This window comes from Aminobacter sp. Piv2-1, from assembly GCF_037625995.1.
GTDB lineage: Bacteria > Pseudomonadota > Alphaproteobacteria > Rhizobiales > Rhizobiaceae > Aminobacter.
The window spans coordinates 276,333-377,493 of record NZ_JARKMU010000005.1 but is presented as its reverse complement, the minus strand read 5'-3'; the positions used below and the strand labels follow the sequence as shown (position 1 = coordinate 377,493).

Annotated in this window: 105 protein-coding genes and 4 tRNA genes; 57 read left to right on the top strand and 52 right to left on the bottom strand. The window is 65.1% G+C overall.

What is annotated here, in order from left to right; translation table 11 throughout:
• From AmiPiv_RS12220 to rbsK, 3 genes are all read left to right on the top strand, one after another.
• On the top strand, positions 1–298 hold a 298-nt coding region (locus AmiPiv_RS12220), incomplete at its 5' end, for an aldehyde dehydrogenase family protein (RefSeq protein ID WP_340037724.1).
• Between the two features lie 84 nt (positions 299–382).
• Entirely contained in the window at positions 383–949 is a 567-nt protein-coding gene (locus tag AmiPiv_RS12215) for a nucleoside 2-deoxyribosyltransferase (protein ID WP_340037723.1), read from the top strand.
• Positions 950–974: 25 nt separating this feature from the next.
• On the top strand, positions 975–1,907 hold the full coding sequence (gene rbsK, locus AmiPiv_RS12210) for a ribokinase (RefSeq protein WP_340037722.1): 933 nt from the start codon (positions 975–977) through the stop codon (positions 1,905–1,907).
• A 247-nt stretch (positions 1,908–2,154) separates the two neighbouring features.
• Here rbsK and AmiPiv_RS12205 read toward each other — a convergent pair whose 3' ends face one another.
• The 3 genes from AmiPiv_RS12205 to AmiPiv_RS12195 all read right to left on the bottom strand — a co-directional run bounded on the left by AmiPiv_RS12205 (position 2,155) and on the right by AmiPiv_RS12195 (position 4,264).
• Entirely contained in the window at positions 2,155–2,643 is a 489-nt protein-coding gene (locus AmiPiv_RS12205; RefSeq protein ID WP_340037721.1) for a hypothetical protein, read from the bottom strand.
• Positions 2,644–3,128: 485 nt separating this feature from the next.
• Positions 3,129–3,202, bottom strand: a tRNA-Gln gene (locus AmiPiv_RS12200).
• Positions 3,203–3,319: 117 nt separating this feature from the next.
• Positions 3,320–4,264, bottom strand: coding sequence for a lysylphosphatidylglycerol synthase transmembrane domain-containing protein (locus tag AmiPiv_RS12195; RefSeq protein ID WP_340037720.1), 945 nt, complete (start codon positions 4,262–4,264; stop codon positions 3,320–3,322).
• Positions 4,265–4,543: 279 nt separating this feature from the next.
• Here AmiPiv_RS12195 and AmiPiv_RS12190 point away from each other — a divergent pair, with 279 nt between their 5' ends.
• Together AmiPiv_RS12190 and AmiPiv_RS12185 are read left to right on the top strand one after the other, a co-directional pair.
• Positions 4,544–5,902: a Ppx/GppA phosphatase family protein gene (locus AmiPiv_RS12190; RefSeq protein ID WP_340037719.1), complete on the top strand. Its 1,359-nt coding sequence runs from the start codon at positions 4,544–4,546 to the stop codon at positions 5,900–5,902.
• Entirely contained in the window at positions 5,899–6,621 is a 723-nt protein-coding gene (locus AmiPiv_RS12185; protein ID WP_340037718.1) for an RlmE family RNA methyltransferase, read from the top strand. The genes AmiPiv_RS12190 and AmiPiv_RS12185 overlap by 4 nt, the downstream gene beginning before the upstream one ends.
• Here the strand turns inward: AmiPiv_RS12185 and AmiPiv_RS12180 are convergent.
• The 3 genes from AmiPiv_RS12180 to AmiPiv_RS12170 all read right to left on the bottom strand — a co-directional run bounded on the left by AmiPiv_RS12180 (position 6,616) and on the right by AmiPiv_RS12170 (position 10,298).
• The gene (locus AmiPiv_RS12180) at positions 6,616–8,034 is read right to left on the bottom strand and encodes an MFS transporter (RefSeq protein WP_445206946.1); all 1,419 of its coding nucleotides are present in this window, start codon (positions 8,032–8,034) and stop codon (positions 6,616–6,618) included. The genes AmiPiv_RS12185 and AmiPiv_RS12180 overlap by 6 nt on opposite strands.
• Positions 8,035–8,140: 106 nt before the next feature.
• A complete protein-coding gene (locus AmiPiv_RS12175) occupies positions 8,141–9,226 on the bottom strand; it encodes a M48 family metallopeptidase (protein ID WP_445206945.1) in 1,086 nt (361 codons plus the stop codon).
• Positions 9,198–10,298: a YjgN family protein gene (locus tag AmiPiv_RS12170; RefSeq protein WP_340037715.1), complete on the bottom strand. Its 1,101-nt coding sequence runs from the start codon at positions 10,296–10,298 to the stop codon at positions 9,198–9,200. The genes AmiPiv_RS12175 and AmiPiv_RS12170 overlap by 29 nt, the downstream gene beginning before the upstream one ends.
• A 251-nt stretch (positions 10,299–10,549) precedes the next feature.
• On the opposite strand from AmiPiv_RS12170, the gene guaB reads away from it, so the two are divergent.
• On the top strand, positions 10,550–12,052 hold the full coding sequence (guaB, locus tag AmiPiv_RS12165) for an IMP dehydrogenase (protein WP_340037714.1): 1,503 nt from the start codon (positions 10,550–10,552) through the stop codon (positions 12,050–12,052).
• Positions 12,049–12,612 carry a hypothetical protein gene (locus AmiPiv_RS12160; protein ID WP_340037713.1) on the top strand — a complete coding sequence of 188 codons (564 nt, stop codon included), beginning with the start codon at positions 12,049–12,051 and terminating at the stop codon, positions 12,610–12,612. Before guaB ends, AmiPiv_RS12160 begins: the two co-directional genes overlap by 4 nt.
• Here the strand turns inward: AmiPiv_RS12160 and rnd are convergent.
• Together rnd and AmiPiv_RS12150 are read right to left on the bottom strand one after the other, a co-directional pair.
• Positions 12,609–13,766 (bottom strand): ribonuclease D, encoded by a 1,158-nt coding sequence (gene rnd / locus AmiPiv_RS12155; RefSeq protein ID WP_340037712.1) that lies wholly within the window; start codon positions 13,764–13,766, stop codon positions 12,609–12,611. The genes AmiPiv_RS12160 and rnd overlap by 4 nt on opposite strands.
• Before the next feature lie 83 nt (positions 13,767–13,849).
• Positions 13,850–15,094: an MFS transporter gene (locus AmiPiv_RS12150; protein WP_340037711.1), complete on the bottom strand. Its 1,245-nt coding sequence runs from the start codon at positions 15,092–15,094 to the stop codon at positions 13,850–13,852.
• A 154-nt stretch (positions 15,095–15,248) separates the two neighbouring features.
• Between AmiPiv_RS12150 and AmiPiv_RS12145 the strand changes: the two genes are divergently transcribed.
• Both AmiPiv_RS12145 and aspS read left to right on the top strand, forming a co-directional pair.
• Entirely contained in the window at positions 15,249–15,665 is a 417-nt protein-coding gene (locus AmiPiv_RS12145; protein WP_340037710.1) for a GNAT family N-acetyltransferase, read from the top strand.
• Positions 15,666–15,801: 136 nt separating this feature from the next.
• A complete protein-coding gene (gene aspS / locus AmiPiv_RS12140) occupies positions 15,802–17,592 on the top strand; it encodes an aspartate--tRNA ligase (protein WP_340037709.1) in 1,791 nt (596 codons plus the stop codon).
• Positions 17,593–17,690: 98 nt separating this feature from the next.
• On the opposite strand, the gene AmiPiv_RS12135 is transcribed toward aspS, so the two are convergent.
• Positions 17,691–18,881, bottom strand: coding sequence for a hypothetical protein (locus AmiPiv_RS12135; protein WP_340037708.1), 1,191 nt, complete (start codon positions 18,879–18,881; stop codon positions 17,691–17,693).
• A 264-nt stretch (positions 18,882–19,145) separates the two neighbouring features.
• Between AmiPiv_RS12135 and parC the strand changes: the two genes are divergently transcribed.
• Both parC and AmiPiv_RS12125 read left to right on the top strand, forming a co-directional pair.
• The gene (parC, locus tag AmiPiv_RS12130) at positions 19,146–21,449 is read left to right on the top strand and encodes a DNA topoisomerase IV subunit A (protein WP_340037707.1); all 2,304 of its coding nucleotides are present in this window, start codon (positions 19,146–19,148) and stop codon (positions 21,447–21,449) included.
• A gap of 192 nt (positions 21,450–21,641) precedes the next feature.
• Complete coding sequence (locus AmiPiv_RS12125; protein WP_445206950.1) at positions 21,642–22,811, top strand: AI-2E family transporter; 1,170 nt, start codon at positions 21,642–21,644, stop codon at positions 22,809–22,811.
• Between the two features lie 115 nt (positions 22,812–22,926).
• On the opposite strand, the gene AmiPiv_RS12120 is transcribed toward AmiPiv_RS12125, so the two are convergent.
• The 6 genes from AmiPiv_RS12120 to hemB form a co-directional block, all read right to left on the bottom strand.
• Positions 22,927–23,817, bottom strand: coding sequence for a DMT family transporter (locus AmiPiv_RS12120; RefSeq protein ID WP_340037745.1), 891 nt, complete (start codon positions 23,815–23,817; stop codon positions 22,927–22,929).
• Positions 23,818–23,877: 60 nt separating this feature from the next.
• A complete protein-coding gene (locus AmiPiv_RS12115; RefSeq protein WP_340037705.1) occupies positions 23,878–24,633 on the bottom strand; it encodes an arginyltransferase in 756 nt (251 codons plus the stop codon).
• 139 nt (positions 24,634–24,772) lie between these two features.
• Entirely contained in the window at positions 24,773–25,243 is a 471-nt protein-coding gene (locus AmiPiv_RS12110; protein WP_340037704.1) for an RDD family protein, read from the bottom strand.
• Positions 25,244–25,307: 64 nt separating this feature from the next.
• On the bottom strand, positions 25,308–25,664 hold the full coding sequence (locus AmiPiv_RS12105; RefSeq protein ID WP_340037703.1) for a HepT-like ribonuclease domain-containing protein: 357 nt from the start codon (positions 25,662–25,664) through the stop codon (positions 25,308–25,310).
• Positions 25,664–25,960: a nucleotidyltransferase family protein gene (locus AmiPiv_RS12100; protein WP_340037702.1), complete on the bottom strand. Its 297-nt coding sequence runs from the start codon at positions 25,958–25,960 to the stop codon at positions 25,664–25,666. The genes AmiPiv_RS12105 and AmiPiv_RS12100 overlap by 1 nt, the downstream gene beginning before the upstream one ends.
• Before the next feature lie 47 nt (positions 25,961–26,007).
• Positions 26,008–27,039 (bottom strand): porphobilinogen synthase, encoded by a 1,032-nt coding sequence (gene hemB / locus AmiPiv_RS12095; protein WP_340037701.1) that lies wholly within the window; start codon positions 27,037–27,039, stop codon positions 26,008–26,010.
• A gap of 142 nt (positions 27,040–27,181) precedes the next feature.
• On the opposite strand from hemB, the gene AmiPiv_RS12090 reads away from it, so the two are divergent.
• From AmiPiv_RS12090 to AmiPiv_RS12075, 4 genes are all read left to right on the top strand, one after another.
• Positions 27,182–28,225: an enoyl-CoA hydratase/isomerase family protein gene (locus AmiPiv_RS12090; protein ID WP_340037744.1), complete on the top strand. Its 1,044-nt coding sequence runs from the start codon at positions 27,182–27,184 to the stop codon at positions 28,223–28,225.
• Positions 28,222–28,647: a DUF6163 family protein gene (locus AmiPiv_RS12085; protein WP_340037700.1), complete on the top strand. Its 426-nt coding sequence runs from the start codon at positions 28,222–28,224 to the stop codon at positions 28,645–28,647. The genes AmiPiv_RS12090 and AmiPiv_RS12085 overlap by 4 nt, the downstream gene beginning before the upstream one ends.
• Positions 28,648–28,861: 214 nt before the next feature.
• Positions 28,862–29,377, top strand: coding sequence for a transcriptional regulator LdtR (ldtR, locus tag AmiPiv_RS12080; protein ID WP_340037699.1), 516 nt, complete (start codon positions 28,862–28,864; stop codon positions 29,375–29,377).
• Between the two features lie 432 nt (positions 29,378–29,809).
• A complete protein-coding gene (locus tag AmiPiv_RS12075; RefSeq protein WP_340037698.1) occupies positions 29,810–31,063 on the top strand; it encodes a L,D-transpeptidase family protein in 1,254 nt (417 codons plus the stop codon).
• A gap of 65 nt (positions 31,064–31,128) precedes the next feature.
• On the opposite strand, the gene AmiPiv_RS12070 is transcribed toward AmiPiv_RS12075, so the two are convergent.
• Positions 31,129–31,629 (bottom strand): hypothetical protein, encoded by a 501-nt coding sequence (locus AmiPiv_RS12070; protein ID WP_340037697.1) that lies wholly within the window; start codon positions 31,627–31,629, stop codon positions 31,129–31,131.
• Between the two features lie 205 nt (positions 31,630–31,834).
• Between AmiPiv_RS12070 and glyA the strand changes: the two genes are divergently transcribed.
• The 11 genes from glyA to AmiPiv_RS12015 all read left to right on the top strand — a co-directional run bounded on the left by glyA (position 31,835) and on the right by AmiPiv_RS12015 (position 41,728).
• Complete coding sequence (glyA, locus tag AmiPiv_RS12065; RefSeq protein WP_340037696.1) at positions 31,835–33,136, top strand: serine hydroxymethyltransferase; 1,302 nt, start codon at positions 31,835–31,837, stop codon at positions 33,134–33,136.
• Positions 33,137–33,260: 124 nt separating this feature from the next.
• On the top strand, positions 33,261–33,725 hold the full coding sequence (gene nrdR / locus AmiPiv_RS12060; protein ID WP_340037695.1) for a transcriptional regulator NrdR: 465 nt from the start codon (positions 33,261–33,263) through the stop codon (positions 33,723–33,725).
• 3 nt (positions 33,726–33,728) lie between these two features.
• Positions 33,729–34,853 carry a bifunctional diaminohydroxyphosphoribosylaminopyrimidine deaminase/5-amino-6-(5-phosphoribosylamino)uracil reductase RibD gene (ribD, locus tag AmiPiv_RS12055; RefSeq protein ID WP_340037694.1) on the top strand — a complete coding sequence of 375 codons (1,125 nt, stop codon included), beginning with the start codon at positions 33,729–33,731 and terminating at the stop codon, positions 34,851–34,853.
• The gene (locus tag AmiPiv_RS12050; RefSeq protein WP_340037743.1) at positions 34,853–35,470 is read left to right on the top strand and encodes a riboflavin synthase; all 618 of its coding nucleotides are present in this window, start codon (positions 34,853–34,855) and stop codon (positions 35,468–35,470) included. Before ribD ends, AmiPiv_RS12050 begins: the two co-directional genes overlap by 1 nt.
• 116 nt (positions 35,471–35,586) lie before the next feature.
• Positions 35,587–36,051 carry a 6,7-dimethyl-8-ribityllumazine synthase gene (locus AmiPiv_RS12045; protein ID WP_340037693.1) on the top strand — a complete coding sequence of 155 codons (465 nt, stop codon included), beginning with the start codon at positions 35,587–35,589 and terminating at the stop codon, positions 36,049–36,051.
• The gene (gene nusB / locus AmiPiv_RS12040) at positions 36,048–36,548 is read left to right on the top strand and encodes a transcription antitermination factor NusB (protein WP_340037692.1); all 501 of its coding nucleotides are present in this window, start codon (positions 36,048–36,050) and stop codon (positions 36,546–36,548) included. The genes AmiPiv_RS12045 and nusB overlap by 4 nt, the downstream gene beginning before the upstream one ends.
• Positions 36,545–37,747 (top strand): MFS transporter, encoded by a 1,203-nt coding sequence (locus AmiPiv_RS12035; RefSeq protein WP_340037691.1) that lies wholly within the window; start codon positions 36,545–36,547, stop codon positions 37,745–37,747. Before nusB ends, AmiPiv_RS12035 begins: the two co-directional genes overlap by 4 nt.
• A 157-nt stretch (positions 37,748–37,904) precedes the next feature.
• Entirely contained in the window at positions 37,905–38,816 is a 912-nt protein-coding gene (osmF, locus tag AmiPiv_RS12030; protein ID WP_445206944.1) for a glycine betaine ABC transporter substrate-binding protein OsmF, read from the top strand.
• A 61-nt stretch (positions 38,817–38,877) separates the two neighbouring features.
• On the top strand, positions 38,878–40,044 hold the full coding sequence (locus AmiPiv_RS12025; protein WP_340037690.1) for an ABC transporter permease: 1,167 nt from the start codon (positions 38,878–38,880) through the stop codon (positions 40,042–40,044).
• Positions 40,041–40,979, top strand: coding sequence for an ABC transporter ATP-binding protein (locus AmiPiv_RS12020; protein ID WP_340037689.1), 939 nt, complete (start codon positions 40,041–40,043; stop codon positions 40,977–40,979). Before AmiPiv_RS12025 ends, AmiPiv_RS12020 begins: the two co-directional genes overlap by 4 nt.
• Complete coding sequence (locus AmiPiv_RS12015; protein ID WP_340037688.1) at positions 40,976–41,728, top strand: ABC transporter permease; 753 nt, start codon at positions 40,976–40,978, stop codon at positions 41,726–41,728. Before AmiPiv_RS12020 ends, AmiPiv_RS12015 begins: the two co-directional genes overlap by 4 nt.
• A 7-nt stretch (positions 41,729–41,735) precedes the next feature.
• Here the strand turns inward: AmiPiv_RS12015 and AmiPiv_RS12010 are convergent, their stop codons facing one another.
• Complete coding sequence (locus tag AmiPiv_RS12010; protein WP_340037687.1) at positions 41,736–41,933, bottom strand: hypothetical protein; 198 nt, start codon at positions 41,931–41,933, stop codon at positions 41,736–41,738.
• Between the two features lie 112 nt (positions 41,934–42,045).
• On the opposite strand from AmiPiv_RS12010, the gene AmiPiv_RS12005 reads away from it, so the two are divergent.
• Both AmiPiv_RS12005 and AmiPiv_RS12000 read left to right on the top strand, forming a co-directional pair.
• Positions 42,046–42,540 carry a DUF2165 family protein gene (locus AmiPiv_RS12005; RefSeq protein WP_340037686.1) on the top strand — a complete coding sequence of 165 codons (495 nt, stop codon included), beginning with the start codon at positions 42,046–42,048 and terminating at the stop codon, positions 42,538–42,540.
• A 194-nt stretch (positions 42,541–42,734) separates the two neighbouring features.
• Entirely contained in the window at positions 42,735–44,876 is a 2,142-nt protein-coding gene (locus AmiPiv_RS12000; protein ID WP_340037685.1) for a sodium-translocating pyrophosphatase, read from the top strand.
• A 146-nt stretch (positions 44,877–45,022) separates the two neighbouring features.
• Here AmiPiv_RS12000 and AmiPiv_RS11995 read toward each other — a convergent pair whose 3' ends face one another.
• Positions 45,023–45,544 (bottom strand): outer membrane protein assembly factor BamE, encoded by a 522-nt coding sequence (locus AmiPiv_RS11995; protein WP_340037684.1) that lies wholly within the window; start codon positions 45,542–45,544, stop codon positions 45,023–45,025.
• A gap of 124 nt (positions 45,545–45,668) precedes the next feature.
• Here AmiPiv_RS11995 and AmiPiv_RS11990 point away from each other — a divergent pair, with 124 nt between their 5' ends.
• The 7 genes from AmiPiv_RS11990 (at position 45,669) to AmiPiv_RS11960 (ending at position 50,239) form a co-directional block, all read left to right on the top strand.
• Positions 45,669–46,211, top strand: coding sequence for a ubiquinol-cytochrome C chaperone family protein (locus AmiPiv_RS11990; protein ID WP_340037683.1), 543 nt, complete (start codon positions 45,669–45,671; stop codon positions 46,209–46,211).
• A 13-nt stretch (positions 46,212–46,224) separates the two neighbouring features.
• Positions 46,225–46,779, top strand: coding sequence for a DUF177 domain-containing protein (locus tag AmiPiv_RS11985; RefSeq protein WP_340037682.1), 555 nt, complete (start codon positions 46,225–46,227; stop codon positions 46,777–46,779).
• A 106-nt stretch (positions 46,780–46,885) separates the two neighbouring features.
• Positions 46,886–47,953, top strand: a complete 1,068-nt coding sequence (plsX, locus tag AmiPiv_RS11980; RefSeq protein WP_340037681.1) for a phosphate acyltransferase PlsX — start codon at positions 46,886–46,888, stop codon at positions 47,951–47,953.
• An 11-nt stretch (positions 47,954–47,964) separates the two neighbouring features.
• Positions 47,965–48,936 carry a beta-ketoacyl-ACP synthase III gene (locus AmiPiv_RS11975; protein WP_340037680.1) on the top strand — a complete coding sequence of 324 codons (972 nt, stop codon included), beginning with the start codon at positions 47,965–47,967 and terminating at the stop codon, positions 48,934–48,936.
• A gap of 131 nt (positions 48,937–49,067) precedes the next feature.
• Positions 49,068–49,391 carry an integration host factor subunit alpha gene (locus tag AmiPiv_RS11970; RefSeq protein WP_340037679.1) on the top strand — a complete coding sequence of 108 codons (324 nt, stop codon included), beginning with the start codon at positions 49,068–49,070 and terminating at the stop codon, positions 49,389–49,391.
• Between the two features lie 111 nt (positions 49,392–49,502).
• A complete protein-coding gene (locus AmiPiv_RS11965; protein ID WP_340037678.1) occupies positions 49,503–50,039 on the top strand; it encodes a MerR family transcriptional regulator in 537 nt (178 codons plus the stop codon).
• Positions 50,040–50,162: 123 nt separating this feature from the next.
• Positions 50,163–50,239 (top strand) — tRNA-Pro (locus AmiPiv_RS11960).
• Between the two features lie 126 nt (positions 50,240–50,365).
• Here the strand turns inward: AmiPiv_RS11960 and AmiPiv_RS11955 are convergent.
• The 8 genes from AmiPiv_RS11955 to AmiPiv_RS11920 all read right to left on the bottom strand — a co-directional run bounded on the left by AmiPiv_RS11955 (position 50,366) and on the right by AmiPiv_RS11920 (position 56,822).
• Entirely contained in the window at positions 50,366–50,617 is a 252-nt protein-coding gene (locus AmiPiv_RS11955; RefSeq protein ID WP_340037677.1) for a hypothetical protein, read from the bottom strand.
• A 269-nt stretch (positions 50,618–50,886) separates the two neighbouring features.
• Positions 50,887–51,123 (bottom strand): hypothetical protein, encoded by a 237-nt coding sequence (locus AmiPiv_RS11950; RefSeq protein ID WP_340037676.1) that lies wholly within the window; start codon positions 51,121–51,123, stop codon positions 50,887–50,889.
• A 202-nt stretch (positions 51,124–51,325) separates the two neighbouring features.
• Complete coding sequence (locus AmiPiv_RS11945; RefSeq protein WP_340037675.1) at positions 51,326–51,568, bottom strand: hypothetical protein; 243 nt, start codon at positions 51,566–51,568, stop codon at positions 51,326–51,328.
• A 207-nt stretch (positions 51,569–51,775) separates the two neighbouring features.
• A complete protein-coding gene (locus tag AmiPiv_RS11940) occupies positions 51,776–52,018 on the bottom strand; it encodes a hypothetical protein (protein WP_340037674.1) in 243 nt (80 codons plus the stop codon).
• 213 nt (positions 52,019–52,231) lie between these two features.
• Positions 52,232–53,470, bottom strand: a complete 1,239-nt coding sequence (locus AmiPiv_RS11935; RefSeq protein ID WP_340037673.1) for an O-antigen ligase family protein — start codon at positions 53,468–53,470, stop codon at positions 52,232–52,234.
• The gene (locus tag AmiPiv_RS11930) at positions 53,467–55,002 is read right to left on the bottom strand and encodes an undecaprenyl-phosphate glucose phosphotransferase (protein WP_340037672.1); all 1,536 of its coding nucleotides are present in this window, start codon (positions 55,000–55,002) and stop codon (positions 53,467–53,469) included. The genes AmiPiv_RS11935 and AmiPiv_RS11930 overlap by 4 nt, the downstream gene beginning before the upstream one ends.
• Before the next feature lie 53 nt (positions 55,003–55,055).
• Complete coding sequence (locus AmiPiv_RS11925; protein ID WP_340037671.1) at positions 55,056–56,237, bottom strand: glycosyltransferase family 4 protein; 1,182 nt, start codon at positions 56,235–56,237, stop codon at positions 55,056–55,058.
• Between the two features lie 18 nt (positions 56,238–56,255).
• Positions 56,256–56,822, bottom strand: coding sequence for a polysaccharide biosynthesis/export family protein (locus tag AmiPiv_RS11920; RefSeq protein WP_340037670.1), 567 nt, complete (start codon positions 56,820–56,822; stop codon positions 56,256–56,258).
• Positions 56,823–57,014: 192 nt separating this feature from the next.
• Here AmiPiv_RS11920 and AmiPiv_RS11915 point away from each other — a divergent pair, with 192 nt between their 5' ends.
• On the top strand, positions 57,015–59,204 hold the full coding sequence (locus AmiPiv_RS11915) for a GumC family protein (RefSeq protein ID WP_340037669.1): 2,190 nt from the start codon (positions 57,015–57,017) through the stop codon (positions 59,202–59,204).
• Positions 59,205–59,208: 4 nt separating this feature from the next.
• Here AmiPiv_RS11915 and AmiPiv_RS11910 read toward each other — a convergent pair whose 3' ends face one another.
• Entirely contained in the window at positions 59,209–60,411 is a 1,203-nt protein-coding gene (locus AmiPiv_RS11910) for a GNAT family N-acetyltransferase (protein WP_340037668.1), read from the bottom strand.
• A 90-nt stretch (positions 60,412–60,501) separates the two neighbouring features.
• On the opposite strand from AmiPiv_RS11910, the gene AmiPiv_RS11905 reads away from it, so the two are divergent.
• The gene (locus AmiPiv_RS11905; RefSeq protein WP_340037667.1) at positions 60,502–61,560 is read left to right on the top strand and encodes a polysaccharide deacetylase family protein; all 1,059 of its coding nucleotides are present in this window, start codon (positions 60,502–60,504) and stop codon (positions 61,558–61,560) included.
• A gap of 4 nt (positions 61,561–61,564) precedes the next feature.
• Here AmiPiv_RS11905 and AmiPiv_RS11900 read toward each other — a convergent pair whose 3' ends face one another.
• A complete protein-coding gene (locus tag AmiPiv_RS11900) occupies positions 61,565–61,774 on the bottom strand; it encodes a DUF2842 domain-containing protein (protein WP_340037666.1) in 210 nt (69 codons plus the stop codon).
• Between the two features lie 166 nt (positions 61,775–61,940).
• On the opposite strand from AmiPiv_RS11900, the gene AmiPiv_RS11895 reads away from it, so the two are divergent.
• Positions 61,941–63,035, top strand: coding sequence for a COX15/CtaA family protein (locus tag AmiPiv_RS11895; RefSeq protein WP_340037665.1), 1,095 nt, complete (start codon positions 61,941–61,943; stop codon positions 63,033–63,035).
• On the opposite strand, the gene AmiPiv_RS11890 is transcribed toward AmiPiv_RS11895, so the two are convergent.
• The 3 genes from AmiPiv_RS11890 to speB form a co-directional block, all read right to left on the bottom strand.
• A complete protein-coding gene (locus AmiPiv_RS11890; protein WP_340037664.1) occupies positions 63,025–63,864 on the bottom strand; it encodes an aminoglycoside phosphotransferase family protein in 840 nt (279 codons plus the stop codon). The two genes, AmiPiv_RS11895 and AmiPiv_RS11890, sit on opposite strands and share 11 nt — an antisense overlap.
• Entirely contained in the window at positions 63,865–64,797 is a 933-nt protein-coding gene (gene argC, locus AmiPiv_RS11885) for an N-acetyl-gamma-glutamyl-phosphate reductase (RefSeq protein WP_340037663.1), read from the bottom strand.
• A gap of 87 nt (positions 64,798–64,884) precedes the next feature.
• A complete protein-coding gene (speB, locus tag AmiPiv_RS11880; RefSeq protein WP_340037662.1) occupies positions 64,885–65,841 on the bottom strand; it encodes an agmatinase in 957 nt (318 codons plus the stop codon).
• Positions 65,842–66,029: 188 nt separating this feature from the next.
• Between speB and AmiPiv_RS11875 the strand changes: the two genes are divergently transcribed.
• From AmiPiv_RS11875 to AmiPiv_RS11865, 3 genes are all read left to right on the top strand, one after another.
• Positions 66,030–67,097, top strand: coding sequence for a glycerophosphodiester phosphodiesterase family protein (locus AmiPiv_RS11875; RefSeq protein WP_340037661.1), 1,068 nt, complete (start codon positions 66,030–66,032; stop codon positions 67,095–67,097).
• Between the two features lie 90 nt (positions 67,098–67,187).
• Complete coding sequence (locus AmiPiv_RS11870; RefSeq protein ID WP_340037660.1) at positions 67,188–67,436, top strand: BrnT family toxin; 249 nt, start codon at positions 67,188–67,190, stop codon at positions 67,434–67,436.
• Entirely contained in the window at positions 67,433–67,744 is a 312-nt protein-coding gene (locus AmiPiv_RS11865) for a BrnA antitoxin family protein (protein WP_340037659.1), read from the top strand. Before AmiPiv_RS11870 ends, AmiPiv_RS11865 begins: the two co-directional genes overlap by 4 nt.
• A 135-nt stretch (positions 67,745–67,879) precedes the next feature.
• Here the strand turns inward: AmiPiv_RS11865 and rpsI are convergent, their stop codons facing one another.
• From rpsI to AmiPiv_RS11850, 3 genes are all read right to left on the bottom strand, one after another.
• On the bottom strand, positions 67,880–68,353 hold the full coding sequence (gene rpsI, locus AmiPiv_RS11860; RefSeq protein WP_340037658.1) for a 30S ribosomal protein S9: 474 nt from the start codon (positions 68,351–68,353) through the stop codon (positions 67,880–67,882).
• Between the two features lie 2 nt (positions 68,354–68,355).
• Positions 68,356–68,817, bottom strand: a complete 462-nt coding sequence (gene rplM, locus AmiPiv_RS11855) for a 50S ribosomal protein L13 (RefSeq protein WP_340037657.1) — start codon at positions 68,815–68,817, stop codon at positions 68,356–68,358.
• Positions 68,818–69,032: 215 nt separating this feature from the next.
• Entirely contained in the window at positions 69,033–69,497 is a 465-nt protein-coding gene (locus AmiPiv_RS11850; protein WP_340037656.1) for a PaaI family thioesterase, read from the bottom strand.
• Between the two features lie 174 nt (positions 69,498–69,671).
• Between AmiPiv_RS11850 and AmiPiv_RS11845 the strand changes: the two genes are divergently transcribed.
• The 5 genes from AmiPiv_RS11845 (at position 69,672) to AmiPiv_RS11825 (ending at position 73,374) form a co-directional block, all read left to right on the top strand.
• Entirely contained in the window at positions 69,672–70,493 is an 822-nt protein-coding gene (locus AmiPiv_RS11845) for an enoyl-CoA hydratase (RefSeq protein WP_340037655.1), read from the top strand.
• 1 nt (position 70,494) lies between these two features.
• Positions 70,495–70,917 carry a VOC family protein gene (locus AmiPiv_RS11840; RefSeq protein WP_340037654.1) on the top strand — a complete coding sequence of 141 codons (423 nt, stop codon included), beginning with the start codon at positions 70,495–70,497 and terminating at the stop codon, positions 70,915–70,917.
• A 102-nt stretch (positions 70,918–71,019) separates the two neighbouring features.
• Positions 71,020–71,541: a CoA-binding protein gene (locus tag AmiPiv_RS11835; protein WP_340037653.1), complete on the top strand. Its 522-nt coding sequence runs from the start codon at positions 71,020–71,022 to the stop codon at positions 71,539–71,541.
• A gap of 145 nt (positions 71,542–71,686) precedes the next feature.
• Positions 71,687–72,970 carry an O-acetylhomoserine aminocarboxypropyltransferase gene (locus AmiPiv_RS11830; RefSeq protein ID WP_340037652.1) on the top strand — a complete coding sequence of 428 codons (1,284 nt, stop codon included), beginning with the start codon at positions 71,687–71,689 and terminating at the stop codon, positions 72,968–72,970.
• Between the two features lie 59 nt (positions 72,971–73,029).
• The gene (locus AmiPiv_RS11825; protein ID WP_340037651.1) at positions 73,030–73,374 is read left to right on the top strand and encodes a cupin domain-containing protein; all 345 of its coding nucleotides are present in this window, start codon (positions 73,030–73,032) and stop codon (positions 73,372–73,374) included.
• A gap of 21 nt (positions 73,375–73,395) precedes the next feature.
• On the opposite strand, the gene AmiPiv_RS11820 is transcribed toward AmiPiv_RS11825, so the two are convergent.
• Positions 73,396–74,016, bottom strand: coding sequence for a class I SAM-dependent methyltransferase (locus AmiPiv_RS11820; RefSeq protein ID WP_340037650.1), 621 nt, complete (start codon positions 74,014–74,016; stop codon positions 73,396–73,398).
• Between the two features lie 118 nt (positions 74,017–74,134).
• Here AmiPiv_RS11820 and AmiPiv_RS11815 point away from each other — a divergent pair, with 118 nt between their 5' ends.
• The 4 genes from AmiPiv_RS11815 (at position 74,135) to AmiPiv_RS11800 (ending at position 79,498) form a co-directional block, all read left to right on the top strand.
• Complete coding sequence (locus AmiPiv_RS11815; RefSeq protein ID WP_340037649.1) at positions 74,135–74,767, top strand: ATP-dependent Clp protease proteolytic subunit; 633 nt, start codon at positions 74,135–74,137, stop codon at positions 74,765–74,767.
• Positions 74,768–75,068: 301 nt separating this feature from the next.
• Positions 75,069–76,343 (top strand): ATP-dependent Clp protease ATP-binding subunit ClpX, encoded by a 1,275-nt coding sequence (gene clpX, locus AmiPiv_RS11810; RefSeq protein ID WP_340037648.1) that lies wholly within the window; start codon positions 75,069–75,071, stop codon positions 76,341–76,343.
• A 273-nt stretch (positions 76,344–76,616) separates the two neighbouring features.
• The gene (lon, locus tag AmiPiv_RS11805) at positions 76,617–79,031 is read left to right on the top strand and encodes an endopeptidase La (protein WP_340037647.1); all 2,415 of its coding nucleotides are present in this window, start codon (positions 76,617–76,619) and stop codon (positions 79,029–79,031) included.
• A gap of 194 nt (positions 79,032–79,225) precedes the next feature.
• Positions 79,226–79,498, top strand: coding sequence for an HU family DNA-binding protein (locus AmiPiv_RS11800; RefSeq protein ID WP_340037646.1), 273 nt, complete (start codon positions 79,226–79,228; stop codon positions 79,496–79,498).
• 89 nt (positions 79,499–79,587) lie between these two features.
• Here AmiPiv_RS11800 and AmiPiv_RS11795 read toward each other — a convergent pair whose 3' ends face one another.
• The 4 genes from AmiPiv_RS11795 to AmiPiv_RS11780 all read right to left on the bottom strand — a co-directional run bounded on the left by AmiPiv_RS11795 (position 79,588) and on the right by AmiPiv_RS11780 (position 83,582).
• Positions 79,588–80,007: a DUF6636 domain-containing protein gene (locus AmiPiv_RS11795; RefSeq protein WP_340037645.1), complete on the bottom strand. Its 420-nt coding sequence runs from the start codon at positions 80,005–80,007 to the stop codon at positions 79,588–79,590.
• A 166-nt stretch (positions 80,008–80,173) separates the two neighbouring features.
• A complete protein-coding gene (locus AmiPiv_RS11790; protein WP_340037644.1) occupies positions 80,174–81,268 on the bottom strand; it encodes a M24 family metallopeptidase in 1,095 nt (364 codons plus the stop codon).
• A gap of 83 nt (positions 81,269–81,351) precedes the next feature.
• Positions 81,352–82,947, bottom strand: coding sequence for an ABC transporter substrate-binding protein (locus AmiPiv_RS11785; protein ID WP_340037643.1), 1,596 nt, complete (start codon positions 82,945–82,947; stop codon positions 81,352–81,354).
• A complete protein-coding gene (locus tag AmiPiv_RS11780) occupies positions 82,944–83,582 on the bottom strand; it encodes a helix-turn-helix domain-containing protein (protein ID WP_340037642.1) in 639 nt (212 codons plus the stop codon). Before AmiPiv_RS11780 ends, AmiPiv_RS11785 begins: the two co-directional genes overlap by 4 nt.
• Positions 83,583–83,826: 244 nt before the next feature.
• On the opposite strand from AmiPiv_RS11780, the gene AmiPiv_RS11775 reads away from it, so the two are divergent.
• From AmiPiv_RS11775 to AmiPiv_RS11755, 5 genes are read left to right on the top strand one after another with little or no spacing between them, the layout of a single operon-like run.
• The gene (locus AmiPiv_RS11775; protein ID WP_340037741.1) at positions 83,827–84,819 is read left to right on the top strand and encodes an ABC transporter permease; all 993 of its coding nucleotides are present in this window, start codon (positions 83,827–83,829) and stop codon (positions 84,817–84,819) included.
• A complete protein-coding gene (locus AmiPiv_RS11770) occupies positions 84,819–85,724 on the top strand; it encodes an ABC transporter permease (protein WP_340037641.1) in 906 nt (301 codons plus the stop codon). The genes AmiPiv_RS11775 and AmiPiv_RS11770 overlap by 1 nt, the downstream gene beginning before the upstream one ends.
• Complete coding sequence (locus AmiPiv_RS11765; protein ID WP_340037640.1) at positions 85,721–86,551, top strand: ABC transporter ATP-binding protein; 831 nt, start codon at positions 85,721–85,723, stop codon at positions 86,549–86,551. The genes AmiPiv_RS11770 and AmiPiv_RS11765 overlap by 4 nt, the downstream gene beginning before the upstream one ends.
• Positions 86,548–87,291 (top strand): ABC transporter ATP-binding protein, encoded by a 744-nt coding sequence (locus AmiPiv_RS11760; RefSeq protein WP_340037639.1) that lies wholly within the window; start codon positions 86,548–86,550, stop codon positions 87,289–87,291. Before AmiPiv_RS11765 ends, AmiPiv_RS11760 begins: the two co-directional genes overlap by 4 nt.
• 29 nt (positions 87,292–87,320) lie before the next feature.
• Complete coding sequence (locus AmiPiv_RS11755) at positions 87,321–87,827, top strand: GAF domain-containing protein (protein ID WP_340037638.1); 507 nt, start codon at positions 87,321–87,323, stop codon at positions 87,825–87,827.
• A 38-nt stretch (positions 87,828–87,865) separates the two neighbouring features.
• On the opposite strand, the gene panD is transcribed toward AmiPiv_RS11755, so the two are convergent.
• From panD to rocF, 12 genes are all read right to left on the bottom strand, one after another.
• A complete protein-coding gene (panD, locus tag AmiPiv_RS11750) occupies positions 87,866–88,318 on the bottom strand; it encodes an aspartate 1-decarboxylase (RefSeq protein ID WP_340037637.1) in 453 nt (150 codons plus the stop codon).
• Positions 88,319–88,455: 137 nt separating this feature from the next.
• Entirely contained in the window at positions 88,456–89,439 is a 984-nt protein-coding gene (locus AmiPiv_RS11745; RefSeq protein ID WP_340037636.1) for a beta-ketoacyl-ACP synthase III, read from the bottom strand.
• Positions 89,436–90,701: an adenosylmethionine--8-amino-7-oxononanoate transaminase gene (locus AmiPiv_RS11740; RefSeq protein ID WP_340037635.1), complete on the bottom strand. Its 1,266-nt coding sequence runs from the start codon at positions 90,699–90,701 to the stop codon at positions 89,436–89,438. The genes AmiPiv_RS11745 and AmiPiv_RS11740 overlap by 4 nt, the downstream gene beginning before the upstream one ends.
• Entirely contained in the window at positions 90,698–91,336 is a 639-nt protein-coding gene (gene bioD / locus AmiPiv_RS11735; RefSeq protein WP_340037634.1) for a dethiobiotin synthase, read from the bottom strand. Before bioD ends, AmiPiv_RS11740 begins: the two co-directional genes overlap by 4 nt.
• The gene (locus AmiPiv_RS11730; protein WP_340037633.1) at positions 91,333–92,469 is read right to left on the bottom strand and encodes an 8-amino-7-oxononanoate synthase; all 1,137 of its coding nucleotides are present in this window, start codon (positions 92,467–92,469) and stop codon (positions 91,333–91,335) included. The genes bioD and AmiPiv_RS11730 overlap by 4 nt, the downstream gene beginning before the upstream one ends.
• Entirely contained in the window at positions 92,466–93,464 is a 999-nt protein-coding gene (bioB, locus tag AmiPiv_RS11725) for a biotin synthase BioB (protein WP_340037632.1), read from the bottom strand. The genes AmiPiv_RS11730 and bioB overlap by 4 nt, the downstream gene beginning before the upstream one ends.
• Positions 93,465–93,515: 51 nt before the next feature.
• On the bottom strand, positions 93,516–94,367 hold the full coding sequence (gene nadC / locus AmiPiv_RS11720; RefSeq protein ID WP_340037631.1) for a carboxylating nicotinate-nucleotide diphosphorylase: 852 nt from the start codon (positions 94,365–94,367) through the stop codon (positions 93,516–93,518).
• Positions 94,368–94,369: 2 nt separating this feature from the next.
• Positions 94,370–95,911 (bottom strand): L-aspartate oxidase, encoded by a 1,542-nt coding sequence (locus AmiPiv_RS11715; protein WP_340037630.1) that lies wholly within the window; start codon positions 95,909–95,911, stop codon positions 94,370–94,372.
• Positions 95,908–96,882: a quinolinate synthase NadA gene (nadA, locus tag AmiPiv_RS11710; protein ID WP_340037629.1), complete on the bottom strand. Its 975-nt coding sequence runs from the start codon at positions 96,880–96,882 to the stop codon at positions 95,908–95,910. Before nadA ends, AmiPiv_RS11715 begins: the two co-directional genes overlap by 4 nt.
• An 81-nt stretch (positions 96,883–96,963) precedes the next feature.
• Positions 96,964–97,893, bottom strand: a complete 930-nt coding sequence (locus AmiPiv_RS11705; RefSeq protein ID WP_340037628.1) for an NUDIX hydrolase — start codon at positions 97,891–97,893, stop codon at positions 96,964–96,966.
• Between the two features lie 178 nt (positions 97,894–98,071).
• The gene (locus AmiPiv_RS11700) at positions 98,072–99,142 is read right to left on the bottom strand and encodes an ornithine cyclodeaminase (RefSeq protein ID WP_340037627.1); all 1,071 of its coding nucleotides are present in this window, start codon (positions 99,140–99,142) and stop codon (positions 98,072–98,074) included.
• Positions 99,142–100,062 carry an arginase gene (rocF, locus tag AmiPiv_RS11695; protein ID WP_340037626.1) on the bottom strand — a complete coding sequence of 307 codons (921 nt, stop codon included), beginning with the start codon at positions 100,060–100,062 and terminating at the stop codon, positions 99,142–99,144. Before rocF ends, AmiPiv_RS11700 begins: the two co-directional genes overlap by 1 nt.
• A 128-nt stretch (positions 100,063–100,190) precedes the next feature.
• Between rocF and AmiPiv_RS11690 the strand changes: the two genes are divergently transcribed.
• On the top strand, positions 100,191–100,628 hold the full coding sequence (locus AmiPiv_RS11690; RefSeq protein ID WP_340037625.1) for an Lrp/AsnC family transcriptional regulator: 438 nt from the start codon (positions 100,191–100,193) through the stop codon (positions 100,626–100,628).
• 143 nt (positions 100,629–100,771) lie between these two features.
• On the opposite strand, the gene AmiPiv_RS11685 is transcribed toward AmiPiv_RS11690, so the two are convergent.
• Positions 100,772–100,847 (bottom strand) — tRNA-Val (locus AmiPiv_RS11685).
• A gap of 214 nt (positions 100,848–101,061) precedes the next feature.
• Between AmiPiv_RS11685 and AmiPiv_RS11680 the strand changes: the two genes are divergently transcribed.
• Positions 101,062–101,138: transfer RNA gene (locus AmiPiv_RS11680), tRNA-Asp, on the top strand.
• The last annotated feature ends 23 nt before the right edge of the window (positions 101,139–101,161 follow it).

Genomic DNA, 101,161 nt, shown 5'->3' with positions numbered 1-101,161 from the left:
CGCCACCGACCTCTACCAGGTGCTCGAATATTCCGACGTTCCGGCGGGCGCGGTCAACATCGTCACCGGCCACACGGCGGAACTTGCCGCCGTGCTCGCCAGGCACGACGACGTCGACGGCCTGTGGGTCGTCGCCGAGGCCGACATCTGCGCGCACGCGGAAGCCGAGTCTGTCGGCAACCTCAAGCGCGTCTGGACCGGCCACGGCCGCAGCCTCGACTGGCAGACCGCCCAGGGCGACGCCTTCCTACGCCGTGCCACCGAGGTCAAGAACGTCTGGGTGCCGTACGGGGATTGAGGGAATAGGGGAGTAAGGGCAGTCGGAAGAGCCAACATGCTCCCCTGCTGACTCACTCCATCTTCAGCACGAGAGCGATAATCCATGAAAGTCTACCTGGCCGGCCCCGAGGTCTTCCTGCCCAATGCCCGGGAGGTGCTCGATCGCAAGATCGATCTGACCCGACGCTATGGGTTCACACCCGTCGCGCCTGGCGATCTCGAAGTGCCGGCGACCGATACCAAGCGGGCAAAGGGGTTTGCCATCAGTTCGATCAACGAGCGGCTGATGACGTCCGCCGACATGATCATCGCCAATCTTACCCCGTTCCGTGGCGTGGCTGCCGATGTCGGCACGGCATTCGAGCTCGGTTTCATGTGCGCGCGGGGCTGCCCGGCCTATGCCTTCTCGAACACCGCCAGCAATCATTTCGAGCGGGTGTCACGGCTCTACGCAGGACGCATCCTGGGCGATTCCCAAGACAGGCCGCGCGGGCCGGACGGGCTGGCGGTGGAGGATTTCGACATGGTCGACAACCTCATGCTGGACGGCGGCATCGAGGCGCGGGGCGGCGTGGTCGTCACGCGTGAAGTCGAGGCGGGGCGGTTGTTCGAGGACCACCGGGCCTTCGAGGAGTGCCTGCGCATCGCGACGACAAGGTTTCTGCGCTGATTTCTCCGGAGTGGGAGGTAGTTTGATGGATCGTGCCGACATCGTCGTGCTGGGAACTTTCGTGGCGGATCTGGCCTTCAAGGCCGAACGCCTGCCCGTCGTCGGAGAGACGCTGCTTGGCCGCGGCTTTGCCATAGGACCGGGAGGCAAGGGCTCCAACCAGGTCATAGCCGCCGCGCGCGCCGGCGCCAGGGCGGCTATGGTCACGCGTGTCGGCCAGGATTCGTTCGGTGACATGGCGCGCCAGACCTGGTCGCGGGACGGCGTCGATACCTCCCAGGTGCTGGTCGACGAGGCCGCGCCCACCGGTGCCGCGTTCATCTTCGTCTCCACCAGGACGGGCGACAACGCGATCATCATAGAGAGCGGTGCCGCCGCCAACCTCAGCCCTGCCGACGTGCGGGCTGCCGAAGGCAAGATCGCCGCTGCAAGGGTGTTCGTCACGCAGTTCGAGCAGCCCATCGAGGCTGCCGTCGAAGGGCTTCGCCTGGCCCGAAGTCATGGCGTGACGACCGTGCTCAATCCGGCTCCGGCGCTCGCCGTGGACGATGCGATCTACGCCTTTTGCGACTATGTAACGCCCAACGAGACGGAGGCAGCGGCCCTGACCGGGATCGATACCGGCACGGATGAGGGCGCCCTGAAGGCCGCAGCCAGCCTGGTCGAGCGCGGCGCCCGCAATGCGCTCATCACCCTGGGCGCCAAGGGGGCGCTCCTGCATGGCCAGGCAGGCACGCATTTCGTGCCGGCTTTCCGAGTTTCCCATGTCGTCGACACGACTGGGGCGGGAGACGCTTTCAACGGTGGATTTGCCGTTGCGATTGCCGAAGGCCGCACCCCGGTCGATGCTGTTCGCTTCGGGGCAGCCGTCGCCGCCCTTTCGGTGCAGAAGCCCGGAACCGCGCCCTCGATGCCCACCCGCGCTGAGATCGAGGCCTTTCTACGCGTCAATGGATAGAACGCGATTGCGGGGTCGATCCTGCCGCCCCCCTTGTGGAGGAGGAGTGGTCGCCGCGACCGACGAAAAGCCGATTCGACCGTTCAGTCGGTATGGAGGCGGACGGCAAGGTGGTGAAGCGGGAGAGGCGGCGTAATGCGCACCGTCGAGATCAAGACCGACTTTGGCACCGTCAAAAGCCACTTGGCATTGCGAGGGGCGCATGATCGTCGTTCAGTATGGCGAGCGTCCGACCAGCGAGATGAACTTAACGAATGACGTTGTCGCCCGGGACATCGTGCGCGGATGGACGATTTGAAAGGCGAATAGTCGCTTGTTGAACCTTCACCATGAAGCTCGCCGGCCTAGCAGTGAGCTTCAACGGATGTGTTCGCGCGCCTGCTCGACAGTGACCCAGCGATCCCGAAACTTCACGAGACGATGGATGGCACGATGGCAGCAGGCGCAAGAAGCGCATATCAGTGAGCTTGCTTTTTCGAGCTCCGGCCGACACCGGAGCCGTGTCATAATGGAGCTCGAAGATCGCATCGCGTAGCTCATCGGCAAAACTGCGGCCATCGTCGCCGTATACGTCGCAGGAAAGCCCTCCCGCCTGACGCTGCTTGAGGACACACGCTCTCAAGTCGGCTAATCGCTCGAACACCAGATGTCGTCGTAGTATCTGATCACCTTCGACGAACCAAATGTCAATTTCGGCCGGTGGAAGTGTTCTCTCTCCAACAAGCTTCCATTGCATCACGATCTTCGTGCCCAGCCCAGATGGGATAAGGCCGTGATGCAGAACGATGCTTTGTCATTGAGGAAGTTGTAGAGAATGAATGAATGCTTCTTGGTTGTTCGTTTGGCGCCTTTTTTCTTGACGTCGTCAAAGCGCGAATTTGTAGATACAAATGATTATCTTGAGAAGCAGAGCTGGATGAAGCGCAGTCCAAAAGCTATCCAATGAAGATTTTTCATAAAATTACATATTTTTCGCCACCTCAACGCTTGCACTTTGCGCATTGCTGATAATCATAATTCCTAATGCGCCCGCAGCTTTCACGGCCTTTTCAGAATGCCGGCTCTGGCTCCGTATTCCAACTACGCCGCCATCGCGGTTCTGATTCTGAGCGTCGCTTTGAGAAATGCCTTCTTTTTTCCTGCTTCTTGCATACATGTGGTTGCAACACACGTGCTTGCCGGCCTGGCCTAAGCTATTGCTTCAATTGAGTTTTAGAGGAGTGGCTGGGGAACCTGGATTCGAACCAGGACTAACGGAGTCAGAGTCCGTGGGTCTACCGTTAACCTATTCCCCAGCAGGGCCGAAGCGTGTCCGGCGCCGGCGGATCGCGCTTGACGCAGCCACCTGAGCGCTGCCTTGTAGCCACCGGCGGAAAATAGTCAACCCCGTCCGGCACTTGATTTTTTGCTTTTCACACCTCGTCCTGGCGGCTGCGGCGTCCGAGTTGCGAATGCTCGAAGGCGAGCACCGCGACGATGGCGAGGAGCAGGGGGATGATCAGGTAGAACAGCCGGAAGACCAGGAGGGCGGCAAGCACGGCCGCTGGGTCCATTTCCGGAAGGCCGGTGAGGAAGACGACTTCCAGCACGCCGAGGCCGCCTGGCGCGTGCGAGGCCTGCGCCATGGCGAAGGAGAACAGGAAGATGCCGAGGACGACCAGGAAGCCCGGATTGTTCTCCACAGGCAGGGCGAAGAAGATGATCGCGGCGGCGGCGAGGATTTCGAGCGGGCCGATGACCAGCTGGCGCGCCACGATCGGCAGCGCCGGATAGTGCAGGCGGAACTTGCCGATGGCGAGCGGCTTCAAATGCAGCCAGCTGCCGAAGATGTAGGCGGCGACAAACAGCAGCATGGCTATGCCGAGCGCGATCCACCATCCTTCGTACCGGCCTTCGGTGTAGCGGTCGAGCAACGAAGGCTCGATGAGCAGCACCAACCCGCCCACGAACACGCTGGACAGCACGAAGGTGAACCAGCAGATCGCCACCAGCACCCCGACGTCGTGCCCGGTCAGCCCCTTGGAGGCATAGGCGCGGTAGCGGATCACCGCCCCGGAAAAGACCGATCCGCCGATATTGTGCGACAGCGCGTAGGTGGTGAAGGAACAGACGGTGACGAAGAACCACGACACGCGCTTGCCGATATGGAGAAGCGCGATGTGGTCGTATCCGGCCAGCGCCGCATAGGCGACGACGGCGCTCAGCGCCGACAGCAGCCAGCCCCGCAAGGGGATGGCCGCAATGCCGCTCCAGACGTCGACCAGGGAAATCTCGCGCCACTCGTTGTAGAGCAGCCAGGCGGAAACGGCGACGGCGGCGAGTCCGATGACCGGCCAGATATAGTCCTTGATTCTCATGCGGCGGGGGCTTGCCCGCTCCTTTCGATTGGCGTTTTCGTGCCTCGTCGGGCCGATGCGTCCGCTCGCATTTCCGGCTTGATTTCAGCTTTGCCCCATCGAAGCCGGCTATTCAACCCGGGCCGGAGCTTTCCCCGACGCTCATTGCGGGCGCTGGCAAAAAACGACCCGGCCGGGCCTTGGTGATCGGCCCATGCGCTGATAGTCTGCAGTCAACACAAGATGAAATGCGCGTGCAGCGTCCGTTAGGTTCGCGCGGCGCGAGAAGGAAATTGCAACGTGAAGAACCGCGAAGCCGGCGCCGAAGCGCCGGATGCGGGTGTCTCGGGGGAAGGTCCATCGCCGAATGGTGGGGAGACTTCCCGGCCGGGGCGACAGGCCGTCGAACGGCCTGGCGTCGGCGGTGCCAATGCGGACGCCACGCAACCCAAGGGCAAGACCAGGAAAAGGCGCAAGCGCCGTCGCGGCCGCAAGGTTTACGCCCGCGACGGCGGATCTGTCGCACCCGTTGCCGCCGAGCCGGCGATGGCCGAGCCGAAGGCTTTGCCGCAGCAGGCGGATCCCGCGCGGATCGCGAAGTCCGACGCCAAGGCCGTGCCGAATGGCGTGCCGCGCCGCCCTGCGGCTTCCGACCTTCCCGTCTTTGCCGCCCTCGACCTCGGCACCAACAATTGCCGCCTGCTCGTCGCCGTGCCCGGACGCCCAGGGCAGTTCAGGGTCGTCGACGCCTTCTCGCGCATCGTGCGCCTGGGCGAGGGGCTGACCGCTTCCGGCCGGCTGGGGCGCCCGGCCATGGACAGGGCGGTCGAGGCGCTGAAGGTCTGCGCCGACAAGCTGCGCAGCCGCAAGATCAGGCGCGCCCGCCTGATCGCCACGGAAGCCTGCCGCGCCGCCGCCAACGGCGAGGAGTTCCTGGACCGCGTCGAGCGCGAGGCCGGCCTCAAGCTCGAGATCATCGATCGCCGCACCGAGGCGCGGCTCGCCGTTTCCGGCTGCGGCTCGCTGGTCGAGCGCGACACGGACGGCGTGGTGCTGTTCGACATCGGCGGCGGGTCGTCCGAGATCGCCCTGATCGACGTCTCGCGCCACCGCTCGCCGCGGCTGGCCAACCACATCGTTTCCTGGACGTCGCTGCCGGTGGGCGTGGTCTCGCTGGCCGAGCGATTCGGCGGCCGAACGGTGACCCGCGAGATTTTCGCCGCGATGGTCGCCGACGTCGCCGAGCGGCTGCAGGCTTTCGATGGTCGCGACCGGCTTGGCCACATCGTGTCGAGCCCGAAGTTCCACCTGCTCGGCACCTCCGGGACCGTGACCACGCTGGCTGGCGTGCACCTGGAGCTCGACCGCTACGACCGCCGCAGGGTCGATGGCCTGTGGATGGACGGCGCGAGCGTCGACCGCATGGTCGAGAAGCTGCTCGGCTGGGATTTCCACCAGCGCGTGGCCAACCCCTGCATCGGTGCGGACCGCGCCGATCTGGTGCTGGCGGGCTGCGCCATACTCGAGGCGATCCGCGCGGTATGGCCGTCGGAACGCCTCAGGGTTGCCGATCGTGGCCTGCGTGAGGGCATATTGAGCGAACTGATGGCCGACGATGGCGTGTGGCGGCGCAACTGGCGGAATGGACAGCGGGCATGACCAAGAAACCGACCAAACCTGGCACTTCGGCTGGTGCTACCCGCGTGCTGCGGACCAAGATCAAGAAGAAGAGCGGCCTCAAGGAATCGTCGCGCCGCTGGCTCGAGCGGCACATGAACGACCCCTACGTCCAGCGTTCCAAGGCCGACGGCTACCGATCGCGGGCCGCCTACAAGCTGATCGAGATCGACGACAAGCACCACCTGCTCAAGCCGGGCATGAAGGTGATCGACCTTGGCGCGGCACCGGGAGGCTGGTGCCAGGTCGCGGCGGCACGCACCCGTTCGACCGAAGAGAACCCGCATGTCGTGGGCATCGACTATCTCGAGATGGATGCCGTGCCGGGTGCTGCCATCCTGCAGATGGACTTCCTCGACCCCGAGGCGCCGGGAAAGCTTGCCGAAACCCTGGGCGGCGAGCCCGACATCGTCGTCTCCGACATGGCTGCGCCGACGACGGGGCACCGCCGCACCGATCATCTGCGCACCATGCATCTGTGCGAGGTGGCGGCGGAGTTCGCCATCTCGGTGCTGAAGCCGGGCGGCCATTTCCTGACCAAGACCTTCCAGGGCGGCACCGAGGCCGGTCTGCTCGACCAGCTCAAGCGCAACTTCCGCTCGGTCCATCATGTCAAGCCGCCGGCTTCGCGCGACGAATCGGTGGAGCTCTATCTGCTGGCCAAGGACTTCAAGGGCCGCGCCGAGACTGAGCAGTCATAGCTGCTGCGGCTCTTCCGCCGCCGGCGTCTGGGCCTTGCGATGGCCGGAGATGGCGCCTCCGGCATCGGGTTCCAGTCGCGCGAACATCAGCATCGGCGTGGCCGCAATGACGGCGATGACGAGGAAAGCGAAAGTGAAGCCCGCGCCGCCGATCGCCTGTTCGGTGAACAGGCCCCAGAGCTCCAGCGCCCCGCCGCCGACGGCCACGCCGAGCGCCACCGTGATCTGCTGGGCCGCTGCCGAAATCGCCGTCGCCTGTCCGCTCTTGGCCGGCTCGATATCGGCGAACACCAGGGCGTTGGACGAGGTGAAGAACAGCGAGCGCAGGAACCCTGCCAGGAACAGAACGGCAAGAACCACCAGATAGGGCGTCTCGGCTGTGAAGAAGCCGTTGATGGCAATGAGGCAGGCCGACGCCCCGGATGCGACGAGCAGAACCGTGCGGAAACCGACCGAACGCAGAATCTTAGGCGCGACGAACTTCATCGACAGCGCGCCTGCGGCCGAGGCGAAGGTGATCATGCCCGACTGGAACGGAGTAAGCCCGAAGCCCAGTTGGAACAGCAGCGGCAGCAGGAATGGTGTTGCGCCGACGCCGATACGGAACAGCGAGCCGCCGACGATCGCGGTCCTGAACACGGGATTGGAAAACAGCCTGAGCTCGAGCAGTGGATGGGGCGTCCGCCGGGCGTGCCGGATGTAGAGCAGGGCGCAGATCATGCCGAGGCTGACGGTGGTCGCTCCGACCACGGGCGGCAGTGCCGGCAGGCTGACGACCGAAAGCCCGAAGACGATGCCCGAGGCCGCGACAGCCGACAGGAAGAAACCGACGACATCCATGCGCTGGGTCGGTTCCGGCGGGATTTCGGGCAGGAATCGTCCGGACAGCCAGATGCCGACGATGCCGATGGGGATGTTGATCAGGAAGATCCACTGCCAGGCGAAGAAGGTGGTGATGAAGCCGCCCACCGGCGGCCCGATCAGCGGGCCGATCAGAGCGGGAATCGTCAGCGTCGCCATGGCCGAGACCAGCCCGCTCTTCTCGGTCGTGCGCACCAGCACCAGCCGCGCCACCGGCGTCATCATCGAGCCGCCCATGCCCTGCAGGAAGCGCGCCAGGACGAAGGCGCCGAGCGAACTGGACAGGGCGCAGGCGATCGAGCCCAGCATGAACACGCCGATCGCAACCCTGAACACCCGCTTGGCACCGAACCGGTCGGCCATCCAGGCGCTGATGGGGATGAAGATTGCGAGCGACACGAGATAGGCGGTGAGCGCCAGCTTGAGGGCGATCGGGCTTGTGCCGATATCCGTGGCGATCGCCGGCAGCGAGGTGGCGATCACCGTGGAATCCATGTTTTCCATGAAAAGGGCGACCGCCAGGATCAGCGGGGTGGTTCGATTCGCGGACATGTCGGAACGGTACGGATCGGTTGCGGCGGCAATGCGCCGATCGGGGACGCGTAGCACGCTCTGGCCAGCCTGTCCGCTGCCAGGACCTTGTGCTCTTCAAGGCCAGTCAGTCGGCGCCGCCGGCCTCGCTTGCATAGCGCCGGGTTTCGGCGATGCGTTCCGGGGTTGCGGGGTGCGTCGACAGGAAGCCGGCGTCGGCACGATCGCCAAGCTTGTCGCGCAGCAGTTCGAAGAAGCGGGCGATGGCGGCGGGGTCCTTTCCGGCCTTGCGCATGAGCGCCACGCTGAACCTGTCGGCGTCGGTCTCGGCGTCGCGCGAATAGGACAGGCTGAGCAGGGCCGCGCCCTGGACCATGATGTCTTCGGTGCTCGAGCCGATGTCGCCGCCGATCAGCATGATCAGCGCCGTCACGCCCGCGGCTCGGTATAGCTGGCGCAGGCTGTGCTTGTGGTCGACATGGCCGATCTCGTGCCCGAGCACGCCCAAGATCATTTCATCGTCGTTGCCGGCCAGTTCCACCAGTTCGTCGGTGAGAACCACCGTGCCATCGGGCAGGGCAAAGGCGTTGGGGCCGATGGGGCCGCCGGTGCGGAAGGTGAGGGCGTATGCGGCGCGCTCGGGTGGGGTTTCGTCCGTTTGTGCAACCAGTTCGGCGAAGCCGTCGCTCAAGGATTTCCGGCGCTCGGCGCTGAGCTGGCTCGGTTCGAAGATGGCCCGGTCGAGCGATGCGAGCGCACTCTTGCTCATCAGCGTCGTCACCACCGGCGGTGTGACGGATATCGCCGCTTCGACCAGCAGCGGCATGGCATAGCGATAGACTGCCGAGCCCAGGACGATCGTTGCCAGGACGAACAGCACCAGGCGAGGACGGAAGCGTTCAAGCTTGTGGATGAAGCCGGCACTGCCGGGTGAGTGGGGCGCGACAAGCCGGTCGATGCCATCATTGTCGCCGGTCTCGAAGACGCCGCCGTCGGGATAGGTGACCTGGCGCGGGATCGAGCCCACGCGGTCCGAGACCTTGAGCGCCCGGATGGCTCCCGATGCAAGGGCGGCGCCATCGGGATCGGCCACGGTGGCCATTCCGTCGGCCCCGATCGCCAGCCGGGCATCGGCCGCACGAGCCTCTCCGGCCTTGCGCCACTGACCGGCGACGGGCGCCTGCTCAGAATCCAAGGTCGAACCCTTCCACATCGAGGAACTCGGAGCCGGTCGCGGTGCCCTCGTTCTGCAGCGCGCTCGTATAGGCGTCGAGCGAGCCGGTGCTGTCGAGCGCGGTCACCGTGGCCATGTACTTGGCCATCCTGATCGCTGCCCATGGGCGGGCGAGGCCGAGGGTGAGGATCGTTGCCCCGAGATTGGTGATCGAAATCGAGGCAAAGCGGCCGCGCCCGATCGACGAGGCCAGTATGTGCCGCCCGTCGATGACGGTTTCGTTGAAGACGACGTTGCGGACGCCGGCGCGGTAGATCAGGCCGGCCAGCAAGAAGACCAGGAACAGCGGTATCATCGCGGCATACATGGTGATCACCATCACGCCGATCGACCAGCCGCTGGCCGTGGCGGGATCCAGTGCCGGAAGCCCCGCCGATACCAGGACGACTGCCGCAATGGCGAGGCCGACCAGGCCCCCGCCGATCAGCACGAACGCCGGCAGCCATATCTGGCCGTAGAGCTTGTCGAGCCGCGGATCGCAGGTGATCGGACGCCCGCCATAGCGAAGGTGGCCCAGCATGTAGTTCCACATCCAGCGCGAGGCGACGGGCGCGAGCAGGCCGACCGAGCCGTAGATCAGCAGGCCGCCGACGATATAGGCCAGGAAGGCGCCCCAATAGGTGCCGGTGAAATCGAAGCGGACGTTGCGATAGCTCGTCACCCGCGCGTTGAAGCGCAGGCCGCGCATGATGAACCAGGGGATGGCGAACATGAAGATTGCGAAGACGAGCAGGCCGAACAGCGGCAGGAACTGCAGCGTGACGTTGTAGAGCACCAGCATCACCAGGACGATGATGCGCCCGACAAGGATGCGCCAAGGCAAGGCGTGGTAGTCGAAGGTCGCGCCGGCAAGATGCGTATTGCCGTAGAAGTAACGCTGGCGCCGTACCTTGGCCCAGGCCGAATAGACGCCGAGCGTGAGGATCGTCAGCAGCACGTTGACGATCCAGATGCCGAAATATTCGCGTGCGGTACCCGTGAATGTGAACGGTTCCCGCTGCATCGCCAGACTTGGTGCTGCCGGCGGCTGCAGGCTCGACATTTCGTTCATGCTGCTATCGTCCCCCGCAATTCAAAGCTGAATCTGCCCCTTGCCGCACCTTGCCAAAAAAGCGGGCTGGCGCAAGCGGCGCCGGCGTCTGCTGCGTCGATTGGCCTGCATCGCATGCTTTTCATCGGCCTCAAGACGTGTTACCAGCCAGCGCCAATCCTGAAAGGGAAGATGAGGAGTCGGCGCTGCATACCATTGGTTCCAGCGCCCGTTTTCGCATTCTTCCTTCTGACGTCCCCTGAGGAGTGGCCATGGCGAAAATCATCGAATCTTCCACCGGCGCGCTGGCGCTTACTTTCGACGACGTGCTGCTGCAGCCCGGCCATTCGGAAGTGATGCCCGGCGAGACCGACATCCGCACGCGCATTGCCGGTGACATCGACCTCAACGTGCCGATCATCTCGGCGGCAATGGATACGGTGACCGAAGCCCGCCTCGCCATAGCCATGGCGCAGGCCGGCGGCATCGGCGTTATCCATCGCAACTTCTCGCCGGCCGAGCAGGCCGAGCAGGTCCGCCAGGTCAAGAAGTTCGAATCGGGCATGGTCATCAACCCGGTCACCATCGGCCCCGACGCCACGCTCGCCGATGCGCTGGCGCTGATGCGCCACTACACGATTTCGGGCATTCCGGTCGTCGAGAACGGCGGCACCGGCGGCCAGAAGACCGGCCGTCTGGTTGGCATTCTCACCAACCGCGACGTGCGTTTCGCTTCCGACCCTTCCCAGAAGGTCTACGAATTGATGACGCGCGAGAACCTGATCACGGTCAAGGAGAACGTCGATCAGGAAGAAGCCAAGCGGCTCCTGCACAAGCATCGCATCGAAAAGCTGCTCGTCGTCGACAAGCAGGGCAACTGCGTCGGCCTGATCACCGTCAAGGACATTGAGAAGTCGCAGCTCAACCCCAACGCCACCAAGGATGCGCAGGGCCGCCTCCGTGCCGCCGCCGCCACCAGCGTCGGCAATGACGGCTTCGAGCGTGCCGAGCGCCTCATCGACGCCGGCGTCGACCTTTTGGTCATCGACACCGCCCATGGCCATTCGCAGCGCGTGCTCGACGCCGTCACCCGCGCCAAGAAGATATCGAACTCGGTCCGCATCATGGCCGGCAACGTCGCCACCGCCGACGGCGCCCAGGCGCTGATCGACGCGGGCGCCGACGCGGTCAAGGTCGGCATCGGCCCGGGCTCGATCTGCACCACCCGTATCGTAGCGGGCGTCGGCGTGCCGCAGCTGTCGGCCATCATGTCGGCCGTCGAGGCCGCGCAGAAGTCCGGCGTCACCGTGGTTGCCGACGGCGGCATCAAGTTCTCAGGCGATCTCGCCAAGGCGCTGGCCGCCGGCGCGGGAGCGGCCATGATCGGATCGCTGCTCGCCGGTACCGACGAGAGCCCGGGCGAGGTCTATCTGCACCAGGGCCGCTCCTTCAAGGCCTACCGCGGCATGGGCTCGGTGGGCGCCATGGCCCGCGGTTCGGCCGACCGCTACTTCCAGGCCGAGGTGCGCGACACGCTGAAGCTCGTGCCCGAGGGCATCGAGGGCCAGGTTCCCTACAAGGGTCCGGTCGCAGGCGTGCTGCACCAACTGGCCGGCGGCCTGAAGGCTGCCATGGGTTATGTCGGCGGGCGCGATCTCGAGGATTTCCGCCAGCGCGCCACCTTCGTGCGCATCTCCAACGCCGGCTTGCGCGAAAGCCACGCCCATGACGTGACCATCACCCGCGAAAGCCCGAACTACCCGGGCGGCGCGTGATCGCAGCGATCCTCAGGCTGCGGCGTCACGCAACCGCACTCAGCTTCGCCTCGGCGGCGGTCTTCGCCGCCATGACGGTGCTGGAGTTCTTCTATTTCCGCAGGTTGAGCGGCGGCCTCTCGTCGCTCGATCTCCGCTTCTGGGGCTTTTCCGAGAGCGAGGGCTTCGCCTGGGTGGCCGGCCTAGGCCGCCTTGGCGCCGAGACCATCCTGGTCTGGCACTATCTCACCTTCGACCTGATCTTCCCGGCGCTGCTTTCGGCCACGCTTGTCAGCCTTATCCTCAAGGCTGGGGACCGGCTGCCGCGCTTCGCTGCCCATTCGGACCGCCTGCGCGCGATCCTGGCGCTGGCATTGGTGCTGCCCTATGCGATCGCCGACTACGCCGAAAACCTCGTCGTCGCGCGAATCCTCTCCGACCCGCCATCAGCGGGCGCCGAGGCGATGGCGCTCGCTTCGGGCCTGATCGTTGCCAAATTTGCGTTTCTGGCGGCGCCGGTTGTCGTCATTGGTGCCTTCGCCATTGCGGCGGCAAGGCGATCACGCGCGCTGCAGCGCTAGCCCTTGACGTCGAAGATCGCGATCCGGCGCTTGTCGAATCTGATGGCGATCTCGCCACGCACCAGTTTGAGCGCAGCTTCGCCGAATACGGCGCGGCGCCAACCCTGGAGGGCAGGCACGTCGGCGGCCTCACCCTCGGCGGCGATGCGATCGATATCGTCGCCTGAAGCGAGCACCTTCGGTGCGACGCCTTCCTTCTCCGACACCAGCCGCAGCAGCACCTTCAGCAGTTCGGCCGCGGCGCTCGACCCCTCTGGCGGCTGGAACGTCTTGGGCAGCTTGGGCATCTGATCCCGAGGGATCTCCAGCGCGGCGTTGACCACTGCGAGCAAGGCCGTCGCCGGAGACGAGCGCTCCCAGCCCTTGGGCGTGGTGCGCAGCCGCGACAGGGCTGTGGCGTCGCGCGGCGCCTGCTGGGCGATCTCGTAGATCGCGTCGTCCTTGAGCACGCGCCCGCGCGGCACGTTGCGTTCGCGCGCCTCGCGTTCGCGCCAGGCGGCGACCGCCTGCACGATGGCGAGCTCCTGCGGCTTGCGCAGGCGCATCTTGAGCCGCTTCCAGGCGTCTTCGGGGTGCGGGTCGTAGGTCTCGCGCGAGGTCAGGACCTCCATTTCCTCATTGAGCCAGTGGGCGCGGTCCTCTCGCTCGAGCTCGGACTGGAGGTGCTTGTAGACGTCGATCAGGTGAGTGACGTCGGCCAGCGCGTATTCGAGCTGCTTTTCGGACAGCGGCCTGTGGCGCCAGTCTGTGAAGCGCGACGACTTGTCGATGCGCCCGCCCGTCACCTTCTGCACGATCTGCTCGTAGGAGACGCTATCGCCGAAGCCGCAGACCATGGCCGCCACTTGAGTGTCGAACACCGGATGCGGGATCAGTCCGCCGAGATGGAAGATGATCTCGATGTCCTGGCGGGCTGCGTGGAAGACCTTGGTCACCGCCTCGTTGGCCATGAGGCGGAAGAACGGCTTGAGGTCGATTCCCGACGCCAGCGGATCGACCAGCGCCGAAACGCCGGGTGCCGCCATCTGGATCAGGCAGAGTTCCGGCCAGAAGGTGGTTTCGCGAATGAATTCGGTGTCGACCGTCACGAAGCTGGAGCCTTCCAGCGCCGCAATGGTCGTTTCGAGTTCTTCCTGGGTCGTAATTACATGCATAATATTGCTTTGGTCAGAACGCGTTGCCATTCCATTTCAGCCACGCGCCGTTTCGTCAAGCGCCCGCGGCGCTCGATAGCCGCCTATGCGTCGCCGGAATCCTCGCCGTTGCCGCTGCGGCCGGCAAATCTGGCGAATATCGGCGAGGTCCGCAATAGTCCGAAGAAGCGGCTGCGATGCCCTGCCGGCACGGCTGAACGGACGCCCATGCGGTAGACGATCACAGCGATGAAGACGACGTAGACCGCTGCGCTGAAGGCGAACAGCGAGTGTGGCCCGTAGCTTTCCATGAACAGCGAGGCGATGAACGGCCCGGCGATCGCGCCTACCGAATAGAACAGCATCAGCGCGGCATTGACGAGGACGAACTCACCCTGCTCGGCACGGTCGTTGGCATGCGCCGCCGACAGCGAATAGAGCGGCATGGCGAACGAGCCGAAGATGAAGACGAGCACGAAGTTGGCGATCGGCGAGGTGCCGGCCATGAACACCAGCATCAGCGCGGAGGCGAGGGCGCCTGTCGTGGCGACGAGCAGCACCCTGCGGCGGTCCCACAGGTCCGAAAGGTAGCCGAGCGGGTATTGGATCATCGCGCCGCCGATGATGCCGACGCTGACGAAGGTGACGACGTCCGTGACCGACATGCCGATCTGCTCGGCATAGATCGGGCTCATCGTGCGGAATGCACTGTTGGTGATGCCGACGAAGATGCAGCCGATGCTGCCCAGCGGCGAAATGCGCCAGGCGCGCCTGAGATCCAGCCTGACGTCCTCGGGCGGCGTCGGGTTGGAGCGGTCGGCGATGGAGACGGGCACCAGCGACAGCGTGATCATGATCGACATGATGGCGAAGATGGTGAAGCCGCCGGCGCCGAAGATCGGGATCATGAATTGCGCCCCGGTCACCGAGCCGATGTCGATGATGCGGTAGATCGCGAGCAGCCGGGCGCGGTCGTTGTTGGATGCGCCGGAGTTCAGCCAGCTCTCCATCACCGTGAACAGGCCGGCGAAGCAGAAGCCGGTGGTGAAGCGGATCGCCGACCAGGTCAGCGGGTCGATGACCAGCACCAGCGTGAGCGTGGCCGAAGCTGCGATCGCGGCCAATGCGGCAAAGGCGCGGACATGGCCCACGGCCTTCATGATCCGGGTGATGAAGATGCAGCCAAGCAGGAAGCCGCCGAAATAGGCGGTGCCGATGAGCCCGATGGTCGAAGCCGAAAATCCTTCCTGTGCCCCGCGCAGCGCCAAGAGCGTGCTTTGCAGGCCGTTGCCGCCAAGCAGGATGCCGGCGGTGATCAGGAGCGGTATGAGGGGGCGTATGGAAGACATTCGATGAGCGTGACAAAACCCGACTTGGCTCTAGTTAGGCCCTCGGGTCAATGCCGCACCGCCGCTGGTGCGACATATTCCGTCGGCTGCGCCAACCTTGCCGCGAAACTTGCCGATAGCTTCCCGTTTCCGCCTTCGGGTGCAGGAGCCGATAGTGACGACCTTGAGCGTCAGCACGAGCATCGACCGGGAGACCGCGAGCCTGATCGGCGACGGGTTGAACGCCTACAACTACGATACCGCGGGGCCGCACAACGACGAGGATCTCTGGATCGTCGCCCGCGACGCCCAGGGCAGGGTCGCGGGCGGTCTCAAGGGTTCGTCCGAGTACACCTGGCTGTTCGTCGAGTGGCTCTGGATCAGTCCCGACCGTCGCGGCGGAGGTCTGGGCACGCAGTTGCTGGCAGCGGCCGAGGAAGCGGCCAGGCAGCGCGGCTGCATCGGCGTGCATCTCGATTCGTTTACGTTCCAGGCGCCCGAGTTCTACAAGCGGCAGGGATACGAGGAGTTCGGCCGCATTGACGATTACCCTGCGGGACATTCGCGCGTGTGGCTCAAGAAGCGCTTCTAGCCGTCCGCACAACGCGACGGGGCCCGCTTTGCCTTGACAAAACCGGGTACCCATGCGCTTTTCGCGCGAAATTTTGGCCCAGGGCGCGGATGACGCCTGGGCGCCGCATAACAACAGCCCGAACCGGAACTTTGCCATGCACCGTTACCGCAGCCACACCTGCGCCCAATTGAGGAAATCCGACGTCGGCTCCGCCGTTCGCCTGTCCGGCTGGGTGCATCGCGTCCGCGACCATGGCGGCCTGCTGTTCATCGACCTGCGCGATCACTACGGCATGACCCAGATCGTCGCCGATCCCGATTCGCCGGCCTTCAAGACCGCCGAGACGGTGCGCGGCGAGTGGGTGATCCGCGTCGACGGCTACGTCAAGGCGCGCCTGGACGAGGCGGTCAACGCCAACCTGCCGACCGGCGAGATCGAGATATTCGCCCGCGAGATCGAGGTGCTTTCGGCTGCCAAGGAACTGCCGCTGCCGGTCTTCGGAGAGCCGGAATATCCCGAGGACATCCGCCTCAAGTACCGCTTCCTCGACCTGCGTCGCGAAACGCTGCACAAGAACATCGTGGCGCGCACCAAGATCATCGCCGAGATGCGCAAGCGCATGAACGACGTCGGCTTCACCGAATATTCTACGCCGATCCTGACGGCCTCGTCGCCGGAAGGCGCGCGCGACTTCCTGGTGCCGTCGCGCATCCATCCGGGCAAGTTCTTTGCGCTGCCGCAGGCGCCGCAGCAGTACAAGCAACTGTTGATGGTCGCGGGCTTCGACCGCTACTTCCAGATCGCGCCGTGCTTCCGCGACGAGGACCCGCGCGCCGACCGCCTGCCGGGCGAGTTCTACCAGCTCGACCTCGAAATGAGCTTCGTGACCCAGGAAGACGTCTGGAACACGATGGAGCCGGTGATGCGCGGCGTGTTCGAGAAGTTTGCCGACGGCAAGCCGGTTACCCAGCAGTTCCGCCGCATTCCCTATGATACCGCGCTGCGCACCTACGGCACCGACAAGCCGGACCTGCGCAACCCGATCGAGATCCAGGAAGTCACCAGGCACTTCGACGGCTCGGGCTTTAAGGTGTTCGCGGGCATGATCGCCTCCAACCCGAAGGTCGAGGTCTGGGCGATCCCGGCCAAGACCGGCGGTTCGCGCGCATTCTGCGATCGCATGAATTCCTGGGCGCAGGGCGAGGGCCAGCCGGGCCTCGGCTATATCTTCTGGCGCAAGGAAGGCGACAAGCTCGAGGGCGCAGGCCCCATCGCCAAGAACATCGGCGAGGAGCGCACCGAGGCGATCCGTGAGCAGCTCGGCCTGTCGGACGGCGATGCCGCCTTCTTCGTCGCCGGCGATCCCAAGAAGTTCGTCTCGTTCGCGGGCGCTGCCCGCACCCGCGCCGGCGAGGAGCTGAACCTCGTCGACCGCGAGCGTTTCGAGCTGTGCTGGATCATCGACTTCCCGTTCTACGAATGGCTGGAAGACGAAAAGAAGATCGATTTCGCCCACAACCCGTTCTCGATGCCGCAGGGCGGCCTGGACGCGCTGAACAGCCAGGACCCGCTGACCATCAAGGCCTATCAGTACGACATGGTCTGCAACGGCTTCGAAATCGCCTCCGGCTCGATCCGCAACCAGTTGCCCGAACTGATGGTCAAGGCCTTCGAGCTGACCGGCAAGTCGCGTGAGGAGGTCGAGGAGCATTTCGGCGGCCTGTACCGCGCCTTCCAGTACGGCGCGCCGCCGCATGGCGGCATGGCTGCCGGTGTCGACCGCGTGATCATGCTGCTCGTCGGCGCCAAGAACCTGCGCGAAGTGACGCTGTTCCCGATGAACCAGCAGGCGCAGGACCTGCTGATGAACGCGCCGGCCGAGGCCACGCCGCAGCAGCTGCGCGAGCTGTCGTTGCGCGTCGCGGTGGCCAAGAAAGAAGCTTAACCAACGCGCGCAAGCGGCTCTTTCGACTCGATAAATCGCTAAGAAAAAAGCCCGGCATCGCTGCCGGGCTTTTTGTTTGCTTGTCCGAGCCCTGAGGCTTACTGGTTAGCCGTGACCGTGAGGCCAAGCGTCTTCGGCAGGTCCTTCGGGTTCGCCATGCCGTTGGCGGCGAGCAGCGCGAACGGCACCGGCGAGCCGGGCTTTGCGGCGATTTCGAGTGACTTCGGATTGTCCAGGAAGGCCGTGACGGCGGTCGTGACCTGCTGGGTCAGTTCGGGGTTGTTGAGTTCCATCATCATGAACGGAACGATCGCCTTGGCCTGGTTGGCAATATCCTTGGCCGTCATGCCTTGCTGCTTGCCGAGATATTCCAGCACCTTGTTGGTGATCGACGCGTCGTCGAAGCGGATCGTGGCGCCGTGGAAGGTGAGCTGCTGCATGAGGCCGAGCATGGCCAGGCCCTGGGCCGAACTGTCGGCGCCCTGCGGCTGCGCGGCCATGGTCTTCTGCAGGTCCTGCATCGACTTGATGAAGTCGAGCGTGTAGCCGCCGAGATCGAAGGTCATGCCGAGCGCGCCGGCATTGTCGACCGCGATGTTGTACTGCGACAGCGTCATGCGTCCGTCGGTCGGCTGCCAGGTGCCGGCGAGCTGGAGGTTGCCGCTGATGTTCTGGTAGCCGAGCGCGTCGATCGCCGCCTTCGACTGCGGGTCCTCGACGAGGCTGAGATCGGCCGAGAACTTCTCGGCCCCGCCGGTGAACGACATGGCCTTGCCGTCGACCGGCGGCGTCACCTCGGCGGTGAAGTTGGTCATCTGGAAGGCCTGCTTGTCGCCCACCTTGACGCTGAGATTGTCGAGCGCCGCAGTCTCGTACATCAGCAGCGAGGCGAGCGGATCGGTGAAGCCTTCGGCCGGCAATTTCACGTTGCCGAAGGTTAACGGGCTGATGTCGACGGTCGCGCCGTCCTGGGTGACGCTGTAGGGCTCGGTGCTGATCGTCGTGATCTTGTAGCCGCCGTTGTCGTCTTCGACGCCGCTAAGCGTCAGCTTGCCGATCGGGAACGCCTTGTCCTCTCCGGCCACGGTGATGGTGGCGCCTTCGAGGACGATCTCCGACGCGTCGCCGGTTGCGCTGCTCCAGCCGAGCGTCATGTTCTGCGTGGCCAGCACTGTCTTGAGCCTTTCGGCCACTGCGCCGGCCTCCTGGGCGAACGCAGCGTTCAGCGGCAGCGTGAAGAGGAATGTCGAAAGCACGAGCTTGCCGAATGCAGAGCGATGTTGCGTCATGGTGGTTCCCTGAGACTGTGAGGAATCGTTCGGCCTTTCGTCCGTCACGAACTGGACTGGAAGAAGGCGCCATAATGACAATGGCCGCAATTCGAGGCAAAAGGCAATCGCTGCAATGCAACACGCGCAAAAATGGTGAATGACCGGCTGATCGCGAGATTGCTACTTTAGCGAGCGGAAAGATTTGTCGCATCCGGGCACCATCCACCCTTGCTTTTGCCGATAAGGCTTGTCGCGAATCGCCCGTTCCGTTAGTCCAAACCCATGGGAAAAGGGCTTTTGCCGCCGTCCGGCGGCGGTGACAATATCGAACCGGTCGACCTCAAGAAGGCGCTCGAGGAGCGCTATCTCGCCTATGCGCTGTCGACTATCATGCACCGGGCGCTGCCGGACGTGCGCGACGGGCTGAAGCCCGTTCACCGTCGCATCATGCACGCAATGCGGCTGCTCAGGCTCAATCCGGACCAGGGATTCGCCAAATGCGCCCGCATCGTCGGCGAGGTGATGGGCAAATTCCACCCGCATGGCGACCAGTCCATCTACGACGCGCTGGTGCGCCTCGCGCAGGACTTCTCCGTTCGTTATCCGCTGGTCGACGGGCAGGGCAATTTCGGCAACATCGACGGCGATAACGCCGCCGCCATGCGCTACACCGAAGCGCGCATGACCGAGGTGGCGGTGTCGCTGCTCGAGGGCATCACCGAGGATGCCGTCGACTTCCGTCCGACCTACAACGAGGAGGACGAGGAGCCCATCGTCCTGCCGGGTGCATTCCCCAACTTGCTGGCCAACGGCTCGTCGGGCATCGCGGTCGGCATGGCGACGTCGATCCCGCCGCACAACGCCGCCGAGCTGTGCAGCGCAGCCCTCCATCTCATCGACAATCCGCAGGCTTCCGTCTCCGACCTCATGACCTCTCCTTCGGAGTGGGAGCACATCAAAGGCGACCCCGAGCTTGCCCTGGCCTGCAAGGTGCGCGGCCCGGACTTCCCGACCGGCGGCAGCGTCGTCGACGACTGGGCTTCGATCGTCCAGGCCTACGAGACCGGCCGCGGCGGCTTCCGCGTGCGCGCCAAGTGGCACCAGGAAGACCAGGGCAGGGGCACCTGGAACATCGTCGTCACAGAGATCCCCTACGGCGTGCTCAAGTCGCGGCTGATCGAGAAGATTGCCGAGCTCTTGATCGCGCGCAAGCTGCCGCTGCTCGAGGACATCCGCGACGAGAGCGCCGAAGACATCCGCGTCGTGCTGGTGCCCAAGAGCCGCACCGTCGATCCCGGCCTTCTGATGGAGTCGCTATTCAAGCTCACCGAGCTCGAAAGCCGCTTCTCGCTCAACATGAACGTTCTGTCGCGCGGCAAGGTGCCGAACGTGCTGTCGCTCAAGAGCGTGCTGCAGGAATGGCTCGAGCATCGTCGCGACGTGCTCGTCCGGCGCTCGCAGTTCCGCCTCGGCGAAATCGAGCGGCGGCTGGAAATCCTCGGCGGCTACCTGATCGCCTACCTCAACATCGACGAGGTGATCCGCATCATCCGCGAGGAGGACGAACCCAAGCAGGTCATGATGGCCCGCTGGGATCTCACCGACACGCAGGCCGAAGCCATCCTCAACATGCGCCTGCGGGCGCTGCGCAAGCTCGAGGAATTCGAGATCCGCAAGGAACACGACGCCCTCAGCGCCGAGAAGAAGCAGATCGAGGCACTGCTGTCGTCCGAGGGCAAGCAGTGGCAGACGATCAAGTGGGAAGTGGCCAACATGCGCAAGCACTATGGCCTCGATACCGAGCTTGGCCGCCGCCGCACGGAGTTCACCGCAGCACCTGAGCACGACCTTACCGACATCCATCACGCCATGATCGAGAAGGAGCCGGTGACGGTCGTGGTCTCCGAAAAGGGCTGGCTGCGGGCGATGAAGGGCCATCTGGCCGATTATTCGCAGCTTTCCTTCAAGGAGGGCGACAGCCTCAAGCTCGCCTTCCATGCCCAGACGACGGACAAGATTCTGGTCTTCACGACTGGCGGCAAGTTCTACACCATCGGCGCCGACCGCCTGCCGGGCGGCCGCGGCCACGGCGAGCCGATCCGTATCATCGTGGACATGGAGAACGACCAGGACATCGTCACCGCCTTCGTCCACGAGCCCAAGCGCAAGCTGCTGCTGGTCAGCCACGAGGGCAACGGCTTCGTGGTGCCCGAGGACGAGGTCATCGCCAACACCCGCAAGGGCAAGCAGGTGATGAACGTCAAGACGCCCGACGAGGCCAAGCTCTGCGTGCCGCTGCTCGGCGACCATCTCGCCATCGTCGGCGAGAACCGCAAGATGCTGGTGTTTGCGTTGCAGGAAATCCCCGAGATGACCCGCGGCAAGGGCGTCCGCCTGCAGAAATACAAGGACGGCGGCGTCCTCGACGTGAAGGCCTTCGCGATGGAGACGGGGCTTACCTGGCAGGATTCGGCCGAGCGCACCTTCACCCGCACCCGCGAGGAACTGGCGGAGTGGATCGGCGCCCGCGCCACCGCAGGCCGGATGGTTCCCAAGGGGTTCCCGCGCACCGGGCGCTTCGGTTGACGTTGAGGCAGGCGCGCCGCGTCCAAAGTTTGCGTGCGCGCCGCCGCGTTAGGCTCTATGATCCTCTAGCCGGTGTCATGCGGTGTCGCCGGGCGTCCAGCTAGGGTCCATACCAGGGCCAAGGAGATCAGGCCCTTGAGACTGTCCAATCCCCGCAAACCGGAGCGCGAGCCGCGACTTTTCGGCCCGTCCATGCCGATGCGCTCACCGCTCGTCCCGCCCTTGTCGGCGGCCCGCTGGCTGCTGGTCCTGATCGTGGCGGCAGGCATCTATTTCTTCCATGGGTTCCTCGTGCCGGTGCTGGCAGCGCTTGTCATCGCCTTCGCCAGCTGGCCCATCTATCGTCGGCTGCTCTCGGCAGTCGAAGGCAATCGCACCATCGCCGCCACGCTGGCGCTGCTGTTCATCATCGCCTTCCTCGTGGTCCCCATCTCCTTTGCCTCGACCTATGCGGTGAACGAGATCCGCGAATGGTTCGCCTGGGCGGTGAACACCAACCGTCAGGGTGCGTCGACGCCTGCGTGGATCGCCAACCTGCCGGTCGTCGGCGAGTGGCTCAACGAGCAATGGACCCGCAACATCGGCCATCCGGGCTCGATCGGCGAGCTGTTCCAACTCTTCGGCGGCGCAAATATCGGCAGCATCTACCGCGGCGTGCTCGCCGCCGGCGGCAGCGCCTTCAGCATCCTGCTCACGATACTGTTCATGCTTATCGCACTGTTCTTCACCTATCGCGACGGCGAGGCGTTCGTGGGCCAGCTCGACCGGCTCGGCGAGCGCATCCTGCCGATGCGCTGGGAGCGCATCTCGCGCGTGGTGCCCAAGACCATCAGCGCCACCGTGATGGGCATGACGGTGATCGCGATAGGCGAGGGGGTCGTGCTCGGCGTCGCCTACTGGATCGCCGGCGTGCCCTCGCCGGTGACGCTCGGCGTCATCACCGGCTTCATGGCACTGATCCCCGGCGGCGCGCCGCTGTGTTTCACGCTCGTCTCGGTCTATCTCCTCGCCAGCGGCTCGCCGATCGCCGGCGTGGCCCTGTTCGCCTGGGGCTCGATCGAGCTGTTCATCGTCGACAAGACGCTTCGGCCCAGGCTGGTGGGCGGCCCGATCAAGCTGCCGTTCCTGCCAACGTTTTTCGGCCTCATCGGCGGCGTCAAGACGATGGGCCTGCTCGGCCTGTTCATCGGGCCGGTGCTGATGGCGCTGCTCGTCGCCATCTGGCGCGAATGGATCCGCGAGATCGAACTGACCGACGAGGCGGCGATCGTCGCCGCCAATGCACCGACCGAGGGCGAGGTGCCGCGCTCTGCCGAAGCGGCGGGCGACGATGCGCCGGCCAAGCGGACGCAGGCCGGCTAGAGCAATTCCAGGAAAAGTGCGCAGCGGTTTTCCGTCCGGAATTGCGCAAAAACAAAGAGATAGAGCGTTTCCGCGATTCGAAGAAAAGCGGAAATACTCTAGCAGCCCGCGGGTGCTAGGCTGCCTGCTCGAGGACCGCGCCGGCGCGACGCTTGCGGCTCTGGGCAAGCTGCCAGGCCGAGTGGGCGACGAGTGTTGCGATCAGGATCACGCCGCCGATCAGGCTGTTGGTCGTCGGCACCTCGGCAAAGATCATCCACACCCAGATCGGCGCGAGCACCGTCTCGAGCAGGTAAAACATCGCCACCTCGGGCCCGGAGAGATACTTCGGGCCGTTGGCGAGGCAGAAGAACGAGATCGGCATGATCACCGCGCCGTTGAAGATGATCCACCACGGCGCCTCGACCTGAAAGCCAGTCTTGGAGACCATGAAGGCCGCGACCAGGCAGGGAAACAGCACCCCGACCAGGGCGGTGAAGCCCATGTCCCTGCCGCTTGAGCGCGAGATCGTGATGGCCGAGGCGATGCAGAAGGCCGATACGACCGCCATCAGGTCGCCGAAAACGTGGCCGGTTCCGATCGAGCCGCCGACGATGACGAGCACGCCGCCAATCATGAACAGCATTGCCAGCATGGTTGCCGGGCGCGGTCTTTCGCGCAGGAATATCCACGACAGCAAGGCCGCGAAAACGGTGTTGAAGGCCAGGATGAAGACGAGGTTCGCCGTCGACGTGTTGTAGACGGCGGTGATGAACGAAATCGAGCCTATGCCGTAGAGGCTGGCGACCACCAGGCCCGCCTTGCCGGGGATGAGTTGCGGGGCATTGCGGTCGAACGAGCGCCAGACCAGCCAGATGACGATCGCGGCAAGGAAGGTGGTGCCGCTTCGCATCATCAGGATCGACCAGTTGTTGCCGGCCGCCAGCTTGATGAGCGGAATGTCGACGGTCAGCGCGAGGCCACCGATGCCGGTGAGCAACAGCCCCTTGGTGTGGTTCGAATGGATGTCAGCCACGGTTTCCTCTGCCAGATGGTCGACGGCAGCGTGGAAACGGGCCGGACGTTATCAGCTCTCGCCTTCGAAGCGCTCCCAGCCCTTGGGCGCGAGATGCTCCTGCGGCTTGAAGCGTATCTTATAGTTCATCTTGCGTGAACCGTTGACCCAGTAGCCGAGATAGACGTGGGGCAGGCCCATGGCGCGGGCGCGGGCGATGTGGTCGAGGATCATGAAGGTGCCGAGGGAGCGATGGTCCATCTCCGGGTTGAAGTAGGAGTAGACCATCGACAGGCCGTCCGACATCTTGTCGGTCAGGGCCACCGCGATCAGCTCGCCCTGGCCCTTGCCGGTGATGAAGGAATCCGGACCGCGGCGGCGGTATTCGATCACCTTTGTGTCGACATGGGTGTCTTCCACCATCATGGCGTAGTCGAGCACGGTCATGTCCGACATGCCGCCCTTGCGGTGGCGGGCGTCGAGATAGGCGCGGAACAGTGAGTATTGCTCCGTCGAGGGTTCCGCGTCATGCATGGCCCCGATCAGGTCCGTATTGTGTTCGATCACCCGGCGCATGTTGCGTGTCGGCACGAATTCCTGCGCAAGGATGCGGACCGAGACGCAGGCGCGGCAGGTCTCGCAGGCCGGACGGTAAGCGATGTTCTGCGAGCGCCTGAAGCCGCCCTGGGTCAGCAGGTCGTTCATCTCCGGCGCCTTGTCCCCGACGAGATGCGTGAAGACCTTTCGCTCGAATTGCCCTTCGAGATAGGGGCAGGGAGAAGGTGCCGTCAGGAAGAATTGCGGCGAATGGGTCGAATGCTGCGTCATCGAGCGTCTAGAAGACTCCCCACGAATGTCCCCTAGCTTGGCGCTGACTGCGAAAAATTCAACATGAATGTGAAGGCGGACCGCAACTCGCCTTCACATTTTAGCGCGAAAGCATGATTTGCCACGCCAAAAGGCTTAATCAGCGGTCGCTGCGGCTGACCACGGTGCCGAGCAGCAGGTCGTGCAGCGTGCGCTTGCGGTCGGAAAACAGCGTGACCAGCAGGACAAGCGGGGTGAGCATTACGTTGCCGGCCCAGAACAGGACCGAGTGCACCACCGCCAGCAGCCCGTCGATCGGGCGGCCGTCGAGGCGGTCGAGGCGGATGCCCATGATGCGCATGCCGGTGGTCGCCTGGTTGGGACCGCCAAGCGTCGTCCACAAGTAGACGAGCGCCACGAGCGGCAACAGGATGCCGAACAGCGCCCAGCCGAGCCCGAGCGTCAGGATGCCCAGGAAGAAGACGACGATCGCGAACGGGATCGTCAGCAGTCCGACGATCAGGTAGTCGATCAGGAAAGCCAGCACGCGGCGCGTGCGCACGCCATCATATGCCCGGACGTCGTCGAGCCTGTTGGCGATGATTTCTCCGTCCAGGACGCGTGCGGTCATTCAATCCTCTACATGCAGGCGCAAGTGCCTGCGTGGGAGCAGATGGGTGGGGTCGCATCGGAATTCAAGATTCCCGCTTCGCAACTTCAGTGGCGATGCGTTCGATGGCTTTACGCAGTGTCGGTAGGCTGTCGGTCACGACCGCCCAGACAATGGGATCTGCGATCCGGTGGTACTCGTGTCTCAGGACGTTGCCGATTCCGCGTATTTGCTTCCACGGAATCTCGGGTTCGGTCACGAGCAATTCGGCTGGCAGGTGCCGCGCGGCTTCCGAAATGATCTCGATGCCACGTTGGACGCCGTGCTTCAGCAGCCAATCCTGTTCGTAGTCGTGGAGCGTCTTGCCTGATGTTGCCTTCTCGATCCCGTCGAGTGCTGCAAGTATTTCGGCAAGGATAGGCCCGGCTTTACGTCGTGCCATCAGAACACGCGAATGGCTGTGCGCTCGATGTCAGCCTTCAATTGCGGATGCAGGCTGTTGCGTGTCGTGACATCGATTTCCGTCGCCATCGCCTCTTCGAGAAGCTGCTTGATGCCGACTAGATCTATCAACGAGAAGCGGCTGTGCGGATCGTAGTCGATGAAAAGATCGAGATCGCTGCCCAACGAAGACTCGTCACGAGCTGTTGATCCGAACAGGTACAGCGACGTCGCGCCCATGCCTCGTACGGCTTCGGCGTTCTCGCGTAGTCTTCTTATCGCTTCCGATCTGGTCATATCCGCATACTATAGCACTTGCGGACTGTGTTGTAGGCGCCGCCGGCTCAGCCCTTCAGCATCGCCGCCACTTCCGGCGCGAAATAGGTGAGGATGCCGTCGCAGCCGGCGCGCTTGAAGGCAAGCAGGCTCTCGATCATGGCCTTCTCGCCGTCGATCCAGCCGTTGGCGCCGGCAGCCTTGATCATCGAATACTCGCCCGACACCTGGTAGGCGAAGGTCGGCATCCGGAACTCGTCCTTCAGCCGCAGGATGATGTCGAGATAGGGCAGGCCGGGCTTGACCATCAGCATGTCGGCGCCCTCGGCGAGATCCTGCTCGGCCTCGCGCATCGCCTCGTCGGAATTGGCATGGTCGAGGTAGTAGGTCTTCTTGTCGCCCTTGAGCAGACCCTGGGTGCCGATCGCCTCGCGGTAGGGGCCGTAGAAGGCCGAGGCGAACTTGGTCGCATAGGACATGATCGCCACGTCCTGGAAGCCGTTGTCGTCGAGCGCGTCGCGGATCGCGCCGATACGCCCGTCCATCATGTCGGAGGGAGCGATGATGTCGGAGCCCGCCGCCGCCTGCAGTACGGCGGCTGCGGCCACCTGGGCGACCGTCTCGTCGTTGACGATGATGCCGTCGCGCAGGATGCCGTCATGGCCGTGGCTGGTGAACGGGTCGAGCGCCACATCCGTGATGATGCCGATCTCCGGAACCGCCGCCTTGATCGCGCGGGTGGCGCGATTGATGATGTTGTCCGGCTCGAGGATATGCGCGCCGGTCTGGTCGCGCAGGCCCATGTCGACATTGGGGAAGGTGGCGAGTGCGGGGATGCCGAGCTTGGCGGCGCGCTCCGCTTCCTTGACCGCGAGGTCGACGGACATGCGGAATACGCCGGGCATCGCCGGAATGGCTTCCCGCCGATTTTTGCCATCGATGATGAAGATCGGCCAGATCAGGTCATCCACCGTCAGCCTGTTTTCCTGCACGAGGCGCCGCGACCAGTCCGCCTTGCGCATGCGGCGCAGGCGGCGGCTGCCGGTGATCTCGTCGACGCTGCGCGCGCCGGCTGGCTTGGCGGGGGTGAACTTGTTCATCGATGGTCTCCGGATTGTGCGGTTTTTAGCATGCCGGTTTGCCCAAGACCAAGCGGCGCGATGGCACCTGCGGCATTGACGCACCCACACACAGCACATTAGCTCTTCGAACCCGGCTTCGATGTGAGGGAATCTCTTGGATATTGATTTTGGCGGCGGCGATGAAATCCGCTTCGAGCGGACCGGCAGGGCCGGCATCGTTACGCTGACGCGGCCGAAGGCGCTGAATGCGCTGACCCACAACATGGTGCTCGCGCTGTCGCGCGCGCTCAAGGCCTGGGAGCACGACCGCGAGGTGGCGCTCGTCGTCGTCAAGGCCGAGGGCAGGGCGTTTTCCGCCGGCGGTGACATCATGAATGTCTACGAAAGCCGCAATACCGGCTCCCCGCCCGTCCAGTTCTTCGCCGACGAATATCGTCTCAATGCGCATGTCCAGCGCTATGCCAAGCCCTATCTGTCGCTGATCGACGGCATCGTCATGGGCGGCGGCGTCGGCATCTCCTTCCACGGTTCGCACCGGGTCCTCACTGAAAACGCCCAGTTCGCCATGCCGGAAGTGGGCATCGGCTTCTTCCCGGACGTCGGCGGCAGCCATCTGTTGCCGGACCTCGGCAGCCATTTCGGCATGTACCTGGCGCTGACCGGCAACCGCATCCGCTACGGCGATGCGCTCTGGTCGGGGTTGGCGACGCACACGATCGCGGCCGAAGGCATCACCGGCCTCCTCCAGCGCCTGTGCGAGACCGGCGAAGCGGAAGCCGTGCTGCGCAGCTATTTCCAGGCCGCCAGGCGTGAAACCGACCGCGACACGCTGGAGGCCATCGCGCGGCATTTCGCCAAGCCGACGCTCGAGGATGTCATGGAAAGCCTGCAGGCGGAGGCTGGATCGAGCGAATTTGCAGCAAAGACGCTCGCCACCATCCTGTCGCGGTCGCCCACCAGCCTGTTCGTCGCCTTCCGGCAGGTGCGCGGCGGCCTCACCATGTCGATGGAAGACTGCATGCGGATGGAGTTCCGCATCCTCAACCGCATGCTGTCGGGGCACGACTTCTACGAAGGCATCCGGGCCGTCCTGGTCGACAAGGGGTCGACGCCTGTCTGGCAGCCGTCCCGCATCGCGGATGTCGACCCGGCTGACATCGACCGCTATTTCGAACCGCTCGGCGACAGGGAACTCGTCCTGTGATCGACAGCGTCAATCGCCTCCAGGAATTGCATCCTTCGACGCTTGAGAATGCCTTTGCCTGGTTCCTGCGCGTCGTCGCCGGCTATTGCCTGCTGTTCGGCGTCCTCTATTGGGTTCGGCTGATCGGTCTCTACGACGCCACCTTGTGGCGTTTCGACTTGATGCCCTTGCATTGGCAGGTCGCGACCGCCACCCTGGCGGTGTTCTTTCCCTTCGCGGCGATCGGTCTCTGGATGCTTTCATCTTGGGGGCCGGTGATCTGGTTCATCTGCGCGGCGACCGAGACGGTCATGTATGCGGGCTTCCCCGATCTGTTCGGCGGGCGCCCGCTGATCGTCGTCGCCCATGCCGTGGTTGCGCTCGTTTACGCGACCTTCCGCGTCCTGCTGCATCTTCAGCAGCGCCGGGCGGCGGCCCAGTAGCAACGCGTTCAAGGTGTTGCGGGCCATTCCGTAAAATTCAAGGTTAATTTTTCTTACTCGAAGGGGCTTTCATTAACCCTCTTTCGAAACCAGTGGCTGGTAAGCCCTTGTTAAGCCTGACGTTTAAGTCGAATTTTATGGGTATTCGATAAGTTCGCGCTCAAGGTGAGATCAAAACAAAAACTCACCAGGCGACAAACGAGAGGCAAAAACAATGATCACTTCGCGTCAGGCGGCCAAGACCGTCATGCATTCCGAGGATCGTAACGAGGCGATCCGTTCGCTTTACTTGGAATCGCTCCAGCTGGTCGAAAGATTGCATCGCCGTCTACTTGACGTTGTCAAGGATGAGTTCGACCGCAACGGCCGCAGCGACATCAACGCGATCCAGGCGTTGCTGCTGTTCAACATCGGCAATGCCGAGCTGACCGCCGGCGAACTGCGCTCCCGCGGCTACTATCTCGGCTCGAACGTCTCGTACAACCTCAAGAAGCTCGTCGAGCTCGACTTCATCAACCACCAGCGCTCGCGCATCGACCGTCGCTCGGTCCGCGTCAGCCTGACGCCGAAGGGCCAGGAAGTGGCCGAAGTCGTGGCCGGTCTCTACGAGCGCCATGTCGGCTCGATCGAGCAGGTCGGCGGCATCAACACCGACGAGTTCAAGCAGATGAACCGCGCCCTGCAGCGCCTCGACCGCTTCTGGAACGATACCATCGCTTACCGGATGTGATGCAACGGCCGACGCTTGTGGCGGGGAGCGGGGCAATAGGGGAATAGGGCGGCGGACATCCAGGGTATCCCGACCTGTTGCCCTATTGCCCCTCTCTCGCTGCCACAGGCGAGCTTGGCCGAGCCATCCGAAGGAACGACCCTCCAGTCGCTGGGCCGGTTGCAGAAATGCACCGGCCCTTCCTTTTTCTGTAATGTTGCCGGCCGTCGGGGCGGCACAGCCATGTTGCCGCCATATTCGGGTGAAAACCGAAAGCGATCTGTGATGTGCCAGCAACTGCCTCTACGTGGCCGTCAGCAACCCAGTCGTCGATGCCGCGTTTCGGGCGCGGGCTGTTCCGGGTTATGGTTGGCTACTTGTTAAGCATGGCCGTCATACCGTTGCGGGATATTCTCCTGCCCTTGAAGTTGCGCGAAAATGTCTGGGACGCCCATGAAAACAAGTCGCCGTTTCTTTCTCTCCGGTGCCGGCGCTATCGCCATGGCAGCCTTGTCGGGCGCTGCAAGCGCCCAGGACGTGATCGGTGAAGTGCTCGGCTCGTCGCGCCGCGGCAACTGGGACGACGAGTTCGATGCGCGCGTGACCCAGGGCGGCAAAGTCGCCACCACGCTGCCGATCTTTTCGCTCCAGACGGTCGGCTTCGTCCAACAGGCCATCGCCCAGTACCAGAACATCGTCGCCCAGGGCGGCTGGCCCGTGGTGCCGGCGACCAAGAAGCTTCAGCTCGGCGTGGACGATCCCGACGTCGCGACCCTGCGCCAGCGCCTGATGGTGTCCGGCGACCTGTCGCCGCGCGCCGGCATCTCCAACTCGTTCGACACCTATGTCGATGCGGCGCTCAAGCGCTTCCAGGCCCGTCATGGCCTGCCGTCCGACGGCGTCATGGGCCAGTACACCTATGCTGCCATGAATGTCAGCGCCCAGGTGCGCCTCGGCCAGCTCGAGACCAACCTCCAGCGTCTTCAGGCACAGGCGGGCCAACTCGGCGAGCGCTACGTGAACGTCAACATCCCGGCGGCCCAGATCGAGGCCGTCGAGGGCGACCGCGTCGTGCTGCGCCATACGGCGATCGTCGGCAAGGTCGACCGTCAGACGCCGATCGTCGCCTCGAAGATCAACGAGATCGTCGTCAACCCGTACTGGAATGCGCCGGTCTCGATCGTCCGCAAGGACATCATTCCGCTGATGCGCAAGGATCCCGAGTATCTGACCAAGAGCAAGATCCGCCTCATCGCCCCGGACGGCAGCGAGGTCGATCCGATGACCGTCGACTGGTCGACGGAAGAGGCCGCCAAGTACCTGTTCCGTCAGGATCCGGGCGCCATCAACGCCATGGCTTCGGTGAAGATCAACTTCCCGAGCCCCGACGGCGTCTACATGCACGACACGCCGCAGCAGAGCCTGTTCGACAAGCTGATGCGCTTCGATTCCTCGGGCTGCGTGCGCGTCCAGAACGTGCGCGACCTGGTGACCTGGATTCTCCGCGATACGCCCGGCTGGAGCCGTCAGCATTTCGAGCAGACCATCAAGTCGGGCGAGAACACGCCGGTTCCCGTCACCAATCCGGTGCCGGTCTACTTCACCTACATCTCCGCCTGGTCCACCGGCGATGGCGTCGTCCAGTTCCGCGACGACATCTATGGCCGCGACGGCGTCGACGAACTGCAGATGACCTCGGCGCTCTGAGCCGGTCTTCGGAAGACATCAAAAAGGCCGCCCTCGGGCGGCCTTTTTCATTGCTGGGCACGCCATCATTCGTTCGCAGAGAAGGCGTGAATCTCCATCAGGATGGGACAGCTAAGGCTGCGGAAGAAGCGTAGCTCCACGTTTGGCGTCGTCCGCAACGTCTTGACGATTTCGGATGCGTCGTCCCGGTCGAACTCCTGATATTCGACATCGAGCGAGTCCAGCAGCGCTTTTGCATCTGGAAATGCGAGTCCGGGATGGAAGCCGCCGAGGTCGACCTTAATTCTCCGGGAAAGGCGAATGGGCGCTGTCTTCGGTGCTGGCTCGCCGCCACGCGTGTCCCAGAGGTTCAACCAAAATCTGGTTACCACAACCCGGTTGTCGCGCGCCTGCAGATCTATTTCGACGTCGCCATAACCCAGCTGGCACGAGAAGTGGTTTTCTATCCCGAAGTCCCAGCGATCAGGTGGCCCGAGGAAGCGGCCAACACTCTCAAGGTCATTGTCTGGCCAGAGCGGCGTCTGCCGTTCGCCAAGCAGCATTGATACAAGCGAGATCTTTTTCATGGTGGGCATTCTGCTGCGGCGCCCCTCTGGGTCAAGCTGATGGGCGCCGCTTGCATGCTTTGGGCCGTCTTTTTCGTTGCTGGTCGAAAAGCGACCATGAAATTTCGCACCCCACGTGGCGACGCTGGGGCAAGTATGTTAATGGCCCGCCACACTTCCCCGATGCCCCTCCGGACCAGCCCCGGACCAGCAAGGATCAGAACCGATGGCAGCTTCGAAACACCTCGAATCCTTCTTTGGAACCCCGCTCTCGGAGGTCGATCCGGAGATTTTCGGCTCGATCCGCAACGAGCTCGGTCGCCAGCGCCATGAGATAGAGCTGATCGCTTCGGAAAACATTGTTTCCCGCGCCGTGCTCGAGGCGCAGGGTTCGATCATGACCAACAAATATGCCGAGGGTTACCCCGGCAAGCGCTATTACGGCGGCTGCCAGTACGTCGACGTGGCCGAGGAACTCGCCATCGAGCGCGCCAAGAAGCTGTTCGACTGCAAGTTCGCCAACGTCCAGCCCAACTCCGGCAGCCAGATGAACCAGGCCGTGTTCCTCGGCCTGCTGCAGCCGGGCGACACCTTCATGGGCCTCGACCTGAACTCGGGCGGCCACCTGACCCACGGCTCGCCGGTCAACATGTCCGGCAAGTGGTTCAAGGTCGTCTCCTACGGCGTGCGCAAGGACGACCACCTGCTCGACATGGACGAGATCGAGCGTTTGGCCCACGCCCACAACCCCAAGCTCATCCTCGCCGGCGGCACCGCCTATTCGCGCGTCTGGGACTGGCAGCGCTTCCGCGAGATCGCCGATTCCATCGGCGCCTATCTGATGGTCGACATGGCCCACATCGCCGGCCTCGTCGCCGGTGGCGTGCACCCGTCGCCGCTGCCGCATGCGCATGTCGTCACCACCACCACGCACAAGTCGCTGCGCGGCCCGCGCGGCGGCATGATCCTCACCAATGACGAGGAAATCGCCAAGAAGATGAATTCGGCGGTGTTCCCCGGCCTGCAGGGCGGCCCGCTGATGCACGTCATCGCTGCCAAGGCCGTGGCCTTCGGCGAGGCGCTGAAGCCCGAATTCAAGACCTACGCCCAGAACGTTGCGGCCAACGCCAAGGCGCTCGCCGAAAGCCTCAAGGAAACCGGCCTCGACATCGTTTCGGGCGGCACCGACAACCACCTGATGCTGGTCGACCTCCGCCCCAAGAACGCCACCGGCAAGCGCGCCGAGGCGGCTCTCGGCCGCGCCAACATCACCTGCAACAAGAACGGCATCCCCTTCGATCCGGAGAAGCCCTTCGTCACCTCCGGCGTTCGTCTCGGCACGCCGGCGGGCACGACCCGCGGCTTCGGCGAAGCCGAGTTCCGCGAGATCGGCCAGCTGATCGCGGAAGTCCTGGACGGGCTCAAGGTTGCGAACTCCGACGAGGGCAACGCAGCGGTTGAAGCCGCCGTCAAGCAGAAGGTCGTCAACCTGACCGAGCGCTTCCCGCTCTATTCGTATCTGGGTTGAGCCTGGGCGCTTCGGCGCGACCCCATGACGAAGCCCCGTCCCGGCCAGCCCGGGATGGGGCTTCTGCTTTTGCGGATCATGCTTTAAGCCTTTCGCGGACGGGATTCGAAGACAAGGCCGAACGATGCGCTGCCCTTATTGCCAGTCTGAAGACACGCAGGTGAAGGACTCGCGTCCCGCCGAGGACGGCGCGGCCATCCGCCGACGGCGCATCTGCCCGGTATGCGGCGGCCGCTTCACCACCTTCGAGCGCGTGCAGCTGCGCGACCTGGTGGTGGTCAAGAAATCGGGCCGCAAGGTTCCCTTCGACCGCGACAAGCTCGCCCGCTCGGTCGAGATCGCCGTGCGCAAGCGCAACGTCGATCCCGAGCGCATCGAGCGCGCCGTCACCGGCATCGTCCGCCAGCTCGAAAGCTCGGGCGAAAGCGAAATCCCCTCCGGCGAGATCGGGCGGCTGGTCATGGAGGCGCTGAAGTCGCTCGACGACGTCGCCTATGTGCGTTTCGCCTCCGTCTACCGCAATTTCCGCGAGGCCAAGGACTTCCACGAGGTGCTCGGCGAGCTGAAGGGCGACGAGGACGCCGGCTGAGCCATGTCCGGAGCGACCACCCCTGAGCAGGACCGCATCGATCGCCGCTTCATGGCCGCCGCGATCCGCTACGCGCGCCGGCATCTTGGCCTCACTTCGACCAATCCTTCCGTCGGCACGCTGATCGTCCGCGACGACGGCAACGGTCCGGTCATCGTGGGCAGGGGCGTCACCGCCATCGGCGGGCGGCCCCATGCCGAGCCGCAGGCGCTCGCCGAAGCCGGCGAGCTGGCGCGCGGCGCCACCGCCTATGTGACGCTCGAGCCCTGCGCCCATCATGGCCGCACGCCGCCATGCGCCAATGCGCTCGTCAGTGCCGGCATAACGCGCGTCGTCGGTGCCGCCAGCGATCCCGACCACCGCGTGTCGGGCAACGGCTACGCCATCCTGCGCACCGCCGGCATCGAGGTCAGGGAGCGGGTGCTGGCTGCCGAGGCGGCGGACCAGCTGGCCGGCTACCTGAATCGATCCGTCAACAAGCGGCCGGAAGTGATTCTGAAGCTTGCGCTTTCCGCCGACGGCATGATCGGTCGGCGAGGCGAGGGGCAGATCGAGATCACCGGCGAGGTGGCTCGGCGCCAGGTCCATGTCATGCGCGCCGAATGCGACGCGATCCTTATCGGCATCGGCACGGCAATCGCCGACGATCCCGAGCTCACCGTGCGCCTGCCGGGCCTCAGGATGCGGTCGCCGGCACGGATCGTGCTCGACAGGCTGACCCGTCTGCCCGCGGCCTCGAAGCTGGCTCGCTCGGCGCTCGACGTGCCCGTGCTGGTGGCCACCTGCGAGGAGGGCGACCCGGCGAACAGGGCCGAGCTCGAGCGTGCCGGCGTGAAGTTCCTGGCGAGCGAGAGCTATGACGGGCGGGTCGCGCTGCCCGAACTGCTCGAGGACCTGGCCAATCAGGGCATGTCGCGCGTCATCGTCGAGGGCGGGGCGGACACGGCGCGCGCGTTCCTCGAGGACGGGCTGGTCGACAGGATCGCGCTGTTCTACGGGCCCGAGGCGATCGGCTCGGACGGCATTGCGGCGCCGATCGGCCGCGACCATATACCGGCAGGGTTCCGGCTGGTGCGCGAGGCGCGCTATGCCGAGGACGGCTTCGCCGAATGGATAAGGGATATCTGATGTTCACCGGGATCGTCACCGACGTGGGGACCGTTGCGTCCACCGTCCCGCTCGACCAGGGCGTGCGCCTGCGCATCGACACGGCCTACGATCCCAGGACCATCGACATCGGCGCCTCGATCGCCTGCTCCGGGGTCTGCCTGACCGTCGTCGGGCTGCCCGAGGCCGCGTCCAACGCCCGCTGGTTCGAGGTCGAAGCCTGGGAGGAGGCTCTGCGCCTCACCACCGCGAGCGACTGGACCGCCGGGCGCCGCATCAACCTCGAACGCGCCCTCAAGATCGGCGACGAGCTTGGCGGGCACATCGTTTCGGGTCACGTCGACGGCATGGCCGAGATCGTTTCGCGCGAGGACGAGGGCGAGGCGGTAAGGTTCCGGCTGGAAGCGCCGCGCGAACTGGCGAAGTTCATCGCGCCAAAGGGTTCGGTTGCCCTCGACGGGACGTCGCTGACGGTCAACAAGGTCGAGGGCACGCGTTTCGACGTGCTGTTGATCCACCATTCGCTGCAGGTGACGACCTGGGGCGAGCGCAAGGTCGGCGACCGCATCAACATCGAGGTCGACACCATGGCGCGCTACGCGGCGCGGCTTGCCGACGCTGCCCGGGAAGGGCTCTGAGACGGCGGCAGGCGGCTTGCGCGAGGCGACCGGCGGTTTCATGATGTGGCCCTTAACACTTCGCTTGCGAACTCCCCCGGTTCGGCCTAAGTGACCCGCTCTGCCGGAGATCGAACATGGCCAATGACAAGAAACTGAAGCTCCTCATCGTCGAGGCGCGCTTTTACGACGACCTCGCCGACGCACTGCTCGACGGTGCCAAGGCCGCGCTCGACGAAGCCGGTGCTTCCTATGACGTGGTCACCGTGCCCGGTGCGCTCGAAATTCCGGCCGTGATCTCCTTTGCCCTCGATGCGGCCGACGACGAGGGCACCCACTATGACGGTTATGTCGCGCTCGGCACCGTCATCCGCGGCGAGACCTATCATTTCGAGATCGTCGCCAACGAATCCGCCCGCGCCCTGATGGATCTCTCGGTCGCCGAGTCGATCGCCATCGGCAACGGGGTGCTGACCACCGAAAACGACGAGCAGGCCTGGGTGCGCGCGCGCCGCAGCGAAGGCGACAAGGGCGGCTTCGCGGCCCGTGCCGCGCTGACCATGATCGCGGTGCGCGAGAAACTGGGAGCCGCCCGGTCGTGAGCTCTTCCGAAGACAAGGGCCAGCCGGCCGTCCGCCACGCCAACAAGCGCGGTGCGGCCCGTCTCGCCGCCGTCCAGGCGCTCTACCAGATGGACGTGGCAGGCAGCGGCCTGCTCGAGATCACTGCCGAATACGAGGCCTTCCGGCTCGGCAAGGAAGTCGACGGCGCGCTCTACCGCGAGGCCGACGCGCAGTGGTTCCGCGCCATCCTGTCCGGCGTGGTCGAGAACCAGAAGTTCGTCGATCCGGTGATCCGCCAGGCGCTCACCGAGGACTGGCCGCTGTCGCGGCTCGATTCCACGCTGCGCGCTATCCTGCGCGCCGGGGTCTACGAGCTGATGAAGCGCCAGGACGTTCCGGTGGCGGTCATCGTGTCGGAATACGTCGACATCGCCAAGGCCTTCTACGAGGACGACGAGCCCAAGCTCGTCAATGCGGTTCTCGATCGTGTTTCCCGCAAGCTGCGCGGCGAAGGCAAGGGCAAGGACGCGACATGACCGTTGGCGAACGCGAAGCGCGGCGAACTGCCTACATCCTCGCCGCATCGCAAGCCATCATAGGCTCGGCCGCGCCGATCTCCTTTTCCATCGGCGGCCTGGCCGGGTTCTATCTCCTCGGTGAAGACAAGTCGCTGGCGACGCTTCCCATCACCGGTTTCAGCCTGGGCATGGCGCTTGGCGCCCTTCCTGCCGCCGCCATCATCCGCAGCCTCGGCCAGCGCGGCGGCTTCATGTTCGGCACGGCAGTGACGGCCGTCGGCGGCGCCATCGCGACGCTGGCGCTTTTCAGGGCCGAGTTCTGGCTCTTCGTGTTCGGCCTGATGATGCTCGGCGCCGGCAGCGCCTTCGTCCAGCAGTTCCGCTTCGCCGCGGCCGACAACGCCCCGCCGGAATTCAAGGCCAACGCCATTTCCTTCGTGCTTGCCGGCGGCATCATCACCGCCATCCTCGGACCGCAGATCGTGATCTTCACCCGCGAGCTGTTCGCACCGGTGATGTTTGCGGGTTCGTTCGCGGCCATCATCGGGCTTGCCGCGGTCGGCGCCGTCATCCTGTCCTTCCTCAGGGTGACGGAGGGCGCGCACGCGCACCAGGATTCCGCCGCCGCGGACGCCAGGTCGCTCAGGGAGATCGTGACCCAGCCGCGCTTCGCCGCCGCCCTGGTCTGCGCCGTCGGCACCTACACGCTGATGACCTTCGTCATGACCGGCGCCCCGCTCGCCATGGTCGGCTGCGGCTTCTCGCCCGACGAGGCGACGCTCGGCATCTCATGGCACGTCATGGCCATGTTCGGCCCGAGCTTCTTCACCGGCAGCCTGATCCGGCGCTTCGGCCCCGAGCGCATGGTGGGGCTGGGCATCCTCCTGCTCGTCGGCTGCGCCATCGTGGCGCTGTCGGGCATCGCGCTCTGGCAGTTCTGGTCGGCCCTGATTCTGCTCGGGCTCGGCTGGAACTTCGGCTTCATCGGCGCGACCGCGATCGTCGCCACGGCCTACCGCCCTTCGGAGAAGGCGAGGGTGCAGGGCTTTCACGATTTCGTGTTGTTCGGTGCCGTGGCGCTGGCCTCGCTGCTGTCGGGTGCCGTCTACAACGTCTATGGCTGGGACATGCTGAACTGGCTGGTTTTCCCGGTTTGCGTGGTCTGTTTAGGCGCTCTGGCAACGCTGGCCAAGGCGAACCGCCGGCAGGCGGCCTGACAGGAAGTTGTCGGCAGTCGCCGCCGCCGTTTGTTCGAACTTCAAAAAAATATTGCGCGCAGCTCAAATGTAGTGAAAGCGTATGCCCCGACGTAAGGCAGACGGCATGCTCATATGTAAGCAACGTCCGTCACCAGTCACATCAAAGGGGGGTATCGTGAGCTTCAAGACTATTCTGGCGATTGCCGGAGTTTCATTCGGCATCGCAACGGGTTCTGCAAGTGCGCAGGTGGTCGTCTCGTCCAAGATCGACACCGAAGGCGGCGTGCTCGGCAACATCATCCAGTCGGTTCTCAACGCCAACGACATCGCCACGACCGACCGCATCCAGCTTGGCGCGACGCCGGTCGTCCGCAAGGCAATCGCCGCGGGCGAGATCGACATCTATCCGGAGTACACCGGCAATGCCGGCTTCTTCTTCGAGAAGGCGGATGATCCGGTCTGGAAGGATGCCGCCAAGGGCTACGAGACCGCCAAGAAGCTCGACTACGACGCCAACAAGATCGTCTGGCTGAAGCCGGCGCCGGCCAACAACACCTGGGCGATCGCGCTGCGCAAGGACGTGACCGAGCCGAACAAGCTCGCCACCCTCAGCGACTTCGGCAAATACGTCTCCGGCGGCGGCAATGTCGTGCTGGCGGCTTCCTCCGAGTTCGTCAATTCGGCGGCCGCCCTGCCTGCCTTCCAGACGACCTACGGCTTCACCCTCAAGCCGGAGCAACTGATCACCCTTTCCGGCGGCGACACCGCCGCTACGATCGCCGCAGCCGCCAACCAGACCAACGGCGCCAACGCCGCCATGGTCTACGGCACCGACGGCGGCATCGCCCCGTCCGGCCTCGTGGTGCTCGCTGACGACAAGGGCGTCCAGCCGGTCTACCAGCCGGCGCCGATCGTTCGCGAGGCGGTGCTCAAGCAGCATCCGGAGATCGAGACGCTGCTGAAGCCGGTGTTCGAGAAGCTCGACCTCGTCACGCTCCAGGAACTGAACGGCCGCGTCCAGGTCGGCGGCGAGCCTGCCAAGGCGGTCGCCGAGGATTTCCTGAAGAAGAACGGCTTTCTGAAGTAAGCTCCTGCGGCGCGCCTCGGCTGTCGGGGCGCGCCACAGGCAGCGGGGACGCATTTCGGCCGTGAGCATCAGATTTGACAAGCTTGGCGTGGTGATCGCCGCGATCGCCGCCTATGGCGCCTTGGTTGCGCCATTCGCCACGTTCCGTGCCAACCGTATCGTCGCCGGCGAACCCCGGTCGATACTCGAGGCGCTGCCGCAGCCCTTTGGCTTGCTGCTTCTCGCCATTTTGGTTGTGTCAGGGCTGATTGCGCTGTTGCGAACGCCGCTCGTGATCAGGCTGGCGGCAAGTGTCGACGCTCTTGTGATGCTCGCGGCTCTGATCGGTGTCGCCGGAGCGTTCCTCACACCGGAGGGCAACACGTTTGCCCGCATCTCGCCGGCGTCCGGATTCTGGATTTTGGTCTTTGCGTTCACGCTGCTGCTGGCCGACGGCCTCACGAGGCTGCAGTTGTCGCCGGCGGGGCGCGTCGCGGTCCTTGCGGCGGCCGCGGTGGCGGTCTGGTTGCTGCTCGCGTCCGGGGCCTGGAACGATCTGTCGCTTCTCAAGGAATATGCCAACCGCGCCGACAGCTTCTGGATCGAGGCCAGGCGTCATGTCACCCTGACTCTCGGTTCGCTCGCCGGTGCGGTGATCGTGGGGTTGCCGCTCGGCGTCCTCAGCCATCGTGTCGAGTGGCTGCGGGCAGGCATGCTCAACACCCTCAACATCATCCAGACCATCCCGTCCATCGCGCTGTTCGGCATCCTGATCGCCCCGTTGGGCTGGGTTGCGGCCAACGTCCCGGGGGCGGCAGCCATCGGCATTCGCGGCATCGGCGTAGCGCCGGCCTTCGTCGCGCTGTTCCTCTATTCGCTGCTGCCGGTGGTCGCCAACACGGTCGTCGGGCTGGCGGGCGTCCCGCGCGCCGCCAACGATGCCGCCCGGGGCACCGGCATGACCGACTGGCAGCGCCTCAAAGGCGTCGAGTTCCCGCTCGCCTTTCCGGTGATCCTGACCGGCATCCGCATCGTTCTCGTCCAGAACATCGGGCTCGCCACCATCGCCGCGCTCATCGGCGGCGGCGGCTTCGGCGTCTTCGTGTTCCAGGGCGTCGGCCAGACGGCGATGGATCTCGTGCTGCTCGGCGCGGTGCCGACGGTCGCGCTGGCCTTCGCCGCAGCAATCATTCTCGACGCGGTCATCGAAACGGCCGCGACAGGCAGACCCGTGGCGGAGGCCGCATGATCGAAATCGAACATGTCACCAAGCGATACGGCGACTTGACGGTCGTCGACGACGTGTCGATGCTCATCGAGCCGCGCACGATCACGGTGATCGTAGGCACATCCGGCTCGGGCAAGACCACGCTCCTGCGCATGATCAACCGACTGGTCGAACAGACGTCGGGGGCGATCAGGCTGGACGGGGTCGACAACCGTTCGGTGCCCGGCCCGCAACTGCGCCGCAGCATCGGCTATGCCATCCAGGGGCACGGACTGTTTCCGCACCGGACGGTGGCGCAGAACATCGCCACTGTGCCCGTGCTGCTCGGCTGGGACCCAGTTCGGACCAAGGCGCGGGTCGATGAACTGCTGGCGCTCTTCCAGCTCGATCCCGCGGCCTTCGGGCCGCGCTATCCGCACGAGCTGTCGGGCGGCCAGCAGCAGCGCGTCGGCGTTGCCCGCGCGCTCGCCGCCGAGCCCAACGTGCTGTTGATGGACGAGCCGTTCGGCGCGCTCGACCCCATCATCCGCACCAAGGCGCAGGAGGATCTGCTCGCCATCCAGAAGCGCTTCGGCACCACCATCGTGCTCGTCACGCACGACATGGAGGAGGCCGTCCATCTCGGCGACCGCATCGCCGTCATGGATGGCGGCCGCCTGGTCCAGTACGCCAGGCCGGCGGAAATCCTTGCCCGGCCCGCCAACGATTTCGTCGAGACGCTGATCGGCACCAGCGACCGGCCCTTCAAGTTGCTTTCGCTGGGATCCGTCGACGAGGCCATCGAGCCGGGGCAGGCAGAGGGCGAAGCCATCGGTGCCGACGCGACGCAGCGCGACGCCCTGGCCAAGCTGCTGTGGTCCGGCCGTTCCGAAATGCCGGTGACCAATGGCGACGGCAAGGCTATCGGCCGGGTGACGGTGGACGGGCTGGTCAAACGCGCCGCGAGGCCCGAATGAGGGCATGGATCCCCACGGTCCTGCGACTGGCGCTGCTGGTCGTGCTGGTGGCGTTCCTGGCCAATCCGGCCTGGTTCGAGCCGCTGTTCAAGCCGCTGACGCAGAACGGCGCGCCGGCGATCTACAACCAGGGCAGCCTGCTGTCGCTCGCGCTGCTGCACCTGCGGACAGTTGCGATTGCCACGGTTGCTGCGATCGTCGTCGCAGTGTCGCTCGCCATCCTGGTGACGCGCCCGGCCGGGGCCGAGTTCCTGCCGCTGTCGCGCAGCCTGGTGAACATCGGGCAGACCTTTCCCCCGGTCGCGGTGCTGGCGCTCGCCGTGCCGGCCGTAGGCTTCGGCGAGAAGCCGACGCTGATCGCGCTTTTCCTCTATGGGCTTTTGCCGATCTTCGAGAACACGCTGACGGGGCTCACCACCACGCCGGCCAACGTCGTCGAGGCAGCGCGCGGCGCCGGCATGACCGGCTGGCAGCGTCTCGTCCAAATCGAGCTGCCGCTGAGCGTTCCGGTGATCCTGGCCGGCATCCGGCTGTCGGTGGTCATCAGCCTCGCCACGGCGACCATCGGCTCGACGGTCGCCGCAAAGACCGTGGGCGAGGTCATCATCGCTGGCCTGCAGTCCAACAACCTCGCCTTCGTCCTCCAGGGCGGGCTGATCGTGGCCGCCCTTGCGGTGCTGATCTATGACGTGCTGTCGGCGCTGGAGCGCATCGCCGCCAGGCGCATGGGGCTGGCGACGCAATCTTGATCCCTGGCTAGCGGCCGCGCACCGGATGGTCGAGCGTGATCTCGAGCCGGATTGCGGCGCCTTCGACGACCCAGCGGCGGCGCAGCACGGCGAAATCATGGCTGCCTGCGCCCGACGCGATCGAGACCACGTCGCCCGTCTGGCATTCCGGCGTGAGCTTCAGCGCGCCGATGGCCGCGTCCAGGCCGAGCTTTCCGGCGTACATCCTGGCCGAACCGGTCAGTACCAACTGGACAGGCTGGCCTGTTGCGCCGCCCGCGAGACTCGGTGATTGATCTGGTCGATGCCCCGATCCGTCATTCGAAGGAATTCTGGCCATGATTTGGCGTCTCTCTAAGATCGTGATGTGTCTCTGCCTCGCAGCTTTCGCCTTTCTCGTGGCGTTCGGCAATATCACCGACTACGGCTCCAATTTCGCCTTCGTCCAGCACGTACTGAGCATGGACACGACCTTTCCCGGCAATGCGCTGATGTATCGCTCGATCACCAACCCGAGCCTCTGGAGCGTCGGCTACTGGATGATCATCTTCGGCGAAGCGCTGACCTTCGTGCTCTTCCTCGTCGCCGCGCTGAAGCTCTGGCAGGCGCGCAATGGGTCCGGACAGGAATTCAACGACGCCAAGGGCTTCGTCGCACTAGGCGCTACCATGGGCTTTCTCGTCTGGTTCTTCGGCTTCATGGTCGTCGGCGGCGAATGGTTCGCCATGTGGCAATCCAGCACCTGGAACGGCCAGGACGCGGCCTTCAAGTTCTACATGACGATGCTGGCGGTGCTGATCTACGTCAACCAGCCGGACCGCGACCTGGCCTGAGGCGTTTTTGATTTTCGTCGGGCCGCTGGAAGCGGCTTGGCGAAAGCCGGGACAAAAGCTTGGCGATATCTTGACGTCCTTGGCCCTGTTTCGGATTGTCGCACCGGGGACCGGCACCAGCACATAGGCTGCCGGTCTCGTTCACTTAGCCCGGGGAGGGGATATCCGGGCGCAATCAGGGAAGAGAATTGGCAATGACAATGCTTTACGTCGTCATCGCCTGCGGCTTGCTATCTGTCCTTTACGCCATCTGGGCGACGCAGTCGGTGCTTGCATCCGACCAGGGCAGTGCGCGCATGCAGGAAATCTCTGCTGCCATCCGTGAAGGTGCGCAAGCATATCTGGCGCGCCAGTACACGACCATCGCCATCGTCGGCGTCGTCGTGTTCCTGCTCGCCTGGTGGCTGCTTTCCGGCACCGCGGCGATCGGCTTTTTGATTGGTGCAGTCCTGTCCGGGACTGCGGGTTTCATCGGCATGCACGTCTCGGTTCGCGCCAATGTGCGCACCGCCCAGGCAGCCTCCAACAGTCTGGCCGCCGGCCTCGACATCGCCTTCAAGTCGGGCGCCATCACCGGCCTCCTCGTCGCAGGTCTCGCCCTGCTCGGCGTGTCTGTCTACTATTGGATCCTCACCGGGCCGATGGGGCTCGCGCCCAACGACCGCATGGTCGTCGACTCGCTGGTGGCGCTCGGCTTCGGCGCTTCGCTGATCTCGATCTTCGCGCGTCTCGGCGGCGGCATCTTCACCAAGGGTGCGGACGTCGGCGGCGATCTCGTCGGCAAGGTCGAAGCGGGCATTCCGGAGGACGATCCGCGCAATCCGGCGACGATCGCCGACAACGTCGGCGACAATGTCGGCGACTGCGCCGGCATGGCGGCCGACCTGTTCGAGACCTATGCGGTGACGGTCGTCGCCACCATGGTGCTCGGCGCCATCTTCTTCGCCGGTTCGGCGGTGCTTTCGAGCGTGATGCTCTATCCGCTCGCCATCTGCGGCGCCTGCATCATCACCTCGATCGCGGGTACGTTCTTCGTCAAGCTCGGCTCCAACGGCTCGATCATGGGAGCCCTCTACAAGGGCCTGATCGTCACCGGCCTGCTGTCGATCCTGGGCCTCGGCGCCGCCACGTCGCTGACCATCGGCTGGGGCGAGGTCGGCCTGGCGAATGGCGTCCTGGTCACGGGCCGGAACCTGTTCATCTGCGGGCTCATCGGCCTCCTGGTGACCGGCCTGATCGTGGTCATCACCGAATACTACACCGGCACCAACAAGCGTCCGGTCAATTCGATCGCACAGGCGTCGGTCACCGGTCACGGCACCAACGTCATCCAGGGCCTTGCGGTGTCGCTCGAATCGACCGCGCTGCCGGCGATCGTCATCGTCGGCGGCATCATCGCCACCTTCCAGATCGCCGGCCTGTTCGGAACGGCCATCGCCGTCACCACCATGCTCGGCCTGGCTGGCATGATCGTGGCGCTCGACGCCTTTGGCCCGGTCACCGACAATGCCGGCGGCATTGCCGAAATGTCCGGCCTGCCGAAGGAAGTGCGTCAGTCGACCGACGCGCTCGACGCCGTCGGCAACACCACCAAGGCGGTGACCAAGGGCTACGCCATCGGCTCCGCCGGCCTCGGCGCGCTGGTGCTGTTCGCGGCCTACAGCTACGACCTGCAGTATTTCGCCGCCAACAGCGCGCAGTTCCCGTACTTCGCCGACATCGGCACGGTCTCGTTCGACCTGTCGAACCCCTATGTCGTCGCCGGCCTGATCTTCGGCGGCCTGATCCCGTACCTGTTCGGCGGCATCGCCATGACCGCTGTCGGCCGTGCGGCAGGGGCGATCGTCGAGGAGGTGCGCAAGCAGTTCCGCGAGAACCCCGGCATCATGCAGGGCACCGCCAAGCCGGACTACGCGCGCGCCGTCGACCTGCTCACCAAGGCTGCGATCAAGGAGATGATCATCCCGTCGCTGCTGCCGGTGCTGGCGCCGCTAGTCGTCTATTTCGGCGTGCTCTTGATCTCGGGCTCCAAGGCGTCCGCCTTCGCCGCCCTCGGCGCATCGCTGCTCGGCGTCATCGTCAACGGCCTGTTCGTGGCGATCTCGATGACCTCCGGCGGCGGCGCCTGGGACAACGCCAAGAAGTCGTTCGAGGACGGCTTCACCGACAAGGACGGCGTCAAGCACATGAAGGGTTCCGAAGCCCACAAGGCGTCGGTCACCGGCGACACCGTCGGCGATCCCTACAAGGATACGGCCGGACCGGCCGTGAACCCGGCGATCAAGATCACCAACATCGTCGCGTTGCTGCTGTTGGCGGTCCTGGCGCATAGCTGAGCCGCGACAGTTCGGGGCAAGTAGCAAGGAAAAACCCCGTCCGCGTTGAGCGGGCGGGGCTTTTCATGCGGCCAATGAGAAAAAAAACCCGCGGGATTTGCTCCCGCGGGTCTTGTTGCCTGAGATTTCTGGAGCCTGCCGGCCGATCAGCTTCCGCCGAAGATGCTGCTGGCCGCGCTCGAACCCATCTTGCCGGCGCCCGAGAGCAGCTGGCCGAGGAAGTTCTGGTCCTTGCCGCCGGTCGGCGTCGTGCGCGTGATGAAGTCGAACACCTTGCCGTCCTGCAGGCCGTAATTGGCGATCTGGGAGACGCGGCCGTCGGTGCCGAAATAGACGGCCAGCACGCGCTGGTCGACGAGCTTCGGCTTGGCGAAGGCGACGGCGCGCTTGCGCGTCTGGGAGATGTAATAGAACACCTCGTTGTCGAAGGTGGCGGTGGTCGAAGGCGTGCCCAGCGCCAGCAGCACCTGTTCGCGGCTCGAGCCGACGGGCACGGAATCGATCGACTGCTGGTCGATGACGTAACCCTGGGTCAATGTCTCGCCCGGGTTCAGGTCACCGAAGGTCTTCGAGGTGTTGCACGCCGAAAGCACGACGGCAGCCGCGACAAGCGACACGGCACCGGCCGGCCGCAGCGAAAATGACATCTTGAATTTCAGCGACTGCAACAACAACTCCATCCTGTCGTGCCAGGGCCCTGGCTTGCGCGAAGCCGCAAAACCGGTAAACCAGCTTGCGCGCCGATGCAACAAGGCCACCTAGCGAAACGGGTCCCCGGGAGACCGCCCTCTCATGTTCCAGCGTCTGTTTGGCCGTCAACGCCAAGCCAACCGCGCCATCACGGACGCGCTCTATACACGAATCGTGGCGGCGGCGCGGCAGGAACCACTTTATTCTGCGTGGAACGTACCGGACACGCCGCTCGGGCGCTTCGAGATGCTGTCGCTGCACATGTTTCTGTTTCAGCATCGCCTGCGCGGCGAACAGGGGCCTCCAGCCGAGATCGCGCAATTGCTGATCGACGAGTTTTTTCTCGACGTCGACCACTCGCTGCGCGAACTTGGAATCAGCGACGTCGGCGTGCCAAAGCGGATGAAGAAGCTGGCTAAGATGTTCTATGGCCGTACCGAGGCCTACAGGGAGGCGGTCGAGGGCAGCGACAGGGCAGGGCTGGCCGCGGCGCTCGCGCGCAATGTCCGCCCGGAAGACGCAAGCTGGCCCGAGGCCTCCGCGCTGGCGGACTATGTGCTGGGGGCAGATGTTTTCCTCAAGGCGCAGCAGACCAGCGAAATCTGCGCCGGCAAGCTCGAATTCCCGGCGCCCAAGGCGGCCTGAAGGGAGGCCATCCATGAAACATGTCCAGACCCAGAGCTCGGTCTCGTTCATCGTCAATGTCGCGCGGCTGCCGCAGAAGGGCATGTCGGTGGTCGTCGAGGCCGATGCGGCGCAGCGCGAAGCCCTGGCCGAGGCGCATGGGCTGCTTTCGGTCGAGCGCTACCGCGCCGAGCTTCTCGTCAGCAGCTGGAAGCGCAACGGGATCAAGGTCCGCGGCCGCGTCGAGGCGGCGATCACCCAGGCCTGCATCGTCACCATGGAGCCGCTGGACGCCAAGGTCGAAGAGGACGTCGAGGGCGTCTTCCTGCCGGAGGATTCCAAGCTCGGCCGCGAGGGTTTCCATGTCGGCGGCGAGATCCTGCTCGATGCCGAGGGGCCGGACAGCCCCGAGACGTTCGAGGGCGACAGCATCGACGTCGGCGCGCTCGCCGAGGAGTTCTTCGGTCTTGGCATCGATCCTTACCCGCGCAAGAAGGGCGCCGCGATGACCGCCGCGACCGACGAAGACGGCGGGCTGGTCGAGAGCGAGTTCCAGAAAAAGCTGCGTTTGATTGCCAAGAAACTTTGAAAACGATTTTCGATTCGCGTAATCCGGTTGTGCGGCGATCCAAAACCGCTATTTTCCGCCCGGGTTTTTGCGTGCCCCGCTACGCCAACAGTGAGATGACCGACGCGTGATCAGGATTTCAGTTGATGCCATGGGAGGCGATCACGGACCCTCCGTGGTCATCCCCGCTCTGGCCAAGGTCGCCGTCCGGCGCAGCGATGTTCGTTTCATCATATACGGTCGCGAGGAGGCGGTTCGCCCCGAACTCGCCAAGCATCCGCGGCTGGCCGCGGTCAGCGAGTTCCACCACAGCGAGGTTGCCGTCCGCATGGACGACAAGCCGAGCCAGGCGCTGCGCCACGGCCGCTGGAAGTCGTCGATGTGGAAGGCCATCGAGGCGGTGAAGTCGGGCACCTCCGACGCTTGCGTTTCCGCCGGCAACACCGGTGCGCTGATGGCCATGTCGAAGTTCTGCCTGCGGACCATGGCGACGATCGATCGCCCGGCCATCGCCGCGCTGTGGCCGACCACGCGGGGCGAGAGCGTCGTGCTCGATGTCGGCGCCACGATCGGCGCGGACGCCCACCAGCTGATCGACTTTGCTATTCTGGGAACCGGCATGGCCCGGGCGCTGTTCGGGATCGAGCGGCCTTCGGTCGGGCTGCTCAATGTCGGCGTCGAGGAGATCAAGGGACAGGAAGAGGTCAAGGAAGCCGGGCGCATGCTGCGCGAGGCCAACTTGGCTTCGATGAACTATCAGGGTTTCGTCGAGGGCGACGACATCGGCAAGGGCGCGACTGACGTCGTGGTGACGGAGGGCTTCTCCGGCAACATCGCGCTGAAGACCGCCGAGGGAACCGCGCGCCAGATCGCCGGTTACCTTCGCGAGGCGATGAGCCGCACGCTGATGGCCAAGATCGGCTACATTTTCGCCAAGGGCGCATTCGACCGGCTGCGCGAGAAGATGGACGTGCGCCGTGCCAACGGTGGCGTCTTCCTCGGCCTGAACGGCGTGGTGGTGAAGAGCCATGGCGGTGCCGACGCGGATGGTTTCGCGGCGGCGATCGAGATGGCGTACGATATGGTTCGCAACCGGCTGCTCGACCGCATCGAGGCCGATCTCGACCTGTTTCATGCACGCAACCCGCATGCAGCGATGGGACGATCCAGCGCCGCGGTCGAAGAACAGGAATAGGACTTTTCGAAGTGATCAGATCAGTTGTGCGCGGCATCGGCTCGGCGTTGCCCCGCCGCATCATGAAGAACACCGATTTCGAAGGCGTGGTCGAAACCTCGGACGAGTGGATCGTCCAGCGCACAGGCATTCGCCAGCGTCACATCGCCGCCGACGACGAGACGACGGCGTCGCTCGGCGAGGCTGCCGCGCGCGCCGCGCTCGCCAATGCCGGGCTGACGCCCGATGACATCGACCTGATCGTGCTGGCGACGTCGACGCCGAACAACACATTCCCGGCGACCGCCGTCGAGATCCAGAACCGGCTCGGCATGCGGCACGGATTCGCCTTTGACATGCAGGCCGTCTGCAGCGGCTTCGTCTATGCGGTCACCACTGCCGATCTCTACATCAAGGGCGGTCTGGCCAAGCGCGTGCTGGTGATCGGTTCGGAGACCTTCTCGCGCATCCTCGACTGGAACGACCGCTCGACCTGCGTCCTTTTCGGCGACGGCGCCGGCGCGCTCGTGCTCGAAGCCCAGCATGGCGAGGGGACGATTGCCGATCACGGCGTGCTTGCCGCCAGCCTGCGCTCGGACGGCACCCACAAGGACAAGCTGTTCGTCGACGGCGGCCCGTCGACCACCGGCACCGTCGGCCATCTCAAGATGGAGGGTCGCGAGGTCTTCAAGCACGCCGTGGGCATGATCACGGACGTGATCGAGGACGTCTTCGCCCAGGCCAGCATCTCCGCCGACGACCTCGACTGGTTCGTGCCGCACCAGGCCAACAAGCGCATCATCGACGCTTCCGCCAAGAAGCTCGGGATCGCCGAGGAGAAGGCGGTCGTCACCGTCCACTTGCACGGCAACACCTCCGCCGCATCGGTTCCGCTGGCGCTTTCGGCGGCCGTCGCCGACGGTCGCATCAAGAAGGGCGACCTCGTGATGCTCGAAGCCATGGGGGGAGGCTTCACCTGGGGCGCGGTGCTGCTGCGCTGGTGATTCCCGACGGCGCGGGCACCATCCCGCGCCTCGTGTGCGATGGCTGCGGATCGCTTCTTGACCTTGACGGATCAATTACTTAACCTCCGGCGCGTTTGCGAAATTGTTGTTTTTTAGGATTGGACCGCCGCATGGGGGGAAAGACACTGACGCGTGCCGACCTCGCCGAAGCCGTCTACCGTAAGGTCGGCCTCTCGCGCACCGAATCGGCACAGCTGGTCGAGACGGTTATCGACGAAATCTGCGAGGCGATCGTCCGCGGGGAGACGGTCAAGCTCTCGTCCTTCGCAACCTTTCACGTGCGCGACAAGAACGAGCGCGTCGGGCGCAATCCGAAGACCGGCGAGGAGGTTCCGATCCTGCCGCGCCGGGTGATGACCTTCAAGGCATCCAACGTGCTCAAGAGCCGCATCCTGCGCGCGCACCAGAACGGCAAGTCGAAGGCCGCCAAGTAGCGCAATCGCGGCTTTTATCGGTTGATTGCCCGTTCGTGATTCGTACGGGGCTTGAATGTCGTCGCACAAACCGCTGAAATGAATCGCGAATCGTTTGCGAAAGTGGCGACCATGGACAAGAGCCCCGACGCCTTCCGCACCATCAGCGAAGTTGCCGAAGATCTGGACCTGCCGCAGCACGTGCTGCGTTTCTGGGAGACGCGGTTCACCCAGATCAAGCCGATGAAGCGCGGCGGCGGCCGCCGGTACTACCGGCCGCAGGATGTGGAACTCATCAAAGGTATCCGCCACATGCTCTATGAGCAGGGCTATACCATCAAGGGCGTGCAGAAACTCCTGCGCGACAACGGCAACCAGTTCCTGGTCGCGGTTGGCAGCGGCGATGTGGCGGCCGTCGAGGCCATCGCCCAGCGCAAGCAGGCCGAAGCCCCGATGACCCCGGCAGCCCAGCCGCGCGTCGACGACGAGATGCTCGTCGGCGAAGCTAGGGCCAAGCCCAGCCGGCGCTTCTTCGGCCTGGGCAAGGCCGACGACGAAGGACCCGTTGCCGCTGACGGCGGCAAGCTGACGCGTGACAACCGCGCACTGCTGCAGGAGGCGCTGTTCGACCTCCTGGAGTGCAAGAGGCTGCTCGATCAGGTTCGCTGAGGACCGCATCGGCGGGCTACGGCTGTATCCGGTCCGCCGATCGAAACTATGAACAAGATTGACGGAAAAGCCGCCGATTTGGGTTGACCGGGACGGTATTATCAAGATACATCGCGACCGGTCCGGAGTGTAGCGCAGCCCGGTAGCGCACTTGACTGGGGGTCAAGGGGTCGTCGGTTCGAATCCGGCCACTCCGACCATTTTCCCTTCCCCTGCAATGCTTTGCTTAGGCAAGCGCCTCGCACAGGCGCATTGCGATTCCATCGAATTCATAGGCGGACGGCGCCACGGATACGTTGGTCTCTCGTGGCGCCGGCCTTGTTCCGTCACATCATCGAGGGCGGGATCAGCACGCTGTCTACCTTGTCCCCCTCATCGTCCAGCTGGATCGAGACATGCCCGCCGCGCCGGAGCAAGGGCAGGGCGACGTCGCGCGGGATGGTGAAGCTCTTGCCGCCTTCGAGTGTGACGACGCGAGCCGCGGGATTGAACTTGGCGATCACGCCGTTGACTTCAGATGCAAAGGCGGCGCCCGAGATCAGGACGAGCGAGGTGGTAGCAAGAACGAGCTTGTGCATGGCATTTCTCCTTCGGTGATCGTTTGGGGCATCGGGGTCGATGCCTGGATGCCCGAAGCTACGGCCGCCGTCGGCCGGGGTTGCGCTCATTCCGGTAAACTCGAAACACAATGCGCTCACGGATGATTGTTCCGTCCGGCGCGAAACTTGGCCGCTCGTCGCTCGTTGCGCGCCCGTCGTCCACGGCCATGCAAAAAAAAGCCACGGGCGCGGGCCCGTGGCTTTTCGCTTGGCAGCCTGGGAGGCTGCCAAGGGGGGAGTCCGTCGCCTTACCTCAGTACGGCGGTGACGCGGTCGCCTTCGTCGTTCAGGTCGATCGAGACCCGCTCGCCGGCCTGGATCGACGGCACGGCAACGTCGCGCGGGATGGTGAAGCTCTTGCCGCCTTCGAGCGTGATGACGCGGACGTCGGGGTTGTAGCTGCTGACGACGCCGACAGCGGACGACGCGAAAGCAGCGCCGGACATCAGGGCGAAGGCGGAAGCGGTGAGGATGATCTTCTTCATTGTAATGTTCCTTTCAACTTGTCGGCGGAAGCGGGTCTTTCTGATCCGGTCGTTCCGCCTGCTGTTTGAGCCGGGCTGCCTGTCCACTTGCTGGCGGCTTGGCGGCTGGAAAGAGGCCACGGTTGGGAGGGCCCGTGGCTCTTTCGATTTTCAGCTTGGGAGGCTGTCTTTCAGGTGGTCCTTGGAGGGCCGTCCGAGGTCCTTAGAGCGACTTCAGCACCGCGGTGACGCGGTCGCCTTCGTCGTTGAGGTCGATCGAGACCTTCTCGCCGGCCTGGATCGACGGCACGGCAACATCGCGCGGGATGGTGAAGCTCTTGCCGCCTTCGAGCGTGATGACGCGGACGTCGGCGTTGTAGTTGCCGACGACGCCGTCAGCGGACGATGCCAGAGCAGCGCCGGACATCAGGGCGAGGGCGGAGGCAGCGAGGATGATCTTCTTCATGGTCGTATTCCTTTCAACTTGTCGGCGGAAGCGGATCTTGTGATCCGGCCGTTCCGCTCGTGGATTGAGCCGGGCTGCCCGTCCATTCGCTGGTTGAGGCGGCTTGGCGGCTGGAAAGAGGCCACGGTTGGGAGGGCCCGTGGCTCTTTCGATTTTCGGCTTGGGAGGCAGTTTTTCGGGTTGCCCTTGCAGGGCAGCCCGCAGTCCTTAGAGCGACTTCAGCACAGCGGTGACGCGGTCGCCTTCGTCGTTCAGCTGGATCGAGACTTTCTCTCCGGACTGGATCGACGGCACAGCAACGTCACGCGGAACGGTGAAGCTCTTGCCGCCTTCAAGAGTGATGACGCGAACATCTGCGTTGTAATTTCCAACAACGCCATCAGCGGACGAAGCAAAAGCGGCGCCGGACATGAGAGCGACTGCCGAAGCAGCGATGATGATCTTTTTCATTTCGAAGTTCCTTTCAGCTTTATCAGCGGAACCGATCGTTTTGTTTTGGTCGTTTCGCTTACCATGCTCAAATAGGCGGCTTCATTTCAGATTACCATAGCTGGAACGGTCACTCTGATTCACAAAACGGTCACACGGAAGTGAGCCGGCTTTTGGTGCCGGACTGTTCACAATATCGAGGGTGATGCGTGAGGTTGGTGCTGCCGGCTCGCGTCAGCCGGCGGCAGAGGTGACGGCGCGCTGGTGGCGCGCCTCGAGCGCGATCGCGCCCCAGATCAGGCCGAGCAGCAAGTAGAAGTGCCGCCAGTGATCGGTGTCGATCACCGTGCCGAGAGCGACGTGGCCGATGAAGACGACATAGGCCGGGAGCAGGTAGGGTTGCCACGGCCGGTCGCGCAGCAGGATGCGAAAGCCGGCGGCGAGCGTCCAGACGATCAACACGAGGTAGCTGGCGAAGCCCAGCCAGCCGTAGTCCATCAGCGCCTTGAGCCAGATGTCGTGCGTGTCTTCGCCATAGATCTGGCCGAAGACGAGCGGGCCGATGCCGAACGGCTTCTCGAGCGCCATCAGGAAGCCGATGCCGTAGCGGGCAAACCGGCCCACGCGCGCTCCGTCGTACTCCTGCACCAGCTGGGCGCGCGTGGTGAACAATTCGGCGACGCTGGGGATCTGGAGGGCGATGAGCAGGCCTGCTGCGAGCAATGCGAGTGCGGCGATGCTCATGACGACGATCCTGAGCCGGAATTTGCCGCTGCTGCTCTTGAGGAAGAGCAGGCCGGTGAGCAGGATCGCCGAAACCGCGAACAGGCCCCAGGCGCCGCGCGAGAAGGACAGGAAGATGCCTCCCGTTATGATCAGCAGGGGCACGGTGTAGAGAGCCATCCTGGCTGGGCTCCCGGTGAGGATGCGCTGGAGCAGGTAGATGCCGGGAAGGGCGAGATACGGTCCGAATACGTTGGGGTCCTGGAAGGCGCCCGCCGCGCGGTCGAATTTGGTGAACATCTCGGTGCCCGGCAGGATGCCGAAGTAGCCGACGATCCCGAGCAACGAGGTCACCACGGCCGAAACGACCCAGGACAAATAGATGACCCGGTAGAGCTTGGGGTCGGATTCTGTAACGGCGGCGAAGAAGATGGCCGTGAACGCAAGGAACAGGGAGACGGCAAGATAGAGCGGGGTGCTGCCGATATCCCCCATCTGCGTCATCGAGATCAGTCCGCCGATGTTGAAGATGATCAGCAGCACCGCCAGTGGCGCGATGGTGCGCGACAGCGTGAGCCCGAACACCGACCAGACGGCGATCAGCCCGGCCATGTAGATTTCATATGGCGCAGGCTCGCGGATGACGAACCCCGACAGCAGCACCCCGAATGCGATCGCGCCGGTCGAAACCAGGCCGATCAGCTTGGCGTTGACTGCCGCGCGCGGCAGATCATGGGTGATCGCGCTCAATAGGCGTTTTCCGTGTCGAGCAAGCGGATCGGCGTCAGGAACAGGATCTTGACGTCGATCCAAAGCGACCAGTTCTCGATGTAGTAGAGGTCGAATTCGGTGCGCTTGCGGATCTTCTCGTCCGTGTCCATCTCGCCGCGCCAGCCGTTGATCTGGGCCCAGCCGGTGACGCCGGGCTTGACCTTATGGCGGGCGAAATAGCCGTCTACCACTTCGTTGTAGAGCAGGTTGTGCGACTGCGCGGCGACCGCGTGGGGCCGCGGGCCGACCAGCGACAGGCTGCCGAACAGCGCATTGAAGAACTGCGGCAGCTCGTCGATGGAAGTCTTGCGGATGAAGCGGCCGACGCGGGTGACGCGCGGATCGTTCTTGGTCACGGCCTTGCGCGCGGTCGGATCGGCCTGCTCGGCATACATCGAGCGGAACTTGTAGACCTCGATCACTTCGTTGTTGAAGCCGTGGCGCTTCTGCTTGAACAGCACCGGACCCTTGCTGTCGAGCTTGATGGCGATCGCCGTGGCGATCATCACCGGCGAGAACGCGACGATGCCGATCAGGCTGAAAACGATGTCGAAGGTCCGCTTGGCGACCGAATCCCAGTCGTTGATCGGCTTGTCGAAGATGTCCAGCATCGGCACCGAGCCGATGTAGGAGTAGGAGCGCGGCCTGAACTGCAACTGGTTGGAATGGGCCGAAAGCCGGATGTCGACCGGCAGCACCCACAACTTTTTCAACAGCTGCAGCACGCGCGTCTCCGCCGTCAGCGGCAACGACACGATCAGCATGTCGATGCGCGCGATGCGGGCGAACTCGAGCAGTTCGGACACCGTGCCGAGCTTCGGGTAGCCCGCGACGATCGGAGGCGAGCGCCGGTCGTCGCGGTCGTCGAAGATGCCGCAGATGCGGATATCGTTGAACGGCTGCTGCTCGATTGAGCGGATGAGGGTCTCGGCTGCCTTGCCGCCGCCGACGATGACGGCTCGCCGCTCCATCCTGCCGTTGCGCGCCCAGCGCCGGATGAAGCGGGCCACGACGAGGCGCAGGGTTACGACCAGCACGAGGCCGACCGCGAACCACTCGGCGAAGAGCAGGCGGGAGAAATCCGCCGACACCTTCATGAAGAAGGCGACGACCGCCATGAGCGCGAAGGTCGCGAACCAGGACACCACGATCCGGGCAATGGTCGCGCCGGGCCGCAGCAGCGACTGAAGCTGGTAGCCGTCCATGATCTCGAAGATCAGCACCGCCGAGATGGAGGCCAAGAGGATGATCAGCGGGTACTGCCAGCCGAGATGTGCAAGGAAGCCGACATTGTAGAGATAGAAGAGCATGCCCGAGCCGAGCAGCAGCGAGAATTCGACGATGCGCAGGACGCCGCTCACCATGACCGGGGACATCGTGTCCCGTCGGTACTGGGTGGCCACTTCCTGGGCAATGCTGTTCAGGCGCGGCGAACGATCAGCCTTGCCGTCAGCGGCTGCCGCCTTGACGGCATCCGGGGTGAAGCGCTTGCTCGGGTCGAGGTTGTTCATGGTCGATCTGCAGGTCAGCCATCGGATTACCCGGCTGACCTAGCAAAGATCGGCTAAGAAACCCTTGAGCAACCGACCTGCCCGGCAAAAGTGTTTCGGCAGGGACGGCGTTCGAGGGCGGAAAGATAGGCCTCTTCTACTTGCGAGGCCATCACCGTCACGCTGAAACGGCTGCGCAGTTCGGCGATGCCGGGCATGAGTGCCGCGTAGCCGGACGGCGATTCTAGCGCCGCCACCATCTTTTCTGAAATGTCGCCGGCATCCGGATAAGTCAGGGCAGGGGACGCCTTGCCCAATATCTCCGGGATGCCGCCGACCGCGGTGGCGATGATGGGCTTGCCGGCGGCCAGCGTCTCCAGGACCACGTAGGGCATCGCCTCCGCCCGAGAGGGGACGACGACGCAGCGCGCGAGTGCGAAGGCCTGGCGCGCCGGCATCGGGTCCATGAAGCGCACCTCGCCGGTGAGGCCGAGCCTGTCCACCTGGGCCTTGTAGCGGGGCAGGTGCTCGCCGTCGCCCACCATGACGGCACTTACCGGCCTGCCCAGGTGCTGGCCCGTGCGGGCGAGCGCGTCGATGAACAGGTCCGGCCCCTTCAGGTCGCGCATCATGCCGATATAGAGGAAGTCCGCCGCGTCTTGCCCGGCCGCCACCGGCTCGAACTCCGCTTCGCCGAGGCCGTTGTAGACGAGGCTGTTGGCTATGCGCGGATGGCCGACCTTGCGGTGAAATGTGCGGCGCTCGTAGTCGGACACGAAGAGGAGGTGGTCGGTGAAGCGCTCCATGAGGCGTTCCAGCCCGAAGAACAGCTTCCCCATCGTCGTCCGTTCATCGTAGTGCAGGCTGCCGCCATGCGGCGAATAGAGGCGGGCCACGCGAGACCTTGAAACCCGCAACAGTGAGCCGAAGGCTCGAGCATAGGTACCACCCTTGGCCCCGTGCCCGTGCAGAACGTCCGGCTGCAATTCCTTGATGATCCTGTAGGTGCGCCAGCCCGCGGCGATATCGCCTGGGCCGATATGGCGCTGCATGGGTGTCCGCCTGATGCCGAGCGCCAGCATCGGCTCGATCGCTTCGAAGAGCCGGTCCTCATGCGCGCCGCCCGTCGATGCATCGCAGATGATGCCGACAGAGTGGCCTGCCTCGACCTGGGCCTCCGTCAGATCGCGCACGTGCCGGAAGATTCCGCCGACCGGAGATCTGAAGCAGTGGACGATCCGAAGTCTGTCGCTCACGTTCCGCCCCGCTGCGGCTCAAAACAGGCGCTCGCGTACATAAACCGTGTCGCCCGGCAAGAGCGGGTCGGAGGTCACCACGCGGCCGGTCATCACCTTGCCGTTGATGTCGCGGGTGATGTCGACGTCGGCCTGGTTGGCGCGCGCGCTGAAGCCGCCGGCCATGGCGATGGCCTTCTGCACGGTCAGGCCGGGCACGTATGAATATTGTCCGGCCGCGCCGACTTCGCCCATGACGAAGACCGGCCGGTACCTGTCGATCTCGACCGACACGTCCGGGTCGCGCAGGTATCCCTCGCGCAGCTTCGCCGCCAGCGCCTTCTCGATCTGCTGGGCGGTGTAGCCGCGCGCCGGCACGGCGCCGACGAGCGGGAAGGAGATGTAGCCGGACTGGTCGACGCTGTAGGTGTTGGTCAGCCCTTCCTGCTCGAACACGGTGACGCGGATCCTGTCGCCCGCGCCGAGCCTGTAGGGCTGGTCGAGCACTTCGTGGAAGGCGGCCGGAGCAGGCTTGTAGCTCGCGCACCCAGCAACCACGAGCATGGCGGCGACAAGCGCGTTACGGACGGGAACGGACCTGCTCATTTGAAAAGACGTACCTTCGACTGCTTGAGCCACGCTCGGTTGAGCGGTTCGTGCCAGTTATCGACTTGTTAGGGTTAATGGTCGGTAAAGTCGCCGCGGCTCATGGTCTATATTGGCGGGCGAGCCCGATATTAACCGATGGGTTACCATGTTTGTTTACCTTCATCCTGCTCAGCCTCGGAGTAGGAATGCATGTCTGCCGTCCAGTCCAGCGCAGGTGACGTTGACGTCGACCTCGGTCAGCTCTTTGCCAGTCTTGTCAGGAACTGGCGGCGCCTTGCTGTTGTTGCCCTAATCGTGACCGGGCTTGCGTTTGTACTTGCGTCGCTGGCCACGCCTCATTATCGCGCCGAAACGCGGATACTGATCGAGACGCGTGAATCCGTCTTCACCCGGCCCGACGGCAGCAGCGAGGCCGAACGGCCGATCCTCGACGAGGAGGGGGTAGCCAGCCAGGTGGAGGTCATCGCCTCGAGCGACATCCTGAAGCAGGTCGCCAAGCAGCTCGACCTGGCCAGCCGGCCGGAGTTCGATGCAGCGGCCGACATGTCCAGCCTCGCGCGGCTTCTGGTGATCGCCGGTCTCAAGAGCGATCCCGGCGAGTTGCCGCCGGAGGAGCGGGTGCTCAAGGCGTTCCGCGAGAAGTTGAGCGTCTATCGTATCGAGAAGTCGCGCGTCATCGTCATCCAGTTTTCCTCCGAAGACCCGAAGCTTGCCGCCGACGTGCCGAATGCGATCGCCGATGCCTACATGGCGTTCCAGCGCGATGCCAAGCTGGCCTCGAGCACCGAGGCGACCGATTGGCTCAAGCCCGAGATCGCCGACCTGACCCAGCGGGTGAAAGACGCCGAGGGTCGCGTTGCCGCCTATAGGGCGCAGTCGGATCTGCTGGTCGGCCAGAACAACTCGGTTCTCGCAACGCAGCAATTGTCGGAGCTTTCGAGTGAGCTCTCCAGGGTGCGCGCCGGCCGGGCCGCGGCCGAGGCCACGGCGCAGAGCGTGCGCCAGGCGCTCAAGGGCGGCGGCTCCATCGATGCCATCCCCGAGGTGCTGTCGTCCGGCCTGATCCAGCGGCTGCGCGAGCGCCAGGTGCAGCTCAAGGCCGATATCGCCGACCTTTCCACGACCTTGCTGCCCAACCATCCGCGCATCAGGGCGCTGAACTCGCAGCTGGCCGACCTCGACGCGCAGATCCGGGCCGAGGCCGAGAAGGTGCTGAAGGGAATGGTCAACGAAGCGAGGACGGCCGATCTTCGCGAGAAGCAACTGATCGCCGATCTCAACACGCTGAAGGCCGAGTCGGCCCGCGCCTCCGAGCAGGAGGTGGAACTCAGGGCGCTCGAACGCGAGGCCGCAGCCCAGCGCGCCTTGCTCGAATCCTATCTCACCCGCTATCGCGAGGCGTCATCGCGCCAGGACCGCAACTATTTGCCGGTCGACGCACGGGTGTTTTCGCGCGCGATCGTGCCTTCGGAAGCCTATTTCCCCAAGGTGCTGCCCATTGTTGGCGCCGCGTTCGCGGGCTCGCTCCTGCTCATGGCGATCGTGACCCTGCTGCAGGAGCTGTTTTCGGGCCGTGCCATGCGCTCGGCACCCGGCGCACGCGTGGCGCCGGTGACCGAGGTCGGTATGCCCGCACGTCGGGTGGCCAACCTCGCCGACGACGCCGGTGAGCTGCCCTGGGAGGATGGCGAGGCTCGCCTTATGCTCGAAGATGAGCGCCCCGACGAAACGGTGCAGCCGCAAGTCATTTCGGGCGCGGTGACGGACGTGGACATATGCGTGCCCGCGGCAATCGGCATCGAAGGCGCAGCCGAGCGGCTGATCGCGAGCGGTGCGACCCGCGCGATTTTCGTCTCGCCCGAGGGCGACGAGGCTGCCGCGACCGCCGTCCTGGTGGCGCGCGAGATGGCCGATGCGGGACTGCGCGTACTGCTGCTCGACCTCACCGCCTCGGGCGCCGCCTCGCGGCCGATGCTCGATGGCCGGCGCTATCCGGGCATCACCAACCTGCTTGCCGCGGAGGCGCAGTTCACCGACGTCATCCGCACCGACTACTATTCGGATTGCGATGTCATGCCGGTGGGCACGGCCGACCCCGCGCGGGCGATGCGGGCAGTCGACCGCCTGCCGATCATCATGGAGTCGCTGACCACGGCCTACGACATCGTCGTCGTCGAGTGCGGGCCGGCTGATGCCGGCGAGATCAGGCGCCTGGTGGGCGAAGGCACCGAGGTGCTGGTCAGTTTCCTCGATCACGACGACGACATCGCCGACGCTGCCGACGGACTGCGCGCCGGCGGCTATGACGACGTGATCCTGGTGACGCCGGTGGGCCACGACCTGCCCGACGCGCCCGTGCCGACGCGTTCGGCGGCCTGAGCCGTCAGTCCGCGTCCGGCTGGTCCTTGCCGCGCGTCATCGACCGCAGGCGCTTGATCAATGCCCAAAGCGCCTGGTTGCCCTTTATCGAGCGCTTGAGCGCGGCGGCCGACCGCATGCCCGTCGCATAGGCACGGCCCTTGATCGTCAGCGGCACATAGACGTCGGCGTGCCGTAGCTCGAGGTCGCACCAGGTGCGCTTGTAAGGCTCGTCGCCGACGCTGAAGTCGTAGATCGCGAAGCCTTGCCCGCACGCCTCGCCGATATTGTCGAAGAACAGGTATTCGCCCGGGCTGACATGGGCCAGCTCGTCGTCGGCTATTGCACCGAACTCGCAGATGAAGCGGCCGCCGGCCCGGCTGGAGCCGGTGACGGCCCGATATGTGTCGCCGACCTTCAGTCCATGCAGGACGAATGGAGGCCGCTCGTGTCTCAGGGCGTCGGCGAACAGTTTGCGGAAGAATGAGCGAATTTCGGCCGGCTCGAATACGTCTGTGATGCCCATGGCGCGGAAACGCTGTTCCTTCATGGCAAAGAACGCGTCCAGCATGGCGCCGGTCTCGGCTTCCGTCGTGGCGAGCAGACGCTGCGCGCCGCCGACCGCCTCGTACTTGCGCTCCTGGCTGCGATGCCGCTTCGCCTTCTTCTTGCCGGGGGTGCGGTCGAGCACGGCCTCGAAGCCGCCGTCGAGATCGACCGCCAGCGCCACGTTGGGGCTCGGCGAGGAAGGGAGCTTCAGCAGCGGATTGGCCAGGCCGTCGAAATCGGCGAGCAGGCGTTCGAGTGCGACGAGGTCGATGTCGGGGCGCGACTGCGCGATCGCGCGCATCAGCCTGTCGATTTCCGCTGCCGCCGCCGTTGCAAGCCAGGCCTTGTCGGCCATGGCAAAGTTGCCGTTGGCATGCCTGCCGCCCATGAAGCGGGCGACCTTGAACGGTCCCTCGCGGCAGACCGCCAGCGCCAGCGCCAGGACGGGGCGATCTCCATTGTGCAGCGTGGCCAGGATCGCGTCGGTACGGTTGGTTTCCGTCCAGGCGGACACCCAGTCCGGGCTCTGTGGCGGCGCATGGACCGCGGTGCGGGCGAAATCACGATACGCGGCCACCGAAGCACCGGTGGTTGGCACTGCCTGCGCAGCCGCAACAGCCTTGGACGGCGCCGGGCGCGGGGCGCCATCGGCACTGCGTGCGGCGATAGCGTCAACCATACTTCAATCCTTCCCCCCTATGGATCGTTTGTGGGGTTTGTCGCGGCGTGTTCGAAACGTCCCGACAGGCTAGGCGCCAAAGGTGAAGGAATGCTCGACGCAGCCGAGATCGCCCAGAAGCTCGCTTTTCTGCTGATCGGTCATACCGGCCTGAGCGCTCTCGCCAGGCCGTTTGTCGGAAATGTCGGCGTGATCCTCATGCTGCATCGGGTGACCGCCAGCCTCGGCCGCGCCGACGGCGCCAACCGTCACCTGTCGATCACGCCGCAATTTCTCGATGCCCTGATCTGCGAGATGAAGCGGCTGGGCTATCGGTTCGTCTCGATGGAAGAAGCTGTCCTGCGCCTCCGCACACCCGGAGATGGCGAGCCGTTTGCCGCGGTGACTGCCGACGACGCCTATCGCGACAATCTGCTGGAGGCGCTGCCGGTGCTCGAGCGCCACGAGGTACCGATCGCCATCTATGTCGCGCCCGGCCTGACCTCCGGTGTCGTCGACCTCTGGTGGGAAGGGCTCGACGAACTGGTGAGATCGGCCGCGCGCCTGACGGTTTCGATGGCCGGAGCGGAAACGAGCTTCGATTGCTCGACCCCCGCGGGGCGTTCGGCCGCCTTCAGCCGCCTGTCGGCCTACCTCACCGACGAGGTCGCCGAGGCGGACCAGCGCCAGGTCCTCGACGGCTGGACCAGGGCGGCGGGCGTGGATGTGCACGCGGCCAGCGCGAAACTCCTGATGAATTGGGACGAGGTCAGGCAGATCGCCCGGCATCCGCTGGTGACCATCGGGGCACATACGGTCAACCACTACAATCTCAAGCGGCTCGGCCCGGAGGCGGTGCTGCGCGAGATGCACCGGTCGCGCAGCCTGATCGAGGCCGAGCTCGGCAAGGCGCCGAGCCACTTTGCCTATCCCTACGGTCATTCGGAAGCTGTCGGGCGGCGTGAGACGCTGCTTGCGGAGGAGGCGGGCTATGTGTCGGCCGTCACCACCCGGCACGGCGTGCTCAGGCCGGAGCATGCAGGGCACCTGCACGCCCTGCCGCGACTGTCGGTCAACGGGCGGCATCAGGATCTGGCTGCGATGCGGGCGATGCTTTCGGGGGCCACCACGGTGATGGCAAACCGCGGCAGGCGGCTGGTGACCGTGTGATCGGTTAGCGGCTGGCCGGCTTGACCATCCACTTGATGATCCACATCGCCGGCAGCACCCACAGCAGTCCGCTCAGGAAGAAGAAGACGAGATGGACGAGGGCGCCGGACTGCGCGAGCTGCGCCACGGCCACCATTGTCGCGACCAGCGCATAGACGACCACCAGCAGCACCAGAAGGACGGTACCGATCAGCTTCTTGACGCGTACGGGCATTTCTTCTTCCCTTTCGAGGCTCCGCATAGTCTTTTGGCGTCGTCCGCGCAACCTGGGACGGCGGGCACTGCTGCGGCGCGACGGCGTGTCGCGTAACCCGAGCTTGCCAGCCGGGTCGCGATGGTCCACCAGTCCCCGCGGTTTTGAAAGTGCCGGAACGATAGCCATGACCGCCTTGACCGATGCCGCCGCTCCATTGGCCGCCCGCAACCGGGAACTGCGTAACCGCTCCTGGGTGCGCGGCTGGCTCTATGTCGTGCTGCTCGTGCTGTTCGCCCTCGTCATGGTCGGCGGCGCCACCCGCATGACCGGCTCGGGCCTGTCGATCACCGAATGGAAGCCCATCCACGGCGTCATCCCGCCGCTCAACCAGGCCGAATGGCAGGAAGAGTTCGAAAAATACCAGCAGATCCCTCAATACGAGCAGATCAACAAGGGCATGACCCTCGACGAGTTCAAGGGCATCTTCTGGTGGGAATGGGCGCATCGCCTGCTCGCCCGCGGCGTCGGCTTCCTCGTCGCCATCCCCTTGGCCCTGTTCTGGCTGTCCGGCCGTCTCGAAAGCCGTCTCAAGCCCAAGCTGGTCGGCCTTCTCGCGCTCGGCGGCCTGCAGGGCTTCGTCGGCTGGTGGATGGTGGCTTCGGGCCTGTCCGAGCGCGTCTCCGTCAGCCAGTACAGGCTGGCGATCCACCTGACCTTCGCCTGCATCATCGTCATCGCCGTCGCCTACATCGCCCGCGGCCTTGCGGTCTATTCCGAAAGGCCGGCCGGCCGGAGCGTCCAGCGCTTCGCCGGCATTATGGTGCTTCTGATCCTGTTCCAGATCTATCTCGGCGCACTGGTGGCCGGCCTGCATGCCGGCCTCAGCTACAACACCTGGCCGCTGATGGACGGTGCGATCGTCCCCGGCGACCTCCTGGTCATCGAGCCGCTCTGGCGCAATTTCTTCGAAAGCCCGAAGACGGTGCAATTCGTCCACCGCATGTTCGCCTATACGCTGCTTGCGGTCTCTCTCTGGCACGTGTTTTCGACTGTGCGCATCGCGCCGAGGACGACGCATGCCCGCCGTGCCTGGGTCCTGGCGCTGCTGATCCTCGCGCAGGCGGCCATCGGGGTCGGCACCTTGCTCGCGCAGGCGCAGATGCACTGGGCGCTGCTGCACCAGGCCTTTGCATTGTTCGTGCTGATCTTCGCCACCGCCCATTGGCGCGCCACCAAGGGCGCCTATCCACTGGACAACGAGATCGAGGTCAGAATCTAGCCCGTACGCCGCGGATCGCCGCCACGACGGCGAGTTCGCTCGCCTCGTCTTCCTCGTTCTTGTCTTGGGCATACCAGGACGACGACAGGCAGCCCCAGGCGATGGCGTGGTCGAGGATGGCGTCTGGGCGCTGCCCGAGCGTCCTGGCGAAGCTCTCGGCCATGTAGGCGATGCGTTCGGGATCGAGGCTGAGGTCGTGGCGGTAGAGCGGGTTGTAGAACAGGTTCGCCGCGTCGAAGCCCGGATCGCCCAGTATGCCCTTGGGGTCGATCACCAGCCAGCCGCGCTCGCCGAGCAGGATGTTGTCGTGGTGCAGGTCGCCGTGCAGCACCCGCACATCATGCGGATCTGACAGCAGGCGCTCCGCAATCACGGCTGCCTCGACATAGGGGCTTTCCACGCCGGCGTCGCGATCGGCTCGTGCCTTCTCGAACAGGCTTTCGTAACGCTGCCGGAGCGGCTGCAGGTCGGCGGGAGCAGGGGCGTCCGACGGCGAAAACAGCCGCGCCAGCACCTCGTTGGCGATGTCGGTGGCATGGCGGTCGCCACGGTCGTTCAGCTCATCTGCCAGCAACCGGTCGCCGGCATATTCGAGCAGCATCTGCCGGCCTTCGAGACCGAGCAGCCTCACGGCGCCCACGCCGCCGCGCCAGCCGAGATAATGCGCGCCGCGCAGCTCATCGGCGACGTCGTCGAATGGCTTCAGTGCCTTGACGATCGCCGGGGCGCCGTCGGCCAGCCGCACCTTCCAGATACGGCTGGAGAACGTTTCTGCGATGAGCTGAGGGTCGGCGACGTTCCAGTGAGACGGAAAGACCGCCTGGTCCATTCAGTGATGCAGCCCGAGCATCAGGTCGAGGTTCTGCACGGCAGCACCCGACGCGCCCTTGCCGAGATTGTCGTAGACGGCGATCAGCAGTGCCTGCGCCCGGCTGTCGTTGGCGCTGACATAGAGCTTCATCTTGTTGGTGCCGTTGTAGATCTCCGGCTGGATATCGCCGCTGCGCTCGAAATCGACCAGCGGTGCGACGTCGACCACGCCGCCCTTCAGGCCGGTATAGTGGCCGGCGAGCACGGCGTGCAGTTCCCTGCCGGTCGGCACCTTGGCGAGGTGGCCCAGCTGCAGCGGCACGATCGTGATCATGCCCTGGGCGAAGTTGCCGACCGCCGGCTGCATGATCGGGTCGTGCGCCAGCTTGGCATAGGCGCGCAGCTCCGCAACGTGCTTGTGCTTGAGCATCAGCCCGTAGGGCAGGAATTCCGGCGAATTCTCGCCCTGGGCTTCGTAATCCTCGATCATCTGCCGGCCGCCGCCGGAATAGCCGGAGATGCCGTTGATGGTGACGGGGAAGTCGGCCGGCAACAGGCCGGCGGTGATGAGCGGACGCAGGCCGGCGATCGGGCCCTGGGGCCAGCAGCCGGGGTTGGCCACGCGCTTGGACGCGGCAATCGCCTTGGTCTGTGCCTCGTCCATCTCCGGGAAGCCGTAGGTCCAGCCTTCGGCGACGCGATGCGCCGTCGAAGCGTCGATCACCCGCGTCGTGTCGTTCTCGATGAGCGTGACGCTTTCCTTCGCAGCGTCGTCGGGCAGGCAGAGGATCGCCACGTCGGCGGCGTTGAGGAACTCCTTGCGCGCCGCCAGGTCCTTGCGACGCTCGACAGGCACCGAAATCACCTCGATGTCGTTTCGCCCCGCGAGCAGCGACCTGATCTGCAGACCGGTGGTGCCGTGCTCGCCGTCGATGAAGATTTTCGGTTTCATGTGCCTGTCGTTCCGTCGAAAAATAAGCAGTGTCAGAGGCTTGTGGCCAAATTCGGACTCTGGGCCGAAAGTCCTTGAATCATCGTCTCAGCCATTCCCGCGCGCCTTCCTCTCGGCCAGCAGGCCGAGATAGTGCATCGCGACCGTCGAGCCGGCGATGGCCGTAATATCGGCATGGTCGTAGGCCGGCGCAACCTCGACGATATCGGCGCCGACGATGTCGATCTGGTTCATCTGGCGCAGCACCGAGAGGATCTTGGCCGACGACGGGCCGCCGGCCACCGGCGTCCCGGTTCCGGGCGCATAGGCCGGGTCGAGGCAGTCGATGTCGAAGGTCACGTAGGTCTTGCGGCCGCCGGTGCGCTCGACGATCGCATAGGCGATGTCGGCGGCGCGCATCTCCTCGACCTCGTGGCCATAGAGGATCTTGATGCCGCAGTCGTCGGGCGCATGCGTGCGGATGCCGATCTGGATCGAGCGGTCGGGATCAATGATGCCGTCCTTGACCGCGCGCGCCACGAACGAGCCGTGGTCGATGCGCTTGCCGTCGTCCGGCCAGGTGTCTTGGTGGGCGTCGAACTGCACCAGCGCCATCGGCCCGTGGACCGCCGCATGCGCCTTGAGGACCGGCCAGGTGACGAAGTGGTCGCCGCCGAGGGTGAGCAGGAAGGCTCCCGATTTCAGGATCTTCGCTGCTTCCCGTTCGATCGCGGCCGGCGTCTTCTGATGGTTGCCGCTGTCGAGCAGGCAGTCGCCATAGTCGACTACTGCCAGGTCGTCGAACAGGTCGCGCTGGAACGGATATTGCGGGTCGCAGTCGAAGATGGCCGAGGCGCGGCGGATCGCCTGCGGACCGAAGCGCGCGCCGGGCCGGTTGGTGACGGCCGCGTCGAAGGGGATGCCCCAGACGACGGCGTCGGCACCGGCGACGTTCTTCGAATATTTGCGCCGCATGAAGGACAACGCGCCCGCATAGGTCGGATCACCCGAACGGCCCTTGGAGTTCCGCGCGGTGAAGGCGTGATCGATCGACGAAGCGGGCATGGGCAGTCTCCTATCCGGTCTTTCGCAATTCGAGGGCGCAAGAACTACAGAAGCCGGGCCGAACATGCCAGCCCCATGGCGAAACCCGTCTGGCAGCCGCCTTCATCGCCCTGTCATGCGCGCTTCACGCCCGTGTCATCGCCGTTGCCTAGGAGCTAGCCGGCATCCACGGGCACGGAGCGATTCCCATGCGAGCGGTTCTGGCAGGCGCGATTTCTTTGTTGTTGGGCCTTGGCCTCGAGGCACAGGCGGGCTCGCGCGCCGAGCAGATACTGGAGCGCTTCGGCGACGCCAACCAATGGCGCGACCATGTGATGGTCGTGGCCCACAGGGCAGGTGGACTGCAGGACGGCAAGAAGCGCTTTGCCGAAAATTCGCTTGCAGCCCTGCGCGATGCCATCGCCGTCGGCGCCGAAATGGTCGAGATCGACATTCGCAGGTCGAAGGACGGCGAACTGATCGTCATGCATGACAGCTGGCTCGACCGAACCACGAACTGCAAGGGCGAGGTCGTCGCTCTCAGCATGGACGAACTGAGGAAATGCCGTCTCGTTGTCGAGGGGACCGGGGCCGTCACCGCCGAGCCGGTGCCGACGCTGAAGGAGTTCCTCGCAGTCGCCAAGGACAGGATCCTGGTCAATCTCGACAACAAGCTGGAGACCGCCGACCTCGTCGACATGGTGGCGCTGGCGCGCGCCATGGGCATGGAGGCGCAGGTCGTCGTCAAGGCGAACCTGTGGAACGCCGAGCGCCTCGCCACGGTCAAGGCGACCATGGCGCGACTTGGCGGCGGCTTCCAGTTCATGCCGATCATGGCCGACGACGCCGTGCGCGATCCCGCCTTCGTCGAAGCGGCCGGCAAGGCCTTCGCCGCGAGTGCGGTGGAGATGATCGCCTGGCGCGGCGATGCCGCGAGCATGACGGAGACCGGCGGCCCGCTGTTTTCGGCGCGGGTGAGGGCGGCCGCGGTGCGCGGCAACTGGCACCTCTGGGTCGACACCCACGCCATCGTCAACAAGCCGGGCGGCTATCTTGCCGGCGGGCGCGGCGACGAGTTGGCGGTCGCAGCCGGCTTGCCTAACGAGGTGTTCGGCTTCTGGGCGGACCGCGGCGCCACCATGATCCAGACCGACGAGCCGAGAGCGGCCGTCGACTGGCTGGCGGCCAACGGCTACCGGGTGCCCTATGCCGACACGAACGAGGCCGTGGCGTCCGCCGCGGGGCAGGCGGCTTCACCTCAATCGCCGACCAACTGACAAGCGGTTAGGCGGTCACCTCTACTCGCAGGATTATAGTACGTACAACTACTCGTTGCTTGTGTTGATGAATTAACGTACATACATTATATGAAAATCGTCTGGGACGAACCGAAGCGCCGGACAAACCTGACCAAGCACGGCTTGGATTTTGCTGATCTGTCGTTCGAGTTCTTCCTGTCGGCGCGCGTCGCCGCAGCCAAGGAAGGGCGCTTCGTAGCCGTGAGCGAACTGAACGGGCAGATGGTGACCGCCGTCGTATTCAAGCCTGTGGGCTCGGAAGCGCTCTCGATAATCTCGATGCGCCCGGCCAGCCGCAAGGAAAGGAGCCTGTCATGACGGTCAAGCACAAGCCAATCACCGACGAGGAAGAGGCCGAAATCCAGCGTCAGATCGCAGGAGATCTGGAGGCGCCCGAACTCACAGACGAACAGCTTGCGCAAGCGAAGCCCTTTGCCGAGGTGTTCCCTGATCTGGCCAAGGCCATGGAGCAGGAGATAGCCAGGCGCGGTCGGCCACCTCTGGCCAAGACGAAACTACCCGTGACGATCCGGCTCAACCCGGAGACCGTTGCCAAATTCAAGGCCACTGGCAAGGGGTGGCAATCCCGGATGAGCGAAGTGCTCGATAAGGCCAAAGTGGGGTAGTTGCGCCAGTGGCGTGTCCTGCGTGTAGGGCTTGTTCGGGTGTCCCCGCGATCATTTGCGCAAGCGTTGCGGTGCATCCCAAAGAAAAAGGCCGCCCGGAGGCGGCCTTTTCCATATCCGAGGTCGGCGAAACGCTTAGCGCTTCGAGAACTGGAACGAACGGCGGGCCTTGGCCTTACCGTACTTCTTACGCTCGACGGTACGGCTGTCGCGGGTCAGGAAGCCGCCCTTCTTGAGCACGCCGCGCAGCGCCGGCTCGTAGTAGGTGAGCGCCTTCGAGATGCCGTGACGGACGGCACCGGCCTGGCCCGACAGACCGCCGCCGACGACGGTGGCGATGATGTCGTACTGGCCGACGCGGTTAGCCGCGACGATCGGCTGGTTCAGGATCATCTGCAGCACCGGACGGGCGAAATACGCGCCGAATTCCTTGCCGTTGACGACGATCTTGCCGGAGCCGGGCTTGACCCAGACGCGGGCGATGGCGTCCTTGCGCTTGCCGGTGGCATAGGCGCGGCCGCTCTTGTCGAGCTTCTGGACGTGGACCGGAGCAGCCGGCTGGACGGCGGCGACGGTGCCGAGCTCTGCGAGCGAGGAAAGATCAGCCATTATCAAGCCCTCTTGTTCTTCGCGTTCAGCGCGCCGACGTCGAGCGTCACAGGCTGCTGGGCGACATGCGGATGTTCGGCGCCTGCATAGACGCGGAGATTCTTCATCTGGCGACGGCCGAGCGGGCCGCGCGGGATCATGCGCTCGACGGCCTTCTCGAGCACGCGCTCGGGGAAACGGCCTTCGATCAGCTGGCGAGCGGTGCGCTCCTTGATGCCACCGGGGTGGCCGGTGTGCCAGTAGTAGACCTTGTCGGTGTACTTCTTGCCGGTGAACACGACCTTGTCGGCGTTGATGATGATGACATTGTCACCGTCGTCGACGTGGGGCGTGAAGGTGGGCTTGTTCTTGCCGCGGAGGATGTTGGCGACGAGCGAGGCGAGACGGCCGACGACGAGACCCTCGGCGTCGATCAGCACCCACTTCTTCACCACGTCCGCAGGCTTCTGCGAAAAGGTTGCCATGGTTACATGCTTTCGTTTGGGACCTTCCGGAGAAGGCGTTTCTTGTTGCTTTCATTGGCGAGAAGCCCGAGCCGCGCGCCAATAACAAAACGGCGGCCATTGCGGGCCGCTGCTTCGGTTCGGGCTTATAGGCGAGGCTGAACCGGTCGTCAAGCCTGCCGACGACGCAGTTACGACAAAAAATTAAGAAAAAACAATATGTTGTGAATGTGGTATTATTTTACCGTATCATTTGAGCGCCTCGGTGGGATCGAATAGGTGCCGGTTGCATGCGCCACCGTATGCCGGTCGGGCCCGGCGACGATGTCGATGTCGAACACCATCAGGCTCTTGCCGAGCTTGAGGATGCGGCAATGGCCGTCGATCGGCCCGGCCTCGGCCTTGCGCATGAAGTTGATGTTGAGGTTGGTGGTCACCGACAATGCGTCCGGTCCGGCATGGCTGAGCACGCAGACATAGCCGCCGATGTCGGCCAGCGTGAACAGGGACGGGCCGGAAACCGTTCCGCCGGGCCTCAGGTGCCGTTCGTCAGCGTTCAGCCGCACCGTGCAGCCGCCCGGAAAGACCTCGACCGTCTGGTAGAAGTCGTAGTGCTCGTTGAGCTGCGGGTAGACGCGTCTGAGCAGCTCGTCGACCTGCCTCGCGTCCAGCATCGGCTTCAGTCCGTTCTGTTCCGGCATTGCAATTCCATCCCAATTTCCGGAAACTGCGGTTCCGGCATCATCATGGTTCCACGGCATGCGCCTCGATCGGGCGCCAGCAAGGCACGATTGGGAACCGCGGATCAAGCCCAGGCGTATATGGCTTTGGTCGAAGCCGGCGATTCTCGGCTGGCGCACCCGTTGGAGACAGGAATGGCAGAAATCGTCACCATGAAGCGCGGCCTCTCGGAGGGACCCGTCCTGTCCGCTTTCGACAAGGGCGTCCTGCGCCTGGTGCTGGCCAATCCTCCTGCCAACGCGCTTTCCTTGGAAACGATGGCGGCCCTCCAGGAACGGCTCGACGCCGCTCGCGACGACGCAGCCGTGCGCGTCATCGTCCTGGCCGCGTCGGGCAAGCTGTTCTGCGCCGGCCACGACCTCAAGGAAATGACGGCGCACCGCGCCGACACCGACCGGGGGCGCGCCTTCTTCGAGCTCACGATGTCGCGCTGTTCGACACTGATGCAGACGATCGTCCGGCATCCGAAGCCGGTGATTGCCGAGGTCGACGGGGTCGCCATGGCCGCCGGCCTGCAGCTGGTCGCCAGCTGCGACCTCGCCATCGCCTCCGACCAGTCCAGCTTTTCGACGCCGGGCGTCAACATCGGCCTGTTCTGCTCGACGCCGATGGTGGCGTTGTCGCGCAACGTCTCGCGCAAGCAGGCGATGGAAATGCTGCTCACCGGCGAGACGATCGATGCGATCACCGCGCGCGACTTCGGATTGGTCAACCGCGTCGTGCCCCGGGAATACCTGAATCAGATTGTCGGAAAATACGCCCAGACCATTGTTTCGAAATCGCCTTTGACGCTCAAGATCGGCAAGGAGGCATTCTATGCCCAGGCCGAGATGGGGCTGGCCGAAGCCTACGACCACGCCGCGCGGATAATGGTGGAGAACATGCTGGCCAGGGATGCGGAGGAGGGCATCGGCGCCTTCATCGAGAAGCGCGAGCCGGAGTGGAAGGGAGAATAGCTTGGAAGCGCGGATTTCGCTCGTCACCCTCGGCGTCGATGATTTGGATCGCGCCGTGCGCTTCTACGAGGCGATGGGGCTGAAGCGGAACCAAACCATCACCGAAGGGGTGGCGTTCTTCCAGATGGGCTGCCTGGTCCTGGGCCTCTGGGGGCGCGACCAGCTCGCAGCAGATGCCGGTGTCGCCGCCGGCAAGGTCGGCTTCTCCGGCGTCTCGCTCGCCTACAACACGCGCACCGAGGCGGAAGTGGACGAGGTGCTGGCCAATGCCGAGCGGGCCGGCGGGCGCATCGTCAAGCCGGCGCAGCGTGCTTTCTGGGGCGGCTGGTACGGCTATTTCGCCGACACGGAGGGGCATCTCTGGGAGGTTGCGCACAATCCCGACTTTCCCATTGCCGAAGACGGCAGCATCTCGCTGCCCTGAGCCCTTGCCCACGTCTCCAGGCAGCCCGAACAGCAGCGGCGCCCCTCGGTTTGCACCGTCTTTCGGAAGGCGCTATCCCGGATGTTCGAACGGGGACGAGCCATGAACCACGACGCTTATGACGACGGCTACATCGCCGGCATCCTGGATGCGGTCAAAACGATTGCGGTCGTCGGTGCCTCGGCCAACGACGTCAGGCCGAGCTACTTCGTCATGAAGTACCTGATCGGCAAGGGCTACGAGGTCTTTCCGGTCAACCCGGGCCATGCCGGCAAGGAGATCCTCGGCCGCATGACCTATGCCAGCCTCGCCGACATCCCGGTGGCCATCGACATGGTCGACGTCTTCCGCGCCTCCGCCGCCATCCCTGCGATCGTCGAGGACGTGCTGAAGCTGGAGCCCATGCCGACGGTTATCTGGATGCAACTGACGGTGCGCCACGACGAGGCCGCCGCCCGCGCCGAGGCGGCCGGCATCAAGGTGGTCATGAACCGCTGCCCCAAGATCGAATATGCCCGCCTTGCCGGCGAGATCGGCTGGACGGGCGTCAATTCGGGCGTGCTCTCGTCCAAGCGGCCGGTGATGCGCCAGGGCTTCCAGAGTTTCGGCATTCGGGCAAAATAACCGTATCCGGAGGGCCGCCTGCATCCGTCATGGAATTTTCGTCCGCCGAAGTATGGGAGGGCCGAAATTTTCGTCTTTGCATTCGGCTCCACCCTTCGCCAAAGATAGCCCCCGATTTCGATGGACCTGATCCTTGGAGAGAAAGATGTCCCAACGCACACCGGGCTTCAACACGCTCGCCGTCCATGCCGGGGCCAAGCCTGACCCAGCCACCGGCGCCCGCGCCACGCCCATCTACCAGACCACGTCCTATGTCTTCGACGACGCGGACCACGCCGCCTCGCTGTTCGGGCTGAAGGCCTTCGGCAACATCTACACCCGCATCATGAACCCGACGCAGGCCGTGCTCGAGGAGCGCGTCGCGGCCCTCGAAGGCGGCACGGCGGCGCTCGCCACCGCCTCGGGCCATGCCGCGCAACTGCTCGTGTTCCACAATCTCATGCGCCCCGGCGACAATTTCGTCGCTGCGAACAAGCTTTATGGCGGCTCGATCAACCAGTTCGGCCATGCCTTCAAGAATTTCGGCTGGGAGGTCCGCTGGGCCGACACCAACGACATTTCGAGCTTCGAGACGCACATCGACGGCAACACCAAGGCGATCTTCATCGAGAGCCTGGCCAATCCCGGCGGCACCTTCGTCGACATCGAGAAGGTAGGCGACATTGCCCGCAAGCACGGCCTGCCGCTCATCGTCGACAACACGCTGGCCAGCCCCTACCTTATCCGCCCGATCGAGCACGGTGCCGACATCGTCGTGCACTCGCTGACCAAGTTCATCGGCGGCCACGGCAATTCGATCGGCGGCGCCATCGTCGACGGCGGCACCTTCGACTGGTCGAAGTCTGGCAAGTATCCGATGCTTTCGGAGCCGCGCCCCGAATATGGCGGCATCGTCCTGCACGAGACCTTCGGCAACTTCGCCTTTGCGATTGCCGCGCGCGTGCTCGGCCTGCGCGACTTCGGCCCGGCGATTTCGCCGTTCAACGCCTTCCTGATCCTGACCGGCCTCGAGACGCTGCCGCTGCGCATGCAGCGCCACTGCGACAACGCGCTCACCGTCGCCGGCTGGCTCTCCGAGCACCCCAAGGTCGCCTGGGTCTCCTATCCCGGCCTCAAGGGCGACAAGAACCACGCGCTGATGAAGAAGTACTCGCCCCAGGGTGCCGGTGCGGTCTTCACCTTCGGCCTCAAGGGCGGCTATGCCGCCGGCGTCAAGTTCGTGGAGTCGCTGGAGCTCTTCTCGCACCTCGCCAATGTCGGCGACACCAAGTCGCTGGTCATTCACCCGGCCTCGACCACCCACCGCCAGCTCTCCGACGAGCAGAAGGTGGCAGCGGGCGCCGGCCCCGACGTCGTCCGCCTGTCGGTCGGCATCGAGGACGTCGGCGACATCGTGGCCGACCTCGAGCAGGCACTGGCCAAGGTCTGATCTGCCGTGCAACAGTGGCCCCGGCTCCACGCCGGGGCCACTTGCGTTCGGGGGTGGACTTGCCGAGATTTCTGACGATCGAGACCGATGGCATCGAGCCGGAGGCCGGCGCGCCGGCCGAAGGAAGGCTGATTTCGGGCAGCCCGAAGTTCCTCACCTGGAACGCCGAGGAGGCCGCGGGCGGCCTCTATGCCGGCATCTGGGAATCGACGCCAGGCAAATGGCGCATCGAATACGACGAGTGGGAGTTCTGCCACATCCTCGCGGGCGTCTCCGTCATTGCCGAGGACGGCGGCGACGCCCGCACCGTCCGCGCCGGCGACAGCTTCGTGCTCAGGCCCGGCTTCAAGGGAAGCTGGGAAGTGATTGAAACGACTCGCAAGGAATATGTGATCCGGCTGTAGCCGCCTTTCGGCGCCTCGGCGCTACGCAGCTTTCGTCGCCGTGACGTGCAGCCAATCCGTCGGCAGGCCGTCATAGCCGCCGCCGGCCGCCTCTTCGATCTCGACAGTCTTCCAGCCGCTCGTGCCGTAGGCGGCGGCCAGCCACTCGGCCGACGGATAGTTGTAGTAGCGGCCGAAGCGGTCGCGGCCTTCCGCCGTGCCGGCCTTGTAGCTCGCATAGAACACGCCGCCCGGGCGCAGCGCGGTCTGGATCCTGGCGATGATGCCCGGCAGGTCGGTGCGCGGCACATGCAGCAGGCAGGCATTGGCCCAGACGCCGTCATAGAGCTGGTGCCCTTCGATGTCGCCGAACAGCAGCACCTTGACCGGCCGCCCGAGCCGTCTGGCAGCCGCGGCCGCCATCGCCGGCGTGCCGTCGGTGGGCGTGACGTCGAAGCCGAGTTTTGTCATCGCCTCGCTGTCCCGGCCGGCGCCGCAGCCGAGTTCGAGGATCGTGCCGCCTCCGGGTAGTCGCGCAACGAAACGCCGTAGCCGGTCGGCCGCCGGCGCGCTCCGCGATGTGTAGGCGTCTGCCTCCAGGCCGTAGAAGCCAATGGTTGCATCGTCTTTGGCGTCACCCACGATCTCGCCTTTCTCGTTCATGCAGCCTTGCTTGCGCATCTTGCGCAATGATGAGGCGGCATCCTATTTACAAGGCAAAGCCTCTGAACCGATTCTGCCCGTCCGGCGCTGGAATCCCATCTCGATAAAGGGATAGTCGATGAAGAACCCCGTCGAAACATACATGAACCTCGTTCCGATGGTGGTCGAGCAGACCAATCGCGGAGAGCGGGCCTATGACATCTTCTCGCGCCTGCTCAAGGAGCGCATCATCTTCATCACCGGCCCGGTCGAGGACGGCATGGCGACGCTGGTCTGCGCCCAGCTTCTCTTCCTCGAGGCCGAGAACCCGAAGAAAGAGATCAACCTCTACATCAACTCGCCCGGCGGCGTGGTCACCTCCGGCATGGCGATCTACGACACCATGCAGTTCATCAAGCCGGCGGTTTCGACGCTCTGCATCGGCCAGGCTGCTTCGATGGGCTCGCTGCTGCTCTGCGCCGGCCACAAGGACATGCGCTTCGCCACGCCCAACGCCCGCATCATGGTGCACCAGCCCTCCGGCGGTTTCCAGGGCCAGGCGTCCGACATCGAGCGCCACGCCCAGGACATCATCAAGCTGAAGCGCCGCCTCAACGAGGTCTATGTCAAGCACACCGGCAAGGACTACGACACCATTGAAAAGACGCTCGACCGCGACCATTTCATGACTGCCGACGAAGCCCGCGACTTCGGTTTGATCGACAAGGTGATCGAGAGCCGTGAAGCGGTCGAGGGTGCGTCTGCCCAGTGATTTGGCCCTCCAGCCCGGCTGTTCGCACACAATTCGCATTTTTGGGATGCTCTGCGGCATTTCAGACACAATTTGCTGTTCCCTCGACCGGCGCGGCGGCCTACGTTAAGGCAGCGTTGAGCTTCGACGGCTTAGCGTCGTGCCTGGGTGCCGCGAATCGTTGCAGCGACTTCTAAAATGTGTGCTGGTAGGGAACTCGTTGCGGCGGCCAGGGATGGCGGTGACGGCGTTCGGCGTTAGATTGCATTTGCGCCCGCAAGCCAGACGTTCGGCTGGGCGGCAGTGAAAGGACTTGGACAATATGAGCAAGGTCAGCAACGGCGGCGGCGACTCCAAGAACACGCTCTATTGCTCGTTCTGCGGCAAGAGCCAGCATGAGGTGCGCAAACTCATCGCCGGTCCGACCGTATTCATCTGCGACGAGTGCGTCGAACTGTGCATGGACATCATCCGCGAGGAGAACAAGACCTCGATGGTGAAGTCGCGCGAAGGCGTACCTACCCCGCAGGAGATCCTCAAGGTACTGGACGACTACGTCATCGGGCAGCCCTACGCCAAGCGCGTGCTGTCGGTGGCCGTCCACAACCACTACAAGCGCCTGGCTCACGCCGGGAAGAGCAACGACGTCGAGCTGGCGAAGTCGAACATCCTGCTGATCGGCCCGACCGGCTGCGGCAAGACGCTGCTTGCCCAGACGCTCGCCCGCATCATCGACGTGCCGTTCACCATGGCCGACGCCACGACGCTGACCGAAGCCGGTTACGTCGGCGAGGACGTCGAGAACATCATCCTGAAGCTGCTCCAGGCCGCCGACTACAACGTCGAGCGCGCCCAGCGCGGCATCGTCTACATCGACGAGATCGACAAGATCAGCCGCAAGTCGGACAACCCCTCGATCACCCGCGACGTGTCGGGCGAGGGCGTCCAGCAGGCGCTGCTCAAGATCATGGAAGGCACGGTTGCTTCCGTGCCCCCGCAGGGCGGCCGCAAGCACCCGCAGCAGGAGTTCCTGCAGGTCGACACCGCCAACATCCTGTTCATCTGCGGCGGCGCCTTCGCCGGTCTCGACCGGATCATCTCCGACCGTGGCCGCAAGACCTCGATCGGCTTCGCTGCCACGGTTGCCTCGCCTGAGGACCGCCGCACCGGCGAGCTGTTCCGTCAGGTCGAGCCGGAGGATCTGCTGAAGTTCGGCCTGATCCCCGAATTCGTCGGCCGTCTGCCGGTGCTGGCGACCCTCGAGGACCTCGACGAGCCGGCGCTGATCCAGATCCTGACCGAGCCGAAGAACGCGCTGGTCAAGCAGTACCAGCGCCTGTTCGAGATGGAGAACGTCGATCTCACCTTCCACGAGAACGCGCTGTCGGCCATCGCCAAGCGCGCCATCGAGCGCAAGACCGGCGCCCGCGGTCTGCGTTCGATCATGGAGGCGATCCTGCTCGACACCATGTTCGAGCTCCCGGCGCTGGAAGGCGTCCAGGAAGTGGTGATCTCGGAAGAGGTGGTGTCCGGCAATGCCCGGCCGCTCTACATCTACGCCGAACAGAAGGAAAAGAAGGGCAGCGTCAGCGCCTGAGGCCTGACGGATTGACCTTTTACGCTCTCGCGAACGGCGCCCCAGCGGCGCCGTTTGCACGTATGGAGCCCCGCCGGCAACGCGTCTTCCAAACGCTGTCGTGTTTGGCCTTGATGTTTACCCGACGAAGCTCCAACTAACTGACAAGAGGCGATGGGTTGGGTTACGTGCTGTAATGCCGCGCGGTAATCGGCGGTAGGCGGAACCGTCCATGGTCGTTAATATGAGATTCGCGGTTGGCGCTCGCGCGGTCGCGATATGAAAGGTTGGACAATGGCCAAAATATCCCGCTCTTCCGGCGAAGGTACCTTCGCAGTCCTGCCGTTGCGCGACATAGTCGTGTTCCCGCACATGATCGTCCCGCTCTTCGTGGGGCGCGAAAAGTCGATCAAGGCCCTGGAAGAGGTGATGGGTCAGGAGAAGCAGATCCTGCTCGCGACCCAGATGAATGCGGCCGACGACGACCCGGAGCCGGATGCGATCTACGACGTTGGCACGCTCGCCAATGTGCTGCAGCTGCTGAAGTTGCCGGACGGCACCGTCAAGGTGCTGGTCGAGGGCACCACGCGCGCCAGGATAGCCTCCTTCACCGACAAGCCCGATTTCCACGAGGCCCACGCGCTCATCCTGAGCGAGCCGGAGGACGAGGAAGTCGAGGTCGAGGCGCTCGCCCGCTCGGTGATCGCCGACTTCGAAAATTATGTGAAGCTCAACAAGAAGATCTCGCCCGAAGTGGTTGGTGCCGCCAGCCAGATCGACGACTATTCCAAGCTCGCCGATACGGTCGCCTCGCATCTCGCGATCAAGATCACCGAGAAGCAGGAGATGCTCGGCACGCTCTCCGTCAAGGAGCGCCTGGAAAAGGCGATGGGCTTCATGGAAGCCGAGATCTCCGTCCTGCAGGTGGAGAAGCGCATCCGCAGCCGCGTCAAGCGGCAGATGGAGAAGACCCAGCGCGAGTACTACCTCAACGAGCAGATGAAGGCGATCCAGAAGGAGCTCGGCGAGGGCGAGGACGGTCGCGACGAGGCCGCCGAGATCGAGGCGCGCATCAAGAAGACCAAGCTCACCAAGGAGGCCCGCGAGAAGGCGGACGCCGAACTGAAGAAGCTGCGCTCGATGTCGCCGATGTCGGCTGAATCCACCGTCGTGCGCAATTACCTCGACTGGCTGCTGTCGATCCCGTGGGGCAAGAACTCCAAGGTCAAGCAGGACCTGAACTTCGCCCAGAACGTGCTCGACACCGACCACTACGGCCTCGACAAGGTCAAGGACCGCATCGTCGAGTACCTGGCCGTGCAGAGCCGCCAGAAGAAGCTCAAGGGCCCGATCCTGTGCCTCGTCGGACCGCCCGGCGTCGGCAAGACCTCGCTCGGTAAGTCGATCGCCAAGGCCACCGGCCGCGAGTTCGTGCGCATGGCGCTCGGCGGCGTGCGTGACGAGGCCGAGATCCGCGGTCACCGCCGCACCTACATCGGCTCGATGCCCGGCAAGGTCGTCCAGTCGATGAAGAAGGCGAAGAAGTCCAACCCGCTCTTCCTGCTCGACGAGATCGACAAGATGGGCCAGGACTTCCGCGGTGATCCGTCGTCGGCGCTGCTCGAGGTGCTCGATCCGGAACAGAACGCAACGTTCATGGACCACTATCTGGAGGTCGAGTACGACCTTTCGAGCGTGATGTTCGTGACGACGGCCAATACGCTGAACATCCCTGCGCCCCTGATGGACCGCATGGAGATCATCCGTATCGCCGGCTACACCGAGGATGAGAAGGTCGAGATCGCCAAGCGGCACCTGATGCCGAAGGTGGTCCGCGACCACGCGCTCCAGCCCAAGGAGTTCTCGGTCTCGGAGGAGGCGATCCGCGCCGTCATCCAGACCTACACCCGCGAGGCGGGCGTGCGCAGCCTCGAGCGCGAGTTGATGAAGCTCGGGCGCAAGGCCGTGACCGAGATCCTGAAGACCAAGAAGAAGTCGGTGAAGATCACGCCGGCCAATCTGGACGAATATCTCGGCGTGCCGCGCTATCGCTTCGGCCAGGTCGAAGGCGAGGATCAGGTCGGCGTTGTCACCGGGCTTGCCTGGACCGAGGTCGGCGGCGAGTTGCTGACGATCGAAGGCGTCATGATGCCCGGCAAGGGCCGCATGACCGTCACCGGCAACCTGCGCGACGTCATGAAGGAGTCGATCTCGGCGGCTGCATCCTACGTCCGCAGCCGCGCCATCGACTTCGGTGTCGAGCCGCCGCTGTTCGACAAGCGCGACATCCACGTGCACGTGCCGGAAGGTGCGACGCCCAAGGATGGTCCGTCTGCCGGCACGGCGATGGCGACGGCAATCGTCTCGATCCTCACCGGTATCCCGGTCAGGGCCGACGTGGCGATGACCGGCGAGATCACGCTGCGCGGCCGCGTGCTGCCGATCGGCGGCCTGAAGGAGAAGCTGCTTGCAGCGCTTCGCGGCGGCATCAAGAAGGTGCTGATCCCGGAAGAGAACGCCAAGGACCTGGCGGAGATACCGGAGAACGTGAAGAGCGGCATGGAGATCATCCCGGTCAGCCGCATGGGCGAGGTCATCAAGCACGCCTTGGTGCGCCAGCCGGAGCCGATCGAATGGACCGAGCCGGTCGAAGTGCCGGCGGCCAAGTCCGACGCTGGTGAGGACGCCGGCAAGGGCTTCGCGCATTAGTCGCACCTAAGGTTGCGATGCGAAAACGGAAAGGCCGGGCTCGTGCCCGGCTTTTTCATGTGAAAAACCCCGGAATTCCGGGCTTTTTCCATTTTTTTGAGACCTTTTTGACTTGGTTGTGCCCGAACCTTTTTCTAAAGTCCGTCTCCTACCGGCTGAGTCTAACTCCCGGTTTTCTCATGGAAGGGAATTCAATGAACAAGAACGAACTAGTGTCCGCTGTCGCCGAGGCTGCCAAGCTCTCTAAGGGCGACGCGCAGTCCGCTGTCGATGCCGTGTTCTCCGTCATCACCAGCGAACTGAAGGGTGGCGGCGACGTCCGGCTTGTCGGTTTCGGAAATTTCACCGTGTCGAAGCGTGCAGAGTCCACTGGCCGCAACCCGCAGACCGGTGCGGAAGTGAAGATCCCGGCCCGTACGGTTCCGAAGTTCTCGGCCGGCAAGGGCCTCAAGGACGCGGTCAACTGATCGCTTCCCAGCCGTGACTTGTCGAAAAGCCGGGCTTGCCCGGCTTTTCTTTTGCCCGAAGCCAGTATTTGAACCGGGTGCCGCTCGTATCAGTGGATTTCGGTCTTTGACCGGCTGATGAAGAAGCCGTGGCCGTCATTGCGGCTGCAACTCAGCCCCGCCTTGGTGGATGTGCAGCTGAACGGTCCATTTTTCCAGGTGTTGCCATATTTCAGCGTGTGCGAACCGTCACAGCAGCCGGTGTCGCCGACATTCTGGTAGCGCTTGGCCTTTCCGGCCTTGCCCAGGATGAACCTCTGGTAGATCGGCTCGATGCGGTCGCAGCCGAGTTCCGGACCGCCGTCCTCGGGCATGTAGACGTCCGAGCCGCCCGCGGGCGTGTACTGGCATCCGACATTGCCAGAAGGCATGTTGAAATAGATCACGCCGCCATCGGCCGGGAAGGTCTGTTCGGCGGCACTCGCCTCGATCGCAACCAGGGCGGCTGCCGCCAAGAGAATAGTTCTCACGTTCCCCTCCTGCCCAGAACCTGGGCGCTACGATAACATCGGTGCCGGGATGTCGAACAGGCTGGCCTGCGGCAATCGCCGAGTCCGCCTTCTGGGTAGGGGAGCCGTTACGCCAACAAAAAAGGGCCGCGACTGCGGCCCTTTCGTGTCTCGGAGCAGGTCGGGCTCAGGCCTCGACCACGAATGCCTCGCGCGGCAGTTCGGACAGCACTTCGGCACGGTTGCCGCGCAGGATCACGATCTCCTCGAGGCGCAGGCCGAAGCGGCCCTGCAGATAGATGCCCGGTTCGATCGAGAAGACGTTGCCTTCCTGCAGGATGGTTTCCGACGTGCCGGTGATGTAGGGCGGCTCGTGGATGTCGATGCCGAGCCCGTGGCCGGTGCGATGCAGGAAGTACTCGCCATAGCCGGCGGCGGTGATGACGTCGCGGGCGGCCTTGTCGACCTCCTTGGCGGCGATGCCGGGCTTGGCCACGGCGATCGCGGCCTGCACGGCACGCTCCAGCACGCCATGGACCTCGTCGAAGCCCTCCGGCTTGTCACCGAACACGCCGACGCGGGTCATGTCGGACGGATATCCGTCCTTGCGGCCGCCGATGTCGATCAGCACGGCCTCGTTGGCCTTGAGCTTGCGGCTGCCGGTGTGATGGTGCGGGAAGGCTCCGTTCTCGCCGAAGCAGACGCTGACGAATTGGGCCTCGGCGCCGTTCGCCGCATAGAAGTCGCGGATCGCCTGGCCGACCTCGAGCTCGGTCACGCCTTCCTTGAGGGCGGCAAAGCCGGCCTTCATGGCGCCGTCGTTGAGCACGGCGTTCATCTTGAGCAGGGCATATTCTGCCTCGTCTTTCTTGCCGCGCAGGAAGCTCACCGTGTCGTTGAGGAAGCTGCGCTTGGCGCCGGGCAGTGCATCGAGCGCCAGCAGGGCGAAATCGGCGCGCATGGTCTCGTCGAGTGCCACCGAGACGCTGCCATCCTTGGCGCCGCAGTCGCCCAGAAGCTGCGCCAGGGCCTCGTTGGGGCCGGCGGCGTCGGTCCACGGATAGAACGGCAGCTTGGTGAACGGGCGCTGGCTGTCGGCGTTGAGTGCCGGCATCAGGAAGCCCGCGTGCTTCTGCGCCACGATCAGCAGCACCGGCCGTTCGTCGCCATGCGGCGACATTCCGGTAAGCCACACCAGATGCGACGAGGGGCCGACGATCACGAGGTCGGTCCCGGTTTCCGCCATGCGCTTGCGCAGCAGCGCCATCCGCTCTTCGTACATAATCCTTGCCTTCCGAGGGTCTTCGATTTTCGAGGGATCAAGAGAAAGGGCCGCCCTCGCGGGCGGCCCTGAGGTAAGCCAGGTCAGTTCTTCTTGACGAGGCGGTAGTAGACGAAGTCGGAGGTTGCGCCGTTGACGTAGCCTTCGACGTTCTTGGCGCGTGCCACCTGGGTCGCTGCCTGGAACATGATCACGATCGGCGACTTCTCCTGCACCTTCTTCTGCAGGTCGATGTACATCGCGCTGCGCTTGGCCGGGTCGGCCTCGGAGAGCGCCGCCTTGGTCTCCTTGTTCAGCTCCTCCGGCACGGCCCAGCCGTTACGCCACGTCGTGGTCGACTGGTAGTTTCCGTCCGAATTGTCTTCGTTGTAGGCGAAGGCCTTGGCGTTGGAATGCGGGTCCATGAAGTCCGGGCCCCAGTAGAGCAGCATCGCCTCGTGGGTGCGGGCACGGTACTTGGTGATCACCTGCGAGCCGGTGCCCGGGATGATGTCGAAGTTGATGCCCGCCTCGGCGAAGCTCGCCTGCAGCGACTGCGCCATGTCGGTGAACGGCGTCGAGTTGATGACGTCGAGCGTCACCTTGATCGGCGTCTTGATGCCGGCGTCCGCCAGGATCTGCTTGGCCTTGGCCGGATCGTAGCTGTAGGGCGTCTCGTCGAGCGAACCCGGGAAGCCCGATGGCCAGAACGCCTGGTGCGTCTGCATCTGGCCCTTGAGGAACGTGTCGGTCATGCCCTTGTAGTTGACGAGATAGCGGGCGGCGTCCCACACGGCGGGCGGCGTCAGCGTCTCGGTCTTCTGGTTGAACGAGAGGAAGTGCACAGCCGCCTGCGGGTAGGTCTCGGTGGTCAGGTTGTCCTTGCCCGCGAGGCTGGCGATCTGGTCCGAGGTCAGGTTCTTGGCCATGTCGACGTCGCCCGACTGCAGCAAGAGCTGCTGGGTCGCGGCTTCGGCGACGTGACGGATGATCACGCCCTTGATGGCCGGAGCGCCGTTGAAGTATTCGGGGTTGGCCGTCAGGTTGATCAGTTCGCCGGGGCGGAAGGCCTTGAGCACGAACGGACCGGTGCCGGCCGAGTTCGACTTCAGCCACGCATTGCCCATGTCGCCATTGGCTTCGTTGGCCTGCAGCGTGACTGCGTCGACGACCGAGGCCGGGCGGGCGGCGAGCACGTTCAGCACGAAGGCCGACGAGAAGTCGCCTTCATACTTCACCACCACCTTGTTGCCGTCGGCAGTGACCATCTTGTCGTAGTTCTCGGGCGTCCAGCCGAGCTGCGTCAGGATGAAGGCAGGCGCCTTGTTGAGCGTGACCACGCGCTTCCACGAATAGACAACGTCCTCGGCGCGCAGCGGGTTGCCGGAGGTGAACTTGACGCCATCGCGCAGCGTGAAGGTGATGGTCTTGTTGGCGTCGTCGACGGCCCATTCCTTGGCGAGGCCGGCGGCCAGCGTCTTGGTGTCGACGGCGTCGTACTGCACCAGGCGGTCATAGGTCTGGGCGACATATTCGCCCGACGAGAACTCGTAGGCCTCGGCCGGGTCGATGCTGACGATATCGTCGATGTTCTGCGCCACCACGAGAATGTCGGCCGGCGTCGCCGCCAGGCTGGCCATCGGCGTCATTGGCATCGCCAATGCTGCGGCGAGCAGCGCTGCCCTGAACATTTTGGTCATTTTCTCTCCTTTTTGGTTCCCGTTGTCTTTGTCTCGGCCCTTGAACCGCGTAGGGCCGGATGCTCCGTGCGCGACCTGAACATCGGCAGGGTGCCGGTCCAGAGCATGCGCGCGAACTTGTCGGTGTCGTTCGACCAGGAATGCGGGCGATTGCCGCGGAAGTGCAGGCTGTCGCCGGCCGAAAGCACCATCTCTTCGTTCTCGAGGCGCTGGGTGATCGAGCCTTCGAGGATGAACAGGATTTCCTCGCCCTCGTGGCTGACCGTCTCGGAGCGGTAGCCGGGCGGAACGTTGAGGATGAAGGATGACAGCACGTTGCCGGTGAAGTCGGCGGCGATGCGCTCGTAGACGATCGACGAGCCGTTGACCGAGAATCGGTTCCGCTCGCCTTCGCGGGTCAGCCCGTCCTCCGCCGAGGGGGTCGCGATGAAATAATCCACACCCACGTCGAGGCTGCGCGCGATCTGGGCGAGGGTGCCCAGCGACGGGGTGGCGTGGTCGCGCTCGACCTGGCTGAGGTAACCCACGGAAATGCCCGCGGCGTCACACAATTCCTGCAGTGTCATCCCGAGCCGTCGGCGGCGCGCGCGGATCAGCGCGCCCACTTTCGGCTGGCTGGATGCGGTGCTCTTCATGGCCTCCGGCGACACTTTGAATTTTGCTCCCATCAAAATTTTTTTGATCTAAGCAAAATTGTTTGTATAGTCCAAGCGGAATTTTGCTCGACAGAAAACATCCGTGCCGCATCCGCGGCGCGGCCATTGGGGTAGGAACAGACACCGCGTGGCATCAGAAACCGACTCCGCCGCACAGGCGCTTCCAACAGGGCCTGGCGGCTCGTCGCGCAATGCGCGGCACGCCTGGAAAGCGGTGAAGGGCGTGCTGGGCGTCCTGGCCGCTGTCGCCTTCACCTTCCTCGGCCTCCTTGCCATCACCTTCTTCATCGGCCGTGTCGTGCCGATCGATCCGGTGCTCGCCGTGGTCGGCGACCGTGCGCCGCGCGCCGTCTACGAGGCCGCCCGCATCGAGATGGGCCTCGACAAGCCGCTCATCGTCCAGTTCTTCGACTATGTCGGCAATGTGCTTTCCGGCGATCTCGGCATGTCGGTGTCGACCGGCAAGGCCGTCGCCGAGGATCTGGCCCGTGTCTTCCCGGCCACGCTGGAGATGGCGACGCTCGGCATCATCATCGGCGTGCTGCTCGGCGTGCCGATGGGCGTCTATGCCGCGAGCCGCCAGGGCAGCCTGCTCGACCAGGTCATCCGCGTCGTCGGCCTGCTCGGCTATTCGGTTCCGGCCTTCTGGCTCGGCCTCGTCGGTCTCGCGCTGTTCTATGCCAAGCTGCAATGGGTCGGCGGCCCCGGCCGCCTCGACATCTTCTATGACGGCATGGTCGACCCGGTGACGGGCCTGATCCTGATCGACAGCCTGTTCGCCGGCGAAACCGACATCTTCTTCAACGCCCTGTCGCACATCGCCCTGCCTGCGGCCGTGCTCGGCTTCTTCAGCCTCGCCTACATCGCCCGCATGACGCGCTCCTTCATGCTCGACCAGCTGGCGCAGGAATATGTGACGACCGCTCGCGTCAAGGGCGTGCCGGAGCGGCTGGTGCTGTGGCGCCATGCCTTCCGGCCCATCCTCGTGCCGCTCATCACCGTCATCGGCCTGTCTTATGCCGGCCTGCTCGAAGGCTCGGTCATGATCGAGACCGTCTTCTCCTGGCCCGGTATCGGCAACTATCTGACGACGGCGCTGCTCAATGCCGACATGAACGCCGTGCTCGGCTCGACGCTGGTCATCGGCGCGGTCTTCATCGGCATCAACAAGATTTCGGACGTGCTCTACCGCGTCCTCGACCCGAGGGCACGCTGATGGCGACCACCCGCGACTGGCTTCTCGACGATTCCCCGTCCTCGCGCCTGCAGGCGCGCCTCGGCCGCAGCTATCGTCTCTCGCGCGCCCTGATGCGCAACCCCCTGGCCATGGTCGGGGCCCTCATCGTGCTGACGCTGATCCTGGTTGCGCTGTTCGCGCCGTGGATCGCCACGCATTCGCCCGTCACCCAGGACCTCGGCATGCGGCTCAAGCCGCCGAGCGCGGCCAACTGGATGGGCACCGATGAGCTCGGCCGCGACATCTGGAGCCGCGTCGTCTACGGCGCGCGCATCACGCTGATGATCGTGGCACTGGTGGCGGTCCTTGCCGCTCCCGTCGGCCTCGTCATCGGCGCCGTCGCCGGTTATTTCGGCGGCTGGACCGACCGCATCCTGATGGGCATCACCGACATCTTCCTGTCGATGCCGAAGCTGATCCTGGCGCTGGCCTTCGTCGCGGCCCTTGGGCCTGGCATCCAGAACGCCATCATCGCCATCGCCATCGCCACCTGGCCCGGCTATGCCCGCATCGCGCGTGCCGAGACGCTGACCATCCGCAACTCCGAGTTCGTCTCGGCGGTCGAGCTGCAGGGCGCCTCGTCGTTCCGCGTCATCGTCAACCACATCCTGCCGCTGTGCACGTCGTCGATGATCATCCGCGTCACGCTCGACATGGCCGGCATCATCCTGACCGCCGCCGGCCTCGGCTTCATCGGTCTCGGCGCCCAGCCGCCGCTGCCCGAATGGGGCGCGATGATCTCGCGCGGCCGCTCCTTCATCCTCGACCAGTGGTGGGTCGCCACCATGCCCGGCTTCGCCATCGTCATCGTCAGCCTCGGCTTCTGCTTCCTCGGAGACGGCCTGCGCGATGTGCTCGATCCCAAGCATGGAGACCGCCAATGAGCGCCTTGCTTGAAATCGAGAACCTGCGCGTCACGTTTCCCACGGCGCGCGGCCCCGTCGACGTGGTCAAGGGCCTGTCGCTGACGCTCGGCCGCGAGCGTCTCGGCATCGTCGGCGAAAGCGGCTCGGGCAAGTCGATGACCGGCCGCTCGATCCTGCGGTTGATCCGCGCGCCCGGCAAGGTCACCGCCGACAGGCTGCGTTTCGACGGCGTCGACCTGCTCGCACAGTCGGAGAAGCAGATGCGCGCCATCCGCGGCGCCCGCATCTCCATGGTCATGCAGGACCCCAAGTTCTCGCTGAACCCGGTCATGACCATCGGCGCCCAGATCGCCGAGGCGATCCTGACCCACCAGAAGCTCGGCCGTGCCGACATCAAGGGCCGCACGCTCGCCATGCTCGAGGCCGTGCGCATCAACGATCCCGAGCGCGTGCTCGGTCTCTACCCGCATGAGGTCTCGGGCGGCATGGGCCAGCGCATCATGATCGCCATGATGCTGATCCCCGAGCCCGACCTTCTGATCGCCGACGAGCCGACCTCGGCGCTCGACGTCTCCGTCCAGGCGCAGGTGCTCGAGATCATCGACGACCTCGTCAAGCGCAAGGGCATGGGCCTGATCCTGATCAGCCACGACCTCGACCTGGTCTCCGCCTATTGCGACCGCATCCTGGTGATGCGCGGCGGCGAGGTGGTCGAGGAATGCGTCGCGGGCGAACTCCGCAACGCCAGGCATCCCTATACGCGCGGCCTGCTCGCCTCGATCCCGCGTCTCGACGAGGATCGCGAGGAGCTGCCTGTTTTGCTACGCGACGAGGCTTCGACATGAGCGCGCTTACGATCGAAAACCTCGACGTCTCCTATGGCGATTCGAAGGTCACCCACGACATCAGCCTGTCGGTCGCCGAGGGCGAGAGCTTTGCGCTCGTCGGCGAAAGCGGCTCGGGCAAGACCACCGTGCTCAAGGCCATCGCCGGCATGGCGAAGAGCTGGACCGGCTCCATCACAGCCTTCGGCCAGGCGCGCACCCCCGGCATCGACCGCGGCTTTGCCCGCCAGTGCCAGATGGTGTTCCAGGATCCCTATGGCTCGCTCCACCCGCGCAAGACGGTGGACGCGACGCTGAGCGAGCCCCTGGCCATCCACGGCATCTCCGACAATGGCGAGCGCGTCGACGAGGTCATGCGTTCGGTCGGCCTCGACCGCCGCTTCCGCTTCCGCTTCCCGCACCAGCTCTCGGGCGGCCAGCGCCAGCGCGTGGCGATCGCGCGTGCGCTCATCCTGAAGCCCAAGCTCTTGCTGCTCGACGAGCCGACTTCGGCGCTCGACGTCTCGGTGCAGGCCGAGATCCTCAACCTGCTCAAGCGCCTGCGCCGCGAGCAGGGGCTGACCTATCTGATGGTCACCCACAACCTCGCCGTCGTCTCCTTCCTCTGCGACCGGCTCGCCGTCATGCGCCATGGCCGCATCGTCGAGGTCGCCGACGTCGACCAGCTCAAGCGCGGTGCGCTCGAGAATCCCTATTCGCGCGAACTGATCGAGTTCAGCGCAGCCCATCCCAAGACCTGAACTCCCAAGACCTGAAACTGAGGTAAGTCATGACAGAAACTGCATTCGCCGAGGCGCTGGCCGCCTTCGATGCCGCCATTGCGACCACGACCGAGGTCGAGGGTGTGTGGAAGGCGCTCCAGGCACTGGCCGACGTGGTCGTCGGCGCCAAGCTGTTCACCGTCATGAAGCTCGACTGGGCCAATGAACTCTCCGGCCGCACCTACACCAGCCACCCGGATGCCTATCCGGTCTCCGGCACCAAGCCGATCAACCGCACCCACTGGTTCGACACCATCCACGTCCAGCGCCAGCCCTTCGTCGCCAACACGATCAAGGACATCGCCGAGGTCTTCCCCGATCACGAGACGATCTGGTCGCTCGGCTGCGGCTCGGTGCTCAACTGGCCGGTCTTCGTCGGCGACACCATGCTCGGCACCGTCAACATGCTGCACGAGGAGCACTACTACACGCCGATGCGGGTCGACGCCGCCAGGCAGCTTTCGCTTGCGGCCAAGGCGGCGTTCCTCGCGGTCGAGCATCTCGAGCGCCGATAATTGCTGCTGTGCCGGCTGGCCCTCGGGCCGGCCGGCATCTACCGGCCGCCGACCAAGGCGGGAATGGGCAGCACTGCGCTGTCTTCGTCGAGGATCGAGAAGGCGTAGCGGCCGGCCTGGTCGCGCTCGACCGAATAGGTCAGCCGCTCGGCGATGTGGTTGTCCTTGTCGAAGGTCAGCACGCGCGGCTTGAGCACCGTCAGCTCGCTTTCGTTTACATAAACCGAATTGCAGATGATCACCTGGTCGCCGGACTGGCAGGTGCGGGCGGCGGCACCGTTGAGGATGCAGCAGCGCGAGCCGCGCTCGCCGAGGATCACATAGGTCGAGATCCGCGCGCCCGAATTCTTGTTCCAGATCTCCACGAATTCCATCGGCAGGATGCCGGCGGCCTCGCAATGGTCGGGATCGAGTGTGATCGAGCCGTGATAGTTAAGGTTGGCCTCGGTGATGTGGATGCCGTGCAGCTTGCCGGCGACGATCTTCCGCATTCCAGTCCTCCCGATTTGCCGCATCGGCGGCGTCCCTAGAGCAATTCCAGGAAAAGTGCGCAGCGGTTTTCCGTCCGGAATTGCGCAAAAACAAAGAGATAGAGCGTTTCCGCGATTCAAAGAAAAGCGGAAATGCTCTAGATCCCCAGCACCAGCGCCCCGCCGGTCAGCCCGGCGCCGGCCGCCGCCAGCAGCAGTTTGTCGCCGCGCCGGAACGGCTCGGCCCGCTGCGCGATCGACAGCGACAGCGGGATGGTGGCTGCCGACGAGTTGCCGTAGTCGGCGATGGTCTTGACGATCCTGTCGTCGGCGATGCCGAGCGATTTGCCGACGGCGTTAAAGATGCGGGCGTTGGCCTGGTGCGGCACGAAGCGGCTGACATCGGCGGCGGTCAGACTCGCTGCCGCCAGCGCTTCCTGCGAACAGCGGCTCATCATCTCGACCGCCTTGGCGAACACCGCGCGTCCGTCGGCGATGGTCATGCGCGTCTCGGCGATGTCGAGTTCGTCGGCGAAGGGCCGGTTGCTGCCGCCCGCCGGAATCTGGATCAGGCTGTAGCCGCCGCCATCTGCGGCGACCGAGGCGCCCAGGATGCCGTGGCCGGGATCATTGGAGGGCGCGATCACCACGGCACCTGCCGCGTCGGCGAACAGCACCGCACTTGCCCGCTCGGCCGGATTGATGCGGCGGCTGAGGATGTTGGCGGCGATGACCAGCGCAGGCTTGTTGTGCAGCCGCACGAAGCCGTCGGCGAAGGTCAGCGCATATATGAAGCCGGCGCAGGCGCCGGCGAGGTCGACGCCGCCGGCATTGTCGAGGCCGAGCCTGTGGGCCACCAGCGGCGCGCTCGGCGGCAGAAGATGGTCGGGCGTCGAGGTGGCGAGCAGCAAAAGCCCGATGTCGCGGCGCGCAATACCTGCCGCTTCCAGCGCCATCTCGCCGGCCGTGGCGGCCAGTCCGGACAGCGTGTCCTGGGGCTCGGCCCAGTAGCGCTGCCGGATGCCGGTGCGGCCCTCGATCCAGCCGGCGTCGAGGCCGAGGCTCGCCTCGATCTCGGCGTTCTCGACCGTGCGGCCCGGCACGTGATGGCCGAAGCCCGCGATGCGCGCCGTGCGGCTCATCCGGCGGCACCGGCCAGCTCTGCCGCCTCGTCGACGGCATTGTAGAGTCGGTCGAGTTCGCCCGAGGTCACGCAATAGGGCGGCAGCACATAGACGACATTGCCGAGCGGCCGAACCAGCAGGCCGCGCTCGAGGAAGAACGCCCGCAGCTTCGGCCCGACCTCCGCCAGATAGCCGGCCTTGCCGACGCGCAGGTCGAGTGCAGCGATGGTGCCGGCCGTGCGCACGTTCTCGAAGCGCGGATCGTCGCGGAAGCGCGCGACCTTCTCCGCCTGCATCCACGACAATGCCGCCACGCGCTCGGCCACCGGCTCGTCGCGCCACAAAGCGACATTGGCGAGCGCCGCCGCGCAGGCGATCGGGTTCGCCGTGTAGGAACTCGAATGGAAGAAGGTTTTGGCGCGATCTTGCGAAAAATGCGCCTGGAAGACCGCGTCGGTCGCCAGTGTCGCCGCCAGCGGCACCGAGCCGCCGGTCAGCCCCTTGGACGTGCAGAGGATGTCGGGCGAAACGCCGGCCTGCTCGCAGGCGAACATGGTGCCGGTGCGACCCCAGCCGGTCATCACCTCGTCGGCGATGACAAGCGTGCCGGAGCGCTCGGCGATGCGCTTCAGTTCGCTCAGCACCCAGGCCGGATACATCAGCATGCCGCCGGCGCCCAGCACCAGCGGTTCGACGATGAGTGCGGCGGCCTTGCCGTCGCGGGTCAATGCCTCAAAGCGGTCGAGCGTTTCCTGCTCGCGTGCCGCCGACGGGAAGGGGATGGTGTCGACCTCGAACAGCAGCGGGTCGTAGGCGGCATTGAAGACGCCACGTTCGCCGACGCTCATCGTGCCGATGGTGTCGCCATGGTAGCTGTGCTCCATGACGACGATGCGCGAGCGGGCATTGCCGTTGTTGCGGTGGAAGCCGAGCGCCATCTTCAGCGCCACCTCGACGCTGGTCGAGCCGCTGTCGGAGTAGAACACCCAGTCGAGCCCCGAAGGCGCCATGCCGACCAGCGCGGATGCCAGCTTTTCCGCCGGTTCATGTGTCAGCCCGGCGAAGATCACCTGGTCGAGCGTCTCGGTGGCGGTGCGGATCGCCTCGACGATCTTCGGATGGCGGTGGCCGTGGGTGACGACCCACCAGGACGAGATCGCATCGAGGATGCGCTTGCCGTCGGCCGTCTCGACATAGGCGCCTTCTGTGCGCGCGATCATCGGCGGCACCGGCTCGGTGGCGTGCTGCGTGAAGGGGTGCCAGACGGCGGAACGGCTCATGTCCTGGCCTCCAGGAAATCGGCGGCGTTGAAGTTCGTCCGCATGGCCGTGGCCAGCGTTTCCGGCGTCAGCGGGTCGAGCCGGGGCAGGCGGCCGAGCACGCGCACCTTGCCCATTTCGGCGATGGTGCGTTGGGTATCGGCCATCTCGTCGCCGATGAACGCGATGCCGAGCAGCGGCACCGCGCGGGCGCGCAGCGCCTCGATGGACAAGAGCGTGTGGTTGATCGTGCCGAGCCCGGTGCGGGCGCAGAGCACCACGGGTGCCGCCCAGCGCGCGAAGACGTCGATGTAGAGCCTGCGCCGGTTGACCGGCACCATCAGCCCGCCTGCGCCTTCGACGACCAGCGGCCGCGCGGTTGCGGGCAGGGCGAGCGCATCGGCATCGATCTCGACGCCGTCGAGCTCGGCGGCGCGGTGCGGCGACAGCGGCGCCTTCAGCCGCCAGGCCTCCGGTAGCACCCGATCCCCGGGCAGGCCGGCGAGGCGGGCGACGATCTCGCTGTCGGTCTCTTCCTCGATGCCCGACTGCACCGGCTTCCAGTAGATGCCGTCGAGCAAAGCGGTCAGGCCTGCGGCGAACACCGTCTTGCCGATGCCGGTGTCGGTGCCGGTCACGACGATGCTGGCCGTCATCGCGAGCATTCCTCCGCAAGCGCTGCGAAGAGCGCCGAGACGTCATCCTCGCCGACATTCAGCGTCAGCGAGATCCGGAGCCGGGCGGTACCCTCGGGCACGGTCGGCGGGCGGATGCCGCGCACGTCGAAGCCGCGCGCCTGCAGCGCCTCGGCAAGTGCCATAGCCTGCGCATTGTCGCCGATGACGATCGGCAGAATCTGCGAGCCGCTCGGGCTGAAACCAAGCGCCCCGGCCTTTTCGCCCGCGAGTTCAACGAGCCGCGCCAGCCGCTCGCGGCGTACGGGCTCGCCGGCGACGATGTCGAGCGCGGCTGCTGCCGCAACCGCCATCAGCGGCGAAGGGGCGGTAGCGTAGATGAAGGGCCGGCAGCGGTTGACGAGATAGTCGCACAGCACGGCAGGCGCGGTGACCAGTGCGCCGGACGCGCCCAGCGCCTTGCCGCAGGTGTGCAGGACAACGACGTTGTCGAGGCCTTCGAGATGATGCGCCAGCCCGCGGCCCTCGGGGCCGTAGACCCCGGTCGCGTGCGCCTCGTCGAGGAACAGGAAGGCCTCGTGCCGGTCGGCCACCGCCGCAAGCTCGTCGAGCGGCGCGCGGTCGCCATCCATGGAATAGAGGCTCTCGGCGACGATCCATGGCCGACCGGTGCCGCCCTTGCCGCGCCAGCTCCTGATGGCGTCGTCCACGGCGCCGGCGTCGTTGTGCCTTGCCTCCACCACCTCGGCGCGGCCGGCACGCGCGCCTTCATGGGCGCTGGCGTGGATCAGCTCGTCGAGCACGACCAGGTCGCCCTTCTGCGGCAGGGTGGTCAGAACGGCGAAATTGGCGACATAGCCGCCGCCGAAGAGCAGCGCCCGCTCGGCGCCGAAGAATTTTGCCGCCTTCTCCTCCAGCGCCTCGTGCTCGGGGTCGTTGCCGCGCAGCAGGCGCGAGCCGGTGGCGCCGACGGGCGTGCCGTTAGCCAAGGCCGTCGCCACCGCATCGGCAAGACGCTTCGAACCTGCCAGCCCGAGATAGTCGTTGGAAGCGAAATCCAGCCCGGCCCGGCCGCTCAGCGAACGCAGCCGGCTCTTGCGCGCCAGCCCGCGCAGGCTGGCTTCGTAGCGGTCGAGCAGGGCCCGGCCGGTCACCCCGCGTCGCGCTCCATCGGCTGGATGCCGAGACGGCGGAACAGCGCGCTGTCCTTGTCTTCCTCGGGGTTTTCGGCCGTCAGCAGCGTGTCGCCGACGAAGATCGAGTTGGCGCCGGCGAAGAAGCACAGCGCCTGCATCTCGTCGCTCATCGCCGTGCGCCCGGCCGAGAGCCGCACATGCGACTTCGGCATCATGATGCGAGCAAGGGCTATGGTGCGGACGAACTCGATCGGCTCGATCGGCTCGGCCTCGCCCAGCGGCGTGCCCTCGATCGGGATCAGCATGTTGATCGGCACCGAGTCGGGATGCTCGGGCAGGTTCGCCAGCGTCACCAGCATGTCGACGCGGTCGGCCTTCTCCTCGCCCATGCCGACGATGCCGCCGCAGCAGACCTTGATGCCGCTGTCGCGGACATTGGCCAGCGTGTCGAGCCGGTCGGCGAAGCTGCGGGTGGTGATGATCTCGTTGTAGTAGCGCTCGGAGGTGTCGATGTTGTGGTTGTAGTAGTCGAGGCCGGCCTGCTTCAGGCGCTGCGCTTGGCCGAGATCGAGCATGCCGAGCGTCATGCAGGTCTCCATGCCGAGGTCCTTGACGCCCTCGATCATGGCGACGACGGCATCCATGTCGCGCTCCTTGGGGCTGCGCCAGGCGGCGCCCATGCAGTAGCGGGTGGCGCCGGCGTCCTTCGCCTTCTTGGCTTCGGCCAGCACGCGCTGCACTTCCATCAGCTTCGAGGCCTTGAGGCCGGATTCGTGATGCGCCGACTGGCTGCAATAGCCGCAATCCTCGGGGCAGCCGCCGGTCTTGATCGACAGCAGGCGCGACAATTGCACCCGGTTGGGATCGAAATTCGCGCGGTGGACGGTCTGCGCCCGGAAGATCAGGTCGTTGAAGGGCAGGTCGTAGATCGCCTGCGCATCCTCGCGGCTCCATTGGGGACGTGCCCCGTTCAGCGGCTCCGCGGCTGCATTCAGGTGCAAATCGGCGTTCATGCGCGCTCCATAGCCTAGATCGTCCCCACCGGGGCGGGACCATTGCCTCGGTCAGGCGGCCGTGTCCAGTCCAATATCGAGGATCGGCGCGCTGTGCGTCAGCCAGCCGACGGAAATGAGGTCGACGCCGCTGGCGGCGATTGCCGGCGCGGTGGTGGGATTGACCCGGCCCGAGGCCTCTGTGATGGCCCGCCCGCCGACCATTTGGACCGCCTGGATCAGCGTTTCGGGCGCCATGTTGTCGAGCAGGACCGCATCCACCCCGAGCCCGAGCACTTCGTCCAGCTGGCCGAGCGTGTCCACCTCGACCTCGATCTTCACCAGGTGGCCGACATTGGCCCTGGCCCGTTCGATGGCCGGGCGCACGCCGCCGGCAATGGCGATGTGGTTGTCCTTGATCAGCACCGCGTCGTCGAGGCCGAAGCGGTGGTTGGAGCCGCCGCCGCAGCGCACGGCGTATTTCTCCAGCGCACGCAGGCCGGGCGTGGTCTTGCGCGTGCAGACGATGCGCGCCTTGTGGCCGGCGACGGCATCGACGATGCCTGCGGTCGCAGTGGCGATGCCGCTGAGATGGGAGAGGAAATTGAGCGCGACGCGCTCGCCGGTCAGCAGGCCTCGGGCCGGGCCGCTCAGCGTGGCGATGACGTCGCCGGGCACGACGCGGCTGCCGTCGGGTGTCGAAATCGCAATGACAATTGCGGGGTCGATGAGGCCGAAGGCGAGAACCGCCAGGTCTAGCCCGGCCACCACGCCCGGCTGGCGTGCCGCCAGCACCAAATTGGCCTGAAGGTCGGCGGGTACGATGGCGTCGGTGGTGATGTCGCCGGCGCGGCCGAGATCTTCCAGGAGAGCAGCACGAACCAGCGGTTCGATCATGATCCGGGGCAGGGGAGTGAGGTGCATGGTCAGGCGCTCCGGGCCAGCGGGGTGAGGTCGAGTTTGGCGGCGATCTTCAGCGCCGCGCCGAGCGTGAGCTTGGAGCGGCGCGCGACGGCGCTCCTGGTCGGATAGTCGGTGCGGCTGTGCGCGCCGCGGCTTTCCTCGCGGCCGAGTGCTGCGACAGCCATCATCAGTCCCACCGCCGCCGGGTCGGCGTCCGCGCCGGCGCCGGTGGCAAGCGGCAGCAGAGCGGACGCCGCCTCGCGCAGGCCGTCGCCGTCGCGCAGCACGCCGAGCGCTTGCGAGACGATGCCGCGAACCGGCGACGCATCGGGGCGGATCGAAGCCTGTGCTGTTTCGGCCTGTGTGGAGTGCCGGGACGGTGTGTTGCGGATGCTGTCGGCCGCCCAGCCGGCGCCGACCACGGCTTCGGTCAGCGAGTTGCTGGCCAGGCGGTTGGCGCCGTGCAGCCCGGTCGAGGCCACCTCGCCGCAGGCCCACAGGCCGGGCACCGAACTGCGGCCCTCGGCGTCCACCGCCACGCCGCCCATGTGGTAGTGCGCGGCGGGGCGAACGGGGATCGGGTCAAGCGCCGGGTCGATGCCGGCCTCGCGGCAGAACGCATCGATGGCGGGAAAGCGCGCGGCAAAGCGCGAGCCCAGGCAGGCGCGCGTGTCGAGAAACACCTTGTGGCCGCGGGCGAGGTGGCGGAACACCCCGCGCGCCACGGCGTCGCGGGTGGCCAGCTCGGCGCCCGGCAGGTCGGCGAGGAAGCGGCGGCCGGTCTCGTCGACCAGCACGGCACCTTCGCCGCGCACGGCCTCGCTCACCAGCCGCATCGGACGCACCGGCGTGTCCAGCGCGGTCGGGTGGAACTGCACGAATTCGAGGTCGGCAAGCTCGGCACCGGCGCGGGCGGCAAGCGCCAGCCCCTGGCCGAAGCAGCCGAGCGGATTGGTCGTGTCGCGGAACAGGCCGCCGACGCCGCCGGTGGCGAGCACGACACGACCGGTGGCGAGCGTGACCGCCCCTTCGGGACCCACTGCCAAGACGCCGGCGATGTCGCCGTCCTCGACGATCAGCCGCCGCGCGGCAAACCCTTCCAGCACCGTGATCGACGGCGTGCGGCGCACTGCCGCCACAAGCGCGCGCACCAGCTCGCGACCGGTGGCGTCGCCGCCGGCATGGACGATGCGCCGGCGGCTGTGCGCGGCTTCCAGCCCGAGCGCGATGCTGCCGTCGGGCGCGCGGTCGAAGCCGACGCCGAGACGCTCCAGTTTCTCCATCGCAGCCGGTGCCGCTTCGACCATGCGACGGACAATCGCCTCGTCGCAGAGGCCGTCGCCGGCAGCCAGCGTGTCGGCGAGATGCAGCTCGGGCGTATCGTCGCTGCCTACAGCGGCTGCCAGCCCGCCCTGGGCCAGCGGGCTGGAAGCCTCGCCGCCGAGCGCTGATGCCGAGAGCAGCACCACCGGCTCGGGCGCCAGCTCCAGCGCCGTCATCAGCCCGGCGATGCCGGCGCCGACAATGACGGGGCGGCCCGCGAGGTCGCGCCGGTCGGTGTTCATACCGCCAGCATCCGCTCGACGGCCAGCCGCGCACGGTCCGAGAGGTCGTACTCGATGGCGACGGGGTGGCGCATCTCCTCGAGTGCTGAGCGGATGTTGGCGAGGGTGATCCGCTTCATGTGCGGGCAGAGGTTGCAGGGGCGGATGAACTCGACATCGGGGTGGTCGACGGCGACGTTGTCGCTCATCGAGCATTCCGTCATCAGCACCACGCGGGCCGGCTTCTCCCTGCCGACATAGTCCGACATCGCCGCCGTCGAGCCGGCGAAGTCGGCCACCGCCACCACTTCCGGCGGGCATTCGGGATGGGCGAGCACGGTGACGCCCGGATGGGCGGCGCGCAGCTCGCGGATGTCCTCGGGCGTGAAGCGCTCGTGCACCTCGCAATGGCCCTTCCAGGCGATGATCTCGACGTCGGTCTGGGCGGCGATGTTCTGCGCCAGATATTCGTCCGGCAGCATGATGACGCGCGGCACGCCGAGCGATTCCACCACCGCCTTGGCGTTGCCCGAGGTGCAGCAGATGTCGGATTCGGCTTTCACCGCGGCCGAGGTGTTGACGTAGGTGACGATCGGCACGCCAGGATAGCGCTGCCGCATCAGGCGCACGTCCTCGGGCGTGATCGAGTCGGCCAGCGAGCAGCCGGCGCCCATGTCGGGGATCAGCACCGTCTTTCCCGGATTGAGCAGCTTTGCCGTCTCGGCCATGAAGTGCACGCCGGCCAGCACGATCACGTCGGCCTCGACATCCATCGCCTTGCGGGCCAGCGCCAGGCTGTCGCCGACGATGTCGGCCACGCAGTGGAAGATCTCGGGCGTCTGGTAGTTGTGGGCCAGGATGACGGCGTTGCGCTCTCGTTTGAGCCTCAGGATCGCCTCGATGTCGTCGGTGAAGGCCGGCCATTCGATGGCGGGAATGACCTTTTCGACACGGCTGTAGAGCGCGGCGGCGGAGGGGGAAATGCCAGACATCGTCATCCCTATTATGCTCTAGTTGAGTATAATCAAGACATATGCTTAGCATGAGCATAAGGCCTGTCAAGGGGAAGTTTGCTATTTGGTGCCGGCCACCGGCAGCTCGTCCAGCACGGCATGGCGGAAGCGGAACAGCTTCGCCGGCCGGCCGCCGGTCTCGGAGGACATCTGGCCGGTCTCCTCGACCAGGTCCTGCTGCTCGATCAGCCGGCGGAAATTCTGCTTGTGCACGGTCACCCCGGCCAGCGCCTCGACGGCGCGCTGCAGCTGCAGCAGCGTGAACGCAGGCGGCATCAGCTCGAACACCACCGGGCGGTACTTGATCTTGGTCCTGAGGCGGGCAATGCCGGTGGCAAGGATGCGCCGGTGGTCGCCGTCCATCGCCCTACCCGGGACGAGTTGTACTGCCGGTTCCTTCGTCCGCGCCGCCTCTTCGACAAGCCCCGCCTCGTAGAGCAGCTCGTAGCGCTGCAAGGTCAGCTCCTCGTTCCAGCCGCGCTCGTCGAAGCCGAAGCAGACGGCGGCGCGCTGCCAGCGCTTGCTGCGCTTCTCCTCATGACCGGCGGCGTCGGCCCAGCGGCGCAAGGCCGGCTCGATGACGTCGACGATCACCGGCGGTGCGCCGTAGCGGTGGTCCTCCCAGGGGAAGAACTCGTACCAGTTGCGCCAGCTCCCCGGCGGCGTGGCGCGCGAAGGCTCCTCGCGGGTGAGCCCTAGATAGCTGATCGAGATCACCCGGCGCGACGAATCCTCGCCGCTGCGGTCGCGATCGGCGAAGGTGTAGAGCTGCTCGATGTAACCCAGCGGATGGCCGGTCTGCTGCTCGACCCAGTCGCGCAGCCCCGATTGCAGCGAGCGGTGCCCGAGCTCGAAAGGCCCCGAGGGCAGGGCGGTGGCATCCTTGATGGTGAGCACCACCGGATTGCCGTTGGGCGCAGCCACCAGCACGGCGATCAGGTCCGCACCGATCGCGTGACGCTCCTGCTGCCGCTCACTGTGCTTCGCCACGCTGATCCTCTGTCGTCGGCCATTGGTATTGCGGCGCGATGGGACAGAGAAAAAAGCGAGGCGTCAACTGCCGCCGTCGCCTTTTCGATGCACCGCGCAAGGTCTTCGCCAGTCTTGGCTTGGCGACGGCAGAAAATCCATCGCGGAAAGCCGCAACGCGAATGACCATGCGTAAGAGCTAGGCGATCGCAGCCTGCGCTTTTTCCTTGGCTGCCTGCCGCAGCAGCATGCCGAACAGGTCGCGCGGCTCGTCGGGATCGGCAAGCAGGTCGAGTTCTTCGTAGCGCTTGGTGTGGCGCAACTGGTCGCGGACGTAGCGAAGCGCCGAAAAGTCCTCGATGGCGAAGCCGACCGAATCGAACAGCGTCACCTGCCGTTCGCTGGCGCGGCCCTCGGCCTTGCCGGCGATGATCCGCCACAACTCGGTTACCGGATGCTCCGGTTCGAGCTGCTGGATCTCGCCCTCGATGCGCGTTTGCGGCGGATACTCGACCACGATCTCCGAGCGCAGCAGGATGTCGCGATGCAGCTCCGTCTTGCCGGGGCAGTCGCCGCCGACGGCGTTGATGTGCACGCCCGTGCCCACCATGTTGTCGGTCAGGATCGTGGCGTTCTGCTTGTCGGCCGTGACGGTGGTGATGATCTGCGCGCCTTCGACCGCTTCCTGGCCCGAGGTGCAGATCCTGATGTCGAAGCCGAGGCCGTCGAGGTTGCGCGCGCATTTGCGGCTTGCCTCGATGTCGATGTCGTAGAGACGCAGCTTGTCGATGCCGAGCAGCTTCTTGAACGCCAGCGCCTGGAACTCCGACTGGGCGCCGTTGCCGATGATGGCCATCGTGTCGGAGCCCTTGGGCGCCAGGTACTTGGCCGCGACCGCCGAGGTCGCGGCGGTGCGCAGCGCCGTCAGGATGGTCATCTCGGTGAGCAGCATCGGGTAGCCCGAGCCGACGTCGGCGAGCACGCCGAAGGCGGTCACCGTCTGCAGGCCCTCGCGCATGTTCTTCGGGTGGCCGTTGACGTATTTGAACCCGTAGAGCTGCCCGTCGCTGGTCGGCATCAGCTCGATCACGCCGTCATGGCTGTGCGAGGCCACCCGCGGCGTCTTGTCGAACAGTTCCCAGCGGCGGAAATCCTCCTCGATATAGGCGGAAAGCTCGCCGAGAAAACGGTCTACGCCGATCTCCAGGACCAGCTTCATCATGTTGTCGACGCTGACGAAGGGGACGATGTTGAGGTTGGCGATGGTCATCAGAAGCTCCTGGTCGGGCGGTCCATGATGCGGCGGCCCATCAGGCTTGCCGTGAGGTCCACCATCAATATGGCGGTGCGGCCGCGTTCGTCGAGGAAGGGGTTGAGTTCCACGAGGTCGAGGCTGGTGACCAGCCCGCTGTCGTGCAGCATCTCCATGGCCAGATGGGCCTCGCGGAAGGTGGCGCCGCCCGGCACGGTGGTGCCGACCGCCGGCGCGATCGCCGGGTCGAGGAAGTCGACGTCGAGGCTGACATGCAACAGCCCGTTCTCGGCGGCGACCCGCTCGAGGAAAGCGCGCAGGAGCGGCGCAAGCCCATGCTCGTCGATCGAGCGCATGTCGTGGACGGTCACGCCCGCCTCGGTGAGCGCCCGGCGCTCGGCCGGGTCGACGCTGCGCAGGCCGAGCGTGCAGACGCGCTTGGGGTCGACCGGCGCGGGCAGGCGAGGGAAGTAGCCTTCGAAGCCAGGCAGGCCGCTGGCATAGGCGAGCGGAACGCCGTGCAGGTTGCCGCTTGCCGTGGTGTCGAGCGTGTGGAAGTCGGGGTGGGCGTCGAGCCACAGCACGAACAGCGGGCGCCCCGTCTCGGCGGCCCTGCGGGCGACGCCAGAAAGGGTCCCGGCAGAAAGCGCATGGTCGCCGCCGAGGAAGATCGGCATCGCATCGGCGCTCGCCGCATAGGCGGCCTCGGCGATCGCTGCCGTCCAGGCGGCGATTTCGGGCAGCGACTTCAGCGCGGCATTCCTGTGCAAGCCTACCTCGACCGGCTTCGGCACGACCGTGCCGAGATCGGTGACCGTATGGCCGAGTTCGGCCAGTGCTGCGGCGAGGCCCGCCGTGCGCAGCGCGCTCGGCCCCATCTCGCAGCCCATGCGGCCGGCCCCGTCCTGAAGCGGAATTCCTATGAGATTGCAGTGCATCGTTGTCGCCCGTGTCGATTGAGGCCGTATTGAAGGGAACGGAGCTGGCAAAATGAAGCCATTGAATTGGCAATAGCGATATGCAGACTGCGCAAAGTGGCAGCGACTTTGATCGAAATGGAAAAGAGATGGACGAATTGGACAAGCGGCTGGTGACGCTGCTCAGGCACCAGGGTCGGCGCAGCATCTCGGACCTCGCCGTCGATCTCGGGGTCTCGCGCGCCACCGTGCGTGCGCGCATGGAGCGGCTGGAAAAGTCGGGCGACGTCCTGGGCTACACGGTCATCCTGCGCGCCGACGCGGTCGACCAGCCGGTGCGCGGCATCATGCTGATCGAGATCGAGGGCCACGCCGCCGACCGCGTCATGCGCGCCCTCGGCGGGTTCTCCGAGGTCTCGACGATCCACACAACCAACGGGCGCTGGGACCTCGTGGTCGAGCTCGCGACCTCGACACTGACCGATTTCGACGCCGTGCTGAGGCGGATCCGGCTCATACAGGGGATCACCGGAAGCGAGACCAGCTTGCTGCTCGCCACGCCCCGCAGCACCAGGGCGAGGCTGTGACGCCGCCTGGCGGATGGTACGGCAAGCGCGCTGCGAACCGGTCATCGCCGGAAGGACGCCTTCTACCGACCAGTACGGGCGTTTGCGACATCGCGGTGCACGCGGGAGCGTGACGTTCAGTGCTGTGTGCAGGGCAGGGAGGATGGTGGGCGATGACGGGCTCGAACCGCCGACATCTTCGGTGTAAACGAAGCGCTCTACCAACTGAGCTAATCGCCCCCGGCGGAGCGGAGCTTTAAGCGGTTCGACCTTGATCCGCAAGTTCAAATGCATGCCGCAACGGCATGTGAAGCCTTCGCCCAGCGGCTTTTGCGGACTGCGAAAAATAGACGACGAAGTTTGTCGAATATCTTCTCGATGTCGCTTGACACCTCCCCACGAACCCCGTAATTCACCGCCCAACGACGCGGCGCCCAGCGCCAACGTCCAAAGCGCGGGTGTAGCTCAGTCGGTTAGAGTGCCGGCCTGTCACGCCGGAGGTCGCGGGTTCGAGCCCCGTCACTCGCGCCAGTCGTTTCAAGGGCTTAGGTCCG

Coding starts and splice junctions, on each gene's coding strand:
- AmiPiv_RS12215 (WP_340037723.1), top strand. CDS start 383: ATGAAAGTCTACCTGGCCGGCCCCGAGGTCTTCCTGCCCAATGCCCGG.
- rbsK (WP_340037722.1), top strand. CDS start 975: ATGGATCGTGCCGACATCGTCGTGCTGGGAACTTTCGTGGCGGATCTG.
- AmiPiv_RS12205 (WP_340037721.1), bottom strand. CDS start 2,643: ATGCAATGGAAGCTTGTTGGAGAGAGAACACTTCCACCGGCCGAAATT.
- AmiPiv_RS12195 (WP_340037720.1), bottom strand. CDS start 4,264: ATGAGAATCAAGGACTATATCTGGCCGGTCATCGGACTCGCCGCCGTC.
- AmiPiv_RS12185 (WP_340037718.1), top strand. CDS start 5,899: ATGACCAAGAAACCGACCAAACCTGGCACTTCGGCTGGTGCTACCCGC.
- AmiPiv_RS12180 (WP_445206946.1), bottom strand. CDS start 8,034: ATGTCCGCGAATCGAACCACCCCGCTGATCCTGGCGGTCGCCCTTTTC.
- AmiPiv_RS12175 (WP_445206945.1), bottom strand. CDS start 9,226: ATGTGGAAGGGTTCGACCTTGGATTCTGAGCAGGCGCCCGTCGCCGGT.
- AmiPiv_RS12170 (WP_340037715.1), bottom strand. CDS start 10,298: ATGAACGAAATGTCGAGCCTGCAGCCGCCGGCAGCACCAAGTCTGGCG.
- guaB (WP_340037714.1), top strand. CDS start 10,550: ATGGCGAAAATCATCGAATCTTCCACCGGCGCGCTGGCGCTTACTTTC.
- rnd (WP_340037712.1), bottom strand. CDS start 13,766: ATGCATGTAATTACGACCCAGGAAGAACTCGAAACGACCATTGCGGCG.
- AmiPiv_RS12150 (WP_340037711.1), bottom strand. CDS start 15,094: ATGTCTTCCATACGCCCCCTCATACCGCTCCTGATCACCGCCGGCATC.
- aspS (WP_340037709.1), top strand. CDS start 15,802: ATGCACCGTTACCGCAGCCACACCTGCGCCCAATTGAGGAAATCCGAC.
- AmiPiv_RS12135 (WP_340037708.1), bottom strand. CDS start 18,881: ATGACGCAACATCGCTCTGCATTCGGCAAGCTCGTGCTTTCGACATTC.
- parC (WP_340037707.1), top strand. CDS start 19,146: ATGGGAAAAGGGCTTTTGCCGCCGTCCGGCGGCGGTGACAATATCGAA.
- AmiPiv_RS12125 (WP_445206950.1), top strand. CDS start 21,642: ATGCCGATGCGCTCACCGCTCGTCCCGCCCTTGTCGGCGGCCCGCTGG.
- AmiPiv_RS12115 (WP_340037705.1), bottom strand. CDS start 24,633: ATGACGCAGCATTCGACCCATTCGCCGCAATTCTTCCTGACGGCACCT.
- AmiPiv_RS12110 (WP_340037704.1), bottom strand. CDS start 25,243: ATGACCGCACGCGTCCTGGACGGAGAAATCATCGCCAACAGGCTCGAC.
- AmiPiv_RS12105 (WP_340037703.1), bottom strand. CDS start 25,664: ATGGCACGACGTAAAGCCGGGCCTATCCTTGCCGAAATACTTGCAGCA.
- AmiPiv_RS12100 (WP_340037702.1), bottom strand. CDS start 25,960: ATGACCAGATCGGAAGCGATAAGAAGACTACGCGAGAACGCCGAAGCC.
- hemB (WP_340037701.1), bottom strand. CDS start 27,039: ATGAACAAGTTCACCCCCGCCAAGCCAGCCGGCGCGCGCAGCGTCGAC.
- ldtR (WP_340037699.1), top strand. CDS start 28,862: ATGATCACTTCGCGTCAGGCGGCCAAGACCGTCATGCATTCCGAGGAT.
- AmiPiv_RS12075 (WP_340037698.1), top strand. CDS start 29,810: ATGAAAACAAGTCGCCGTTTCTTTCTCTCCGGTGCCGGCGCTATCGCC.
- AmiPiv_RS12070 (WP_340037697.1), bottom strand. CDS start 31,629: ATGAAAAAGATCTCGCTTGTATCAATGCTGCTTGGCGAACGGCAGACG.
- glyA (WP_340037696.1), top strand. CDS start 31,835: ATGGCAGCTTCGAAACACCTCGAATCCTTCTTTGGAACCCCGCTCTCG.
- nrdR (WP_340037695.1), top strand. CDS start 33,261: ATGCGCTGCCCTTATTGCCAGTCTGAAGACACGCAGGTGAAGGACTCG.
- ribD (WP_340037694.1), top strand. CDS start 33,729: ATGTCCGGAGCGACCACCCCTGAGCAGGACCGCATCGATCGCCGCTTC.
- AmiPiv_RS12050 (WP_340037743.1), top strand. CDS start 34,853: ATGTTCACCGGGATCGTCACCGACGTGGGGACCGTTGCGTCCACCGTC.
- AmiPiv_RS12045 (WP_340037693.1), top strand. CDS start 35,587: ATGGCCAATGACAAGAAACTGAAGCTCCTCATCGTCGAGGCGCGCTTT.
- AmiPiv_RS12035 (WP_340037691.1), top strand. CDS start 36,545: ATGACCGTTGGCGAACGCGAAGCGCGGCGAACTGCCTACATCCTCGCC.
- AmiPiv_RS12020 (WP_340037689.1), top strand. CDS start 40,041: ATGATCGAAATCGAACATGTCACCAAGCGATACGGCGACTTGACGGTC.
- AmiPiv_RS12015 (WP_340037688.1), top strand. CDS start 40,976: ATGAGGGCATGGATCCCCACGGTCCTGCGACTGGCGCTGCTGGTCGTG.
- AmiPiv_RS12010 (WP_340037687.1), bottom strand. CDS start 41,933: ATGTACGCCGGAAAGCTCGGCCTGGACGCGGCCATCGGCGCGCTGAAG.
- AmiPiv_RS12005 (WP_340037686.1), top strand. CDS start 42,046: ATGATTTGGCGTCTCTCTAAGATCGTGATGTGTCTCTGCCTCGCAGCT.
- AmiPiv_RS12000 (WP_340037685.1), top strand. CDS start 42,735: ATGACAATGCTTTACGTCGTCATCGCCTGCGGCTTGCTATCTGTCCTT.
- AmiPiv_RS11990 (WP_340037683.1), top strand. CDS start 45,669: ATGTTCCAGCGTCTGTTTGGCCGTCAACGCCAAGCCAACCGCGCCATC.
- AmiPiv_RS11985 (WP_340037682.1), top strand. CDS start 46,225: ATGAAACATGTCCAGACCCAGAGCTCGGTCTCGTTCATCGTCAATGTC.
- AmiPiv_RS11970 (WP_340037679.1), top strand. CDS start 49,068: ATGGGGGGAAAGACACTGACGCGTGCCGACCTCGCCGAAGCCGTCTAC.
- AmiPiv_RS11965 (WP_340037678.1), top strand. CDS start 49,503: ATGGACAAGAGCCCCGACGCCTTCCGCACCATCAGCGAAGTTGCCGAA.
- AmiPiv_RS11955 (WP_340037677.1), bottom strand. CDS start 50,617: ATGCACAAGCTCGTTCTTGCTACCACCTCGCTCGTCCTGATCTCGGGC.
- AmiPiv_RS11950 (WP_340037676.1), bottom strand. CDS start 51,123: ATGAAGAAGATCATCCTCACCGCTTCCGCCTTCGCCCTGATGTCCGGC.
- AmiPiv_RS11945 (WP_340037675.1), bottom strand. CDS start 51,568: ATGAAGAAGATCATCCTCGCTGCCTCCGCCCTCGCCCTGATGTCCGGC.
- AmiPiv_RS11940 (WP_340037674.1), bottom strand. CDS start 52,018: ATGAAAAAGATCATCATCGCTGCTTCGGCAGTCGCTCTCATGTCCGGC.
- AmiPiv_RS11930 (WP_340037672.1), bottom strand. CDS start 55,002: ATGAACAACCTCGACCCGAGCAAGCGCTTCACCCCGGATGCCGTCAAG.
- AmiPiv_RS11920 (WP_340037670.1), bottom strand. CDS start 56,822: ATGAGCAGGTCCGTTCCCGTCCGTAACGCGCTTGTCGCCGCCATGCTC.
- AmiPiv_RS11915 (WP_340037669.1), top strand. CDS start 57,015: ATGTCTGCCGTCCAGTCCAGCGCAGGTGACGTTGACGTCGACCTCGGT.
- AmiPiv_RS11910 (WP_340037668.1), bottom strand. CDS start 60,411: ATGGTTGACGCTATCGCCGCACGCAGTGCCGATGGCGCCCCGCGCCCG.
- AmiPiv_RS11905 (WP_340037667.1), top strand. CDS start 60,502: ATGCTCGACGCAGCCGAGATCGCCCAGAAGCTCGCTTTTCTGCTGATC.
- AmiPiv_RS11900 (WP_340037666.1), bottom strand. CDS start 61,774: ATGCCCGTACGCGTCAAGAAGCTGATCGGTACCGTCCTTCTGGTGCTG.
- AmiPiv_RS11895 (WP_340037665.1), top strand. CDS start 61,941: ATGACCGCCTTGACCGATGCCGCCGCTCCATTGGCCGCCCGCAACCGG.
- AmiPiv_RS11890 (WP_340037664.1), bottom strand. CDS start 63,864: ATGGACCAGGCGGTCTTTCCGTCTCACTGGAACGTCGCCGACCCTCAG.
- argC (WP_340037663.1), bottom strand. CDS start 64,797: ATGAAACCGAAAATCTTCATCGACGGCGAGCACGGCACCACCGGTCTG.
- speB (WP_340037662.1), bottom strand. CDS start 65,841: ATGCCCGCTTCGTCGATCGATCACGCCTTCACCGCGCGGAACTCCAAG.
- AmiPiv_RS11875 (WP_340037661.1), top strand. CDS start 66,030: ATGCGAGCGGTTCTGGCAGGCGCGATTTCTTTGTTGTTGGGCCTTGGC.
- AmiPiv_RS11870 (WP_340037660.1), top strand. CDS start 67,188: ATGAAAATCGTCTGGGACGAACCGAAGCGCCGGACAAACCTGACCAAG.
- AmiPiv_RS11865 (WP_340037659.1), top strand. CDS start 67,433: ATGACGGTCAAGCACAAGCCAATCACCGACGAGGAAGAGGCCGAAATC.
- rpsI (WP_340037658.1), bottom strand. CDS start 68,353: ATGGCTGATCTTTCCTCGCTCGCAGAGCTCGGCACCGTCGCCGCCGTC.
- rplM (WP_340037657.1), bottom strand. CDS start 68,817: ATGGCAACCTTTTCGCAGAAGCCTGCGGACGTGGTGAAGAAGTGGGTG.
- AmiPiv_RS11850 (WP_340037656.1), bottom strand. CDS start 69,497: ATGCCGGAACAGAACGGACTGAAGCCGATGCTGGACGCGAGGCAGGTC.
- AmiPiv_RS11845 (WP_340037655.1), top strand. CDS start 69,672: ATGGCAGAAATCGTCACCATGAAGCGCGGCCTCTCGGAGGGACCCGTC.
- AmiPiv_RS11835 (WP_340037653.1), top strand. CDS start 71,020: ATGAACCACGACGCTTATGACGACGGCTACATCGCCGGCATCCTGGAT.
- AmiPiv_RS11830 (WP_340037652.1), top strand. CDS start 71,687: ATGTCCCAACGCACACCGGGCTTCAACACGCTCGCCGTCCATGCCGGG.
- AmiPiv_RS11820 (WP_340037650.1), bottom strand. CDS start 74,016: ATGAACGAGAAAGGCGAGATCGTGGGTGACGCCAAAGACGATGCAACC.
- AmiPiv_RS11815 (WP_340037649.1), top strand. CDS start 74,135: ATGAAGAACCCCGTCGAAACATACATGAACCTCGTTCCGATGGTGGTC.
- clpX (WP_340037648.1), top strand. CDS start 75,069: ATGAGCAAGGTCAGCAACGGCGGCGGCGACTCCAAGAACACGCTCTAT.
- lon (WP_340037647.1), top strand. CDS start 76,617: ATGGCCAAAATATCCCGCTCTTCCGGCGAAGGTACCTTCGCAGTCCTG.
- AmiPiv_RS11800 (WP_340037646.1), top strand. CDS start 79,226: ATGAACAAGAACGAACTAGTGTCCGCTGTCGCCGAGGCTGCCAAGCTC.
- AmiPiv_RS11790 (WP_340037644.1), bottom strand. CDS start 81,268: ATGTACGAAGAGCGGATGGCGCTGCTGCGCAAGCGCATGGCGGAAACC.
- AmiPiv_RS11785 (WP_340037643.1), bottom strand. CDS start 82,947: ATGACCAAAATGTTCAGGGCAGCGCTGCTCGCCGCAGCATTGGCGATG.
- AmiPiv_RS11780 (WP_340037642.1), bottom strand. CDS start 83,582: ATGAAGAGCACCGCATCCAGCCAGCCGAAAGTGGGCGCGCTGATCCGC.
- AmiPiv_RS11770 (WP_340037641.1), top strand. CDS start 84,819: ATGGCGACCACCCGCGACTGGCTTCTCGACGATTCCCCGTCCTCGCGC.
- AmiPiv_RS11765 (WP_340037640.1), top strand. CDS start 85,721: ATGAGCGCCTTGCTTGAAATCGAGAACCTGCGCGTCACGTTTCCCACG.
- AmiPiv_RS11760 (WP_340037639.1), top strand. CDS start 86,548: ATGAGCGCGCTTACGATCGAAAACCTCGACGTCTCCTATGGCGATTCG.
- AmiPiv_RS11755 (WP_340037638.1), top strand. CDS start 87,321: ATGACAGAAACTGCATTCGCCGAGGCGCTGGCCGCCTTCGATGCCGCC.
- panD (WP_340037637.1), bottom strand. CDS start 88,318: ATGCGGAAGATCGTCGCCGGCAAGCTGCACGGCATCCACATCACCGAG.
- AmiPiv_RS11745 (WP_340037636.1), bottom strand. CDS start 89,439: ATGAGCCGCACGGCGCGCATCGCGGGCTTCGGCCATCACGTGCCGGGC.
- AmiPiv_RS11740 (WP_340037635.1), bottom strand. CDS start 90,701: ATGAGCCGTTCCGCCGTCTGGCACCCCTTCACGCAGCACGCCACCGAG.
- bioD (WP_340037634.1), bottom strand. CDS start 91,336: ATGACGGCCAGCATCGTCGTGACCGGCACCGACACCGGCATCGGCAAG.
- bioB (WP_340037632.1), bottom strand. CDS start 93,464: ATGAACGCCGATTTGCACCTGAATGCAGCCGCGGAGCCGCTGAACGGG.
- nadC (WP_340037631.1), bottom strand. CDS start 94,367: ATGCACCTCACTCCCCTGCCCCGGATCATGATCGAACCGCTGGTTCGT.
- AmiPiv_RS11715 (WP_340037630.1), bottom strand. CDS start 95,911: ATGAACACCGACCGGCGCGACCTCGCGGGCCGCCCCGTCATTGTCGGC.
- nadA (WP_340037629.1), bottom strand. CDS start 96,882: ATGTCTGGCATTTCCCCCTCCGCCGCCGCGCTCTACAGCCGTGTCGAA.
- AmiPiv_RS11700 (WP_340037627.1), bottom strand. CDS start 99,142: ATGACCATCGCCAACCTCAACATCGTCCCCTTCGTCAGCGTCGACAAC.
- rocF (WP_340037626.1), bottom strand. CDS start 100,062: ATGCACTGCAATCTCATAGGAATTCCGCTTCAGGACGGGGCCGGCCGC.
- AmiPiv_RS11690 (WP_340037625.1), top strand. CDS start 100,191: ATGGACGAATTGGACAAGCGGCTGGTGACGCTGCTCAGGCACCAGGGT.